Raw genomic sequence first — 112,587 nt, 5'->3', positions numbered from 1 at the left:
GCGATCGCCGCGCTGCCGCAGCAGGGCGTATTCTATCACGGCCTGGAGGTGATGGGCGGCGGCTCCATCCTCGGCGGTCTCATCCTGGGTGCGATCGGTGTCTTCATCATCGAGCGCGATTTCGAGAGGGCCTCCGCCTTCGCGCTGGTCGGTGCGATCCTGACCTACTTCGGCTTCATGCATGGCGAAGCCGTCGGCATCGGTGGCGGCTTTGGCGTGACGCCGGCGGTCGCACTCGCCTATGCCGTGATGTCGGCCGGCCTGTTCGCGGCCAGCAAGCTCGGCACCAGCGAGCGCTACGCCGCGCATCCGGAGATGCACGCCGCGCCGGCGGAGTAGCTACCCGCCCTTGACGGCACCCGCGGTGAGCCCGGCGACGATCTGTCGCTGGGCCATCACCGTCAGCAGCAGCACTGGAAACGTCACGATCAGGGCGGCCGCGGCCAGCGGGCCCCAGCTCAGTTGATCGAACGAGATCATGTTGTAGACCGCGACGGGCAGGGTGCGCGTCTCACGCCCCGCCAGCACGATGCCGAACACGAAATTGTTCCAGGAGAAGATCACTGCGAGGATGAAGGCCACAGCGATGCCGGGCCTCGCAATCGGCAGCGCCACGTGCCGAAACACCTGCCAGCGGCCGGCACCGTCGATCAGGGCGGCTTCCTCCAGCTCCATCGGTGTGGTCTCGAAATAGCCGATCATGATCCAGATCACGATCGGCACCGTGACGACAAGATGGATGATGATTTGCGGCACCAGCGTGCCGAGCAGGCCGAGCCACTGGAACAGCAGGAACAGCGGGATCAGGTAGGACAGTCCCGGCGTGATGCGGGCGATCAGGATCACGATCGCGGATTTATGCGCGGCCATGCGTGCGATGCCGTAGCCGGCGGGCACGCCGACGATCAGCGCCAGCAACGTCGCGCTGCCCGTCACGATCAGGCTGTTGATGAAATAGGTCAGGAAGCGGTTGGAGGCGAGCACGTCGGCGTAGTTCTTCCAGGCGATGCGATCAGGAAAGAACACCGGCGGATAGGCGGCGTTATCGACCTCGAATTTGAGTGACAACGAGAGCATCCAGAGGAAGAACAGGATAGCCGGCGATACGATGACGAACACCGAAAGCCACAAGCCGATCCTGCCGATGAGCTGACGAAAGTTCATGCGCCGCTCGCGATTTCGGTCCACAGCATGCGCTGGCGGGCGTAGAGCATCACCGCCGCAAGCAGGACGATCAGCAGGAAGAACACGACCGCGATCGCAGATCCGTAGCCGAGGTCGTAATAGGTGAAGGCGACGCTATAGAGATAGATGTTGATCGTCTCCGATGCCGAGCCGGGTCCGCCTTGCGTGATCGCGAAGATGATGTCGAAGCTCTTGACCGCGTCGATCATGCGGATCATGCCAGCAATGAACAGAAACGGCATGATCAGCGGCAGCGTGATGAAGCGGAACACCTGCCAGAAGTTGGCGCCGTCGATCTGCGCGCTCTCATAGGGCTCGGTCGGGATTGCGGCCAGGCCGCCGAGCACGATCAGCATCACCAGCGGCGTCCATTGCCAGGTCTCGACCAGCACCAGCGAGGGAATGACGGTCGCGGGGTGAAAGACCCAGAGTTGCGCCGGAATTCCAACCAGCGACAGCAGGTAGTTCAGCACGCCGAGCTGCGGGTGGAACATCATGGTCCAGACCAGCGCGATCGCGACGGGTGTCGCCATCATCGGCATGATGAACACGCCACGCAGGAATCCGCGGCCGGCGAACCTCTGGTGAAACACCACGGCTGCAAACGTCCCCAGCACCAGCGGTAGCAGGACCGACAGCGCGGTGTAGACCATGGTGTGTCCGATCGCCTCGATGAAGCGGGGATCGCTGGTCAGCCGCAGATAGTTCGACAGCCCGACGAAGGTGGTCGGCGAGCCGACCTTCCATTCGTTCAGGCTCATCCAGATGGTGAAGACCCACGGGAAGATGATGATGGCCAGCACGACGACAAGCGCCGGCACCACGAACGGCCAGTAGGACGGCGGCCGCAACCCCTTCTCCGGCGCGGCCTCGGTCGAAGCCGCGGCCGGAGTCGATTGTGTCAACGCACTCACGCTTTTTCGCTGCGCTCCAGGATCGGCCGGTACTGATCGTTGGCTTTCTTCAGTTCAGTCGCGGGATCGGCCCCGGACAGCGTCGCCGTGAGCGCTGCGCCGACGATGTCGCGGAATTCCGCAACGGGGATGACGACGGGCAGGCCGAGTTTGCTGATCTTGGCGGAATCGATCACCGATTGCAGCCACTCCTTGGGCATCTTCACGCCCTGCTGGATCTCGGGATCGTTCAGGATCGAGTTGCGGAACGGCACGCCGCCGCCGGCCTGCAGCAGCCGCGCGCCCTGCTGCTTCGAGACCACCCACTGGCAGAGCAGATAGGCAGCTTCCTTGTTCTTGCTCGCAGCGGCGATGCCGATGCCGTCGCCGTAAGTGGCCGAATACTGCCCCTTCGGTCCGGCGGGCACGACGGTGTAGCCGACCTTGCCGACGACGCGCGAGGCGGCGGGATCCTCCAGCGGCGGCGCCCAGCCGACGCCGTCTATCCACATCGCAGATCGTCCTTGCGTGAACGAGGCCATCGACTCCATCCAGTTGAAGCCGGCGACGCCGGGCGGCGCGACCTTGGTCAGCAGCGTCTGATAGAGCTTTGTCGCGGCGACCGCCTCGGGGCCGTCGGTCAGGATGTTACCCTTGGCATCGAGGAATTCGCCGCCAAAGTTGAGGAAGAAATTGGTCCACAACGTCATGTTGGCGTTGCGCAGGCCGCGACCGACGAAGCCGTAGGTGCCTTCCTTGGTATCGGTCAGTTTTTCGGCCGCCGCGACCATCTCGTCGAGGGTTTTGGGGACGGCGACGCCCTTCTTCTGGAACAGCTCCTTGTTGTAGTAGAGGATGAAGTAATCGACCGACCAGGGCAGCGACAGCATCTGGCCCTTGTCGTTCTTGGCGTATTGCAGGCCGGCGGCCGAGAAATCGCTCTCGACAAGATCGGGCGCGGTCAGCGTCGGATCCTTCATGAACGGCGTCATGTCGGCGAGCCAGCCGGCTTTCTCGAACTGACGCTTCTGGACGTGATAGCTAAGATGCACCACGTCGAAGCTCGGCCGGCCCGAGGTGAGCTCGATCACGACCTTCTGCCGCTGCTGCTGCTCGGGGATCTGCTCGGATTCCACCTGGATGCCGGTGAGTTCGGTGAACTCCTTGATGTTCTTTTGCAGGTTGTCGCCGCGCGGACCCTTGGCGAGGATCACCTCCAGCTTGGTCCCGGCATATTTCTTCCAGTTGACCTCGGCGCGGGCGGGCAGCCCGGTCAGGCTGAGCGCGCCGGCCGCGGCGGTGCCCTTCAACAGCGTGCGGCGCGAGATATTGTGGTTGGCCAATTTAGTCCCTCCCTCTCTGTCATTTTCTTTGGGAGCGATACTAGCGGCCGTGCCACGCCTGCCTAGTCCTAATCTGGCGCCTCAGGGGCGCACGGCGGGCGTCTCCATCGGCAGGCCGCGCGCCCGCGACATCAGGTAAAGCTCGAGCGCGACCAGTTCCGGTGCGCCGTAATCATAGGCCTGGGCGCGGACGCCGGTCATGCAGCTGCGCAAGCGACGCTCCAGAGATCCCAGCGTCTGCCATTCCAGACGGTAGAGCGGATAGCCGGTCGGCTGTCCCTGCGTGATCGGTGATCCAGCGAGGCGCTTGTCGAAATTGTCATCGTGGCAATTGGTGCAGGCGAGGTTGAGCTGGCCCTCGCGCTGCATGAAGAGATCGCGGCCCTGTGCGACGAACGGCTTGAGTTGCGGATCGTCACCGGCGGTGATCGCGACGCCGCGCGACTGGTGGGCGACGAAGGCGGATAGTGCCAGCAGGTCGCGACTCTCGTAAGGGAGCGCCGTCGCCTGCTGATGATTGGCGCGGCAGAGATTGATGCGCTGGTCCAGCGTAACGGGACGGCCGAGCGTTTGATCGAGCGCGGGATAGCGCGCCGCGACGCCTTTCATGCTGTTTCGCGCATCGCCGTGGCAATCGGCACAGGACTTGTCGGCGCTGCCGGTCTTCTTGCCCCACAGCGCCTCACCGTCGAGCACGAACAGCATGCCGGGATTGGACGTGTCGTCATCCTGCATGGCGCGCGTGTCGGGCCCCATGAACGCATAGCCGGACCGGCGCGCATCGGGCGGGATTTCACCGGCGAGCAGGGCAGGGGCCGCGGCGAGCAATATCGCCGCCGCTATCGCGCGCCAAAATCTCATTCGACGGTGATCGATGCCGATGCTGTGGACGAATAGCCGTTGTCGCCGATCCATTCGAACTCGAACTTGCCGCTCTCCTTCACGACGGTGAAGAAGGACAGATACGGATTGGCGGCGATCGCCGGAAACAGGTCGGCGCGAAAGACCTCGGTGCCGTTGTAGCGGCAGGTGAAGCTGGTGATGATGTCGCGCGGTACCAGCGCGCCGTCGGCGGTGTGGCGGAAGCCGGTTTCCATGATGTGCGAGGTCAGAGTGCGGATCTCGATGATGTCGCCGCGTTTGGCCTTCGCGGGAACGTTGATGAGCGCGGCCATCAGTTCAGCTCCTCGGTGCAGGCGGCCAGCGTCACGACGACGTCCGCCGCGACCTGCCAGAAGGTGTCGTCGGACAGGCGCGCGATCGCGACCACCTTCTGGGTGTCGGCGAGGCGGATGCGGGTCGAGACCTGGGCGCGGCCGGAGGAGGGGTTGAGATAGAAATTGCCGATGTTCGGCTGCGGGTTCTTCTCGTTGAAGACGTGGATGCTCTTGACGTAGTCGGTCGCCGTCATCGGGCTTGCGACACTCACCGTCATCGGCACCGTGTTGCCGTTCTCGACCAGCGGGGGAATGTCGAGCTTGACCTTGCCAGTGCGAATTGATGCCTCGCCGACGACGTTGCGGATCGCGGCGCTGAGCATCGCTGGCGTTGCCTCGAGCGGCCGCAGCGTGACGATCGGGATCGTCCCGGCGACTGTCAGGCCTCCGGCAAGATTCAAAAATTGTCGTCGCGTGGTCGCCATGAAGCTAGTCCCGTAGCGTTGCAAGAAAGGCCACGATGTCCTCGAACTCCGCAGCCGACAAGATCGGCTTGCCGGCGAAATTGCGCCCGACGCGGATGAGGCCATCGTTGCGGTAATAGGACGGCATGATGGTCTCCGGGTTGAAGCGCGCCGCATCGACCAGACGAAGCCGCAACTGGCTCGCCGTCCAGCGGTTCCCGGCGCCGGAGAGATCAGGCGCGAGGTCGCCTTGGAAGCGGGTTTCGGGGAAGGGACCGGAATGGCAGAGGATGCAGGTCGTCGTGCGCGCCAGCACCAGCGCGCGACCGCGTGCGGCATCGCCGGGAGTGCCGGTGAGGGATTCCGCGATGCCGTCGCCGGTGATTTTGTAGGGCGCAAGCTCGTCCGCTCGGCAGGGCGAGGTGAAGCCCGCCAGGATCAACGCTGCAATCGCAAGTGCTCGATGGTGCGGCCAAGATCGCCGCGCGCTCCTCTTACCTCTCCCGCTTGCGGGAGAGGTCGCGCCGAAGGCGCGGGTGAGGGCTTTCTCCTCTTGGGGGTCCTCGCGGGTGGAGACACCCTCTCCCCAACCCTCCCCTGCAGGCGGGGGAGGGGGCGCATTGTGGTCGTGGCGTCGGCTTGGTCTCATCATGCCCTAGCCAAAGGTGTCCGCCGTGATGGTTTGAAACCAGCGCTCCGCGTCCGCGGCCTCGCGAGCGCGAAGCTCGCGCGGTGCATCGACCGGGCTCGTCGCGCCGCCTTCGACTTCGGCAAAGATCTCGCCTCTCGGCTGGTAGTTGCCCGCGAGCGAAAAACCGTAACCGGGCGCGACGGTGTTGTAGCAGACGCCAGTCAGCCGTGGCGCCTCCGGTGCGCGACCTGCAAGCAAAGCGACAATCGCCGCGGCGCAGGCCTTGCCCTGCGCGCTCGCGGCCGATGCCGATTTGGGGATGCCGCCGCCAAGGCAGGCGTCGCCGATGACGTGCATGTTCTTGACGAGTTTTGACTCGAAGGTGACAGGATCGATCGGGCACCAGCCGGTGGCATCTGTAACGCCCGCGATCTCGGCAATACGGCTGGCGCGCTGCGGCGGGATGACGTTGGCGACATCGGGCGTGTAATTGCCGAATTCGGTGACGATGGTTTTGGTCGCGGCATCGACCGAGGTGACGCGGCCGCCTTGCGACAGCGCGATGCGCTCGATCATGTCGCCGTAGAGCTCCTTCCACGCCTTCTCGAACAGCCGCTGCTGGGAGAAACTGTCCTTGGCGTCGAGGACCAGCACTTTCGAGCGTGGCTTCTTCGTCTTCAAATAGTGCGCGATCAGGCTGGCGCGCTCGTAGGGCGCCGGCGGACAGCGCGAGGGATTGGCGGGGACCGCGATGGCAACCGTGCCGCCGTCCTCCATCGCTTCCAATTGCCTGCGCAGCAGCAGCGTCTGTGCGCCGGCCTTCCAGGCGTGTGGCATCTTTTCCGATGCGGCGTCGTCGTAGCCGGGCAGGGCTTCGAAATGGAAGTCGATGCCAGGTGAGAGCACGAGACGATCATACGGCAGCGCCACACCATCGCTCGTCATGACGCTGCGCCGCGCCGGGTCGATCGCGGTCACGGCCTGGCCGATCACGGTGACGCCCTCGGCGGCCAGCTTGTCGTAGCCGAACTGCTGCGCCTCGATCTCGCGCAGGCCGGCGATCACTTCGTTGCTGAAGGGACAGGAGGTGAAGACCGCGTTCGGCTCGATCAGGATGATCTGCAAATTGTCCTGCGCACGCTTCAGCGCGCGGGCGCAAGCGGCGCCGCCGAAGCCGCCGCCGACCACGACGACGCGTGCCGTGGATTGCGCGCGCAAGATCGATGGCCGCGCCAGCGTCGCGGCCGCCATGGTGATGCCGAACACGGCATTGCGCCGTGTCACCGGGCGCGTGGTCATCAGGGGCATCTGAAAAAGGGCTGCGGCGGCCATCTCTTGCCGCCGCAGCATGTTGCTTTAAGCGAAGGTGATGTTCTGGTCGCGCAGCGGGAACGAGCGGACCCGCTTGCCCGTCGCGGCGAAATAGGCGTTGAGCACTGCGGGTGCCGCAACGCCGATGGTCGGCTCGCCGACGCCACCCCAGAACCCGCCGCTCGGCACCATCACCGATTCCACCTTCGGCATCTCGTTGATGCGCATCGAATTGTAGGTGTCGAAGTTGGTTTGCTCGATCTTGCCGTCCTTGACGGTGCAGCCGCCGTAGAACAGCGCGGAGAGGCCATAGACGAAGGAGCCCGCGATCTGCCGCTCCACCTGCGCCGGATTGACGACGTAGCCGGGATCGGTGGAGGCGACGATGCGATGCACCTTGATCTTGCTGCCGTCGGTCACCGAGATCTCGGCGGCGCCGGCGACATAGCTGCCATAGCCCATCACCTGCGCGATGCCGCGATAGACGCCTTGCGGCGCCGGCGTGGTCCAGCCGATCTTCTCGGCGACGGCATTGAGCACCGCCAGATGCTTGGGATGATTGCCCATCAGCTTGCGGCGGAATTCGAGCGGGTCCTGGCCTGCGGCCTGGGCCAGCTCGTCCATGAAGCATTCCATGTAGATCGCATTGTGATTGACGTTGACGCCGCGCCAGAAGCCGGGCGGAACGTGCGGGTTGCGCATCGCATGCTCGATCAAGAGGTTCGGCACCGAATAGCCGAACGCGGCCTCGCCGGACTGGGCGACGCCCTGGAATGCGGCCGGGTCCATGCCGTTCTGCAGCGCTTCAGGGCGCAGCGAGAACAGGATCGACTGGCCGGACAGGCGGTAGTGCAGCGCGACCAGATTGTTGTTGGCATCGAACGCGCCGGTCATCTTGCACTGGGTGATCGGGTGATACCGGCCGTGCGCCATGTCCTCTTCGCGCGACCACAAAAGCTTGATCGGCGTGCCCGGCATCTGCTTGGCGACCATGACCGCCTGGCGGACATAGTCGGTCTGGCCGCGCCGGCCGAAGCCGCCGCCCGGCATCACCTTGTGCACGTCGCACTTCTCCGCCGGCAGGCCGGAGGCCTCCAGCACGGCCGCAAAGGCGGCTTCGCCGTTCTGGGTGCCGCACCAGACCTCGCACTTGTCCGCCGTGTAGAGCGCGGTGGCGTTCATCGGCTCCATGGTGGCGTGGTTCTGGTAGGGATAGGAGTAGACGGCCTCGACCTTCTTGGCCGCGCCGGCGATCGCGGCTTTCGCGTCGCCGTTCTTGTTGCCGACATAGGCTGGCTGATCGTTGTTCAGGCCTTCGGCCAGCCACTTTGCGATGGACTCGCTGGAGACTTTTGCATTGTCGCCTTCGTCCCAGACGATCGGCAGCGCTTCCAGCGCAGTCTTGGCGTGCCACCAGGTGTCGGCCACGATCGCCACTGCGGTATCGCCGACCCTGACGACCTTCTTGACGCCTTTCATGCCGGCGACCTTGGCCTCGTCGTAGCTCTTCAGCTTGCCGCCGAACACCGGACAGTCCTTGATCGCGGCGTTCAGCATGCCCGGTAGCTTGACGTCGATGCCGTAGATCATGGTGCCATTGGTCTTGTCGGCGGTGTCGAGCCGCTTCACGCCCTTGCCGACCAGCCTCCAGTCCTTCGGATCCTTCAGCTTGACGTCGGCGGGCGGCGTCAGCTTCGCGGCGGCTTCGGCGACCTTGCCGTAGGTCGTGGTTTTGCCTGATGGCGTATGGGTGATGACGCCGTTGGCGACCGTGCATTCGGAGGCCGGCACTTTCCACTCATTGGCGGCGGCCTCGATCAGCATTACGCGCGCGGTGGCGCCGCCCTTGCGGACATAGTCCTGCGAGGAGCGGATGCCCCGGCTGCCGCCGGTCGAGAAATCGCCCCAGACGCGCTTGCGGGCGACGCTCTGGCCGGGCGTCGGATATTCGGTGGTGACCTTGGTCCAGTCGCATTCGAGCTCCTCGGCGACGAGCTGGGCAAGGCCGGTCAGCGAGCCCTGGCCCATCTCGGAGCGGGCGATGCGGATCACGACGGTGTCGTCGGGCCGGACCACGACCCAGGCGTTGACCTCCGGCGAGCCATCGGCCGCGCGGACCACAGTGGGGCCGCCGAACGGGAGATCGAGGCCGATTGCGAGGCCGGCGCCGACAGCGGCGGTGCCGATGACGAAGGCACGGCGGTTCATCTTGGGAGAGACGTGCTTGTTCATGGGGCGGCTCCCTTACGCGCTTGCGATCGTGTGGATCGCCTCGCGCACCTGCTGGAAGGTGCCGCAGCGGCAGATATTGGTGATGGCCTCGTCGATGTCTGCGTCGGTCGGCTTCGGCTTCTCGTTCAGCAGCGCCGCCACGGCCATGATCATGCCGCTCTGGCAATAGCCGCACTGCGGCACGTCCTGGGCGATCCAGGCCTCCTGCACCTTGTGCAGCGTGGCGCCGGAGGCGAGCCCCTCGATCGTGGTGATCTTCTTGCCCTCGGCCTCGGCGACCGAAATGCCGCAGGAGCGGGTGGCGACGCCGTCCATGTGAACCGTGCAGGCGCCGCATTGTGCAATGCCGCAACCATATTTGGTGCCGGTCAGGCCGGCATTCTCGCGGATCGCCCAGAGCAGCGGGGTATCCGGCTCGACGTCGAGCGTGAAGGTTTTTCCGTTGATTGTTAGGTTTGCCATCGCAGTCCCCTGATTGGCCCAATCCACCGATTGGACTCAGGGGCGCAATGTGTCCGGCAATTTGGAACTCTTCAAATCAATAGTCCGAGGGGCAGCTATTGAAGATTCTCGCGGCTGCGGGAAGATTGGGGCACCCGCGGTGTTTTGCCTCGCCCCGGCTGGGCGGGCTGAACGACCTTTCCCGGAGCGCCAAGGCCCCCGCTTGGGGCGACGTTTGCAGGTTCCCTTGCATGCAACGACCACAGTTTGGTCCTTTTGTCGGGGTGCAAGATGAGAGCGCTTTGCTACACTGCGCCGACTCAAAAGGAGTGCCATCGACGTGCCGAGCCCCTGTAACGTGCTGATGCTCTATCCGCTCTTCACCGCGGAGTCGTTCTGGAGTTTTGGCGAGTCCTGCAAATTGATGGGCGTCCGGCGCCCGGCAGCCCCCCTTGGCCTGATCACGGTCGCGGCGATGTTGCCCAAGGACTGGAGCGTCCGGCTGATCGATTGCAACACGCAAGCTTTCAGCGATGACGATTTCGCCTGGGCCGACGTCGTCTTCACCGGCGGCATGCTGCCGCAGCAGGCCGACACGCTGCGCCTGATCGAGATGTGCCGCGCGGCCGGCAAGCCGGTGGTCGTCGGCGGCCCCGATCCGACCTCCAGCCCCCACATCTACGAGAATGCCGACTTCCGGGTGCTCGGCGAGGCCGAGGGCATCATCGACGAGTTCATCGCGGCCTGGCAAAGCGGGGCCCGATCCGGTGTCTTCACCGCGCCGAAATTCCAGGCCGACGTGACAAAGACGCCGGTGCCGCGCTTCGACCTCCTGAAGTTCGAGGACTATCTCTATATCGGTGTGCAATATTCGCGCGGCTGTCCGTTCACCTGCGAGTTCTGCGACATCATCGAGCTCTACGGACGCGTGCCCAGGACCAAGACGACCGAGCAGATGTTCGTCGAGCTCGAGACGCTCTACAACATGGGCTACCGCGGTCATCTCGACTTCGTCGACGACAATTTCATCGGCAACAAGAAGTCGCTGCGGCAGTTCCTGCCGCAACTCGCTGAATGGCAGCGCGCGCACGGCTATCCCTTCGAACTGTCGACTGAGGCATCGGTCAATCTCGCCGATGACCCTGAATTGCTGGAGCTGATGGGAGCCGCAAACTTCTTCGGTATCTTCGTCGGCATCGAGAGCCCGGATCCCGCGACGCTGGTCGCGATGCGCAAGAAGCAGAACACGCGGCGCAACATCGCCGAGAGCATCCACAAGATCTACGCCGCCGGCATCCTGGTCACCGCCGGCTTCATCGTCGGCTTCGACAACGAGAAGGTCTCGATGGCGGAGGCGATGATCGACTTCATCGAGGAAGCCGCGATCCCGGTCGCCATGGTCGGCCTGCTCTACGCCTTGCCGAACACGCAGCTCACGCGCCGACTGGAGCGCGAAGGCCGGCTGCATCCGGGTCACGATATAGCGCCGACCATCGGTGCCGATCAGTGCACGGCCGGCATCAACTTCGATCCGGTCCGCCCATTGCGCGACATCCTGACGGACTACAAGCGGGTTCTGGAGCACATCTACAGCCCGGCGGCGTATGCGCGGCGTGTCGACCGCCTGATGACGCTGCTCGACCGTTCGAGGCAGCGCCATGAGCTCGCGGAAGGCGACATCCGCGCGAAGGTCGGGGCGATGGAGACGGTGCACCGCGTGGTCACCGCGCTTCCGGAGGCGCGCGGGCCGCTGTGGGAGACCTTCATGAACTGCGCCAAGCGCGACACCTCATCGGCGCGCATCGCGGTGCAGTTGATCGCGGCCTATGCCCATCTCGGCCCGTTCTCGCGCAAGGTCATCGAGGCGATCGACGGGCGCCTCGCCGCGCTCGACGACGAGCCCGTCGTCGCGGCGGCCGCGGCGATCGACGCGACGGCTGCCCGGCACCTGGCTTAGAGGCTTACTTCACCGCCAGCCGCAAGAAGCTCATGACGCTGCCGAGCGCGGCAAAGCCGGCGCCGAGCGCCAGCGCCACTGTCGCACCGTTATGTCCGGCCATGGCAAAGCAGGCCGCGGCGAGTGCGGCGCCGGTCGTCTGTCCGGTCAGGCGCGCGGTAGCGACGATACCGGAGGCGCTGCCGCTGCGATGCGGCGGCGCGCTTCCCATCAGCGCCTTCATGTTCGGCGCCTGGAAGAAGCCAAACCCCATGCCGCAGATCATGATGCGCCAGACAATATCGGGGATGCTCGGGCTCGCCGGAAGCAGCGCGAGCAGCGCCATGCCGAGGCCGAGCAGCACGAGGCCGATGCCGCCCAATAGGCCGACCGGATGGCGGTCGGACAGGCGTCCCGCAATCGGCGCCATGATGCCGACCACCAGCGGCCACGGCGTCATGAAGAAGCCGGTCTCGACCTGCGAACGTCCCAGCACGTCCTCGAAATAGAACGGCAGCGAGACGAAGGCGAGGCCCTGCACAGCGAAGGAGCAAACGGCCGTCGCCGCCGACAGCGCGAACATCGGCCGGCCGAACAGGTCGATCGGCAGCATCGGCGCCGGATGATCGGCATGGCGGCGGGTCAGGATGAAGCCGAGCGCGATGGCCGCGACCAGTTCGATGCCGACGACAACCGGCGACAGATTGTGCGCGGCGCTGCCGACGCCGGTGATGAACAGGCCGAGGCATGCGGCGGCGAGAAGCGCGCCGAGGAAGTCGAAGCCGTGATCGGCCCGCGGCGTCTTCGGCAGCATCGCAAAGCCGATGCCGATCGCAACGAGGCCGAATGGGATGTTGACGGCGAAAAGCCACGGCCATGGGCCGACCGCGAGGATGGCGGAGGCGATCGACGGTCCGAAGGTGAAGGCGGTCGCGACCACCAGCGCGTTGTGGCCGAAGCCGCGGCCCTGCATCCGCCCGGGATAAACGAAGCGCACCAGCGCCGTGTTGACGCTCATGATGCCGCTGGCGCCGAGGCCCTGCAGCGTGCGTGCGACCAAGAGGCTATCGAGCGACCACGCCACCGCGCAGAGCAGCGAGGCGATGGTGAACAGGACCAGGCCGCCGAGATAGATGCGCTGGTGCCCGACGATCTCGCCGAGCGCCCCGAGCGGCAGCAGCGTCGCCACCAGCGCGATCTGGTAGACGTTGACCACCCAGACCGACTGCTCCGGCGTGACATGCAGATCGGCGGCAATGGCGGGCAGGGCGATATTAGCGATCGCGGTGTCGAGCGAGGCCATCGCCAGCGCGGTGAAGATCGCGGCAATCGCCCAGCGCCGCTGCGTGACCGGAAGGCCGTCGGCAATGGGATGGTCGGGTTCGCGCGCTGCGGCAGGTAACGTGATTGTCATTGCGTCAGCGCGTTGCTCCGGCGGCGTGGCCAAAAGGGACTTTTGGCATGTACTACGCCGAAGCCGCCTTCCACAGGCATATGCTTGCATGCTGTGTATGCGCGAAGGTCAGGCGATGTCGCCTCGTGCCGGCGTATGATCGCGCCGTGACTGCAATTTTGGGGAAACGCCATGCAAATCGTCGTTCTGCCGGGTGACGGCATCGGGCCCGAGATCACGACCGCGACATCGGGCGTGCTGCGCGCGGCCTCCGAACGCTTCCAGCTCGATCTGCGGCTCGAGGAGCACGCGGTCGGCCATGCCAGCCTGAAGCTATCAGGCACCACCGTGCGCCCCGAGCTGCTCGACATCGTCCGCGCCGCCGATGGCCTGATCCTGGGCCCGACCGCGACCTTCGACTTCAAGGACGAGGCGCATGGCGAGATCAACCCTTCACGCTACTTCCGCAAGAGCCTCGACCTCTACGCCAATGTCAGGCCGGCGCGCACCTATGCGGGGCGGCCGGGCCGCATCGGTGATTTCGACCTCGTCGTGGTGCGCGAGAACACCGAGGGGTTTTACGCCGACCGCAACATGGAGCAGGGCAATGGCGAGATGCTGGTCACGCCTGACGTCGTGATCTCGCTGCGCCGGATCACGCGGCTCTGCTGCGAGCGCATCGCGCACGCCGCCTGCCGCCTGGCGATGAAGCGACGCAAACATCTCACCATCGTGCACAAGGCCAATGTGCTCAAGATCGGCGACGGCATGTTCCTCGACATCTGCCGCGCAGCGGCCAAGACCTATCCCGGCCTTGAAGTCGACGACATCCTGGTTGACGCCATGATGGCGCATGTGGTGCGGAGCCCCGACCGCTTCGACGTGATCGTCTCCACCAACATGTTCGGCGACATCCTGTCCGATCTCACCGCCGAACTCTCCGGCAGCCTCGGCCTCGGCGGCTCGCTCAATGTCGGCGACCGCTACGCGATGGCGCAGGCCGCGCACGGCTCGGCGCCCGACATCGCGGGGCAGGACGTCGCCAATCCGGTCTCCCTGATCCTGTCGACCGCGCTGCTGCTGGCCTGGCACGGCGAGAGGAGCGGCGCCGCCCGCTATGAAGAAGCGGCGCGTGCGATCGAGGCTGCGGTGGCGAAGGCGCTTCGCGAGGGCAGGGCGACGCGTGACGTCGGCGGCAAGCTCGGCACGATCGCGGCAGGCGCTGCGATCGCGGAGATCCTGCAGGCGGAGTGAGGGGCTTCTTCGCGTTTTTTGTCGGGGTTCAAAACAAAAAATCGAAAACAACCCCATGCACAGTAGAGGGCCCTTGATCGACACGGGATTTTCGGGCGTGCCGCGACGACGTGCGTGACTGCGGTCACGTTGACACGTCGGGCAAAACACCGGCAGGATGTGATCGTCGCGGATCGCGGCGTGAATGCGTTCGCGGCGACGGCGCGCACTTGGAGTGGGTTGAACCTATGAAGTCTGAGACGGATGGCATCAACCCCGCCGCCAGGCCGAGCGGAACGGGCTGCGTGGAATGCTCGGCTGCGGGCGGGTGGTGGTTCCATCTTCGCAGATGTGTCGAGTGCGGTCACATCGGCTGTTGTGATGCGTCACCCAATCAGCATGCATCGAAACACAACGCAGCAACAGGTCACCCGATCATCACGAGCTTCGAGCCGGGCGAACGATGGTTTTACGACTATCGCACGGGTGAGGCTTTCGCCGGTCCGAAGCTACCAGGCCCGCTCTCCCGTCCGCTGGATCAGCCGGTGCCCGGGCCGGCGGGGGCGGTGCCTCCAGACTGGCAAACGCTGCTCCATGACTAGGCCGTAGCTCTTTTAGCTATCGGCGGGTGTCCTGAAACTTGTCGGCCCAGACCGGTCGGCTCACGCGATCATTCATGCCGGGGCCGCAACGTCGGTGCGCCGCGGCAGCGATCTCGCCGTCCGCACCTGCCTCTCATTCGACCCATGAAGCCCAAATTCTCGCCATGGGCCTTGGCTTGCCCATTTCGACGGCTTGGAATATGTATAGACATGTTCGTTGAAGGTTGATCGGCATGGATGATCGCGTGCTCGTGTTCGACGGGATAGGACAGGACTTTCCGTCGCCGGGGCAGCGAACGCAGATCCGTGTGCTGGACGGGATCAGCTTCGAGGCCGCCCGCGGCAAGTTCATCGCGGTGATCGGACCGAGCGGCTGCGGGAAAAGCACGCTGCTCCAGATGGCCGCCGGCCTGCTCTTTCCAACGCGCGGGACGGTCCATCACCGTGGCCGCAAGGTCACGTCGGTCAATACCGAGGTGGGCTTCGTGCCGCAGCAGGCGCAGCTGTTGCCCTGGAAGACTCTTGCCGAAAACGTCGAGTTGCCGCTGGTGCTCCGCGGCGTCCCCGCGCACGAACGGCAAAAACGGGTTGACGATGTCCTTCGGTCTGTTGGCCTGACGGGGTTCGAGCAGCATTATCCGAGCCAACTCTCCGGCGGCATGCAGAAGCGCGGATCGATCGCGCGCACGCTGGTCTATCGCCCCGACGTGATCCTGATGGACGAGCCGTTTGGCGCTCTCGATGCCCAGACCCGTATGGTGATGCAAAGCGATCTCCAGACCCTGTCTATGGAAGCCGGCGCCACCGTCATATTCGTCACCCATGACATTACCGAAGCCGTGCTGCTCGCCGATAACGTCGTCGTGCTGAGCCAGAGGCCCTCACGGCTGCTCGCCAATATCGAGATCAGCCTGCCCCGGCCGCGCAACATGTTCGAGCCGTTCAAGAACCCCAGCTTCGATGCCGCCTACGACGCCGTCTGGACCGAATTTCGTTCCCAGCTTCAAGCCGGACAGATCCATTGAGCGAGCAGCAGGCATGAGCGAAGCTGCATCCCGGTCTTCGATCGCGTCAACGCGTGCGGGCGGCGGACCGGGCTTGATCGGTGCGAAAGCTTTGCAATGGCTTGCGAAGCTCCTGCCGGGTATCGCACTTCTGGTTTGCTGGCAGTGGGCCTCGGGGCGGTTGATCAAGGAGATCTACGTCAGCAAGCCGACGGCGGTTGCCGCGCGCCTGTACGAGTTGTTCGCCTCCGGCGAAATCTATCCGCATCTATGGATCACCGGGCAGGAGCTCGTGCTCGGTTACGTTATCGGCGTCTCAGGCGGTGTTTTCGCCGGTTACGCGCTTGGTCGCTCGCCGCGGCTTGCCCGGATATTCGAGCCCTATGTGATGGCCTTCTACGGGGTTCCCAAGATCGCGCTGGCACCGCTGTTCATCATCTGGTTCGGCATCGGCATCGGATCGAAGGTCGCGCTTGCCTCGATCATGGTGTTTTTCCTGGTCTTCTACAACGTGTTCGCCGGCGTCCGCAGCGTCGATCGCGAGCTCGTCAATCTCACGCTGGTGATGGGTGCCAACCAGCGCCAGCTGACCTATCACGTCTTCCTGCCCGCCGCCGCCCCGTTCGTCATGCTCGGCATGCGGCTGGCGATTCCTTACAGCGTCATTGGTGTCATCGTCGGCGAGTTCACATCGTCGATGCAGGGGCTCGGCCTGTTCATCCATGAGGCGTCGTCGACCTACGATCCTGCCGGCGTTTTCGCGGGGATCGTCATCCTGCTCGGCTTCGTTACTTTTGCAAACCTCGTTGCCGGCGCGATCGAGCGTCGCCTTCTGCGCTGGCGAACATTGTCGGGTTCAGGCCCGATCGACGCTTGAATCGGGAGAATTGATCCATGCGCGTCACGATGAAATGGGCGAGGGCGGCCACGGTCGCCGCGGCAATCGCCTTGCTGCCCAGCCTCGCCGAAGCCCAGCAGGCGGTTCGCATCGGATTGGGAGCCCCGACGTTAAGCTTCCTCCCGGTCTGGTCGGGGCGCGCGCTCGACACGTTCAAGCCGCAAGGCCTCACCGCCACGATCGCCGCGTTGCCCGGCGGCGATGCGTCCGCACTCGCGGCGCTCGATGCGGGTGATATCGATCTGGCCGCAGTCGGTCCGGATTCGATGCTGCGTGCGGTGGCCAAGGGCCAGCCGTTCGAGATCGTCTATTCGTTGATGTCGAAAGTGACGCTGCAACTCGTCGTGTCCAAGGACTTCCTCGAACGCGCCGGCGTGAAGCCGACCGATCCCCTGCCGAAGCGGCTGGCCGCCCTGAAGGGCGCGACGTTCGGCGCGACCGCGCTCGCCGGCGCACAGGAGGCCGCGGCGCGCTGGCTCGCCGGTCAAGGCGGGCTCGATGCGAAAAACGATATCAAGGTGGCGCAGGTCGGCAGCCCCATCGCGATCCAGGCGGCGCTCGAGGCCAAGCGCATCGATGCCTTCGTTCTTTCTCCGCCCGAGGGATTTCTTGCGGAGAAGGCGGGTACTGGCCTCGTGCTCGTCTCGATGGGCGATGAATTCCCGCTTCTCGCCAAGCAACCCTATCTCGTCCTGGTCGCAAAGAAGCCGATCAGCCCTGGCGCCTCCGAACTGATCCAGAAGACGGTCAATGCGATGCAGGCGGCAAGCGCAGCCGTGCTCGACAAGCCAGCCGAGACGGCTGACGCGATCCAGAAGCAGTTCTTCGCCAAGGCCGATCCGCAGGCGATCGCCTCGGCGGTCAAGAGCATGAGCAGCGGTGTGGCGGGCCGCGGCGCGATCGACGTCGACGGCATGAAGAACGCGCTGACCTTCAACAAGGAGGTAGGCAACAATTTCGGCAAGGAATTCGACGCCGCGGCGACCAAGGACGATTTGTGGACCAACAGCTTCGTGGACGCGGCGAAGGCCAAATAGAGCAGGCGGCGCCTAGCCTGGTTGCGCATAACCGGCGGCGCGCGCTTCGGCATCCCAGCGCAACGTGAGCTCGTAGCTGGCAAGGTCGACGGCAGCGAAGGCGTCGAGGCAGAGTCGCTCGCGGAGGGATGCGCAGGCGGGAACCGCTGCAAAGCCCCAAAGCGCCGTCTGCAGTGCGGCGATAACGTCGTCGGGGCACCCGCCTGCCGCGACCAGAAAGGGGATCGGCGCAAGGTCGGTGGTCGCGACGATGCGGATCTGCGAGTCGAGTAGCGGATCGTGGCGCAGCATCAAATCCAGCGCATAGCTGTCGAGCGGACCAACGTCGATCTCATCGTCGAGAAGCGCCCTGATGACCCGGCCTGGTGTCGTGAGGGGCCCGACGCTTTCGCGATAAAGGTTCGCACCGCGTTGTCGATAATGCGGCAAGAGATGGTGGCGCAGGGCGTTGTAACCCGAATGCGAGTCCGGGACGGTGAAGCCAAGCCGGCCGCCGAACGTGTCTTCAAGCGATCGAAATCGGGAGTCGGCACGGACGACAAGGCGCGTCGCATACACCGGCATCCCGCCGTAGAGCGCGCCGAATGGAACAGGCGCGGCGACAGGCCGGGGGCGGTCGGCCGCGAGCATGAACGGAAATCCGCACATGAAGGCGGCACCGAGGTCCCTGCGCGCCCACAGATCGGACAGCGGTAGCGGGAATGCATGATCGATGACGTCAAGGGCAATCCCGCTCTCGCGCGCCAGCCAGTCGAACAACTCGGTCCAGGCCGCAGCCGCTGCAGGCACGCCCGAATACATCCGCGCGTTCGCGACGTAGTACAGCGTGGACGGCCGTGCGCCGCCAGTCATGCAAACCGCAGACGTTGGCCGATGCCGAGACGCTCGGCCTTCTCCAGCATGGCATGACCCAGTGCGATGTCGGAGAGCGAAAGCCCGCGATGCCAGAGCAGATTGGTCTCCGCGTCGCTTTCGCGGCCAGGTTTCAGCCCGGCGACGATCTGTCCAAGCTCGGCGTGCAGCGTCTTCTCGGACAGCTTGCCGGCCTCGACGTGCGCGCGGAGGCTGCCGAACTTGCCCCCTTTGCACTGCCCCCAATCGTCGACCACGAGCTTGGCCATGATATCGGTCAGTGAGAGCTCGATCGCGCTCATCGTGCCATAGGGGACGACGAAGGCGCCCTTCTTGATCCATTCGGTCTTGAGCATGGGCGCCGGTTTGTCGAGACGGGACGCCTCGACGACGATGTCGGCGCCTTCGAGGCAGGACTGCCAATCCGCGGTTGCGATGACCTTCTTTCCGAGATCGCGCGAGAGCCGTTCGGCAAAGCCATTACGGCTGTCTTCTCGCCGCGAATGGACCCGGATCTCGTCGAAGTCGAAGAGATGATCGAGCAATCGCACGTTCCAATAGGCGGTGCCGCGCGCCCCGATATGTCCCAGGACTTTCGAGTTCTTTCGGGCGAGATATTTGGCGCCGATCGCGGTGACCGCACCTGTGCGCATGTCGGTGATGCCGCTGGCGTCCATGATCGCTTTCGGCGCACCGTTTGACGGGTCGAACAGGGTCAATATTCCCAGCTCCGAATGGAGGCCGAGCTTGTAATTGTCGACGAAGTCGCCGACGACCTTCACACCGGCCCTGTCGATAGGCGCCTTGATCGCCCCGCGAAGCACGTTGAAATGACCGTTGGCCACGCCCGGTTCGAGATGGACTCGCGGTTCGATGACCGTGTCGCCACGGCCTTGCGCCGCCAGGCTAGTCTCGATCGCGGCCAGGATCTCCTCGTCGGTGATCTTGAGCTCATCGATGTCGAGGCGATTCAGATAGGCGATGTAGATCGGCGGCATGGCGAGGCTCCCGAGAAGACGGCTCCGGAATATGTCTAGACATTAAAGGGCCCGCGGGGGCTGTCAACGCACACGGCGTGGAGCGACCTATGCGGCCGGGAGGGAGGCCGTTGACGGGTGATCCCGTGCTCGCCGATCCCGCGCGACAAGCCTTTTGCGAGGCGTGCAGGGCGGCCTCCGCGGCGTGCCACGCTGGCTCCGTCGATGGGTTTCGATGCGCTCAACCCCATCCGCTTGTACCACGCGCGGTGCCCGCTTCATGCCGTCCAGCGGCGCGTCTCCCTGGCTACGTTTGAGCCAGATCAACACTCCCCCGTTCGCCCGCCGGACCTTTCCATCAGCATCCATGGAAAGGGCGGCCGATATGCAGACTCTGCTCAGGGAAATCCGGGATACCCCTTTGCTCTCGATGCTGGTGTTCGTGCCGATCGTGCTGGTGGCCGAGGCGGCGGCGCCGCATTCCCACACGCTGCTGTTCGTGCTGGCGGTGCTTGCGATCGTGCCGCTGGCGGCGCTGCTCAGCCATGCCACCGAGGCGGTCGCCGCCAAGACCGGCGATGCCGTGGGCGGACTGCTCAATGCCACGCTCGGCAATCTGACCGAGCTGATCATCGCCATCGCGGCGCTGCGCGCAGGCCAGTACATGCTGGTGAAGGCATCGATTGCGGGTGCGATCGTCACCAATGCTGTGTTCATGCTGGGCGCCTGCCTGCTGCTCGGCGGCCTGCGCTACCACGTGCAGGAGTATAACCGCGCCGGCGCGCGGCTTTCGTCCGGCCTGCTGCTGATGGCGACCGTCGCCCTGCTGGCGCCTTCGGCGGTCGCCGATCTCGAGCCCCTGCCGCAGGACGGCGGGATCATCCACAAGCTCAGTGTCAGCATTTCGGTCCTGCTGATCATTGCCTACGGGCTCGGCCTGTTGTTCTCACTCGGGACGCACAAGGAATTGTTCGCAAGCACCGATCACGGCGATGACAAGGAGGCGCACTGGCCGATCGGAGTAGCCGCCGGCACGCTGCTGGTCGTCACCGTGCTGGTCGCGCTGGTCAGCGAAATCTTCGTGGAATCGGTGCAGAAGGCGGCGGAAACCTTCGGGATGAGCCCGGCCTTCGTCGGCTTCATCGTCGTCTCGCTGGTCGGCGCCGCCGCGGAATTTGCCGTGGCCTTCGGCGCGGCGCGCAAGAACCGGCTCGATATGGCTGTCAGCATTGCGCTCGGCAGCGCCTCCCAGATCGCGCTGTTCGTGGCCCCCGCGCTGGTGCTGCTCAGCTACGTCGTCGGGCCGAAGCCGATGGACCTGCAGTTCTGGCCGGGCGCGGTGACCATGGTGATGATCGCAACGGTCACGTCCGCGTTCGTCACCGCGAGCGGACGCTCGGCCTGGTTCGTCGGCGCCCTGATGATCCTCATTTACGCGGTGTTCGCGCTGACCCTCTATGTGGTCCCGCCGGCGGGCGAGGGATGAAGTGCGCAGGATGGGTAGAGCACCTGCGAGACCCATGACGTTTCAATTTGGACGGCGATCGATGGGTTTCGCTGCGCTCTACCCATCCTACGGGCTAGAGCATTTTCGGTTCTGATTGAATCAGAACCGAAGCTCTAGATTCTTGTTTTGACGCGGTTTCTTCACGCGAACCGGCTTCCACTTCGCTCGAAAACGCTCTAGTAGGCCCAATAGCTGCCGGAGGGCGCGCAATAATCGTCGGCGTAGCCGTAGCTGCCGCCATAACCGTAATACGATGCGGACGGGTAGCTGTAGCCGTAGCTGTAGGCGGGATAGTAGCCACCATAGCCGCCGTAATAGGCGCTCCGCGCGATCGCGCCGCCGACCACGGCGCCGGCGACGCCATAACCGAGGCCGCGATAGCCGTAGCCGCGATAGCCCCAGCCTCCGCGATAACCCCAACCGCGGTAGCCGCCGCCGCGATAGCCGTAGCCGCCGCGCCAGCCGCCGACCCAACGCACTTCGGTCGTGGCCTGATCGACCATCGATTTCATCGCCGACAGATGCGTGGGGATCGGCCCGGCCTGGGCGCCCGTGCCGAGAAGCAAGGTGCTTGCCGCAGCGAGCATGAGGCGACGCAGGAAGTTCGAGGAGGTCATGATCGATCATCTCCTTGGCTATGGGGCGGCGCTTGTGCGCGGCCATCGACAACCATTCCGGAATGGCGGTGCCGTGGCAAGCTTGATCTAGATCAAGCATCCGCCGCCAGGCGCCGCCTGCGCAGGCCTCGTTACGCGGGCGCGTCCAGCGCCTTCAACTCGTCCGCCGCGGTGATGATCGCATTGCGGATTATCAGGAAATACTCCGCATCGATCCGGGAGGCGAGCCAGTCCAACTCTCCCCTGTAGCCGTGTTCATTCTCCTTGCGGACCACGCCTTCCTCGATCAGGGCTTCGAGGCAGCGGCGGACGTTGGAGCGCGGCAATCCCAGATGCCTGGACAGGTCGGAAGCCGTCAAGGGCGGTGCGCCGAGATCGTCGGCGACGCGGATCGCCAGCGCCGTCAGCAGCTCTTCAAACACCGCCCCGAGATGCTTGCGCGCGTAGCCACTGCGCATCGCCACGAAGCAGGCCACGGTCAAGCGGCCGATGATCGCCGATTGCTTGTGACGCTTCGCCAATGCTGGATCTGAATTGTCTGAGGTTTTCCCGGCCATTTTCGCCACTCTCGTTTTTGCTTGCATTTGTGTTTAGCGGGGGCATCTTCGTTTGCAAAACGCGCGGAAAACGCGAAGCAGAAAACGCGGATGTGTCAGCTGGAGTCAAAGCGACCGTGCATAGAAGTCTGCCCTCTGCCGTAGAGTGCCGCGCACTCGCGAGGGCTTTCAAGCGAAAGGCGACCGAAGCAGGTCTGCCCGCCAGGACTGCCACCATCCTGAAGAGCATATCACGCAGCCTCAGCGCACTGGCGAGCCAGCTCGAGATGCTGAGCGACACGGCCGCAACCAAGCCGCCGATGTCGCCTCACGGCCCTTAGCTGTGATCCTTTAGCCATGGCCCTAGGCTGATTTGTCATCAGACAGCGGTTCGCGCCGGGTCGGACGCCTCGCGCGAGGAGGCGCGGGTTCCGTCTTAAGGTTGACTGGTGAGGTTAATATCGTCGTCCATTTGTCGATCCGCATTGGGCTCGTTATCCCTGTCATCCGTCAGGGACCAAAATGCTTGATAGAACCGCCACGCAAGCAGCGCCTGTCAGCGTTCAGCGCCGGCAGACCAGCGACTATCTGGTCGCGCTCGCGTTCTTTGGCGCGGTCGGCAGCGCGATGATCGCCTGGATCGGCGCGATCGCCTGGGTCAGCTGGCGTGTCCTCGCATGGACGTTGTCTTGACACGAGCCTGGGATCACCATGGACGACTTTGAAGGCCTCTCCGATCATTTCATCCTGCGGATGTACGAGTTCATCCGCAACGAGGTGCAAGCCGATGCCTTGGCTGGCACCCGCCTCGTAGGTGTCCCTGCAAAGCAGCGCGCGGACCGCCTGCTTCGCGAGATCGGCCGCCGCGGCCTGGTCTGCAGGCCGATCGACTGGCCGGCCTATCTCGCCGCACCGGACGACCTCCTCGACGCGCGCGCGCAGCTGCGGAAGATCACATCGGTCTGACCGCGCGCTCTGCGGTGCAAGTCCTGCACCGGCCGCATGGTCGCCCCTCGTCGCCTCTTATCGACCCTTGGCGGATTGTCGTCCCATCGCTAGGATCGCCGATATTGATCCTAAGTCATTTTCGGAATTCCAGATGAGCGCTCGCTATTTCGAGTTCACCACGAATGCCAAAGGCATGATCATCCTTCCCGGACTTTCCCCGGACGAGACCTTCGAGCTGGAGCAACTGCTCCATCAGAACGACGATCTTCGCAGCCCGCCTGATCGGGTCAGGCTGGAGGCGCTCTGCGAAAAGCACTGCCGCGCCGCCAAGAGCAGCGTCGCGCCTTAAGTGCGACGGCCGCGATCTTCAGATCGTGACCGACTTCAAGAAGCAACGGGAAGCCGGTCAGCGCAACGAGGCTCGAGCTCCCGCCCTAGAACTGATACCTCCGTAATCCCCCGTCCACCGGGATCACCGTGCCCGTGATGTAGCGCGCCACCGGCGAGGCCAGGAACACCGCGAGGGCTGCGAGATCCTCCGGCTCGCCCCAATAGCCGACCGGGATCTCTTCCTCGGCGAAGCGTTCGCGGTACTCCGGCGGATAGTTGCGGCGGATCTGCTCGCTCATGATGCGGCCGGGCGGGATGCAGTTGATGGTGATGCCGTGCTCGCCGATCTCGCGCGACAGGCCCTTGGCCCAGGCGTGCACGGCGGCCTTCGCCGCGAAGGCGGCGTTGAGGCCTTCCGGCTCGGACTTGCCGGTGATGTTGACGATGCGGCCCCATTTGCGCGCGATCATCTGCGGCAGCAGCGCGTGGGCGATGCGGCGGTAGCTGGTGAAGTTGAGCGCGATCGCCTCGTCCCATTTGCTGTCGGGCGCATCGACGGGGAGGGGGCGGCTGCCGCCGGCATTGTTGATGAGGATGTCGACATGGCCGAGCTCCTTCAGCGCGAACGCCGCGATCTTCTCCGCGGCGTCCTTTTCCATCACATCCTGCTCGAACGGCGTGATCAGCCCGGAGCCGACCTCCTTCACGAGTTCGGCGAGCAGGTCGGTGCGCCGCGCAACACCGACGACGCGCACGCCTTCGGCAGCGAGGCCCTTGGCGATGGCACGGCCGATGCCGATGCTCGCTCCCGTCACGACTGCGGTTTTCGATTTGAGCCCGAGGTCCATAACAACGCCCTCTTGTTTTTTTGCTTGTTGCCGTTCGTTTCCTGCCCGTCCCGCCGGCTTTGCGAATTGCCTGATCAGGACGAGCAGTGGTAACCAAGAGCGACAGCGAAGGAAACATGAAAAAGAAAAGGCGCATGTAATGGTCTGGGATCCGCAGCAATATCTGAAATTCTCTGGCCACCGCTTGCGGCCCGCCGTCGACCTGTTGATGCGAATTCCCGATGTTGGCCCGCGCACGGTCGCCGATCTCGGTGCCGGTGCCGGCAACGTCACAAAACTGATCAGGGAGCGTTGGCCGGATGCGGTCGTGACCGGCGTCGAGGGTTCGGCCGAGATGGTCGCGGCCGGCCGCAAGGCGGCGCCTGATGTGGAATGGTCACATGAGGACCTCGGCCAGTGGCGTCCGGCGAAACAGTATGATTTGATCTATTCCAATGCCGCACTGCACTGGCTGCCCAATCATGCGGCACTCTTCCCATCGGTGATGGAGAAGGTGAAGCCCGGCGGCATGCTCGCCGTGCAGATGCCGCGCAACTTTTTGGCGCCGTCGCATGTGCTGATCGGCGAGACCGCGCTCAACGGACCCTGGCGATCCAAGGTCGAGCATCTCGTCACGCCGCCGCCGGTGGAGGGGCCGGCCTTCTATCATGATCTCCTTGCTTCGAAGTCAGCCAATATCGACATCTGGGAGACCGAGTATCTCCAGGTGCTCGAAGGCGAGAACCCCGTGAAGGAATGGACCAAGGGGACCTGGCTGACGCGCTATCTCGACGTCCTGCAGGGCGAGGAGAAGGCGGCGTTCGAAGCGGCCTACGGGGAGCGGGTCGCGAAGGCGTACCCGAAGAATGCCGCAGGACAGACGCTGTTTCCGTTCCGCCGTCTGTTCATGGTCGCCCAGCGCAAAGGCTGATGGCATTGCCGCAATGCGACATAAGCGCTCGCTCCATTGGCGTGGAGCGGGTGCCGGGTTGCACATGCGGCACTCGTCAAGATAGCTTGCCTGCGGCAAATTGGGCTTAGGTCTAGTTGGCAGGGTGGCGGATTGCTGCCACTACTGGGGACGCAAAACAAAAAAGACCCTGTTCTCTGGGGTTATTGGGGAGGTCCTTCATGCGCAAACTGCTTCCTGCGGTCGCAGCGGCGACGCTTGCTTTCGCGACGTTCCTCGTGGTCCCCGCCTTCGCCCAGAGCCCCATCATCATCAAGTTCAGCCACGTCGTCGCCAATGACACCCCGAAGGGGAAGGGCGCGCTGAAGTTCAAGGAACTCGCCGAGAAATACACCGACGGCAAGGTCAAGATCGAGGTCTATCCGAACTCCTCGCTCTACAAGGACAAGGAGGAGATCGAGGCGCTCCAACTCGGCTCGGTGCAGATGCTGGCGCCCTCGACCGCGAAATTCGCCCCGCTCGGCATCAAGGAATTCGAGGCGCTCGATCTGCCCTGGCTGTTCAAGGACGATGCGACCTATTCCAGCGCGATGAAAGGCACGGTCGGCAAATGGCTGTTCCAGAAGCTGGAAGCCAAGGGCATCACCGGGCTCGCTTATTGGGACAATGGCTTCCACATGGTGTCGTCGAACCGTCCGCTGATGAAGCCGGAGGACTTCAAGGGCCTGAAGTTCCGCATCTCCGGCTCGAAGATCGCCGACCAGTATTTCCGTCTGCTCGGGTCGATCCCGCAGATCATGGCGTTTTCCGAAGTCTACCAGGCGCTGCAGACCGGCGTGGTCGACGGCTGCGAGAACACCGCGTCCAACTATCTGACGCAGAAGTTCTACGAGGTGCAGAAGGACATCACCGTGTCCTATCACGCGCATCTGCAATATGCCGTCATCGTCAATTCGAAATTCTGGTCCGGCCTGCCGCCCGACATCCGGGCCCAGCTCGAGAAGGCGATGAACGAAGCGACCGACTACACCAATCTGATCGCGCATCAGGAGAACGAGGATGCGCTCGCCGAGATCAAGAAGACCGGCAAGACCACGCTGCATTATCTCAGCGACGCCGACCGCAAGGCATGGCAGGAGGCGATGCAGCCGACTTATAAATGGGCCAAGGGCCGGGTCGGGCAGGAAGTGCTCGATCTCGTTGCCAAGGAACTCGACGTCAAGATGAACTGACGCGTTTCCTGAAGAACAATACCAACGGTCGGGAGTGCAAGCACTTCCGGCCGTTTCGTATCGATAGGGGGATCTTGATTTGCTTCGCGTGCTCAATTCGGCGCTCAACCATCTCGAAGAATGGTTGATCGCGACGCTCATTGCGGCTGCAACCGGCCTGATCTTCATTGCTGTTGTGCACCGTTACGGCGCCGGCGAATCGATCGCCCTTTCCAGATGGGCGGCCGCGCACGGGATGAGCTGGCTGGCATCGCTGTCGATGGCGGTGTTCACCTTCCTGTCCGAGCTCGATTTGTCCTGGGCGCAAGAGCTCTGCATCTACATGTTCATCTGGATGGCGAAGTTCGGCGCGGCCTATGGCGTGCGCACCGGCATCCATGTCGGCGTCGACCTGCTGGTCAACCGCCTGCCGGAGCATTCGCGCAAGCACGTGATCCTGTTCGCGCTGCTCTGCGGCGCGCTGTTCACCGGCATGATCGCCGCCTTCGGCGCCTCGTTCGTGCGCGAGATGTTCCACACCGGCCAGCAGTCCAACGATCTGGAAGCGCCGATGTGGTTCGTCTATCTGGCGATCCCGCTCGGCTCGGGCTTGATGTGCTTCCGCTTCCTCCAGGTCTCGTGGATCTACTATTGGACCGGCGAGCTGCCGCATCACGACGAGAGTCATGTCGAGGGCGTCGAGGCCGACGCCTCGCCGGCGCTGCATCCGCAACCCGCCGGTGCCGCAACCCGGGCCGCCGCGCGAAAAGTCTCGCCGCTCGGCGTCATCCTGATCATGGCGCCGGTCCTGATCTTCATGATGTGCCTTGCCGAAAAGTTCGGCGTGGTGGTGCTGCCGCACTGGATGCGTGCCGCGACCGTGTTCGCGCTGCTGATCGCGCTGATGCTGACCGGCATCCCGGTCTCGATCGCGCTCGGCCTCACCGTGATGACGTTCCTGTTCACTCTGACCACGGTGCCGATCGAGGCGGTCTCGATGAAGCTCTTCACGGGCATCGAGGGCTTCGAGATCATGGCGATCCCGTTCTTCATCCTCGCCGGCAATTTCCTCACCCATGGCGGCGTCGCGCGCCGCATGATCAATTTCGCGACCTCGTTGATCGGTCACTGGTATGGCGGCCTCGGCCTCGCCGGCATCGTCGCCTGCGCTATGTTCGCGCTGGTCTGCGGCTCGAGCGTCGCGACGGTGGCCGCGATCGGCGCCATCGTGCTGCCCGAGATGGTCCGGCACGGCTATCCGATGCGCTTCGGCGCCGGCATCATCACGGTCGCCGGCTCGCTCGGCATCCTGATGCTGCCGTCGATCCCGAAGATCGTCTACGCGGTCTCGACCAACACCTCGATCGGCGCGCTGTTCGTTGCAGGCCTGCTCCCCGGCATCCTGCTGACGACCATGCTCTGCATCGTCACCTGGTGGCTCGCCCGCAATCGCGACTATCCGCGGCTGCCGAAAGCGACCTGGGGCGAAACCGTCCGCACTTTCCGCGAGAGCATCTGGGGATTGATGCTGGTCGTCATCATCATCGGCGGCATCTATAGCGGCCTGTTCACCGCCACCGAGGCGGCCGCGATGGCCGCGGTCTACTCCTTCGTCATCGCGGTGTTCGTCTACAAGGCGATCAAGATGGTGGATGTGCCGCGGGTGCTGCTGCGCGCCGCCAACACCAGCGCGATGCTGCTCTACATCGTCACCAACGCGGTGCTGTTCTCCTTCGTGCTCTCCAACGAGAACCTGCCGGCGACGCTCGCCGACTGGATCGCGGCGCAGAATCTCGGCTGGGTCGGCTTCCTGCTGGTGGTCAACATCCTCTTGCTGCTCGCCGGCAACTTCATGGAGCCGAACTCGATCATCCTGATCATGGCCCCGATCCTGGCGCCGGCAGCCAAGAAGCTCGGCATCGACCTCGTCCATTTCGGCATCGTCATGGACGTCAACATGGAGGTCGGCCTCTGCCATCCGCCTGTCGGCCTGAACCTCTACGTCGCATCCATGATAGCGCGAATGCGCATCACCGATCTTGCGGTCGCGGTGATGCCGTGGCTGATCACCATGCTCGGCTTCCTCGTCATCGTGACCTATTGGCCGGATTTGACGCTGTGGCTGCCAAGGGTGCTGGGGATGCACTAGCGTTGCCGCATGGACGGTGCACCCTCTCCCCTTGCGGGAGAGGGTGGCTCGCCGCATAGCGGCGAGACGGGTGACGGGCTATCCATCCTCACGAGCACTGTTGTGAGCGGAGAGAGATCCCTCATCCGGCGCCATAGCCGAAGCGTCGCTTCGGCGTCCTCTTAAGAACGGCGGCCATGGGCCGCCTATGCCACCTTCTCCCGCAAGGGGAGAAGGGAAGGGCACCTGTGCTGTCTCGGTCAGCGATGGCAATCATCCGCGAGATGCGGTTAGATGCCGCGCATCAGGCCGGGAGGACGCAAGATGACTGAACTCAGCAGCGAGCCGAAGGACGCAACGCCGTCCGTCATCGCGCAGCATGAGAGCATGCTCAACGCGCTGCCGTTTTCCGACACACGGGATTTCGACGATGCAGCGCGCGGCTTTCTCGGCACGATCGACAACGCGAAGGTGACAAATCCGCAAGGGCGCACGGTCTGGAGCCTCGAGCCTTACGGCTTCCTGTCTGCCGAGCAGGCGCCGCCGACGGTCAATCCCAGCCTGTGGCGGCAGTCGCGGCTCAACATGCAGCATGGGCTGTTCGAGGTCGTGCCCGGCGTCTACCAGGTGCGCGGGCTCGACATCGCCAACATGACGCTGATCGAGGGCGATCGCGGCGTCATCGTGGTGGACACGCTGACCTCAATCGAAGGCGCGCGTGCCGCGCTCGACCTCTATTTTGCGCATCGCGGCACGAGGCCGGTTGCGGCCGTGATCTTCACCCATACCCACACCGACCATTGGGGCGGCGCGCGCGGCGTGCTGCAGGAAGATGCTCTCGCGACCGGGCGTGTGCCGATCATCGCGCCGAACCTGTTCATGGAGCACGCCGTCTCCGAGAACATCATCGCGGGCCCCGCGATGCTGCGCCGGGCGCAGTACCAATTCGGGCCGTTCCTGGCCAAGGGGGCACGAGGCCAGGTCGATTGCGGCCTCGGCAAGTCGATGGCGGCGGGCGCGGTCGCGCTGCTGCGTCCGACCGATCTGATCATGGCGACCGGAGACAGGCGCGTCATCGACGGCGTCGAGTTCGAATTCCAGATGGCGCCGAACAGCGAAGCGCCGGCGGAGATGCACTTCTTCATCCCGCGCTACAAGCTGTTGAACCTCGCCGAGAACTGCACCCACAATTTTCACAATCTCTTGCCGTTCCGCGGCGCCGACGTGCGCGACGCGCTGGCCTGGTCGAAATACCTGAATGAGGCCTTGCAGCTGTGGGACGGCAAGGCGGAGGCGATGTGCGGTCAGCATCACTGGCCGGTGTGGGGACGCGAGCGCATCGGCACCATGATCCGGCAGCAGCGCGATCTCTACAAGTTCGCGCATGACCAGACCATCCGCCTGATGAACCACGGCCTCACGGCGACGGAGATCGCCGAGACGATCCAGTTGCCAAAGAGCCTCGAAGGCGCCTGGCACGGCCGCGGCTATTACGGCCATATCAGGCACAATGTGAAGGCGATCTACCAAAAGTATCTCGGCTGGTATGACGCCAACCCAGTCAATCTCGATCCGCTGCCGCCGGTGGAATCAGGCAAGAAGTATGTCGAGTACATGGGCGGCGCCGACGCGATCCTGACGCGGGCGCGTGCGGATTTCGACAAGGGTGAATTCCGCTTCGTCGCGCAGGCGCTCGGCCATCTCGTCTTCGCCGAGCCGGACAATCAGGTGGCGCGCGCGCTGCTGGCGGACACGCTGGAGCAGCTCGGCTATGCCGCCGAGAGCGCGACGTGGCGCAACGCCTATCTGTTCGGCGCGCAGGAATTGCGCCAGGGCATGCCGAAGGCCCTGCCGCGTCCGCCGATGCCGCGCGAGACGCTGGCCGCGCTGCGCACCGGGCAGCTCTGGGACGTGCTCGGCATCCGCCTCAACGGTCCGAAGGCGGAAGGAAAGCGCATCGTGCTGAACTGGAGCTTTTCGGATACCGGCGAGACCTTCGTGCTCAATCTGGAGAATTGCGCGCTGACCTATACCGAGGGCGTGCAGGCCGAAGGCGCCGATGCCAGCTTCACGTTGGCGCGCGCGACGCTCGATGAGGTCATTGCGAAGCGGACGAGCTTTCCGGAAGCGGTGGCGGCCGGCAAGATCAAGCTGTCGGGCAACCCGATGAAGCTCGCCGAGCTGATGGGCCTGATGGATGAGTTTCCGCGGATGTTCGAGATCGTGGAGCCGAAGCGGACGGTGGTGGTGTAGGGCGCGTTGAACGCGCGGCACACACAACTCTCGTCCCGGGGCGCGCGCAGCGCGAACCCGGGACCCATAACCACAGGGAGGAATTTTGTACGAGACCGGTCACTCCGAGTCGTCGCCAAACAACGCCCTGTGGTTATGGGTCCCGGATCGGCGCTTCGCTTGTCCGGGACGACACCGTTTGTGGAGCCGCTTACTCCGCGCTGCTCACCAGCTTGATCCGCGGTGCTTGCTCCTCGGTCAGGCTGCGATAGGCCGCGAGATAGTCGAGCGCCATCCGCCGCGCGGTGAAGCGCGACTCAAACTGCTTGCGGATCGCGGAGCGATTCAGGCTCGGAAGACGGTTGACCACACCGGCCGCGCTGAGGATGTCCTCGACCACGAAGCCGGTGAGGCCCTCGTCGATGATCTCCGGCACGGAGCCGCGATTGAAGGCGACGACCGGCGTCCCGCAGGCCATGGCCTCGATCATGACGAGGCCGAACGGCTCCGGCCAGTCGATCGGCAGCAGAAGTCCGAGCGCGCCGCTGAGGAAGTCCGACTTCTCGTGGTCGCTGATCTCGCCGATGAACTCCACCAGCGGATTGTTCACGATCATCGGCTTGATCAGCTCGTCATAATAGTCCTGGTCGGCGCGATCGACCTTGGCCGCGATCTTCAGCGGGATGCCGCAATGGGTCGCGATCTTGATGGCGCGGTCGACGCCCTTCTCCGGAGCGATGCGGCCGAGCACGGCGAGATATTCCTGCTTGGCCGGCTTCGGCGTCAGCAGATTCTCGGGCAGGCCGTGATGGATCGTCGTCACCCAGTTCGCCTGCGGCACCGGCCGCCGCTGCGCGTTCGAGATCGAGATCACGGGCATCTTGGAGAAGGTGTCGAACACCGGCTGATGCTCCGGCAGGTCGAGCCGGCCGTGCAGCGTGGTCACAAACGGTGTCGGCTGCCGGTAGAACAGCGACCAGGGATAATAGTCGAGATGAAAGTGGAGGAAGTCGAACTCCTCGTCGTCACATTTCTGCCGCACCCGCTCCAGCAGCACCATGTGCAACGCGTTGGGATCGCGCACGGAACCGTCGAGGCGCAGCGCTCGCGGCCATAGGGCATCCAGCTTCGCCGACGTCTTCGAGTCGCCGCTGGCGAACAGTGTGACGTCGTGTCCAAGGGCAACCAGCTCTTCCGTCAACCAATGCACCACCCGCTCGGTGCCGCCATACAGCTTGGGTGGAACAGCCTCCGTCAACGGAGCTACCTGCGCGATGCGCATCTCACCTTCTCCTCTGCGATCATGAATATTGAAAACCCCCAGCGCGTACGGCACCGGCAATGCCAGCTAAGGGAACGTTCCCGCAGTTGCGAAGTTCCTCTCAACAAACGTTACTTATTGGACACATCTCGCACCTGTCTCGATGCTGCCATCTCGTCTTCGCAGATCGTCCGCATCCGCATGTCGTGATCAGCCTGCCCGGGAACCGAGGCGAGCTGGTCGATGTTCTGTCGGTCAGCCACAAAACTGGAAATCATCACACGGGGTCGAGTGCCATATGGATCAGCTTTCTGGATACGCGCGCAGGCCATTTGCCTTTGTCTTGCGCTATCTTCGGCGTCGTCTCGCGTCGCATCTCGTGATCCTGACTGCTGTCGTCGCAGCCGTTGCCTGCTCCGTGGGCACGCAGTACGGCGTCAAATCTCTCGTCGACAGTCTGTCGTCGGGAACATCGCATGGTGGTAGCGTATGGCTGGCATTCATTTTGCTCATGTCGCTGATCGCTGCCGACAACTTCCTGTGGCGGATCGCGAGCTGGACCGCGAGCTTCACCTTCGTTCGTGTCACGGGCGATTTGCGCCGTGACATATTTCGTCACCTGACGGGACACGCGCCGAGCTATTTCTCCGACCGCATGCCAGGCATGCTGACGAGCCGCATCACGGCGACCTCGAATGCGGTGTTCACCGTCGAGAACATGTTCGTCTGGAATGTGCTGCCGCCATGCATTGCCACAGTTGCGGCAATCATGCTGATCGGAACCGTCAGTCCTTATATGGCGCTCGGCCTGATCGTGATCGCCGGCGGGATGGTGATCGCGATGTTCCATCTGGCCGCGGCGGGCAAGCCCCTGCATGACGATTTCGCCGACAAGGCGGCCGTGGTCGACGGCGAGATGATTGACGTCATCAGCAATATGCCGCTGGTCCGCGCCTTCTGCGGCATCAGCCACGAGCACGAGCGGTTCGACGCTACCGTCAACCGCGAGCTTACCGCGCGCGGCCGCAGCCTGCGCTATCTGGAGAAGCTGCGGCTCACCCATGCCGGTGTGACAGTCGTCCTGACCGTTGCGCTGATGGCCTGGGCGATCACGCTCTGGCAGCAGGGTGAGGCGACCACCGGCGACGTCGTGCTGGTCTGCACCCTCGGCCTGTCCATCCTCAACGCCACGCGCGATCTCGCGGTGGCGCTGGTCGACGTCACCCAGCATGTCGCACGGCTGACCGAGGCCATCGCGACCCTCCTGGTGCCGCATGAGCTACGCGATCACCCCGAGGCGGAGCCGCTGGTGAAGAGCGGCGCGGCGATTGCGTTCAACAACGTCACCTTCGGCTATCCCGGCGGCGAGAAGATCTTCGAGCGGTTCAGCCTGCGGCTGCAGCCCGGCCAGCGCGTCGGCCTGGTCGGCCAGTCCGGCGGCGGCAAGTCGACCCTGTTCACGCTGCTTCAGCGCTTCTACGACGTCGACGAGGGCAGCATCACCGTCGACGGCCAGGACGTCTCGATGGTGACCCAGCTCAGCCTGCGCGAGGCGATCTCGGTCGTGCCGCAGGATATCTCGCTGTTCCACCGTTCCATCCGCGAGAACATCCGCTACGGCCGCCCCAACGCGACGGACGACGAGGTGCTGCGCGCGGCCATTGCCGCCCGCTGCGATTTCGTGGAAACTCTGCCTGAGGGGCTCGACACCATGGTCGGCGACCGCGGTGTGAAGATGTCCGGCGGCCAGCGCCAACGCATCGCGATCGCACGCGCCTTCCTGAAGGATGCGCCGATCCTGCTGCTGGACGAGGCGACGGCGGCGCTGGACAGCGAGTCGGAGGAAGCGATCCGCGAGGCGCTGTCGCGCCTGATGCGCGGCCGCACCGTGATCGCGATCGCGCATCGGCTCGCGACGCTGCGCAATTTCGACCGTGTGATCGTGCTGAGGAATGGCAAGATCATCGAGGACGGCGCGCCCGACCGCCTGATGCAGGGTCACGGTCCGTACCGTGAGCTGGTGACGCAGGAAATGAGCCGGCTCGCGAAGTTCGCCGCGTAAACCCAACAGTTGCGTCTGCGTTGGTTGCGTTTCGAAACAAGGCAGGGGAGCAGCTCATGGCAGCCGAAGTCGTCACCAAATTCGTCTCTGTGACGCGGACCGTGGAGCAGGTCGCGGAGCAGCCGTTCTACATCCCGATGACGGGGCCGTCGGCGCGGCCGCGGCGTTCGCTCAAGCACGACGACACCTTCATCGTGCTCGACAGCCACGGCGACATCGGCGCCTCGGCCGGCGGGCCGGACGGCCTGTTCCACCATGACACGCGCTACCTGGCGCGGCTGGAACTCGTGCTCAACGACCTCCAGCCGCTGCTGCTCGGCTCCAACTTACGCGACGACAATTCGGCGCTGACGGTCGATCTCACCAATCCCGACATCTACCGCGAGGGCGCCCTCGTGCTGCAGAAGGATCTGCTGCACATCGTGCGCACGATCTTCCTGTGGCACGGCTCGGCCTATCAACGCATCGGCGTGCAGAACCATGGCGAGCGGCCGGCGAGCTTCGAGCTGACGCTGCTGTTCGACAACGATTTTGCCGACCTGTTCGAGGTCCGCGGCGAACAGCGGCCGCGCCGGGGCACCGGCACGAGCAAGCTGCTCGGGCCGACCGACGTGCTGTTCGACTATCGCGGCCTCGACGATGCCGAGCGCACGACCGGTTTGCATTTCGACCCGCGTCCGACACGGCTGTCGGTGAACGCCGCGACCTGGCAGGTCGAGCTCGATCCGCATCAATCGAAATCGCTGTTCGTCGCCGTGTCCTGCAACCGGCCGGTCACGGAAAAGCCCGCGCGTTTCTTCAGGGGCTTGCTCGCCCATCGCCGCGAGATGCGGCAGTCGACGATGGGCGCGGCCAGCATCGAAACCTCGAACAACATCTTCAACGAGGTGCTGTGCCAGGCCATGGCCGACCTCAACATGCTGATGACGGAGACGCCGCAGGGGCGTTATCCCTATGCCGGCATTCCCTGGTATTCGACGACCTTCGGTCGCGACGGGCTGATCACCGCGCTGCAGATGCTGTGGGTCGACCCGCGCGTCGCCAAGGGCGTCCTCAGGCGGCTCGCCCATTTCCAGGCCAAGACGGTCGATCCGCTTGCCGACGCGGCGCCCGGAAAGATCCTGCACGAGATGCGCGGCGGCGAGATGGCGGCGCTGCGCGAGGTGCCGTTCTCGCAATATTACGGCAGCGTCGATTCCACCGCCTTGTTCATCCTGCTCGCCGGCAGCTATTTCGAGCGCACCGGCGATGCAGCGACGCTGATCGAGCTGTGGCCGGCGATCGAGGCGGGCCTCGCCTGGATCGACGGTCCGGGCGATCCCGATCAGGACGGCTTCGTCGAATACCAGCGCGCGACGGAAAAGGGACTGGCCAACCAGGGCTGGAAGGATTCCTACGACGCGATCTTCCACGCCGACGGCCAGCTCGCGGAAGGCAATATCGCGCTCGCCGAAGTCCAGGGCTACGTCTACGCGGCCAAGCAGCTTGCCGCGCGTTGCGCGCTGCGGCTCGGCAAGCCGGACCGAGTGCGCAAGCTTGAGGCCGAAGCCAACGCGCTGGCCGAGCGCTTCGAAAAGGCGTTCTGGTGCGAGGAGCTCGGCACCTATGCGCTCGCGCTCGACGGCAAGAAGCGGCCGTGCAAGGTGCGCACCTCGAATGCCGGGCAGGTGCTGTTCAGCGGCATGATCCGCGAGGATCGCGCGCGCCTCGTCGCCGCCGATCTGATGCGGCCGCACTTCTTCTCCGGCTGGGGCATCCGCACCGTCGCGCAAGGCGAGGTGCGCTACAACCCGATGTCCTATCATGACGGCTCGGTCTGGCCGCACGACAACGCGCTGATCGCGCTCGGGCTCGCGCGCTACGGCCTCAAGCATTCGGTCGCGCATGTCTTCAAGGGCCTGTTCGACGCTGCGACCTACATGGATCTGCGCCGGCTGCCCGAGCTGTTCTGTGGCTTCCGGCGCGAGAAGCGGCGCGGCCCGACGCTCTATCCGGTCGCCTGTGCGCCGCAGGCCTGGGCCAGCGCGACGCCGTTCACGCTGCTGGAGGCGGCGCTCGGCATCGAGTTCGATGTGGCGCGCGGCGAGATCCGCCTGCGCAATCCGCATCTGCCGGCATTCCTGAACGAGGTGATCCTGCGCGATCTGCGCCTCGGCGAGTCCAGCGTCGATCTGCGCGTCAGCCGCCACGGCGACGACGTCGCGCTGGAGGTGTTGCGCACGCGCGGCCAGATCCAGGTCTCGATCGTGCTGGCGCGCTGATCGCGCGCAAGGAGGGTCCATGCGTGCTGTCCGATGGCTGGTCTTGAGCGTGGCGATCGTCGCCGGCCTGACGGTCGCAATGTCGCGTGCCGCGGAGGAGCCGCCTGCGGCGGCCCCAACCTCGCCGCCAAGTGAAGCCAATGCGCCGGCGGCTGCGCAGCCGCCGGCCTCGACGGTGCCGGTGACGCCGAAGGATGCCGCGCCGCCGCCCTCGGTGACCATCATCGGCGCGAGCGATGCGCATGGCGTGCTCGGCCGCGACGTGCGCAGCGCCGCCGACGAGGGCATGGGCCGCATCGTCGACATCATCGTCGACCGCACCGGCCATGTGCGCGCCGCCGTGATCGATTTTGGCGGCTTCCTGGGCGTCGGCAGCCGCAAGATCGTGGTGGACTGGAACGCGCTTCATTTCGGCAAGATCACCAACAAGAAGGACAGCATCACGCTGGAGCTGACCAAGGCTCAGGTCGCTGCCGCGCCGGAATACAAGGAAGACACGCCGATGGTCGTGCTCGGCGCGTCCGGCAGTCTTCAACCGCTGCAAGCCATCCAGTGAGACGCGGGGAGGGCTGACTGCCTGTGCTGTTGTCGAGGAAGCCGAACCATGCGGATCGCGGCGGCCACGTTGAACAGAACAACGCCGCAGCGCTGCGGCTTGCGCCCATTCCGGCGCCGTCGCGCCAGAGCCTGCGCGGTCTCGACTGGTTCATCTTCTTCCTTGCCGACGTGCAGACCGGGTTCGGTCCCTTCATCGCGGTGTACCTGACGACGCAGAAATGGACCCAGGTCGAGATCGGCCTCGTGCTCTCGATCGGCGGCATCGTCGCCCTGATCGGGCAGATGCCGGGCGGCGCCATCATCGATGCCGCGAAATCCGAGCGGCTGGTCGCGGCCCTTGCGATCGTGACCATCGGCTTCTGCGCGCTCGCTTATGCGGCGATGCCGATCTTCCCCGTGGTGGTGACGGCGGCGACACTGCATGCGGCGGCGAGCTGCGTGCTGGGACCTGCAATCGCGGCGATCAGCCTCGGCCTCGTCGGGCCACTCGCGATCGGCGAGCGGCTCGGGCGCAATGCGCGCTTCGCCTCGCTCGGTAACGGCGTCGCGGCCGCCGTGATGGGCACCGCCGGTTATCTGTTGTCGAGCCGCTCGGTGTTCCTGGTCACTTTCTTGCTGGCGATCCCGACCCTGATCGCGCTGTCGCGGATCCGGGAGGAGGAGGTCGACATCGCGCGCTGCCACGGCGAGATGCCGCGCGAGGCGCCGGTGCCGGGCGACACCAATATCTGGCACCTGATCAGGCAGCGGCCGCTGATCGTGTTTGCGCTGAGCGTGCTGCTGTTACAGCTCGCGAACGCCTCGATGATGCCGCTGATGGCGAGCGCAGTGACGGCCAGGTCGAGCCAGTGGGCAACGGTGCTCGTTGCCTTTTGCATCGTCGTGCCCCAGGCGATCGTGGCGCTGCTGTCGCCGACGGTCGGGCGCAAGGCGCAACTCTGGGGCCGCCGGCCGCTGCTGCTGATCGGGTTCGGCGCGCTGACGATCCGCGGTCTGTTGTTCGCCACGGTGCGTGATCCCTATCTGCTGGTCGCGGTGCAGGTGTTCGACGGCATCACGGCGGCGGTGTTCGCGGTGATGATTCCGCTGATCGTGGCCGACGTCGCCTTCGGCAGCGGACACTTCAATCTGGCACAGGGAATCGTCGGCACCGCGACCGGCATCGGCGCGTCGCTGAGCACTGCGCTGGGCGGCTATGTCAGCGACAAGTTCGGCAACGCCACCGCGTTCATCGGGCTGTCCGGCATCGCCGCGACGGGGCTGTTGCTGATCCTGCTGGTGATGCCGGAGACCCGGCGGCTTGCGCCAAAAGAAATGGCCGGCTGAACGACATCAGCCGGCCAAGTCAGTGGGGAGGAAAAGTCAGGCGTCGAGATTGTGCAGGCGCGCCCTGTTGCGCAGCACGATCTGGCGGGCGCCGGAGAAACCGAGAATGCCTTGGGCGTGGAGCTGGGACAGCGCGCGCGACACGGTCTCAAGGGTGAGGCCAAGATAGTCGCCGATATCGCGGCGGCACATGGGCAGCGCCATCATGCCGGCGACCGCGAGGCGGCGGTCCATTTCGAGCAGGAAGGTCGCGACACGCTCCATCGCGGTCTTGCGGCCGAGCAGCAGCATGTGGTCTTCGGCGTGGCGGAGCTCGCCGGCGGTCATGGCCCAGAGCTTGCGGGCGACCTGCACGTCCGTGCCGGCGGCCTTCTCCAGGCTGGCGCGCTTCACGAGGCGGACATTGGTGTCGATGATGGCTTCGGCGGCGAGACGGTGGGTCGGGCCGGATTCGAGGCCGAACACGTCGCCGGGAAGATGGAAGGCACCGATCTGGCGGCGGCCGTCGGAGAGAAGCTTGTAGCTGCGCACGGCGCCCGACACGACCTGGTAGACATATTCGGACGGCTCGTCCTCACCGTAGATCTCTTCGTCCTTGCGGTAGGAGAACTCGGTGGCGACGAGGCCGACATGGCCGGTGATCGCGCCGAACTGGTCGGAGACAGGATGGGCAGGGGCAATCTTGCCACGAAGTTGCGTGTTGATCGCCTGGGTGTCGAGCGTCTGGGTCAGCATCTGCGCCATCTCCGTTGTGATGGAGCATTGCTACGCGGGTTTGCGCAATCCGGAAATTTCGCGCGTTATCTTAAGGAGGTTTACCTACGTAGAATCCCGTAAGGTCAATTCCGGCGCCGTTCCTGGATCGCACCACGGATGCGCTTGACCAGGTTTTCGTCGAGAAGCGGCTTCAAGATCACGTCCTTGACGCCCGCGGCGGCCGCGCGGGCCGAGATATTTCCGTCGGGATAGCCGGTGATGAGTATGACCGGCGTGCCTTCGTCGAACTGGCGGAGGCGGCCGGCGAGCTCGATGCCGTTGATGTCCGGCATCTTGTAGTCGATCACGTAGCAGTCGGCGCCGGGCTCGCTGGCGGCATTCAGCAGCGCCGTGGCGTTCCTGAAGGTCCGCACGTCGAAGCCGTCGGTTTCGAGCAGGAATCGCAGCGATCCCAGCACGGCGGCATCGTCGTCGACGACATAGACGACGGGTTTTGCCGAGGGCGCCATGGGAAGCCGCTGGGGGTGCGAGCCGATCTCGATCATCGCGTCTGGCTAGCACAGCCTGAGCCGCGCAGATTGACTTGCCTCAATCCGGTTTGCCTCAATCCTTCAGCATGCCGGCGCGCATCGCCAGCCGGACCAGTTCCGACAGGCTGCCCGCCTGCATCTTGGTCATGACATTGGCGCGGTAGACCTCGATGGTGCGCGGGCTGATGTCGTATTCCCTGGCGATCAGCTTGTTGGAGAGGCCGGCGATCAGGCCCTCCATGACCTGGCGCTCCCTGGGGCTGAGGGAAGCGACGCGGGCGGCGATGTCCTGCGCGATCGTCTCGTTCTTGGCCGCCGGCTCGGCCTGGCGGATCGCAGTCTCGATCATCGTGGTGAGGCGATCGTCCTCGAAGGGTTTTTCGAGAAAGTCGACGGCTCCGAGCTTCATCGCCTCGACCGCGAGCGGCACGTCGCCATGGCCGGTCATGATCAGGATCGGGAACGGGCTGGCCTGCGCCTTCATCCGCTTGAGAAGCTCGATGCCGTCGAGGCCCGGCATGCGCACGTCGGACACGACGCAGCCGAAGGCAAGGCCGGGCAGGGCGTCGAGGAAGCTCTGCGCGTCCTCGAACAGCGTTACGCCGAAGCCGGAGGAGTCCAGCAGGAAGTTCAGCGAGTCCCGCATCGCGGCGTCATCGTCGATGACGTAGACATGTCCCTTGGTCGTCATAGCTCAGGTCTCGTCGGCTGCCGGCAGGGTGAAGCGGAATGTCGCGCCGCTCGATGCGTTGCTCTCGGCCCACATGCGCCCGCCGTGAGCCTCGATGATCGAGCGGCTGATGGACAGTCCGACGCCCATGCCGGTGTCTTTGGTGGTGAAGAAGGTCTGGAACAGGTTTGGAATGACGTCGTCCTGGAAGCCGGAGCCGGTGTCGGAGACTTCCACTTCGATCATGTCGTCGGCGACGCGCTTGTTGGCGACGACGAGCTCGCGCCGCCCGGATTGCGCCATCGCCTCCAGCGCATTGCGGAACAGATTGACCAGCACCTGCTGGATCTGCACGCGGTCGGCGAGGACGAGATCGGCATCGGGATCGAGGCTGAAGCGGAGCTGCACGTTCTGCTCGCGCGCGCCGGCGAGCCCGAGCGCGCCGGCCTCCTCGATCAGCTTGGACAGGCTCTCGACCCGCTTCTCGGACTCGCCGCGGGAGACGAAGTCGCGCAGGCGGCGGATGATCTGGCCGGCACGCAAGGCCTGCTCCGAGGCGCGGTCCAGCGCGCTCTCGATCTTCGGCGTGTTGGGATCCGTGCTGCCGGCGAGCAGCCGCCGCGATCCCTTCATGTAATTGCTGATCGCCGCCAGCGGCTGGTTGATCTCGTGCGCGAGGGCGGAGGCCATCTCGCCCATCGCGGTGAGCCGCGAGACGTGGACGAGCTCGGACTGCAACTCCTGCAGCCGCGCCTGGGTCTTCTGGTGCTCGGTGAGGTCGCGGACGAAGCCGGTGAAATAGGGCTCGCCGCCGGACTGCATCTCGCCGATCGACAGATGCATCGGGAACGTCGTGCCGTCGCGGCGCTTGCCGGTGACGATGCGGCCGATGCCGATGATGTGCGGATCATTGGTCGAGCGATAGCGCGCGATGTAGCTGTCGTGACGGGTGCGGTCCGGCTCCGGCATCAGGATGCTGACGTTCTGGCCGATCGCCTCCTGCTCCGACCAGCCGAACAGGCGCTCCGCGGCCGTGCTGAACAGCTGCATGATGCCGTGGCCATCGATCACGATCATGGCGTCGGGAATGGTGTGCAGGATGGAGCGGAGGTGATTCTCGCGCGTGCGCAGGGCTTCCTCGACCTGCTTCTCCTCGTCGATGTCGAGCAGGATGCCGCTGAGATGGCGGGCGACGCCGGCATCGTCGCGGATCAGGCCGGCGCGGGCCCTGAGCCATTTGCCGCGGTCGGCATTGCCGGAAATTTTGAAGGAGACGTCGAAGCCGCCGCCATGCTCGATGACCTGCCTGATCGCGTCCTCGACGCGGGCGCGGTCCTCGGGCTCGAGGCGGGAGAGCAAGAGGTCGTAGCTGGCCGGCTGGCCGCGCCCGATACCGAGCAGCATCCGCGCGGTTTCGGACCACTCCAGCTCCCGCGTCGTGAGGTCGAGATCCCAGGTGCCGACGCCGAACCCCTCGATCCGGACCCGGAAATGCTCGCCCCGACTGTCGTCTGACGGATGCGTTACGCGGGTCGGCGACAATCGATGGCTCCCATTCTGGCGCGGCGGACTATGCCGCGAACATGGCCGCAATTTCGCCCATGGGCGGGCGAGAGGCAAGTTCGGATGTCTGATTCCATTGGCGGATTTGCCGCAAGCCGGTGCTCGGCGGTTTGATCTACCTCATCATGCCGCGCGCTGGCGCGGCTAGATTCCGCGGCAGTTCCTTCTGTGCGGAGACACCCCATGACATACGCGACCGTGATGGTCAGCCTGGCGCTCGATCAGTCCAACGAGGCGCGTCTTCAGGTCGCGGGCGAGCTCGCCGAGCGATTCGAGGCGGCCATCATCGGCGTCGCCGCGGGGCAGTATGCGCCGCCGCTCTATTTCACCGACGGCGCTGAGGCCCAGAGCCTGATCGATCAGGAGCAAGCCTCCATCAGGAAGCGCCTTGCCGATCTGGAAGCCCAGTTCCGCAGCGCCACGAAAGCGCGCGGCGGCCGGGCGGAGTGGCGCAGCGCCCTGGATTTTCCGGCGCGATTCGTGCTGGCGCAGGCGCGCTGCGCCGACATCATCGTCAGCGGCGGGTACGGCCCGGCCTTCCCCGACGCGTTCGCGCTAGCTAGCCCCAAGGATCTGGTGATGCAGGCCGGCCGCCCGCTCCTCGTCGTCCCCGACAAGGTCAACTGGCTCGATCTGCGCAGCGTGCTGGTGGCCTGGAAGGACACGCCGGAGTCGCGCCGTGCAGTGGCCAACGCGCTGCCGATGCTGCGCAAGGCGAGTGACGTCACCGTTGTCGAGATTCCGGAGCGCGACGACGACCGCTCGGCGGTGATGGCCGGCGTCACCGATGTCGCCGCTTGGCTCGCCCGTCACGGCATCACCGCGAGCGCGCGCATCACAGAGGCGGTGCGGAACGATTCTGCTGCCGCGCAATTGGAGCAGGTCGCCGGCGATGTCGGCGCCGGCCTGATCGTCGCGGGCGCCTATGGTCATTCGCGCTTTCGCGAGCTGATCCTCGGCGGCGTCACCGAGCACCTGGTCACGCAGTCGGTGCGCTGCGTGCTGCTGTCGCACTGACTGAACCATTCGAGGAGGACGCGCCGTGTACAAGTTTCTCGAGGAGACAGCCAGTGGCTACATGACGCGCAAGGTCAAGACGGTGCGGCGCGACCAGGACCTGCTCGCGCTCAGCGAAATGTTCGAGACCGATGACTTCAACTCCTATCCGGTCGAGGACGACGGGCAGGTGGTCGGCATCGTCACCAAGTTCGACATCCTGAAATGCTTTGCGTTCACTCCGAACCAGATGCTGCCGCGCTATCACGACCTGATGAGCCGGAGGATCGGCGACGTCATGACACCGGAGTTCATCTATGTCAGCCCCGACACGCGGCTGACGCGCGTGCTCCAGATCATGGTCGAACACCGCATCCGCAGCATCATCGTGCTCGACGGCGCGCAGAAGCTCGCCGGAATCATCGCCCGCGAGGATGTCATCGCCGCGCTGAAGGCGACGGCGAGGGAGTGAGTCCTTCCGCGAAGCACCGGATGAGGGGTATCTATCCGCGATCACAGATATCGTAGGGTGGGCAAAGCGAAGCGTGCCCACCATCCTGTCGCGTGTTCGACAAATCGTGGGCACGGCGCAAGTGCGCCTTTGCCCACCCTACGATACTGGATTCGCGGAGCCAGACTCCTCACCCAAGTAAGTCTACCGCACCGTGATCGCTGCCTCTCCCGAATCCGCCGCAAAGGCTTCGACGGACATGAAAGGAGAGGGCACTTCAACCGGCGGCTCCGCAGAAATACGGGAGCTCCCAAAAATGTTTGCCACCTACGACGAACCAAAACGCCCGTCTTGATTTCAATCAATTCCCCGCGAGGGTGAATGTGGTTTCTGGCTCCGTGTTCTTTCGAAAGAGAATCCGCGATGAGCCAGCCCTCCATCTCAAAATCCATGACATCAGGTGAAAGCGGACTGGCTGTCGCGTTCGCAGTCACCGCCTTCCTCTGCGTGATCGCCTCGGCCAAGGCGCTCGATGCGCCCTTCGCTTTTCATGCCGCGCTGAGCGCGGCGGCGAGCCTCGCCGCGGTGTTCGTGATCATCAACCGCTACTTCGATCGCCCGGCGGAGCTGCCGCCGGCGGAGATCAACGGGCGCCCCAACTACAACATGGGCCCGATCAAGTTCACCGCCGTCATGGCGATGTTCTGGGGCATCGCGGGCTTCCTCGTCGGTCTCATCATCGCCTCGCAGCTGGCCTGGCCGGCGCTGAATTTCGACCTGCCCTGGACCAGCTTCGGCCGCCTGCGGCCGCTGCACACCTCGGCGGTCATTTTCGCCTTCGGCGGCAACGTGCTGATCGGCACGTCGTTCTACGTCGTGCAGAAGTCCTGCCGCGCGCGCCTTGCCGGCGATCTCGCGCCCTGGTTCGTCGTGCTCGGCTACAACTATTTCATCCTGGTCGCCGGCACCGGCTATCTGCTCGGCGTCACCCAGTCGAAGGAATATGCCGAGCCGGAATGGTATGCCGATCTCTGGCTGACCATCGTCTGGGTGGTCTACCTGCTGGTGTTCCTTGTCACCATCATCAAGCGCAAGGAGCCGCACATCTTCGTCGCGAACTGGTTCTATCTCGCCTTCATCGTGACGATCGCCGTGCTGCATCTCGGCAACAATCCGGCCCTTCCGGTCTCTGTGTTCGGCTCGAAGTCGTACGTTGCGTGGGGCGGCATCCAGGATGCGATGTTCCAGTGGTGGTACGGCCATAACGCGGTTGGCTTCTTCCTGACCGCCGGCTTCCTCGCCATCATGTACTACTTCATTCCCAAGCGCGCCGAGCGGCCGATCTATTCCTATCGGCTCTCGATCATCCACTTCTGGGCGCTGATCTTCCTCTACATCTGGGCCGGTCCCCACCATCTGCACTACACGGCGCTGCCCGACTGGACGCAGACGCTCGGCATGACCTTCTCGATCATGCTGTGGATGCCGTCCTGGGGCGGCATGATCAACGGCCTGATGACCCTGTCGGGCGCCTGGGACAAGCTGCGCACCGATCCCGTGCTGCGCATGCTGGTCGTCTCCGTCGCCTTCTACGGCATGTCGACCTTCGAAGGCCCGATGATGTCGATCAAGGTGGTGAACTCGCTCAGCCACTACACCGACTGGACCATCGGCCATGTGCATTCCGGCGCGCTCGGCTGGGTCGGCTTCGTCTCCTTCGGCGCGCTCTATTGCCTGGTGCCATGGGCCTGGAATCGCAAGGGCCTCTACAGCCTCAAGCTCGTCAACTGGCACTTCTGGATCGCGACCCTCGGCATCGTTCTCTACATCTCGGCGATGTGGGTCTCCGGCATCCTCCAGGGCCTGATGTGGCGCGCCTACACCTCGCTCGGCTTCCTCGAATATTCCTTCATCGAGACCGTCGAGGCGATGCATCCCTTCTACATCATCCGCGCTGCCGGCGGCGGGCTGTTCCTGATCGGAGCGCTGATCATGGCCTACAATCTCTGGATGACCGTTCGCGCAGGCGAGCAGCAAGTCCAGATGCCCGTCGCGCTCCAGCCGGCGGAATGAGGAGCCTTCCATGTCGTTCTGGACACGCCACCAAATCTTCGAAAAGAACTCGATCGTCCTGATCGTCGGCATTTTGCTGGTGATCGCGATCGGCGGGCTCGTCGAGATCACGCCGCTGTTCTACCTCAAGAGCACGATCGAGGCGGTCGACGGCGTCAGGCCGTACACGCCGCTGGAGCTCGCGGGCCGCAACGTCTATGTCCGCGAGGGCTGCTATCTCTGCCATTCGCAGATGATCCGTCCCTTGCGCGACGAGGTCGAGCGCTACGGCCACTTTTCGCTCGCCGCCGAAAGCATGTACGATCATCCGTTCCAGTGGGGCTCGAAGCGCACGGGTCCCGATCTTGCCCGCGTCGGCGCCAAATATTCCGACGACTGGCACGTCACCCATCTGGCCAATCCGCGCGCGATCGTGCCGCAGTCGGTGATGCCGGGCTATCCCTTCCTCAGTCAGACCGAAGTCGACCCTGATACGATCGCCGACCACATGAAGACGCTCAAGGCCGTCGGCACGCCCTACACCGACGACCAGATCGCGAACGCTGGCGCCGACCTGAAGGCGCAGGCCGATCCTGACAATGCCGGCACCGACGCCTTCACCAAGCGCTACGCCAAGGCCGCGGTGCGCAATTTCGACGGCAAGGCGGGCACGCCGACCGAGATGGACGCGCTGATCGCTTACTTGCAGATGCTCGGCACGCTGGTCGACTTCAAGCTCTACAACGAGAAAGCCAATCTTCGCTGAGAAGGCATCACCGATGAAAGCCATCCTGACACTCGACAATCTCGCGTCTGGTCTCGTCACGACGATCTGGACGCCGGTGTTCGTCGCGATCTTTCTCGCGATCATCGCCTACGCATTCTGGCCCCGCAACAAGGCCGCGTTCGACGAAGCGGCACGCCTGCCGTTGCGGGAGGAGTAAGAGATCATGACCGATCATCATGGCGACATCGATTCCGTCACCGGCAAGTCCACGACCGGACATGAGTGGGACGGCATCAAGGAGCTCAACACGCCGCTGCCGCGCTGGTGGGTGATCTCCTTCTACCTCACCATCATCTGGGCGATCGGCTACTGGATCGTCTATCCGGCCTGGCCGCTGATCTCCAGCAACACCACCGGGCTGCTCGGCTACTCGACGCGTGCGAGCCTCGCGGTGGAGCTCGCCAATCTCGAGGCGCTGCGCGGTGAGAAGATGGCGGCGTTGGCGGCGGCGCCGCTCGCCGACATCGAGAGGGATCCGGCTCTGCTGGCGCTCGCCCGCGCCAAGGGCAGGACCGTGTTCGGCGACAATTGCGCGCCGTGCCACGGCTCAGGCGGCGCCGGCGCCAAGGGGTTTCCGAACCTGAACGACGACGACTGGCTGTGGGGCGGCACGCTCGAGCAGATCATGCAGACCATCCAGTTCGGCGCGCGCTCCGGCCATGCCAAGACGCATGAGGGCCAGATGCTCGCCTTCGGCAAGGACGGCGTGCTCAAGCCGGACGAGATCGTCACGGTCGCCAACTACGTACGCTCGCTGTCGGGCCTGTCGACCGGCAAGGGTTTTGACGCCGCCAAGGGCGAGAAGATCTTTGCGGAGAATTGCGTCGCCTGCCATGGCGACGGCGGCAAGGGCAACCCGGAGATGGGCGCACCGAACCTGACCGACAAGATCTGGCTCTACGGCTCGGACGAGGCGACCCTGATCGAGACCATCAGCCAGGGACGCGCCGGCGTCATGCCGGCCTGGGAAGGACGGCTCGACTCCGCCACCCTCAAGGCGATGGCGGTCTACGTCCACTCGCTGGGCGGCGGAAAGTAGCTCGTCGAGTCTCAAGCCTTAGTCGCGCAAGCAGAGTGAACAAAAGTGCCCCCGCTTGAGCTGGATCAACCGACGCGGCGGCGTCGGGTCTAGGTTTGATCGCACCTTTTCGAGACGCCTTTAGCGATGAACAAGACCGTGAACCCGAACGAGCTCACATCGGACGACGATTACGGGCCGCTCTACGCGGCCCGCAAGAAGGTCTATCCCCAGAGCGTCCATGGCACCTTCCGCCGGATCAAGTGGGGCCTGATGGCGTTCTGCCTCGGCGTCTACTACTTCCTGCCCTTCGTGCGCTGGAATCGCGGTCTCGGTGCGCCTAGCCAGGCGGTGCTGATCGATCTGCCCAACAGCCGCTTCTATTTCTTCTTCATCGAGCTGTGGCCGCAGGAGGTCTATTACTTTACCGGCCTCCTGATCGTCGCTGCGGTGGCGCTGTTCCTGATGAACTCGGTCGGCGGCCGCATCTGGTGCGGCTATCTCTGTCCACAAACCGTGTGGACCGATCTGTTCTACGCGGTCGAGCGCCTCGTCGAGGGCGATCGGCGCGAGCGGATGAGGAAGGACAAGTCGTCCGATCCGATGAAGCTGGAGCGCATCTCCGAGATCGTGCTCAAGCATTCGATCTGGCTGATGATCGCCTGGTGGACCGGCGGCGCCTGGGTGCTCTATTTCAACGACGCGCCGACGCTGGTGAAGGAGCTCGTCACCTTCCAGGCGCCGATGATCGCCTATATCTGGATCGCCATCCTGACCGCGACGACCTACGTGCTCGCCGGCTTCATGCGCGAGCAGGTCTGCACCTATATGTGCCCGTGGCCGCGCATCCAGGCCGCGCTCACCGACGAATGGGCGCTCAACGTCACCTATCGCTACGATCGCGGCGAGAAGCGCACGTCGGTGAAGAAGGCGGCCGAGGTGCGGGCGCTCGGAGAGCATGTCGGCGACTGCGTCGACTGCTATCAATGCGTCGCGGTCTGCCCGACCGGCATCGACATCCGCAACGGACCGCAGATGGAATGCATCCAGTGCGGGCTCTGCATCGACGCCTGCGACAACGTGATGACCAAGATCGGCCGGCCGAAGCGGCTGATCGGCTATGACAACGACATCAACATCCAGCGCCGCCAGGAAGGCAAGGCGCCGGTCTACCGCATCGTCCGGCCCCGTACCGTCGTCTACAGCGCGATCATCGCGGTCATCGGCGGCTTCATGATCTATACGCTGGCGACCCGCAGCCTGCTCGACGTCAACGTGCTGCACGATCGCAACCCGGTCGCGGTCAGGCTCAGCGACGGCTCGATCCGCAACGCCTATACGGTGCGGCTGCTCAACAAGAGCGGCTACGACCGCCTCGTCGCGATCGATGCGGATGGCCCGGCCAACCTGACCACGCATGTGGTCGGCATCGATTCCGTGACGCCTGATCGGCCGATGATCGTGATCCCGCGCGACTCCACCAGCGAGCTGCGCCTGCTGGTCACCGCGCCGGCGGAGAGCAATCCGGAGAAGTCGATCCCCGTGCGCTTCCACGTCACCGACATCGGCCTCGGCGAGGTCGCGACCACAACCGACAACTTTGTCGCGCCGTAAGTTCAGGAGACTGCCATGGCCGCCAAGCCGCTGACTGGAACGAAGGTGTTCCTGATGCTGGTCGCCTTCTTCGGCCTCGTGATCGGCGTCAACGTCACCATGATGAAGCTCGCGATCGCGACGCTGCCCGGCACCGACGTCGACAGTCCCTATGCCGCGGGTCTCACCTACGATCGCGAGATCTCGGCAGCTCATGACCAAGCCGCGCGAAATTGGCAGGTCAGCGCTCACATCGAGCGCCGCGCCGATGGCGGTGCCACGCTTCAGGTCGATGCGCGTGACGCGAAGGGCCAGCCGGTGAGCGGCCTGAAATTCGGCGGACGGCTGGAGCGGCCGACCGACAAGCGCGCCGATCTCGCCGTCGAGCTTCCTGAAGCCGGCATCGGCATCTATCGCGGCAATGTCGCCGCCGTTGCGCCCGGCCAGTGGGATCTCGTGATCGAGGGCGAGGCGCGCGGCACGCGCGTGTTCATGTCGCGCAATCGCGTGATCCTGAACTGAGGGACATGGTCATGCAGGTCACGCGGGATTTTTCGCATTATGTCCGCACCGCGGGCGAGGGGATCAAGCACATCGATCTCGCCGTCGAGGGCGTTCACTGCGCCGGCTGCATGGCCAAGATCGAGCGCGGACTGTCGGCCATCCCCGACGTCACATTGGCGCGCGTGAACCTCACCGACCGCCGCGTCGCGCTGGAGTGGAAGCAGGGCACGCTCGATCCCGCCCGCTTCATCGATCGCCTCGAGGAGCTTGGCTACAAGGCTTATCCTTTCGAGACCGAAAGCGCGGAAGAGGCCGAGGTTGCCGAATCCCGCTTCCTGCTGCGCTGCCTCGGCGTCGCAGCCTTCGCCACCATGAACGTGATGATGCTGTCGATCCCGGTGTGGTCGGGCAACGTCTCGGACATGCTGCCGGAGCAGCGCGACTTCTTTCACTGGCTGTCGGCGCTGATCGCGCTGCCGGCGGCGGCCTATGCCGGCCAGCCGTTCTTCCGCTCGGCCTGGCGCGCGCTGTCGAACAAGACCACCAACATGGACGTGCCGATCTCGATCGGCGTGTGCCTTGCGCTCGGCATGTCCGTGGTCGAGACCATCCACCACGCCGAGCATGCCTATTTCGACGCGGCGATCATGCTGCTGACCTTCCTCTTGGTCGGCCGCTTCCTCGACCAGAACATGCGGCGGCGTACCCGTGCGGTCGCCGGCAATCTCGCTGCGCTGAAGGCCGAGACCGCGGCGAAGTTCATCGGGCCCGATGAGATCTCCCAGGTGCCGATCGCCGCGATCCATCCCGGCGACATCGTGCTGCTGCGGCCCGGCGAGCGCTGCGCGGTCGACGGCACGGTGATCGAGGGACGGTCCGAGATCGACCAGAGCCTGATCACCGGCGAGACGCTCTACGTCACGGCGGAGCAGGACACGCCGGTCTATGCGGGATCGATGAACATCTCCGGCACGCTGCGGGTGCGGGTCTCGGCGGCGTCGGAAGCGACGCTGCTCGCCGAGATCACGCGGCTGCTCGACAACGCGCTGGCCGCGCGCTCGCGCTACATGCGGCTCGCCGACCGCGCCTCGCGGCTCTACGCGCCGGTGGTGCATGCGACCGCGCTGGTCACGATCCTCGGCTGGGTTGTCGCCGGCGCGTCGTGGCACGATGCGATCGTGACCGGCGTTGCGGTGCTGATCATCACCTGCCCCTGTGCGCTCGGTCTTGCGATCCCCACCGTGCAGACGGTGGCCGCGGGCACGATGTTCAAGTCCGGCGTTCTGCTCAATGCCGGCGATGCGATCGAGCGCCTTGCCGAGGCCGACCACGTCATCTTCGACAAGACCGGCACACTGACGCTGCCTGATCTCGAAGTGACCAACGCGGCCGATATCCCCGCCGGCATCTTCGAGCTCGCCGGCCGGCTTGCACTGTCGAGCCATCATCCCGTGGCGGCCGCGGTGGCGCAGGCTGCAGGCGCGAGGTCGCCGATCGTCGGTGCCGTTGAAGAGGCCGGGCAGGGCGTGCGCGCCACCGTGGACGGTGTCGAGCTGCGTCTCGGCCGTCCGTCCTTCTGTGGCGCCGAGGGACTTGTCGGCTTGACCGACGATCTCGATCCCGAGGCCTCCATCGTCGCATTCAGCAAAGGGAGCGAAAAATTCATCCTCTCGGTGCGCCAAGGGCTGCGCCCAGATGCCCAGGCCGTGATCGCGGCGCTGAAGGCGCGCAACATCGGCATCGAGATCCTCTCCGGGGACCGTGAGCCGGCGGTGGTCGCAGCAGCGCATGCGCTCGGCATTCCCGAGTGGCGCGCGGGCGTGACGCCGGCCGATAAGATCGCACGGATCGAGGAATTGAAGCGGCGCGGCACAAAGGTGCTGATGGTCGGTGACGGCATGAACGATGCGCCGTCGCTCGCGGCAGCCCATGTCTCGATGTCGCCGATCTCGGCCGCACATCTCAGCCAGGCCACCGCCGATCTCGTCTTCCTCGGCCGGCCGCTGGCGCCTGTGGTGGCCGCCATCGACGCGTCGCGCAAGGCGCTGCATCTGATGCGAGAAAACCTCTGGCTTGCGATCGGTTACAATGTGCTCGCCGTACCGGTCGCGATCAGCGGCATCGTCACGCCGCTCATCGCCGCGGCGGCCATGAGCGGATCCTCGATCCTGGTGATGCTGAACTCGCTGCGCGCCCGGAACACCTCGCGGGAGCTTGGGTAATGGAGATCCTGGTCATCCTGGTCCCGTTGGCCCTGATGCTTGGAGGAGCCGGTCTCGTCGCCTTCCTCTGGTCGCTGAAAAGCGGCCAGTACGATGATCTCGACGGCGCCGCCTGGCGCGCCATCGCAGACGACGAGCCGCCGGAAATGCCGGCCAAGCGCTAGCGCTTCAAGGCAAGGGTGAGCAGGGCCGCCAGCGCGAGGGCCGCGCCGACGCCCGCGACGCAGGCGTGCCAGCCGAAACTGTCGAACAATCGCCCGAGCACGGCCGTACCGACCAGCCCGCCGCAGAAGTAGCACGCAAGATAGGTCCCGCTGGCGATGCCGCGGTTGTCGGTCGCGGCCTGTCCGACGAAGCCCGTCGCTGCGGCCTGCGCGAAGAATGTGCCGACGCCGACGAGAACCATGCCGGCGAGCACTTCGGCCAAATGCGACGTCAACATCAGCGGCAGGCCAAGCCCGGCGACAGCGAGCGCGCCCCAGATCGTGGGCCGCGTTCCCAGCCGTGCGGCCACCTTGCCGGCCAGAAGCGTCGTGACGACGGACGGCAGGAAGACGAAATAGACGAGGCCGAGGTCCATCATGCCCAGCGACAGCGGGGGCCGCACCAGCACGAAATTGACGAATGTGAAGGTACCGATGAACGCGAACAGGATGCAGAAGCCGATGCCGAAGGCGGCGCGAAGCCGCGGGTTGCGCCAATGCGCGATGATGGCGGCGAGCGGCGAAGCCGCCGGCATCATCGCATGCATCGGCCGCACGCGTCCGATGGTGCAATAGACCAGTACTGCGCCGGCCAGATTGAGCGCTGCGAAGACATAGAAATTCCAGGCAAGGCCGAAGCCGTCGGCGAGCGCCGCCGAGATCAGCCGTCCAAAGAGGTTGCTGGCGACATTGCCGGTGATGTAGGCGGCAAACGCGCCGCCGGCGTCCATGGCGCTGCATTGCTCGCCGAGATAGGCGAGGGTGAGTGCAAAGGCAGACGCCATGCACAGGCCCTGCGCGACCCGCAAGGCCGTGAAGACGGCAAGATTGGGTGCGGACGCCAGCAGGCTGGTGGGGATTGCCAGTAGCAGGAGGCTGACCAGGATGCCGGCCCGACGGTTGATGTGCGGGCTGAAGAAGCCGACGACGAGGCTCGCGATGGCCATGCCGAAGGTGCTGGCATTGACGGCGAAGCCCATTGCTGCAGGGGTGACGCCGTAGTGGCGCGTCAGCGAGGGCAGGATCGCCTGCGTCGCGAAGAGGTCGACGACGGTCAGGAATGCGGTGAGGCCGATCACGAGCGAGCGCAGCACAAGGCCCGGTGAATGCACATCCATCGTCATCGCGGCCGGTTTGATCGACGCGGAAAGATCGGTCATGGCATGGCTCACAGTTGATCTGTCATTCCGGGCTGGGGCGGACGGGACCGCAAAGCGGCCCGGAGCACCAGACCCGGAATCTCGAGATTCTCAGGTGCGCAATTGCGCACCGTAGTTCGATGCTGCGCATCGCCCCGGAATGACGGGGCCGGAATGCACCCATCACATGTGATGGTCGTTGGGATCCTTGCGGACGTCGCCGACATAGAGAATGACCGTCTCCTTGCCGAGGTTCTTCCACCAATGCGAGGTGCCGTTGACTTCGGGACGAATGTCGCCAGCCTTGTGCACGATCGGATCGATGCAGTTGGAGGCGTGTTCGACGATTTCGCCCTGCTGCACGAAGATCAGGGCGGGGCGGTCGTCATGGCTGTGCCACGGCACGATGCCGCCGGGCGCGATGGTCAGCTTGCGAAAGCGCAGCTCGCGGCCCTCGATATGGGCCGGCTGCTTGCCGAGATCGATTGCGCCGAGCGTGACGTCGGTGACGCCGACGGGCTTGTAGTCGACCATCTGCTGCGCATTCGGCTTGATCTTGTCGGCCGGGCATTCGCCGGCGAGGACCGGCTGCGCAAGTGTGAGCGATCCGAGAACGGCGAGGCCTGTCCAAACCGTGCGCGACATTACGTGATGCCTAGACATGGGAAGTCTCCTGTGTTGGCCGCAACCTCGCTGGTTGCCGGCTATGGCAGGAGCTTCGTCGAAGCCGCGTCGATGTTGAAATACCGGCTTGCTCTCGATGCGATAGCTGGGCGCTATGTTGATGCACATCGGCTATCGAACCGATTGGGCATCGGCATTTCCGCTTCTCCTGTGTCTGGCGTCCGATGGCAGTGCGCCCGATTGGCGGGCGTTCACGTCAATCCGGAGGAGCATCTCATGACGAAAGTGTCAAAGACCCTGATCTTTACCGCCGCCTTCGCGGTGATCGCTACATCGGCCTTCTCGGAGGCGACCTGGGATTTCAAGGCCGGTATGGCCTATGTCTATGGCGGCCCCGGCAAGATGTCGGCGATGGCCATGGCCCCGGCCGAGAAGAACCACGAGGCCATGATGAAGAACGCGAAGAAAGTGCCGGAGAACACCGTCTTCTTCATGGACAACGGCACGCTGTACTCGACCTCGGGGCGGCTCGATCCGACCGGCAATTTCTACGTGAACTGAACCGGTCCCGGCGTTGCGGCCGCCCCCTTGCGGGCGGCCGAACCAGGGAACTAATATTCACCTCACGAATGCCGGAGCGGAAGATGACGTCTCTCTCGCCAACCGACGCCGAGCGGCTCAGGTCTGCCTTCCTGCGCTGCCGCGACATGGACGGCACGCTGAACGAACAGCTCCGCGCCTATGCCAATGCCAGCCGTGAGGTCTTCCCGGCCTATGGCGAGGCGGTCGACCGCCTGGTGGTGCGATTGGGCGGAAATGGCGGAGGCGAGACCGCGCCGCGCCTGGGTGATGCGATGCCGCCATTCATGCTGCCGGACGACAGCGGACGTCTCGTCACGCTGACTGCACTGCTGGAGAGCGGCCCGGTCGCGGTGATGTTCTTCCGCGGCCATTGGTGCCCCTATTGCCGGCTCAACGTCCGCGCTGTCGTCCAGGCGCTCGACCGCATCGAGGCCATGGGCGCGCGCGTCGTCGCGATCATGCCGGAGACGCAGGAATATGCGCGGCAGCTCAAGGCCGAGTCCGGCGCGCCATTTCCGGTCCTGACCGATCTCGACAACGGCTATGCGCTGTCGCTCAATCTCGCGATCTGGCTCGGTACCGAAATCCAGGACCTGCTGTCTTATCAGGACATGGCGAAATTCCACGGCAATGACGGCTGGATGCTGCCGATCCCGGCCGTATTCGTCGTCGGTCGCGATGGGATTGTCAAAGCGCGTTTCGTTGATCCGGATTTCCGCAAGCGCATGGAGATCGACGATCTGCTAGCAGCGCTGGAGCGCGCGAGAGGCTAGATCTCGCGCTATCATTCTGACCCTACCCAGCGATTTCCCGCCAGTCCGCACCGCGCAGCATCCGCATCACGGCGTTGGCGACCGCTGTGCGCTGACGGCCGGCCACTCCGTAAAGGCTGACGGTGCGGCGGGCGTCCAGCCCCGTGACCGCAGTGCGCGTCAGCTTCTCCGGCACGGCCGACGTGTGCGGCACCATGGCGACGCCGACGTCGGCTTCGACCAGCTCGATCAGATCGCGCTCGCTCGAGATCTCGTGTCCATGCTCGATGCCGTACTCGCGCAGGCTTGCAGCGACGCGGCTGGAGTGCTCGCAGAACGTCCGACCCAGCAACTGCTCCGTGCGCAGATCGTCGAGTTCGACGTTGCTGCGGCCGGCCAGCCGGTGTCCGCTGCCGACGACGAGCTCGAAGCCCTCCGTGAACAGCGGCCAGACGTCGAGCCGCTCCCAGGACTCGTCGATCTCGGCGGCGATGCCAAGCTCGGCTTCGCCTTTCTTCAGGAACTCGGCGACCTCGCGGCTCGAGCCGCGCAGGAAGCGAAGCTCGAGCCGGTTGAACTGCCGTTTGATCTCGCTGAGATGCGGAATCAGAAGCGCGAGGTCGATCGAATGCGTGAGCGCGATACGGAGCGCGCCAATTTCTCCGCTCTTGAATGAAGAGGCGAGTGAGCGTGCGCCGGCCGCGGCGTCGTAGCACTGCTTCAGCAGCGGATGCATGCGCTGGCCGAGCTCGGTCAATTGCGCCGCGGGCCTTTCGCGCCGGAACAGGTCACCGCCGAGCTCGGCCTCGAGCTGCTTGATCGCGCGCGTCAGCGAGGGCTGCGTCACGTTGCATTCCTCGGCGGCGCGCGTGAAATTCAACAGTTGCGCAACCGCGAGGAAATAGCGGACCTGATGCATTTCCATGGATCGGCTCCCGGCGAGATCGGCCGGAAATCTAACCGATCGGGGCGGGAAATGATATGCTGGCGGCAATAGCACGCGCGTATGGTTTCGGAAGCCAGCCGGCATTTCCAAAAGGCCCGACAATCGCGGACAACGGCAAGACGTAACAATGGCCTTACGCCGGACGAATGATAGCCATAGGCTCGACAGGAGCGAGACATGAACGGCATGCAGGACAACCCGCAACGAAAGAGCATGGACCTGCCGGGTCAGGTCGTTCTCGTGCTTCAGGGTGGCGGCGCGCTCGGCTCGTACCAAGCCGGGGTCTACCAGGCGCTGCACGAGGCAGGCATCGAGCCGGACTGGATCATCGGCACCTCGATCGGTGCGATCAACGCCAGCCTCATTGCGGGCAACGCGCCGCAGAACCGGCTCGCGCGCCTCAGGGAATTCTGGAAGCGGATGGAGCAGCAGCCGGTCTGGGACTGGCGCGCCGCGTTTCCCGGTTTCAATGAGAAGCTGGCCTATTGGTCGACCGTGACCCACGGCATCGCGGGTTTCTTCCGTCCCAATCCGCTGGCGCATGCCGGGGATTCCTATCCGCTGGGCGCCGATCACGCCGGCTATTATTCGACCGCGCCGCTGGGGAAGACGCTGAGCGAGCTGGTCGATTTCGATCTGGCCAATCGCTGCGCGCCGCGTTTGACGGTCGGTGCGGCCCATGTCGGCACCAGCGAAATGCGCTATTTCGACAGCCGCGACGGCGAGCTGACGGTGCAGCACGTGATGGCCTCGGGCGCGCTGCCGCCGGCTTTCCCGGCCGTGCGCATCGACGGCGAACTCTATTGGGACGGCGGCATCCTGTCGAACACGCCGACGGAAGCCGTGTTCGACGACAACCCGCGCAGGGATTCGCTGATCTTCTCCGTGCATCTGTGGAATCCCGTCGGCCCCGAGCCGACCACGATGGCGGAGGTGCTGAACCGGCACAAGGACGTGCAATATTCCAGCCGCATCGCCAGCCAGATCGTGCGCCAGCAGCAGGCCCATCGCCTGCGCCACGTCATCAACCAGCTTGCCGCGCGGCTGCCCGAGGGCGAGCGCAACGATCCCGCGGTGATGGAGCTGATGAGCTACGGCTGTCCGACCCGCATGCATGTGGTGCGGCTGCTGGCGCCGCAGCTCGAGCGCGAGACCCACACCAAGGACATCGACTTCAGCCCGTCCGGCATCACGCGGCGCTGGCACGCCGGCTATGCCCACACGAAGTCGGTGCTGGCGCGCAGGCCGTGGATCGGCGAATTCGATCCGCTCGCCGGCGTGGTGCTGCACGAGCATACGGACGAGATGCCGATGGCTGCGGAATAGGGCCATAAGCGATCGCGCGCTTCATCGAATTGCCACAGGCCGCGCGGATCGTCGGCCTTGGTTCGACCTCGAAAGGTCCTGCAATTGGTGTCCGCGAACGATCTGGAATTCGCTCTCGACAAGGTCCGTGCCGATGCGGCGGGGCCGGTTGCGGGCGTGTTCGGTCCTGACACGCTGACCTGGCGGATCGACCGCGAGGCCGCCGTCTTTCTCGGCGCCGGCCGCGCGCTGCTGCTGCAACTGGCGCATCCCTGGGTCGCGGCCGCCATCGCCGAGCACTCGACCACGCTTGCCGATCCGATCGGCCGCTTCCATCGCACCTTCGACGTCGTCTTCGCCATGGTGTTCGGCTCGCTCGACCGTGCCTTGCTGTCGGCCCGGCAACTGCATCGGCGCCACACCATGATCGTCGGCGAGATGCCCGAGGCCGTCGGTCCGTTCGCGGCCGGCTCGCGCTACTGCGCCAACGACATCCCGTCGCTGCGCTGGGTTCATGCCACGCTGACCGAGTCTGCGCTGATGGCGCACGATTTGGTTCTGCCGCCGCTCTCGATCGAGGAACGCGAGCGCTACTGGACGGAGAGCCGGACCTTTGGCGCGCTGTTCGGGCTGACGGGCGATGATCTGCCGCCGGACTGGGCTGGCTTTGCGGCCTACACCGCGGCAATGGCGCAGTCGGAGACGCTGACGGTCAGCCCGGCCGCGCGCGAGATCGCCGCGCAGATCCTTGACGGCGCACGTCCGTGGCTGCGGCCGCCGCGCTGGTATCGTGCGCAGACGGCGAGGATGCTGCCGGAGCGCCTGCGCGCCGGCTTCGATCTTACGCTCGACGAGCGGGACGTCAGGTCTGCCGACCGCGCGCTGCGATGGATCCGGCGCGTCTATCCGAAACTGCCCGACAGGCTGCGCTATGCCAGCCCCTATCAGGAAGCGCAGGCGCGCTTGCGGGGGGAGGTTCAGCCCGACTGGATGACCCGCTGCCTCAACCGCGCCTGGATCGGTCGGCCGCAGATGGATCAGCGCGGGAAGGGGTGAGGCCCAATCTCTTGTGTCCCGGACAAGCCGCAACGCGGGAGCGTTGCGGCGCAGAGCCGGGACCCAGGGCCACGAACTTCGCGAGAGATGGGCCTCGGCTCAGCAGCGCATCACGTCGCAAAGGGCGACGCGCTGCGCTGCGTCCGGGGCACGAGAGAGGAGTTTGAGGCCGACACTCTCTCCACGTGGTCATTGCGAGCGCAGCGAAGCAATCCAGAGTCCTCCCACGGAGGCGGTCTGGATTGCTTCGCTCCGCTCGCAATGACGGAGTATGTGTAGCGCCCCGGCCTCACACCGACGCCAGCTTCCGATAAAGCGCGCTGTAGCTGCCCGCCGAGATGCTCCACGAAAACGAGCGGCCCATGGCGCTGCGGCGCATGGTGTCGAGCTGGTCATGGGCCATGAAGGCCTCGAAGGCGCGGCGGACGCCGCCAAGGAAGGATTCGTGCGAAGGTCTTGAGAACAGGAATCCTGTTTCACCATCGGTGATGGTCTCGGCAAGGCCGCCGGTCTGGTGGCCGATCGGCAGCGAGCCGAAGCGCTGGGCGTACATCTGGCTGAGGCCGCAGGGCTCGAACCGCGACGGCATCAAGGTGAAATCACTGCCCGCAAAAATGCGCCGCGCCTGGGCATCGTTGAAGCCGATGGTGACGCCGATGGCGTCGGGGCGGCGGCGGTGCGCGTTGATCAGGGCCTGCTCGAGCGCCGGCTCGCCGGAGCCAGTGACTACGATCTGGCCGCCGGCATCGACGATCTCGTCGGCGGCCGAGAGCACGAGGTCGATGCCCTTCTGGTGCACGAGGCGGGCGACGATCGCGAACATCGGCCCGCGCGAGACCGCAAGGCCGAACTGCTTGCGCACGTAATCCGCGTTGGCCTTCTTGCCGACCCAGTCGCCGGCGCCGAACTGCTGGGCGAGCTGGGCGCAATAGCGCGGGTCCCAGCTCTCGTCGATGCCGTTGAGGATGCCGGTCAGCTCGGATGCGTCCGAGCGGATGCGCAGGAGACCTTCAAGGCCGCAGCCGAATTCGTCCGTCGTGATCTCGCGCGCATAGGTGCCGCTGACGGTGGTGAGGTGCGAGGCGTAGACGAGGCCCGCCTTGAGGAAGGAGAGCTGGTCGTAGAACTCGACGCCGTCGATATGGAAGGAGCTCTCCGGTGCGCCGATCCGCCGCAGCGAGTCCTTCGAGAAGAGGCCCTGATAGGCGAGGTTGTGGATGGTCAGGATCGACGGCAGCTTGGCGCCGCGCCAGGCGAGATAGGCCGGCACCAGCGAGGCCTGCCAGTCATTGGCGTGGATCAGGTCTGCTGCCCAATTCTTGTCCAGCTTGCCCATGGCCAGCTCAGCGGCGGCCGAGGCGAAGCGCGCGAAGCGGATGTCGTTGTCAGGCCAGTCGCGCCCGGACTCGTCGCCATAGGGGTTGCCGGGCCGGTCGTAGAGTTGTGAGCACAACAGCACATAGACCGGCAGGCCGTCCTTGGTCGCAGCCCGGCCGAGCGAACAGGCCGGCATCTCGGCGAAGGCGGGACAGCGGCCAACGATCTGAATATGCGTGAGTTGTTCGATGATGTCGCGGTAGCCGGGCAGCATCACCCGGATATCGGCAAAGGTTCGGAGCGCGCGGGGCAGGGCGGCGGAAACGGCGCCGAGCCCGCCGACGCGGACGAAGTCGTCCATCTCTGTCGTAACGAACAAGACCCTCAAGAACAGCTGCCCTCTTCCGATCCCGTTTGCTGCTATGCAAGAACGGGTCCAGTTGTCCTGGAATTCCCAAGCCCGCCTACACGTCGCGTCCGTTCGGTAAAGACTTTCCTACTCAGCCGCCGCCCTCTAGGGTCGACGCACCAACAACAGAGAACAATTGATTGTTCCTAGGCGACTCAAGGACACAGGCGAGGACGCGACAGGCATGCAGCTAGCAGATAAGCATGAGGGGACGACGACAAAGGCCTTCGCCGGCCTCAGGGTCCTGGATTTTTCGACCACCATCGCCGGCCCCCACTGCGCGCGCATGCTTGCCGACATGGGGGCGGAGGTCATCAAGATCGAGACCGACGGCGGCGAGACGATGCGGACCCGGCCGCCGCTGCGCAAGGGCTGCAGCACCGTGTTCGGCCAGCTCAACGTCGGCAAGAAGAGCGTCGTGCTCGACCTCAAGTCGGAGGACGGCAGGGAGGCGGTCCGCCGGCTGGCCGCGACCGCGGACATCCTGGTCGAGAACTTCCGCCCCGGCGTGATGCGCCGGCTGCGGCTCGACTACGACAGCCTGCGTCCGGTCAACGAGAGGCTGATCTACTGCTCGATCTCCGGCTACGGCCAGACCGGGCCGTCCGCCGAGCTACCGGCCTATGCGCCGGTGATCCACGCGGCCTCCGGCTACGACATGGCGCATCTCGCCTACCAGCCCGGCCGCAACCGCCCTGATTATTGCGGCATCTATCATGCCGACGTCGTCACCGGCACCTATGGCTTCGGTGCGATTGCCTCCGCGCTCTATCAGCGCACCGTGACGGGGCAGGGCCAGCACATCGACGTCTCCATGCTGGAGTCGATGCTGAGCCTGACGGTGATCGAATTGCAGAGCTCGCAATTTGCGGTCAAGCCGCCGCCGCGGCCGATGTTCGGGCCGACCGAGACCGCGAATGGCTATGTCATGATCACGATCGCGAGCGAAAAGACGTTCCAGTTGTTGATGGGGGTGATCGGCCGCCCCGAATGGATCACTGACGCACGCTTCGCCACCTATGGCGCGCGCCGCGACAATTGGGCCGACCTGATGGACGGCGTCGAAGCCTGGTCGCGGCAGCTATCGACCGAGGCCTGTCTCGCTGCGCTTGCCGCGGCCGGCGTGCCGGCGTCGGCCTATCGCACCGTGGCCGAGGCGCTGGCCGATCCGCAGCTCGCGCATCGCCGGGCGCTCTCGCCGGTCGAGGACGAAGGCGGCTCGTTCCAGGTGCTCAATCTGCCGTTCCGGATGTCGGGCGCCGACACCACGCCGGGCAGGACGATGGCCGTGCTCGGCGAGCACACGCGCGAATTGCGCGACGAGGTCGGACTCACCGACGACGCGTCTATTCCGCCCGGCAAGACCGCCGCGCAGGGCTGACGAATATCGTTCTGCGGCAAGCAATCCGGCCCTGCAGGCGTGCGGCTTGCCACGGTCCACCGGTGTCAACTAGACAGGTCCAGGTTTGTCTCGCCCGGCCTGCCATGGCATGCTGGCGCGACAACAAGAAGCATGCGGGAGGACGCCGATGAAGAGTTTCAAGGTTGCCGATTTCAAGGCGCCGCTGCGGGAGTTCGACGAAGCCACGCCGCAGCCGTCGGGCACGCAGGTGCTGATCAAGGTGAAGGCCGCCGGTGTCTGCCACAGCGACCTCCACATCTGGGAAGGCGGCTACGATCTCGGCCACGGCCGCAAGCCGCTGTCGCTGAAGGACCGCGGCATCAATTTGCCGCTGACCATGGGCCACGAGACCGTCGGCGAAGTCCTCGCCTTCGGTCCCGACGTCAAGCCGACCGACCAGGGCGACCTCAAGCTCGGCGATGTCGGCCTCGTCTATCCCTGGATCGGCTGCGGCAAGTGCGCCACGTGCCTCGCCGGTGACGAGAACATGTGCCTGACGCCGCGCTCGCTCGGCGTTTATTGCGACGGCGGTTATGCCGATCACATGCTGGTGCCGCATCCGCGCTATCTGCTCAATCTGAAGGGACTCGATCCCGCGACGACCGCGCCCTATGCCTGCTCGGGCGTGACCACCTACAGCGCGCTGAAGAAGGTCGAGCAGCATTTCGACACGCCGATCGTGATGTTCGGCGCCGGCGGGCTCGGCCTGATGGCGCTGTCGCTCTTGAAGGCGATGGGCGGCAAGGGCGCGATCATGGTCGACATCGACGCCAGGAAGCGCGAGGCGGCGGAGAAGGCCGGCGCGCTCACCACCGTCGATCCGAAGGCGCCGGATGCGCTGGAGCAGCTTGCGAAGAAAGCGGGCGGCCCGATCCGCGCCGTGATCGATCTCGTCGGCAATGCCGCCACCACGCAGCTCGGCTTCGACTGCCTCACCAAGGGCGGCAAGCTCATCATCGTCGGCCTGTTCGGCGGTGGCGCGACCTGGGCGCTGCCGCTGATTCCGATCAAGGCGGTGACGATCCAGGGTAGCTATGTCGGAAACTTGCGCGAGACGCAGGAGCTGCTCGACCTCGTCCGCACCAAGAAGGTGCCGCCGATCCCGGTGACGACGGCCCCGCTTGCCAAGGCCAACGACGCGCTGCTGCAATTGCAGCAGGGCGCGGTGGTCGGCCGCACGGTGCTGACGCCGTAGTGTGTCGTCGTTCCGGGGCGATGCAACGGGACCGCGAAGCGCGGCCCGGAGCATCGAACCCGGAACCTCGAGATTCCGGGTTCGGTCCTGTGGACCGCCCCGGAATGACGACTCTCTCTCAGGAACCCCCATGTCCGCAAACAACGCCTTCCACATTGCCGTGCTAGCCGGTGACGGCATCGGTCCCGAAGTCATGGCGCCGGCCATCGAGGTGCTGCGCAAGATCGAGCAGAAATCGGACTTGCGCTTCCGCTTCACCGAGGCGCCGGCCGGCGCCAACAATTATCTCGCGACCGGTAAGTCGATGCCCGACTCCACCATCAAGCTCTGCGAGGAGGCAGACGCGATCCTGCTCGGCGCCTGCGGCCTGCCGTCGGTGCGCTATCCGGACAACACCGAGATCGCGCCGCAGATCGAGCTGCGCTTCATCTTCGACCTCTATGCCGGGGTGCGTCCGGCGCGTCTCATTCCCGGCGTTCCGAGTCCGATCGTCGGCGCTGACCAGCGCGGCATCGATCTCGTCGTCATCCGCGAGTCGACCGAAGGCCTGTTTGCCTCGATGGGCAAGGGCGTCGTCACCCACGAGGACGCGCGCGAGACCATGGTGATCACGCGCAAGACCTCCGAGCGCCTGTTCGAGTTCTCGTTCCGCCTCGCCGAGCGGCGCAAGGCGCGCGGCAAGCCGGGTGCGCTGACCTGCGTCGACAAGGCGAACGTGTTCAAGGCCTTTGCGTTCTTCCGCAGCATCTTCGACGAGATCGAGAAGAAGCATCCTGGTGTGAAGACCGATCGCCTCTATGTCGATGCCTGCTCGGCGATGCTGGTGAAGCGGCCCTGGGATTTCGACGTGATGGTGATGGAGAACATGTTCGGCGACATCGTCTCCGACATCACCGCGAGCCTGATCGGCGGCCTCGGCATGGCGCCGTCGGCCGACATCGGCGACAAATACGCCGTGTTCCAGCCGTGCCACGGCACTGCGCCCGATATCATGGGGCAGGGCAAGGCCAATCCCACCGGCATGATCTTGTCGGCGGCGATGATGCTGGACTGGCTCGCCGACAAGCACGGCGTCGAAAGCGCAGCGGAAGCCGGCGAGACCATCGAGCGCGCCATCGACCAGGTCTATGCCGGCGGCATCAAGCCGATGGAGTTCGGCGGCAGCAACGGCACGGCGGATATCACGAAAGCGGTGCTGGGAGCGCTGTAGACAGTCGCGAAAAGAAAAGGGGCCTTGCGGCCCCTTCGTTGCTCACCAGCGGCGCCAGTGGCGATGGCCGTAGCCCCACGGGCGTGCACCGTAGAAGCGTCGCGGGCCGCCATAGTAACCATAGGCGCCATAGTAGTTCGGACGCCACCAGCAGCGGCCCCAGGCATTGCAGACCATGCGCACCTGGTCGACATTCGCCGCCGGGCCGCTTGCGACCTTGTCGGCCTGCGGAATGCCGTTCGGCATCGCCGCGAGCGCTTGTCCCGACGCCAGCGCAGCTCCGCCCAGGGCAGCCAGACCGAGAACAGCAAATTTCAGTTTCATCGCAATCTCCCTCGTTGGTGGCGAGAGAACTTGCGGCGGATCAAGTAGTTGCTATCGCGATGCGGGAAGGAGAGGAATTTAATCTTCCTGAATAACGGTTCAGCTTCGTCGGAAGTTCCGCGATCTCTCCGCGCGTCATTGCGAGCGTAGCGAAGCAATCCAGAGTCTTTCCACGGCGAGAGTCTGGATTGCTTCGTCGCTGCGCTCCTCGCAATGACGATGGGGAGAGGGCTGCGCCCGCAGCAACGACGGTGTTATTTCCCCGAAAATTTCGGCTTGCGCTTCTCCATGAAGGCCTGACGGCCCTCGCGAAAATCTGCCGAGTCCATGCAGGCGTTGCCGATCGCCTTGATCGCGTTCATGTCGCGCTGGCTTTCGTCCTTCAATACCTGCGCGATGGTGAGCTTCGCGGCCTTGATCGCGAGCGGGGCGTTGTGCGCGATCGTTTCGGCCACCGCCATGGTCTCGCCCCAGAGCTGATCATCGGGGAACACGCGCTCGACGAGGCCGATGCGCAGCGCCTCGGCGGAATCGATCCGCATGCCGGTGTACATCAGAAGCCGCGCCCAGGACGGGCCGACGAGCGAGACCAGGTGCTTCAAGCCGTCAAAGCCATAGGCGATGCCGAGCTTCGCGGCGGGAATACCGAACTGGCTGTCATGCGCGGCGATGCGGATGTCGGCGAGCATCGCGACCTGCATGCCGCCGCCGAGGCAGAAGCCCTGGATGCAGGCGATGGTCGGCTTGGGATAGTCGGCGAGCAGCGCGCGCTGGGCGGCGCTGCGCTTGCTGTATTCCTCCGACGCCGCAGCATTGTGGCGCGTCTTCTCGAACTGGCTGATGTCGGCGCCCGACACGAAGGCCTTGCCGCCGGCGCCGCGCAGGATCACGACGCGGACCGCATCGTCGTCGCGCAAGGCCGTCAGCGCCTCGCCAAATCCCTCCCACATCTCCAGCGACATCGCATTGCGCTTGTCGGGATTGTTGAAGATGATGACGCCGACGCCGTCGGTGACCTGCTTGAGGATCTTGCCGTCGGCGTAAGGTGTTTCGGTCGGGCTGGAAGTGTCAGGCATCGCGCGCTCGCTCGTCATTGCGAAGCGCAATGTGCGGCCCCGACAGGGCCCAGGTCAACCGCGGCAAGGCATGCGGCTTTGCACCCGCCTGTGCCGCGATTGCATGGCGCGAGAGGCGCTTATTGGGTCACGTGCATGTGCGCGGTCAGCGGATGGCTGCCGGCATTGCTGAAGAACGCCGCCTCCTCGGCGGTGGCCTCCAGCAGCTGCTCGTCCTGGTTATAGACGTCGTTGCGGAACTGGACGGTCTGGTCCTTGGTCATCCACGCCGTTAGATAGATCCAGGCCACCGGCACCTTCTTCGCCATGGCGACGTCGAGATGCTGTCCGCTGGCGATCTCCGCGTCGATCGCGGCGCGGCTCCATTTCGGCTGGTCCTTGAGCAGCCAGGCCGCGAGATCGCGCACATTGTCGACGCGCGAGCAGCCGTGGGAATCGAAGCGATAGTCGTCGCTGAACAGATTGCGCTGATTGGTGTCGTGCATGTAGACCGAATAGGAATTCGGCATGTCGATCTTCACCGCACCGAGCGCGTTGAAGCTGCCGTTGTGCTGGCGCACGGTGAAGTTCGGCGTGTGCGTGCCCGACCAGTCGACCGAATGCGGATCGATCGGATTGTCGTGGGCATCGAGCACCTCCATGTGCATGCGCGACAGATAAGTCGGGTCCTTGCGCATATGCGCGGAGATCTCGGTCTTGGCGATCGAGGCCGGCACCGTCCAGGTCGGGTTGAGCACGACGCTGGTGATTTGCGCTGTCAGCGTCGGCGAGGGCTTTTCGGTCTTGCCGACGATGACGCGATAGCGCCGCACCACGACGTCGTTCTCGACCGCTTCGGCAAAGGCGGCGGGGATGTTGACCACGACATAGCGCTGGCCAAAGCCGAAATTCATGTTCTCGAGCCGCTGCAGCGAAGCCTCGAGCTGCCGAATGCGCTTCTGCACCGGCACGTTCATCGCCGCGATCGTGCGCGGCGTCATCATGCCGGTCGGGGCGAGGCCATGACGGGCCTGAAAACGCTTCACGGCGTCCGCGAGATCCTGGTCGAAGGCGCCGGTCGCCTTCTCGGCCGAGAGATCGCCGGAGACGATCAGCCGCTTGCGCAACAGATCATCGTTGGCGCCCTGGACGCCGACAGCGAATTTGGCGTCTGCCGGGATCGTCGGCCAGCCGCCGCGCACGGCGAGGTCCGAATAGCTCAGCGCCGCATCCTTGATGCGCTGGGCAGAGCCCTCGTCATAGGTTGGCTCATGCGTCATCGCGAGGGCTGCGGCCGAGCGGCTCTCCGCCGTCGAGATGGGCGTCGACGCGGCCGCTTTCGGCGCAGCCGCATGGGCCGGGTTCGCCGCGGCCGGCACCGTGCCTGATGTCGCCGGCTTGGGCCCGGCCTGTCCAATGGTCTCCGTCTGCGCCAGCGCGGAGGCGCTCGTGAGCACGCCGAGGGCAATGATCATCGCAACGCGTTTCGACATGTGTCCCGTCTTCCCCCTGAGAACGAGGCCCGCAACGGGCGCTCGCATTGGCAATTCCAAGGCCCGCCGCGCCGCTTGCGCCGATTGGTCAAACCGGCGGGAAATTACGGCACCAGAGTTGAGGTCCCATTCGGCAGGCGAAAACCCCGCGCGCCCGATGCGGGGCTTCTCGATTGGGTCGCGCCAGGGGTGGGATGGGTTCGCGATATCCGCGACGAATGGCGGCTCAATAGCCAAGAAAAAAGGGCGGCCAAGCCGCCCCGAGAAAGGCCGCGCGCACGCGCGCGAGCCCAAATCTGATGCCGTCGGTCTCGTTCAATCCAGCCACGTCCCCGCGTCGCGGCGGATTGAACATCGGCCGTAGCAGCCAGACCCGATCTCAGCCCTCGTTCGCTGCGATCGATTCCATCAGCGAGACGAGCTGACGCTGCACCGTCTGGTCCTTGATCTTGCTGTAGGCGCGCAGCAGGCGGAGGCTGAAAGCCGAGTCCAGGAACAGGAGGCTTTCGACTTCGCGAGCCTTGTTGTCGCCGTCATAGAAGAAGGTCACGGGCACATCGAGCGCGGAGGCGATCTGCTGAAGCCGAGCCGCGCCGACACGATTGACGCCCTTCTCGTATTTCTGGACCTGCTGGAAGCTGACGCCGAGCTTCTCGCCCAGCTCGGCCTGCGAGATCTTCATCTCGACACGCCGCAGACGGATCCGTTTGCCAAGCTCAATGTCCGGCTTGCCGGCACTGCGCTGCTTCATCCTTTTCGCCGCTGCTTTCATTTTAGTTTTCACCTTTGTTCTTCGGTTGAAAATCCCCCGAAGAGCTGGGTCAGGGGTTCGCCCATATACGAGTCCTTGAATTCATGCGGATGCACGAACTCTTCCTTAAACCACGGGAAGCGAGCCGGATTGAAAGCCTCGATCAGCCAGTCAATCATGTGCCGCACGCGTGGAATCCGGCCGCTACCGGGATGGTAGGACAACCAGATATCCAGCGGTCGGTTCAATTCGACCTCCAGTGGAATCAACTTCCCGCCAAGCGCAATGGCGTAGCTCGGGAATACGCCGATTCCGGCGCCGTTCGCGACCGCCCAGTAGTTGGCGCTCGAGACGTTGGTCTTCATGACCAGGAGGTCACGTTCCTGAACGCCCGGGAAGAAGCTCTCGAATGTTTCCTTGGCAGCGAGCTGGTCGGCGAATTGCAGCACCAAACGGTGCTTGATCAATTCCGCCGCCGAGCGCGGCGTGCCGTATTTCTCAAGGTATTTTTCCGACGCCCAGAACATCAGATGCATGCGGCCGAGCCGCACCAGCTTGATGTCGAGCGCCGAAGGACGCGACAGGTGGATGGCGACGTCGGCCTCGTGGCGGGAGACGTCGGCCGAGCGCATCGCGCAATGCAAATCGACCAGGATCTTGGGATAGGCCTGCTGGAATTCGACGAGGCGCGGAGCGAGCCAGAATGTGCCGAGCCCTTCGGTGACGGCGACCCGGACCTCGCCGGACAGGACGTTGGCCATCGAATCGCTGGCGCGCAGCACGTCGAAGGTGGCCGCCTCCATCCGCTCCACGGCGGACACCACAAGCGAGCCTTCGTCGGTCAGATGAGTGCCGTGGACGTCGCGGGTGAAGAGGGTGGCGCCGGTCTGGCGTTCGAAATCATCGATCCGGCGGCGCACTGCGTTGATCGACAGCGACAAGCGTTCGGCCGCCGAACGGAAACTGCCGCAACGGACGACTTCGAGAAATATGCGGGCCGCATCCCAATCCGAGAGGCCGCTGAGATTTGTCTTCGGGCGTTCCCCCAGAGGAACGCCCCTTTCCGCCAAGGAGTGCATACAAGTCCCTTCGGTCCGCTAAACTGGCAGAATCTGGCGCGAACCACAACCACGACGGGTTGGGGAATGACGAGTTTTGAACGTCATCCTTACTACCTACCGGGAGGTATTGGAGTGCTGCCGGGAGCTGGGACAAAGGCTGGGAATCGGGCGGACAATTGCCCGGGTGAGGGGTGTAGCGTGAGTTCCGTTGCGAGCCGAGACATGGCTGCGGGATTGTCGGCGCTGCCCCCGATGGTGGTCCTTGCGCAAGGATTGGCGCGGCCCTTCGGGATGGATCAATCACGGCGCGCCGGGCGTTTGACCACGGGCCGCCTCGGCAACGGCCGGCAGCGTAGCCGGGCGATATTCGCCGAAACCGCGGTTTCAAGGCAGAAACACACTGAAATCATGTTCGGAGGCGCCACGGCCTCATGCTATCTTCGGCGACCCATGGGGGCCGAAGGGGTGGTCGCAAACACGTCTCACCGGCCGAATTAACGGAAAGAACGCAAGTGTCGCATTCAGACGAACAGTTGCAGTCGGTGTTGGAAACCCTTGAGGGGTGCCGCAAGGTCCTCAACGAGATCAACAGCCGTGAGTCGGCCGAACTGCTGTCCATCGTCATTCTCGACGTGCGGATGAAGCTCAAAGGAATTGACAGTGCCGATCTCAAGGCGCTGTGCGACGAAATGCTGCGGAACGCTGGAAGCGAACCGCCGCCCCCTTCCAAGCAGACGCAGGACCAGCCCCGGCGTCCGCTGCTCCGCGTGGTGAAGTAGCCGCGCCGCCGAAGCTCGCTTTTTGGCGAGGTTTGTGCGCATCCCGATGCCGTATCTGTGATCGCAGACGGCATCGGGAGGAGCCCTGGTTTGATCGCGCCTCTGTTGCGCATTGTGCCGCATCGGCTACACCAGAGCCGTTCGGCTCCGGTGCGCGCGCATCCCCCGCGCGCGGCCCAAGAGCCTGAGATGGCTCCGACTGCATCATGCAAAATGTTTCGATCCCGGCGGCGCTGATTGCCGGCCTCGTCAGCTTCCTCTCCCCTTGCGTCTTGCCCCTGGTTCCGCCCTATCTGATCTATCTGACGGGCGCCACGATCGAGCATGTCGAGAGCGAGGAACCGGCCTCGACCTCCAAGCGCGCGATCATGATGGCGGCGCTGCTGTTCGTGCTCGGCTTCTCCACCGTGTTCGTGGCGCTCGGCGCCAGCGCCTCGCTGATCGGCTCCCTGATCCGCGCCTGGTCGGCCGAGCTGTCGATCCTCGCTGGCGTCGTGATCATCGTCATGGGCCTGCACTTCCTGGGGCTGACGCGCATCGGCCTGCTGATGCGCGAGGGACGCCTGACGGCGCCAAAACCCGTCGGCCTCTGGGGCGCCTATGTCATGGGCCTGGCCTTTGCCTTCGGCTGGACGCCCTGCATCGGTCCGATCCTCGCCGCGATCCTCTCGATCGCCGCGGCGGAAGCGACCGTGACCAAGGGCGCAGGCCTGCTCGCGGTCTATTCCGCGGGCCTCGGCATTCCGTTCCTGATCGCTGCGCTGATGATCGAGCAGTTCTCGAAATTGTTCGCGCGCATGAAGGGCCAGCTCGTCAATGTCGAGCGCGCCATGGGCGTGCTGATGGTGATCACCGGCATCGGCTTCCTCACCGGTGCGGTCTCGAATGTGAGCATCTGGCTGCTGGAGACGTTCCCGGCGCTCCAGACGATCGGGTAGCACCAATCAGGCGGCCGCCGGTCGTTCGGAGAACGGGTCCTGGTAGAGCCAGGCGAGGTTTTCGCAGAAGCGCTCCAGGCTGGTCTCGCGCATGAGCTGATTGCGCAGCAGCGCATGGACGCCTGAGGGATGATAGACGTGGTCGCCGAGCTCGCGCGCGCCAAGCTGGACGCGCGCGGTGCGCAGCATCCGGGCATTTCTGTATCGCTCCAGCGCGTGGGCGATGTCGCCTTCGGTCTCCGCGAGCCGTTCGGCGAGGCACACCGCATCCTCCAGCGCCATGCAGGCGCCTTGCGCAAAATATTGCAGCATCGGATGCGCCGCGTCGCCGAGCAGGACGACGCGGCCGTCGATCCAACGATCGGTCGGATCGCGGTCGCAGGTCACCCACGCCTTCCAGTCGCGGCCGTGATGAATGATCGCCTTGGCGCGCGGATGCACGTCGCGAAAACCCTCGAGGACCTCCTCGTGGGTCACCGGCCTTGCGGCGAAAGCTTCTGCGGGATCGTTGTGACAGGTGATCGCGAGATTGAACACCTTCCAGCCCGACAGGGGGTAATGCACGAGATGGCATTTGGCACCGGCCCACAGCGTCGCCGCATTCCAGCGCAGATCCTCCGGCATCTGCTCGGTCGGGATCACCGAGCGATAGGTGGTATGGCCGGCGATCCGCGGTGCGCCGTCGCCGACCATCTGCTGGCGAATGCGGGATCTGAGTCCGTCCGCGCCGATCAGCAGGCACCCCGTGATGCGCTCGCCGGATTTCAACAGCGCCGTGGCCCGCGCGCCGTTCTGTTCGTAGCCGACAATGTCGCAGTCGATTCTCAAGCTGACGTTGGGATGCGCTTCGCAGGCGCGGACGAAGATGCCGTGCAGATCGCCGCGATGGACCACCGCATAGGGGTTGCCGAAGCGCCGGCGGAAATAGCTGGTCAGATCGATGCTGGTGATCTCTTCCGCGGAGATCGCATCCATCAGCCGGAGCTGGTCGATGAAGACGGCGATGGCGCGCGCGGCATCGCCGAGCCCCAGGCGATCGAACGCGTGGAATGCGTTGGGTCCAAGCTGGATGCCGGCGCCGATCTCCTGGTAGCGCGATGCGCGCTCGAGGACCGTGACAGGGAAGCCCTTCCGCGCCAGTGCGATTGCGGCTGCAAGTCCGCCGATGCCGCCGCCGGCAATGATGATGGGATCCTGTCGCATGTCCTCTCCTGTCTCGCTATTTTCTTGATGTCTTTCCGCGCGGCGGGCTCGCCTTGGCGCGTATCTCGGCTCGTTCGTCGCGGACGTCCTTTGACCGGACCGGCGGCGCGACGGTGATCAGGCCGGCCTCGACTTCCTGCTCGAGCCGATCGATGTTGTGGTAGAGCTCGACCAGCACGCGCTTGAGCTCGGCCGCTTCTTTCGCGGACATGCTGCCGGTGACGACCTCTTCATAATAGGCGGCGAGCGGCATCAGCCGTCCCGCGAGCTCCGCGCCCTTGGACGTCAGGGCGACCTGGAGGCTGCGCTGGTCGTTCTCGGGCCGGTCGCGCGTCAGCAGGCCCGCGCGACTCATCTCGGCAACGATGCGCGACAGGGTGGAGACCTCGGCCGACGTCAGCTCGGCGATCTCTCCGAGGCGGAGCGGATGGCCTTGCTCCGAGAGCGCGGCCAGCACGCGATACATCGGCAGCGTCAACTTCTCGTGACGGATCACGCGCGTGAACAAGTCGCCCATGCGCACGCCGAGGCGGGCGAGCAGATAGGGAAGCGAATTCGAAAATCGATACATGAGTTTAGGTCCGGGCTTGTGTCCTGGCAGGAGAGCTCCGCCCGGAATAAGCGCCGACCTTCGCATGGGCAATATTTGCATATCAATCATTTGCAAATGCAACTTTCTCATTGACAAGTATTTGCGCCCGGTGCTTTGCTTTGTCAACGCCGAAAGCAAAGCCGAAGGAACGACGCCATGCAGGGCAAGATTGCGCTCGAGGAGCATTTCGCGATGGACGACACCGTCCAGGACAGCGCCGGCTTCGCTCCGGCCGACGACTGGCGCGAGCTCAAGGCGCGGCTGCTCGACATTCACGAACGCCGGCTTGCCGAGATGGACGCCCACGGCATCGAGATGATGCTGCTGTCGCTGAACGCGCCGGCGGTGCAGGCCATTGCGGACCGCGAGCGCGCGATCGATCTGTCGCGCCGCGCCAACGACTTTCTCGCCGAGCAGGTCGCAAGGCGCCCCGACCGTTTCCAGGGCCTCGCGGCGTTGCCGATGCAGGATCCCGACGCGGCCGCGCACGAGCTCGATCGCTGCGTCAGCGCGCTCGGCTTTCGTGGCGCGCTCGTCAATGGCTTCAGTGAGATCGCCGGCACCGATCACGCCATCTATTACGATCGCAAGGAGTTCTGGCCGTTCTGGTCGGAGGTCGAGCGCCTCGGCGTCCCCTTCTATCTGCATCCGCGCAATCCGCTCGCGAAGGACGCGGCGATCTACGAGGGTCATCGCTGGCTGCTGGGGCCGACCTGGGCGTTCGGACAGGAAACCGCGGTGCATGCCTTGCGCCTGATGGGCTCGGGCCTGTTCGACGCCCATCCGCGGCTCCAGATCATCATCGGTCACATGGGGGAGGGGCTGCCCTATTCGATGTGGCGTGTCGACAATCACAACAAGTGGATGCGGACCCAGAATGCCTATCCGGCGAAGCGAAAGATCGCCGAGTACTTCCGGGAAAACTTCTACATCACGACGTCAGGCAATTTCCGCACCCAGACGCTGATCGACGCCATGCTCGAGATCGGCGCCGACCGCATCCTCTTCTCCGCCGACTGGCCGTTCGAGAACATCGACCACGCCGCCGACTGGTTCGACACGGCTGCGATCTCCGAAGGCGACCGCATCAAGATCGGCCGCGACAACGCACGCGCCCTGTTCGGGCTCGGCGAGCCATCAATCCAATCTGCCGCAGAGCAGAACAGATCATCAATTTCCATGGAGGAATCCCGTGAGCATCTCGTCCGAAATCGACGTGCATGAGGAACTGTCCGGCGCTCCGATCGGGCCGTTCCACAAGCTGCTCGGCATCCTGATCACGCTCATCACCCTGTTCGACGGCTATGACACCTTCAATCCGGCCTATGTCATCCACTATGTGGCCCAGCCTTGGGGCCTTGCACCGAGCCAGGCGGGATTTCTGGTGAGCTCGGGCCTGGTCGGCTTCCTGTTCGGCGCGATCGGCCACGGCAGCGTGGCGGATCGCTTCGGCCGGCGCGGCACGCTGCTCGCGGGCTTGTGGATCGTCAACGTCTTCACGTTGCTCACGGCCGTGCTCGCAAGCGATTTCTGGAGCTATTGCGCGCTTCGCTTCGTCACCGGGCTCGGCCTCGGCGTGCTGCTCCCGCTGGGGACGACCTTCATCAACGAGCTCGCGCCGAAGCGCGTCAGCAACACGTTCTCGCTCTGGGGTGTGACGCTCGGCTGGTCGCTTGGAGGTGTTGCCGCCGGTCTCGTCGGGGTGTTCCTGACGCCGCACTATGGCTGGCAGATCCTCTATTACATCGGCGCGCTGTCGATCCCGCTGACCTTCGTGGCGCATGCGCTTCTCCCCGAAAGCCCGCGCTTTCTGGCGAGCCGGTCGCGGATCCCGGAGCTGCGTGCGCTGCTCGCGCGGCTGCGGCCTGAGCGGGCGCCGGTCTACCGGACCGCGACGTTCACGTCGGCCGAGAGCAAGCCGCCACAGAGCACGATCGGAGCGCTGCTGAGCCCGCGCTATCGCCGCGTCTCGCTGACGATCTGGGTCACGGCGTTCCTCAGCCTGTTTGCCATCTTCGGCCTCACGGGGTGGATTCCGACGGTCATGCTCAAGCGCGGGGAGACCTTTGCGGCCTCGTTCGGCTTCGGCGCGCTGATGCAGGCGATGTCGTTCATCGGCGGCCTCACGCTCGCGATGCTGGCCGATCGCAACTTTTCGCTGACGCCGCGCTATCTCGCGACCTGGTGGCTCACCGGCGGCATTGCCGTGCTGGCGCTCGTCTTCGTCAGCGGTCACGGCGTCAATCTGGCCATCGTGGCCGTTGCGGGCTTCTGCATCATCGGCGCGCAGCACGTCCTCAACAACTTCACCGCCGGCTCGTACGAGACCTGCTTCCGCGCCAGCGGTGTCGGGATGGAGCTGGGCATCGGCCGGGTCGGCGCGATCCTCGGGCCCTATGTCATCGGCCTCTTGCAGCAGATCACCGGCGGCCCCGACGCGGTGTTCTGGGCGATCGGCGGGGCGTCCATCGTCGGCGCGCTGGCGATCGGATCGCTTGGCGCTGTCGCTGCAAGGCGTCTCCCGAGCGCTGACGCGGCGCCCGCGGAATGATGCGGGCGCGCCGATCGGGCTTGGGACCAGAACGACACTTTGACTGACTAGGCTTAATCAGAGGAGATCCGAAATGCCGACATCCGCTCGTTCCGCCGAGACCACGGGCTTGCACGATGCCTTCGTGCTTCTGTTCGCGCGTGTCGCGATCGCGCCGCTATTTCTCTACAGCGGCATCGGGAAGGTGATGGCATTCGCCGTGACGGCCGGCCGTCTGCCCGGAGGCGCGGACGGATTCGGGATGCTCCTCGCCGCCGGCGCCGTTGCGGTCGAGCTTGGATGCGGGACGGCCCTGCTGCTCGGCCTGTTCGCGCGCCAGGCGGCGCTCGTGTTGTTCCTGTTCACGATCGCGGCGACGCTGATGTTCCACAATTTCTGGGCTGCGCCGGAGGCGCAGGTCGTCATGCAGACCATCAACTTCCTGAAGAATCTCGGTCTGCTTGGCGCTCTTGCGCTCATTGCCTCTTTTGGGCCGGGTGCCTATGCCGTGCAGGCCGCCATCAAGCCCGGCTCCAAAGGGGCTCCCGAGCTGACCTGATCCCACGCTACGCCTAAGCGCCGACTGTAAAGCGCGCGAGCGCCTCGCGGTCGACCTCGATGCCTAGTCCTGGCGCATCCGGCACGCGCACGACCCCGTTCGCGTGCTCGATCGGCGTCTTCAAGATCGCCTGCCGGATCGGATGTTCCGTGCGGTCGAATTCGAGCAGCGGCTCGAGCGGCGTCAGTGACGTCGGCGTGTGCGAGGGCAGCACGGCGAGGAGCTGGAGCGAGGCCGCGATCGCGATGCCGGTGCCCCAGACATGCGGATTGTAGCGGATGCCGAACGCCTCGCTCATGTCGGCGATCTTCTTGCATTCGGTGAGGCCACCGGCCGCGCAGGTGTCGGGCTGGGCGATGTCGAGCGCATGCGAGGCAAACAGGTCGCGGAAGCCGAAGCGCGTGAATTCGCACTCGCCGCCGGCGACGGGAATGGAGAGCGCGGATCTCACCGCGCGGTAGCCCGCGACGTCCTCCGGCGGCACCGGCTCCTCGAACCACCCGATGTCGCAGGGCTCGATCATGCGGCCGAGCCGGATCGCAGCAACCGCGTCATAGGCGTGGTTCGCGTCGACCATCAGCGCGACGTCGCCACCGATCGCTTCCCGCACGGCGCGCGTCACCGCGGCGTCCTCGGCGATGCCGAAGCCGACCTTGAGCTTCACGGCGCGAAAACCTTCGGCGGCATAACCGGCGGCTTCCTCCGGGAGATATTTCAGCGGGTCGCCCGCTTTGCGCCGATAGAGCCCGGTCGCGTAGGCCTGCACCTCCTTGCGCGCCGCGCCGCCGAGAAGCACGTAGGCGGGCACGCCAAAATGCCTGCCCTTGATGTCCCACAGCGCGATGTCGATGCCGCTCAGTCCCTGGATCACGACGCCTTTCTGGCCGTGGTCGCGCAGGCGCGCGTAGACCATCTGCCACAGCACGTCGGTGCGCAGCGGATCCTCGCCGATCAGCCACGGCGCGATGTTCTGAACCACCGCCGCCGTCATCCGCGCAGGGCCGTAGCACTCGCCCCAGCCGGTCAGGCCCGCGTCGGTCTCGATCTCCACCAGCATTGCGGTACGCGTGTCGTACCAGGCGCGCGAATAGGCGAAGGGCTGCGAGAGTTTTGCTTCGAGGATGTGTGCCCGAACTTTCGTGATCTTCATCGCCGATCCTCCTCGTTCACCGCGTCTCGTCCAGCGCGCAGGTGATCGTGCAGACCACGCCGCGCGGCAGGAAGTCGACGGTGGCCTCGCCGCCGAGCTGGTCGCGGGCGCTGCGCTCGATCAGGCGCGAGCCGAAGCCGCGCCGCACCGGCTCCGTCACCGGCGGCCCGCCGATCTCGGTCCAGATCAGCCGTAGCCGCGGCTTCGGTGTATCGGCGATGACCTCCCAGTCCAGCGTCACCCGGCCGGTCTCGTTCGACAGCGCGCCGTATTTCGCGGCGTTGGTGGCGATCTCGTGCACGATCATCGACAGCACCACGGCAAGCCGCGGCGACAGCGGCACCGCGGGTCCGGCCATGCGGATGCGGTCGGGATTGCTGAGCAGGAACGGCTGGAGCGCGCGGGCGATCACCTCGCGCAGCTCCGAGCCCGCCCATTTCTCCTGGCTGAGCAGATTGTGCGCCTCGGCGAGCGCGCCGAGCCGTCCCTCGAACTTGGTCCGCTCGTCGCGGCTGGCGCTGCGGAAGGTCTGCACCGCGATCGCCTGCATCAAGGCCAGCGTGTTCTTGACGCGATGATTGAGCTCCTCGATCAGCAGATTGTGCAGCATCTCGCCGCGCGCGATCGTGGTCGCCATCCGCACCGCGAAGGTGAGGCCGATCAATAGCAGCACGCCGCCGATCAGGCTGGAGATCGCAATATTGCGCCACAGCGGCGCGATCAACGAGCTTTCCGGCACGCCCGCGGCGATCGTCCATCCGGTCAGTCGCGATCGCGTGTAGGCGGACGCGAGCGCAACGCCGTCGAGCGAGATCGAGGAGAGGCTCGCCTCGGGCGTGCGAAACATTTCCGCAAACAGCGAGGGCGAGGCGCGCTTGCCGAAGGTCTCACCGGGATTGGGCACGCGGGCGAACACCGTGCCGGTGGTGTCGAGCAGTGATACCGTCCACTGCTGGTCGGGCCGCTGCTTCTCGACCAGCTCCTGGAAGATGCTGACCGGCGGAGAGAAGCAGAGATCGTAGATTACCTCGCCGTCGCGGAAGACCGGTACCTCGACGGTCAACACCTGTCGCCCGTTGATCGCGCCGGTGAACAGGTCGGAATATTGCGGCGCCTTGGTCGCAAACACCTTCTCGACGGTCTCCAGATGGCTGCGCCGCGGCAGGCTTGCGGTGTCCTCCGTCGCCGAGGAGAACAGCACGCGGCCCTTGCGGTCGGAGATCAGCAGCAGGCCACCCTTGCCGTACTGATCGAGGAAACCGAGCGCGATGCGGCGGAAGTTCGGGAAATCGTCGTCGCGCAGCGCGTTCGTCAGCGCGAGCACCTGCAAGCCGCCGGTCATCCGCTGCACCTCGGAATCGAGCACGAGGCGCATGCTTCGCACCGTCTCCACGACGCGCTGCGTCGCGTCACTGCGGTCCTGGCGGTAGTTGGAATAGGCAAGGCCGACCGCGAAGACGATCAGCGGCAACATCGTTCCCGTGACCAGAAGGGCAAGCCGGACCGGCAGGGTGAGCTTTGACAAAACGCGGGCGTCCCGGTTCCGGCGCAACGGCGCCGGATTATGATTTTGAACAGGACCATACGGGCGGGCTTTGCGCGGCGCCACGATTTTCGCATGCGGCGAGCGGTCTTGGAGAGCGATATTGCAGCGCAGTTGCGGGACGCCCTGCGCTTCAGGTCATGCTGATTGCGGTCAATAGTAGACACATGGCGTAAACAGCCGCCAGGCTGAGCCCGGCGATCCGGGCTTCTCGATGCGATCTCATGCGCTGAACTCCGGAAAGGGCGGCTGCCGTTGGGGCCGCCACCCGTCCGTTACGCCTTAATCGATTTCCTGAACGACGGTGCGCGAGCCGGGATCGACCAGCATCACGCGATCGCCAGAATAGACGTAGCGATATTTCGTCAGCGACGGACCCCAGTCCGCCGGAACGGCTTCGAGCTCGACCTCGCTCGGAACTGTCGCGCCGACGATGATCTTTTCCTTCGTCGTCACCGGGCGGATGCGATGCTCGGTGACGTAGGATTTGATCTTGGTGCGATATTGCGGCTCGATCTGCACGGCGGCCGCATGGCCGGTTCCGGTGGTGGTCACCACGGTGGATTGCGCGAACGCGCCGGTCGAGATCATCACCACTGCCGCGGATAGCAGGAACAGCTTCTTCATCTTCTCCTCCTCATGGGAATAAGCGCCGCAACAACATCCCACCGTGCATGGCGTTCCCGCCTCCAGGAACAAACTACCGCTTTTTCCCGTTTGTGACTCGACCGGGCCGAATGCCCGGAACTGGAGGAGGAGAGAAAGATGAAGCTGAAAATCGCAACTGCGGCACTGATGGTTGCTGCAATGTCCCTGCCGGCGTTCGCTGCCGACGAGTTCTATGTCGTGCAGGACGTCAAGACCAAGAAGTGCACCATCGTCGACAAGAAGCCGATGGACTCGTCCATGACCGTCGTCAGCCCCTCGGGCACGATCTACAAGTCGCGCACCGAAGCCGAAAGCGGCATGAAGACCGTCAAGGTCTGCACGTCGAACTGAGGAGGATGACACATGCCAGTTCTGATCTTGTGGGCCGTGCCGGCTGTGCTGGTGATCGGTGGCGGCATTTATCTGATTGGCCACATGCACTAGGGGCCTGTCGCGGAAGACGCGCGGGTCACTTGCGTGCAGCGCACTGGTCCGCACGTCTTCCGGTATCCCGCGCGAGCGGGGAGGTTGCCCATGCGACCCGCTGCGCGCCGGCAGCAGCGCGAGTTGCAGTGCAACAGGTCGTCCAGGAGCAGTCCTGCGACGAAGAGTACCTCCGGCGCGTGCGAAATGACTTTCGTCCCGCCGGGGTTTTTCATACGCTTCCTCTCGCAAGCCGCATACCGGCTGCGCGCACGGCCCGGCAACAGGGCCGGAGCATCAAAGGGAGGGGAGACGATGAAGCGACGATCATTCCTCGCTGGTATCGGTGCAACCACTGCGGCGGCCACGATCGGCATGCCGTCGATCCTCAGGGCGCAGGCACCGATCACGCTGAACGGCGCGGTCCAGTTCAACGACGACCATGCCTTCAACCGGGCACTGATCCGGTTCGAGGAGCTGGTGAAGAAATATTACGGCAAGCCCGTCAATTTCACCCTACACAAGAACTCCTCGCTCGGTCTCGAGAAGCAGTATTTCGAGTACATGTCGCAGGGCAAGGCGGTCGATTACGGCATCGTCTCGCCGGCCCACATGTCGACCTTCGCCAAGGCGGCTCCGTTCATCGATGCGCCCTTCGTGTTCAAGGGCATCGAGCACATGAACAAGGTCGTCGAAGCCAGTATCCTGGCGCCGATCGCCGACGAGGTCGCGGCGAAAGCCGAGGTGGTTCTGATCGGTTATTCCGGCGGCGGCATCCGCAATATCTTCGCCAACAAGCCGCTCAAGAATCTCGCCGACCTCAAGGGCCTCAAGGTTCGCGTGCAGGGCGCGCCGATCTGGTCGAAGACCTTTGCGGCCGTCGGCATGAGCCCGACGGTGATCGCCTATAACGAAATCTACAATGCGATCCAGAACGGCGTGATATCGGCCGGCGAAAACGAGGCGGCCGGCGTCGAGGCGATGAAGTTCTACGAAGTGGCCCCGCATCTCAGCCTCACTCAGCATGCCGTTTCGATCCGGCCGATCTGCTTCTCGGTGAAGACGCTGAAGACGTTGCCGAAGGACTTGCAGGACGCGATCATGAAGGCCGGCAAGGAAGCCGGCGACTACGGCCGTCAGCTGGAATCGAGCGAAGAGGTCATCAAGCTCGACACGCTCGAGAAGGCCGGCAAGCTCAAGCGCGTTCCCTTCGAGGAGCGGGACGCCATGAAGAAACTCGCCGACCCCGTGATGGCCATCTACGCCAAGGAGATTGGCGCAGAGGGCATCTTCGAGAAGATCAACGTCGCCTGAGCGCGTCGCATCCGCCGACGCATGTCCGGGCAAGCCCCGCTTCTTGCCCGGCCGTGGCGCATGAGTTGCCGCACGGAGTCCCGATGTCCGACATGCCCGTCCCGTCCCCACCGTCGCTGTGGCGTCGCGTCACGGCGGCATATGCGAAACTGCTGGAAATCCTGCTTGCGGCCTGCGTCGGCATTCTCGTCGTCCCCGTGACGCTGCAGATCATCTCGCGCTACACGCCCTTCATTCCTTCCTATATCTGGACCGAGGAGATGGCGCGGTTCCTGTTCGTCTGGACGATCATGATCGGCGCCATGGTCGGTGTGCGGGAAGCGCAACATTTCGAGGTCGACGTGTGGCCCGATCTGGCACGGCGGTCGGAGGCTGCGGTGCGGATCCTCGCGCGGCTCGGGGTGCTGGCGCTGGCGCTGGTTTTCGTGTCGGCCGGTCTCGAGTTCACCCGCTTTGCCTGGAACAGGACTTCGGAGCTGGCCGATCTGCCGCTTTGGCTAATTCACGTCGCCTGGCCCCTGACCGGCGCGACGTGGATCGTCTTTGCGGGCGAACAGATCGTCGATGAAATGCGCGTTCTGGTCGGGGCACCGCGATGAGCGGCAATGTACTCTCAGCCGGACAGGCTGCGGTGGTGCTGTTCGGCGTCTTCATCGGCTTGCTCATCGTGCGCGTGCCGGTCGCCTTCGCGCTCGGGCTTGCCTGCGTGCCGATCCTGCTGGTCGAGCCGCGTCTGTCTTTGATGACGCTCGCGCAGGAGACCTTCAATGCCTACAATTCATTCATCCTGCTGGCGGTGCCTTTCTTCCTGTTGACGGCGAACCTGATGAGCATCGGCGGCATCACCGACCGCCTGGTGGCGTTGTCGCGCTCGATGGTCGGGCATTGGCCGGGGTCCCTGGCGCAGATCAACGTCGTGCTGTCGGTCTTCTTTGCCGGCATTTCGGGTTCGTCGACGGCTGACGCGGCGAGCCAGTCAAAAATCTTCATCGATGCGCAGACCAAGGAAGGCTACGACCTTTCGTTTTCCATCGCCATCACGGCGGTGTCGGCGGTTCTGGCGGTCATCATCCCGCCGTCGATCCTCATGATCGTGTGGGGCGGGCTGATCTCGACCTCGATTGCGGCGATGTATCTGGCCGGCATCGTGCCGGGTCTGCTGATCGCAGGCGCGCAGATGGCCACGGTGCACATCTATGCGGTGCGCCGCGGCTACCCGACCTATCCGAAGGCGACCTGGGTCGAGATGCGATGCGCCATTTGGCAGTCGATACCGGCCATGATGACGCCGTTCATCATCGTCGGCGGCATTCTGCTCGGGTGGTTCACCGCGACCGAGTCCGCTTGTGTCGCGGTGCTTTATTCCATAGCGCTCTCGGCGTTCTTCTACCGCGAGACGGGGCCGCGCGAATTGTACAAGGCCCTGCTCGACACCGGGCGCCTAGCCGGTGTCGCGCTGTTTTGCGTCGGCACCGCAAGCGCGTTTGGCTGGCTGCTCGCCTACTACAGGATCCCGCAGGAGCTGCTGGCCAACGTCTCGACATGGGGCATGGACGCTGTCACCGCCGGCTTCTTCATCTCCTTCTGCTTTCTGGTGGTGGGCTGCTTCCTCGACGCCATTCCGGCCATCATCATCGTCGGCACCGTGCTGGAGCCGCTGGCCAAGGCCGTCGACCTTCATCCGGTCCAGTTCGCGATCATTTCGATCGTGTCGCTGGCCTTCGGACTGGTGACGCCTCCTTACGGCTTATGTCTCATGATCGCCTGTTCGGTCGCAGGCGTGAGGCTGCGCTATGCGTTGAAGGACACGGTGATCATGCTGGTTCCGATGCTGCTCGTGCTGGCGGCAGTCATCGTCTGGCCGAGCGTGTCGCTGTTCCTGCCACGCCTGATCGTGCCGGAGATGCTCAAATGAGCTCTGATCGTGCGATCCCACGTCCGTCGGCCGCGGGATCGATTCCACTGGTCTACAGATTGCTCTCGGTGATCGCGGCATAGACCATGCTGCGCAGCTCGCGCCGGAGCGGATAGGCGCTGGACGGCAGCACCTGCGTCATGAAGATGGTGATCAGTTCCTCGGCCGGGTCGATCCAGAACGAGGTGGTGGCCGCGCCGCCCCAATTGTACTCGCCCGGGCTGCCGGCGATCAGCGTCTCGGCCGGGCGCATGGTGACGGCAAAGCCGAGGCCGAAGCCGATGCCGTTGTAGGTGGCCTCCGAGAACAGCGAGCGTGAGACCTCCGGCAGCGCGCGGCCGCCCGGAATGTGGTTGGTCGTCATCAGCGCCAGCGTCTTCGGCCCGATCAGCCTGACACCGCCGAGCTCGCCGCCATTGAGGAGCGCGCGGCAGAAGGTGAGATAGTCGGCAACCGTCGAGCACAGTCCGCCGCCGCCGGAGATGAAGGAGGGCGGGGTGAGGAACGAGCTCGTCGCCGGGTCGTCCTGGAGCGTCAGGCCTTCGCGGCGCTGACCGGCATGGAAGGTCATGCCGCCGGCGGGATCGGCCGAGTAGCAGGCCGCAAAGCGATGCGCCTTCGAGGCCGGCACGTGGAAATCGGTGTCGGTCATCCCGAGCGGATCGAGGATGCGTTGCTTCAGGAACTGCTCGAACGAAACGCCTGAGATCTTGCCGATGAGGTAGCCGATCACGTCGGTTGCGACCGAGTAGTTCCAGGACTCGCCCGGGGAGAACTCCAGCGGGATTTTTGCGAGGCCCTCGATCATGGTCTGGAGCGTGCCTGATTTCTCGACCTCGCCGATCTTCTCGCTGCGATAGGCTGCATCGACATTGGAGCGCTGCTGGAAGCCGTAGGTGAGGCCGGCGGTGTGGCGCAACAGGTCGACGATCAGCATCGGCCGGGACGGCGGCCGGGTCAGGAACGCCGGCGCGGTGCCGGCGACGAACACGCCGAGATCCTTCCATTCAGGAATGTACTTTGCGACGGGCTCGTCGATCGCGACGAGGCCTTCCTCGACCAGCATCATGAACGCGATGCTGGTGAGAGGCTTGGTCATGGAATAGATGCGGTAGATGGTGTCGTCCTTGACCGGCAGCTTGCGCTCGAGATCGGCAAAGCCCTGAACCGAGGAGTGCGCGACCTTGCCGCGGCGGTAGACCAACAGATGCGTGCCAGGGAAGCGGCCGGCATCGATGTAGCGGCGCTTCAGATGCGCATCGACGCGGTCGAGCGCGGCCTTGGACATGCCGACGGATTCGGGCGAGGCGGGGGTGGGCGCGAGCATCAAGTTCCTCCGGGCAGTTTTGTCGGATGTTGATAGCCAAATGGCGCCCCCATTCCAAGCCGGTTGCGCTTAACGCGGCCCCGCCGATTGGTGTAGGCTCCGCCCTGGAACGCCTCCAACGAGCCCACCCGGGCCAACGAGAAAAACGCGAGGGCAAACGCTTATGACCCAGTTCAACGAGACCGAACTCACTGAAGCCGTCGTCAAGAGCTTCGACAGCACACCGAATCCGCGGGCGAAATTCCTGCTCCAGGAATTGGTGAAGTCGCTGCACGATTACGTGAGCAAGACCGGTCTCACCTTCGAGGAATGGGAATACGCCATCGATTTCCTGACCCGGACGGGGCAGAAATGCACCGACACCCGCCAGGAGTTCATCCTGCTGTCCGACGTGCTCGGCGTCTCCATGCTGGTCGATGCGGTCAACCACAGGGATCGCGACGGCGCCACCCAGACCACTGTGCTCGGCCCGTTCTATGTCGGCGAGCACAAGGTGACTGCGCACGGCACCGATATCTCGCCGAACAACCAGACCGGCGAGCGGATGTTCGTGCAGAGCCGCGTCACGGATCTGAAGGGCCAGCCGCTCGCGGGCGTCCCCGTCGACGTCTGGCATGCCGATGACGACGGCTTCTACGATTCACAGAAGGCGAATTACGACGAGGTCGGCGCCTCCGCACGGGCGCGCTTCATCACCGATGGCGACGGCCGCTTCTTCTTCCGCACCATCTTGCCGTGCAGCTACCCGATCCCGACCGATGGCCCGGTCGGCGAGATGATCATGCAGACCAAGCGCCATCCGATGCGTCCCGCCCATGTGCACTTCCTGGTCAACGCCAAGGGCTATGAACCGCTGATCACCCACGTCTTCATGGACGGCGACAAATATCTCGATTCCGACGTGGTGTTCGGCGTCAAGGACGACCTCGTCGCCAAGGTCGAGCCGCGCAACGAGCCTGAGATGCCCGACGGTACCAAGGCGAACGGGCGGTGGCACCTGATGAGCTACGAATTCCATCTCAAGCCCGGCGGCGGCATGGCGCCGAAGCCCCTCGGGGTGAAGGCGGCGGAGCCGGCGTGAGGGCTCAGCGCTCCCGAGGCGCGCGATCTGCGCTATTGGCGTGCCGGCGTGATTTGGCCGCCTTGGAGGATTGTCCAAAATGTCCCGGTCCGAGAGGCTCCTCGAACTCATCCAGTTCCTTCGAACCCGGCGACGTCCGGTTGCGGGAGCGCAACTCGCCGATGAGTTCGGCGTCTCGCTGCGAACTATCTATCGCGACATACAGACGCTGACCGCCAGAGGCGCGCCAATCGAGGGCGAGGCCGGCGTCGGGTACGTGCTTCGACCCGGCTTCACGGTGCCGCCGCTGATGTTCTCGCGCGACGAAATCGAGGCGCTGGCGCTCGGCTCGCAGATGGTGGAGCGGAGCGCGGACGCTGCGCTTACGAAGGCCGCGCGCAACGCATTGGCGAAGATCACAGCGGTCTTGCCTGCGGAGAGAAGCAATGAGGCCAACGCCTCCGGCGTTGTTGCAGGTCCCGTCAAATGGATCGGAGCCGAGAGCGTCGACATGGCACTCGTTCGGGACGCCATCCGGCTGGAGCGCAAGCTGTGGATCCATTACCGCGACGAAGTGGGCGTGCTGACCGAACGCAGGATATGGCCGATCCTTCTTACCTTTTGCGCGACGGTGCGACTGCTTGCGGCGTGGTGCGAACTGCGCGAGGGCTATCGGCAATTCCGTACCGACCGGATCGTGGCGTTCATCGAGACCGGAGAGGCCTATCCGAGACGCCGCCACGCACTCGTGAAGGAATGGCGGGAAATCGAGGGATTGCCCGAACTCGCCTGATCTGCTGCTGACGGAATCTGTCAGTTCGAGTCCGCTAGGATTGCGCTGCCATCCGGCCGCATCAGCCGGGCTACGAGGAGCGCCTATGCCGACAGAATCTCAAAACAGCCAGCTTACCCTCCAGGACGCTGAGGCAGTGCTCGATCGTGCCCAGCAACTGATGAGCGCGGGCGATATCGCCGGCGTGATGAAGACCTTTGCCGCGGATGTCGTGGTCAGGTTTGCGGACTTTCCCGAAACACGTGGCAGGCCGCCGCTCGAGAAGTTTCTGCTCGCGCGTTTTGCGCGTCAGAAGAATTACCGGCTGAAGAAACGACTGCGCGCGGTATCGGGCAATGTAATTGCGTGCTCCTGGGTGGGGGAATGGGATGACGGGCGAGACGGCCGCAAGATGCAGGGGCGTGGAATTGAGCTCCTCACCATGCGCGGCGGCGAAATAGCCGAATGGGAAGCGACGTTCAACGTCTGGGCAAAAGACAGCTCGTCGTCGCTGCCCATCGTCTAGCCAGCTGGAAGCTGACGTCAGCGGCTTGATCAGTCTGAGCCCTACCGGGCGTGCAGCAGCGCCAGCAGCACGATGACCGCGCAGGCAAGCGCCGCCGAGGTCAGCTTCCAGAACATCAGCGGGCTGCGCTCCGGAAAGCGCGCAGGCCCGCGGCGATCTCACGCGATATCCGCGTTGGACCAACGCTCGACATCGGCCGCGCAGCAAGAGACCGCCCGAGGGCGGTCTCGCATTTGAGAGAGAAGGCGCTCTGTCAAAGATCGACTTGGATGGCAACGTTGGAGCGTACCCAATCCGATTGCCCGGCCTTGAGCCGCTTGGCTTGAAATTCAACAAAAGCCGGATCGGCACCCAGTGATGCTAAGGTGCGCCCATAAGCTTCTACACTATCGAAGCGAGCGACGAAGGCATAGTTTCCGATCTCGCCGCCGATCACCGACCAATAGCTGACATCGGCCCCGTGTTTCTTCCAAAGTGACGCGGCCTCCTTTGCCAGCTGCAAGACGGTCGCAAGATCACTACCGGGTCTTGGATGCGAAACGAACTGCATTATGACTGCAGGCATTTTCCCCTCCAATGAGCAAATGATGACGCCAAACAACCGGGTTGGTCATTTGGCTAGAGGAGAATTCCAAAGAGTGCAGCCGCAAGCTTGATCTGGATCAATTCCATTTCTCCGGCCCGGCGGCATTCTGACCGTCCTTGCGCTGAATGGCGGCACTGCATGGAGATGGCCATGATCGAGCAGCGCAATCGAGTTGTTCAGGTCAGCCGCTTCGGTGATCCCGAGAGACTGGAGGTTATCGACGCTCCCCTGCCGACCGCTGGCTCGGGCGAGGTGCGCGTTCGCGTCCTCGCGTCGAGCCTCAACTACACCGAGGTGTTGATCAGGCGCCATCTATATCCGCAAACGATGGGCCTCCGGCCGCCGTTCGTGATGGGTTACGACGTGGTGGGGACAATTGATCAGCTCGGCGAAGGCGTGCACGATTTTCGGATTGGCGATCGCGTGGCCGACATGACGGTGGTCGGGTCAAACGCCGACTATCGCACGCTTCGGGCGAACAACGTGGCCCGCGTGCCGGCGGACGTCGACCCGGCTGAAGCGGCTGCGCTCATTTTGAGCTGGACGACCGCGCACCAGCTTCTGCACCGCGCGGCCAAGGTCCAGCGAGGCCAACGTGTGCTCGTGCACGGCGCCGCCGGCGCAGTCGGCCAGGCGTTGCTCGTGCTCGGGCGGCTGGCCGGTCTCGAGCTGTGGGGCACTGTACGCTGCGAGCACATGGCGCTCGTCCATGACCTCGGGGCAACGCCGATCGACTACCAGCATGAGGACTTCACGTGGATTGTGCCGGGTGGGTTCGACGTCATCGTCGACGGCGTTGGCGAAGACGGCTATCGCCGCTCATACGCGGCGCTCAAGCCAGGTGGCCTGCTCTGTGCCACCGGCTTTTCGGCGAGCGTGCAGGCGCAGCGTCGAATGCTTCCTATCTTGATGGAGATCGCGCGCCTCTACCTGTGGAGACTGTTGCCCGGCGGCAAGCGAGCTCGCTTTTACTCGGTCAATGCCATGCGGGCGCGACATCCCACCTGGTTCAAGGAGGACTTGGAGCAACTGTTCGGGCTTCTGGCAACCGGTGCCATCCGGCCGCGCATCGCCGAGCGAATCTCCTTCGAGGCGGTCGCCGATGCTCACCGTCGCCTCGAGGCTGGCGGTCTTGAGGGCAAGCTCGTGCTTTGCCCGGATCTCAACTCGCGACGCAGCCAGCGCGCCGCCTGACGCAGCGCGCCGGCACGATACACCCCTGACGTCTCGGCCACGGTGGACCGCGGCCCTACCGCGCGTGCAGCAGCGCGAGCAGCACGATGACCGCGCAGGCGAGCACCGCCGAGGTCAGCTTCCAGAACATCAGCGGGCTGCGCTCCAGGAGCGGCGTGATCCGCGTGTCGAGATAGGCCGGATTGGGCGTGCGCAGCTCGAAGACGAATTCGGACAGGTCCTCGTGGCGCTTGTAGGGATCGGGATGCAGCGCGCGGCGCAGCGCGCCGTCGACCCAGGCGGGCACGTTGCGGTCGTCATCGGCCGGGCGGTATTTCAGCCGCCGCACGTCCGCCTTGCGCCGGATCCTGGCGACCTGGGTCCCGTAGGGGAGCTTGCCCGTCAGCATCTGGTAGCAGATCACGGCGAGCGAAAACATGTCGGAGCGCGGCGAGCCGCCTTGCCCGAGAAAATACTCCGGCGCGGTGTACTGGACCGTTCCCAGGATGTCGTCGGTCTCGTCTGGCGGCGCGGCCTCGGCGACACCGGCGACCCTGACCGAGCCGAAGTCGATGATCTTCGCGGTGCCGGTCTTGTCGATCAGGATGTTGTCTGGCCTGAGATCCTGATGCAGCATCTCCATGCGGTGGAAGGCGCGCAGGCCCGCGGCGATCTGCTCGATCAGGCCGCGAACGGTTTCGAGATCGGGGCGCGGATTGTCGGTCATCCACTGCTTGAGGGTCTGCCCCTCGACGAATTCGGTCGCGACGTAGAGATAGCTGCGTCGCCGCGATTGTGAGAGCGGTTTGAGCACATGCGGGCTGTCGATCCGGCGTGCGATCCACTCCTCCATCAGGAAGCGCTTCAGATAGGCGGCGTTGTCGCGCAGGTCGATCGACGGCAGCTTGAGCGCGACCGGCTGCTCGGGCTCGGTGTCGACGGCAAGATAGATGTGGCTGCGGCTGCTGCCGTGGATCTCCCTGACAATCCTGTAACCGTCGAAGATCGCGCGCGGCTCCGGCAATGGCGGAAGCGGCAGCTCCGAGGTCTGGTTGAAGATGCCCGAGGGCTCGCGCTGCGGCACCGCGTCGATGCGCAGGATCTGCACGGTGATGTTGTCGTCGCTGCCGCGCCGGTAGGCTTCCTCGACGATCGCCTTCGCCGCGGCGTCAAGCTCGCCTGCATGCTCGTTGATGGCGCTCGTGACGAAGCGCGGGTCGACAAATTCATAGGCGCCGTCGGTCGCGAGCAGGAAGGTGTCGCCGGCCTCGATCTCCAGCGCCTGGTAGTCGATCTCGAGCTGCGGGTTGATGCCGAGCGCGCGGCCAAGATAGGTCTGCTCGGATGAGACGATGATGCGGTGATCGTCGGTCAGCTGCTCGAGCGCCTTGCCGGCGAGGCGGTAGATGCGGCAGTCGCCGACATGGAAGATGTGCGCGGTGGTCGCCTTGATGACCATGGCGCTCAGCGTGCAGACATAGCCCTTGTCGCGGTCATAGGCATATTGGCTCTTGCGCGTCTGCGCGTGCAGCCAGGAATTGGTCGCGTCCAGCACGCGGCGGGCGGAGGTCTTCACCGTCCAGGATTCCGACGTGCAGTAATAGTCCATCAGGAAGCTCTTGACCGCCGACTCGCTGGCGATCTGGCTCACCGTGCTGCTGGAGATGCCGTCGGCGAGGACGGCTGAAATGCCCTTCAGACTGAGCAGCGGCTCGTCCGGAATCAGGACACCGTGAAAATCCTGGTTGACGGGCTTGCGACCCTTGTCCGAGTGCTGGCCGATCGAAATCAGGAGTCCGCGCGTCATCGTCGTCACCAAGGCGAAGAGAGCCTTACCCTAACCGGGCGAGGCTCTCTTGTTGAGGTGCCTGCGATCAGGCCGCGACGCGGGGCGGCGTCACCTTGCCAGGCTGGCGCTTCGGCAGGGTCATGACATGCGTGGCGTAAAGGGTCATGCCGGTAAAGGCGAGGCCGCCGACGAGATTGCCGAGCACGGTCGGGATCTCGTTCCAGATCAGATAGTCCATGATCGAGAACTTCGCGTGCAGCATCAGGCCGGACGGGAACAGGAACATGTTCACGACCGAGTGCTCGAACACCATGTAGAAGAACACCAGGATCGGCATCCACATCGCGATGACCTTGCCGGGGACCGAGGTCGAGATCATGGCGCCGACAACGCCGGTCGAGACCATCCAGTTGCAGAGCATGCCGCGCATGAACAGCGTCGCCATGCCGGCCGCGCCATGCGCGGCATAACCCAGCGTCCGGCCTTCGCCGATATTGCCGATGGCGGTGCCGATCTTGTCGGGGTCCTGCGTGAAGCCGAAGGTGGTGACGAAGGCCATCATGAACGCGACCGTGAAGGCGCCGCCGAAATTGCCCAGGAAGACCAGGCCCCAGTTGCGCAGCACGCCACCGAACGTGACGCCGGGGCGCTTGTCGATCAGGGCGAGCGGCGAGAGCACGAACACGCCGGTGAGGAGGTCGAAGCCCAGCAGGTACAGCATGACGAAGCCGACCGGAAACAACAGTGCGCCGACCAGCGGCTGGCCGGTGTTGACGTTGATGGTGACGGCGAACCAGGCGGCGAGGGCGAGAATGGCACCAGCCATATAGGCGCGGATGACCGTATCCCGGGTGGACATGAAGATCTTGGACTCACCCGCATCCACCATCTTGGTGACGAATTCCGAAGGCGCGAGATACGACATCAATGGTTCCTTTTGCTTCGTAAGTGAGATCGACGCTCTCGCAAGAGAGCGGCTGAACGTCATTGGCCGTGCGGGTGGCCTGCCGCGCACGAGAGTTGGGAGATTTGGAAGCCCTGGGAATCGCGTCACGACGACTGAGCCGAGAAGGGCCGCGAAGCAAGTTGAGCTTCCTCTTGCGGCCGCCAGAGGCCGCAGCAATGCGGCAAGCCGCAGTCTTCGTTGACACCTAGATAGAAGCAAGTTGCGTGCCGAGCGCGAGAATTCTGAAAGCCGAGTGATATCAGTGCGATGGCGCGCCATTGGATCGCGCCTTTGGACGCCCGCCGGCCTCTTGCATAAGCGACTGCACAAGACTTGTGCGCCGCACAAAGATTGAGCAAGCCGCAAATTCGGCGAGCGGATCTCGCCTGCGGCAGGCTGGCGCAGAGCCTATAACCCATTCAACAAGAATGGCTTTTTGCCATCGTGGGCTTGGCATGAAGCTTGAATAGTTCCATGTCGACGCCATTGAAGCCGTCCCGCGAGACTTCTCATCCGATTTGCTGACGCCACCAGACGGGGGTCTCCCCCGCCATGCGTCCGCATGCGCCAAAGCCGGCGCAATCCCACGGACGGGCTGCTCGCGCGCACTGACGCCAACAATTCTGCAACGATGCAAAGGACGACACTGCCTATGACCAAGCGCACCCGCCAGCCTTCGGGCCTGAGCCGCCGTCAATTGTTGAAGGCCACCGGCTCGACCGTCGCTCTTCTCGCCGCCGCCAAGCTGAATTTCCCCGCCGGCGCCTTCGCGCAGGATGCAGGCCCCGAGGTCAAGGGCGCCAAGCTCGGCTTCATCGCTCTGACCGACGCGACCCCGCTGTTCGTTGCGAAAGAGAAGGGCATCTTCGCCAAATACGGCATGCCCGATGTCGAGGTGCAGAAGCAGGCGTCCTGGGGCACGACGCGCGACAATCTCGTGCTCGGCTCCGAAGGCAACGGCATCGACGGCGCCCATATCCTCACCCCGATGCCGTATCTGATCTCGGCCGGCAAGGTGACGCAGAACAACCAGCCGACGCCGATGTACATCCTGGCGCGGCTGAACCTGAACGGTCAGTGCATCTCGGTCGCCAAGGAATATGCCGACCTCAAGGTCGGCATCGACACCGCGCCCTTCAAGGCGGCGCTCGAGAAGAAGAAGGCCGGCGGCAAGGCGGTGAAGGCCGCAATGACCTTCCCGGGCGGCACGCATGACCTGTGGATCCGCTACTGGCTCGCCGCTGGCGGCATCGATCCGGACAAGGACATCGAAACCATCGTGGTGCCGCCGCCGCAGATGGTCGCCAACATGAAGGTTGGCACCATGGATTGCTTCTGCGTCTGCGAGCCCTGGAATCTCCAGCTCATCCATCAGGACATCGGCTACACCGCGATCACCACCGGCGAGCTCTGGGACAAGCATCCCGAAAAGTCGTTCGGCATGCGCGCGGCCTGGGTCGACAAATATCCGAAGGCGGCGAAGGCGCTGCTGATGGCGGTGATGGAAGCCCAGCAATGGGCCGAGAAGGCGGAGAACCGCGAGGAAGCCGCGGTGATCTGCGCCAAGCGCCAGTGGATCAACTGCCCGGTCGAGGACATCACCGACCGCATGAAGGGCAAGTTCGACTACGGCACCGGCCGCGTCGTCGACAACTCGCCGCAGCAGATGCGGTTCTGGAAGGACCAGGCCTCCTATCCGTTCCAGAGCCACGATCTCTGGTTCCTCACCGAGGACATCCGCTGGGGCAAGTACGAGCCCGGCTTCGACACCAAGGCGCTGATCGCCAAGGTCAACCGCGAGGATCTCTGGAAGGATGCGGCGAAGACGCTCGGCGTGGCTAGCTCCGATATCCCGGCCTCGACCTCGCGCGGCAAGGAGACCTTCTTCGACGGCAAGGTGTTCGATCCCGAAAATCCGGCTGCCTATCTGAAGTCGCTCGCGATCAAGCGCGTCGAAGTCTGATGGAGCCTCGCGGCCGCCTTCGGGCGGCCGCATCGTCCTTGCGGAAAGCCGGAGAGGGATTTCGATGAACATGCCTGCCACGAAGATTGAGGTTGAGACCGCGACGCCTGCCGCGACCATTGCGCCAGTCGTCGCGATGACGCCAAAGCGTCCGCCGCGCGCGGAGAGCTATGCGCGCATGGCGCGGGAGCTCGCCGTGCGCGTGATCCCGCCGCTGGTCGTGATCGCGCTGCTGACGCTGGTCTGGGAGCTGGTCTGCCGCCGTGCAGGCTCTGCGCTACCGCCGCCGTCAAAGGTGTTCAAGGACACCAAGGAGTTGATCTTCGATCCGTTCTTCGACCATGGCGGCATCGACAAGGGCCTGTTCTGGCATCTGTCCGCCAGCCTCCAGCGCGTCGCGCTCGGCTATTCGCTCTCGGCGATCGCCGGCATCGCGCTCGGCGTGCTGGTCGGGCAGTCGGTCTGGGCGATGCGCGGGCTCGATCCGCTGTTCCAGGTGTTGCGCACCATTCCACCGCTGGCCTGGCTGCCGCTCTCGCTCGCCGCATTCCGCGACGGCCAGCCCTCGGCGATCTTCGTCATCTTCATCACCTCGATCTGGCCGATCATCATCAACACGGCGGTCGGCATCCGCAACATTCCGCAGGACTATCGCAACGTCGCGGCGGTGGTGCAGCTCAATCCGCTCGAGTTCTTCGCCAAGATCATGATCCCGGCGGCGGCGCCCTACATCTTCACGGGGCTTCGCATCGGCATCGGCCTGTCCTGGCTCGCCATCATCGCAGCTGAAATGCTGATCGGCGGTGTCGGCATCGGCTTCTTCATCTGGGACGCCTGGAATTCCTCGCATATCAGCGAGATCATCCTGGCGCTGTTCTATGTCGGCATCGTCGGCTTCGTGCTCGACCGCTTGATCGCGGGCCTCGGCAAGATCGTCACCCGCGGCACCGCGCAGAACTGAGGGAGAAGGGCACATGACCGCCTATCTGAAGCTCGACCACATCGACAAGATCTTTACCCGCGGCGCCGCGACGACCGAGGTGCTGAAGGACATCAGTCTCACGATCGAGAAGGGCGAATACGTCTCGATCATCGGCCATTCCGGCTGTGGCAAGTCGACCCTGCTCAACATCATCGCGGGATTGACGGGTGCCACCACCGGCGGCGTGCTGCTGGAGAACCGTGAGGTCAACTCGCCCGGGCCCGATCGCGCCGTGGTGTTCCAGAACCACAGCCTGCTGCCGTGGCTCACCGTCTACGAGAACGTCAAGCTCGGCGTCGACAAGGTCTTCGCCAGGACCAAGACCAGGGCCGAGCGCGACGCCTGGGTGATGCACAATCTCAACCTGGTGCAGATGGCGCATGCCAGGGACAAGCGTCCCTCGGAAATCTCCGGCGGCATGAAGCAGCGTGTCGGCATCGCCCGCGCGCTGGCGATGGAGCCGAAGGTGCTGCTGCTCGATGAGCCGTTCGGCGCGCTCGACGCGCTGACGCGGGCGCATTTGCAGGACTCGGTGATGGCGCTGCATCAGAAGCTCGGCAACACCATTCTGATGATCACCCACGACGTCGACGAGGCCGTGCTGCTCTCCGACCGCATCGTGATGATGACGAACGGGCCGAGCGCACGGATCGGTGAGGTGCTGGACGTGCCGCTGGCGCGGCCGCGCAAGCGGCTCGAGCTTGCGACCAACGCGACCTATCTGAAGTGCCGGCAGCGCGTCCTCGAATTCCTCTACGAGCGTCATCGCTTCGTAGAGGCCGCGTAAACCAAAGGTTAATGCGCGAGACGAGCGCGCCTAAATAATTGACATCGAGCTCAATCCTTGTGCGCCGCACAAGGATTGAGCGAATCGCAAATTTAGCGTGCGGAAAAGCCCTGCGAAGATTTCGGGCAATGCGAATAACGTCCTGAAATCCCTGTGTTTCCAGCGTGCGCGCAATTGGCACGGAAATTGAAACACCTTTTCCGACGCCAACGACGACGTCCCTCAACATCATCAATCAGCATCGTGAACTCGCCACCGGGGAGAAGCCCCGGAGCGTGCCTCCGTGACCGGAGGCTGAGCCTGCAACGACGCAGCGGTGAGCCTGGAAGGGATACTCAATGACGAAGAATCCGACTTGGATTTCAGACTGGCGCCCCGAAGACGAGGCGTTCTGGAATGCGACTGGCAAGACTATCGCGCGACGCAACCTGATCTGGTCGATCGTGGCCGAGCATATCGGCTTCTCGGTCTGGCTGATCTGGAGCATCGTCACCACCAAGCTGCCGCAGGCGGGCTTCCACTACACCACCGACCAGCTGTTCCAGCTCGTCGCGGTGCCGGGCCTGATCGGCGCCCTGATGCGCTTTCCCTACACTTTCGCGGTGACGACCTTCGGCGGCCGCAACTGGACCATCTTCAGCGCGGCGATCCTGTTCATTCCGACGCTGTCGCTCGCCTACTTCGTCAGCCAGCCCGATACGCCGTTCTGGCTGATGCTGTTGGTCGCCTCGACCGCCGGTCTCGGCGGCGGCAACTTCGCCTCCAGCATGACCAACATCTCCTTCTTCTTCCCTGACCGGATGAAGGGATGGGCGCTCGGCCTCAACGCTGCAGGCGGCAATATCGGCGTTTCCAGCGTGCAGCTCCTGACCCCGATCCTGATGACGCTCGCCGTCATCAACCTGTTCCAGGCTTCCCCCGTCGACGGCATCTTCCTCCAGAACGCCGGGCTGATGTGGGTGCTGCCGATCGCGATCGCGGTGTTTGGCGCGGTGTTCTTCATGAACAACCTCACCACGGCGAAATCGTCGATCAAGAACCAGCTCGCGGTAGTCAAGCGCAAGCACACCTGGATCATGGCGTATCTCTATATCGGCACGTTCGGATCCTTCATCGGCTACTCCGCGGCGTTCCCGCTGTTGCTCAAGACGCTGTTTCCGTCGGTGACGATCTCGATCGCCTTCCTCGGTCCGCTGGTCGGCTCGCTGGCCCGTCCGTTCGGCGGCTGGCTTGCCGACAAGGTCGGCGGCTCCATCATCACGTTCTGGAATTTCATCGTGATGGCGGGCGCCACCGTCGGCGTGGTCTATTTCGTCGGACAGAAGGATTTCGTCGGCTTCCTCTCGATGTTCCTGATCCTGTTCGTGACCACGGGCATCGGCAACGGCTCGACCTACCGCATGATCCCCTCGATCTTCCGCGAGCAGAACCTGTTCAGGGTGCGCGGGCAGGGCGACGTCGCGCGTGCGGCTGCCTTGAAGACGGCGAGCATCGAGAGCGGTGCGGCGGTCGGGTTCATCGGCGCGGTCGGTGCCGTCGGCGGCTATCTGATCCCGAGCGGTTTCGGCAAGTCGATCGCCCTGACCGGCGGTCCGCAGCTCGCGCTCGCGATCTATCTCGGCTTCTACGCCTCGTGCCTGGCTTTGACCTGGTGGTTCTACCTGCGTCGCAGCCCGCAGGGCGAAGGCGCGCCGAGCCTTGCGGAAGCAAGGGTCTAATACTTGGTATGAAAATCGCTTCTCTCCGTACGCGGGGAGAAGCCGCTCTGATGACGTTTGACCCATGAACCTTGTTCGCAACGGCGCGGACAAAGGCAGACCGAAACAGACAGGAGACCATCATGACGCCTCAGCAGATCGCCCTCGTGCAGCAAAGCTTTTCCAAGGTCGCACCGATTTCGGAAGCAGCCTCAAAACTGTTCTACGACCGCCTGTTCGAAGTGGCGCCGTCCGTGCGCGCGATGTTTCCTGAAGACATGACCGAGCAGCGCAAGAAGCTGATGGGCATGCTCGCTGCCGTCGTCAACGGCCTGTCGAATCTCGAGACGATTCTTCCCGCGGCCTCTGCGCTCGCCAAGCGCCACGTCGCTTACGGCGCCAAGGCCGAGCACTATCCCGTGGTCGGCGCGACCTTGCTGTGGACCCTGGAGAAGGGTCTTGGCGAGGCCTGGACGCCCGAGCTCGCCGCCGCCTGGACCGACGCCTACGGTGTGCTGTCCGGCTACATGATTTCCGAGGCCTATGGCGCGCAGGCGCAGGCTGCCGAATAGGAGATGCCTTGTGAGTGAACCGCTGGTCATCGTCGGTAACGGTATGGCGGCAGCTCGTCTGGTCGACGAGCTCGCCAAGACCGCGCTCGGCCGCTACGCGGTCGCTGTGATCGGCGAGGAGCCGCGGCTCGCTTACAATCGCGTGCTGCTCTCCTCCGTGCTGGCCGGCGAGACCGGCTCGCACGAGATCGAGCTCAGGCCGGCGGACTGGTGGCGCCATCGCGGCGTCACCGTGCGCTACGGCTACCGCGTCACCGAGATCGACACCGGCCGCCGCGAGCTCAAGATCGCCGGCGAGGAGAGCATGGAATATTCCAAGCTGGTGCTCGCGACCGGTTCGACGCCGCTGCGGCTCAACGTGCCGGGCGCTGATCTTGCCGGCGTGCACACCTTTCGCGACACCCGTGACGTCGACCTGCTGCTGACGCTTGCAGCCGCGAAGAAGCGCGTCGTCGTGGTCGGCGGCGGCCTGCTCGGACTCGAAGCCGCTTACGGTCTCGCCAAGGCCGGCGCGCCCGTGACGCTGCTGCATCTGATGGACCGGCTGATGGAGCGCCAGCTCGATGGGCCGGCCGCTGATCTGCTCAAGACGCTGGTCGAGCGCAAGGTCATCCGCATCCTGCTCAACGCCTCGACCGCTCGCATTCATGGCGAGGGCCATGTCGAGGCGGTCGAGCTCGCCGACGGCAGCCGCATCGAGGCCGATGCCGTGATCTTCGCCGCTGGTATCAAGCCGAACATCGCGCTGGCCAGGGACGCCGGCATCGCCGTCAACCGCGGCATCGTGGTCAACGACGAGATGCAGACGGCGTCCCCCGACATCTACGCGCTCGGCGAATGCGCCGAGCATCGCGGCACCTGCTATGGCCTGGTCGAGCCCGCCTACGAGCAGGCGCGGGTGCTGGCTCGGCATCTCGCCGGCAAGCCCGCCGCCTATCAGGGCAGTGTGGTCTCGACCAATCTGAAGGTCTCGGGCGTCAGCGTGTTCTCCGCAGGCGATTTCATGGGTGGCGAGGGCAGCGAGAGCCTCGTGCTGACCGACCGCAGGCGCGGCACCTACAAGAAGCTCGTCATCGCCGACGGCCGGCTGACCGGCGCGGTGCTGATCGGCGATACTGTCGATGCGCTGTGGTATCTCGAGCTGATCCGCAATCGCGACAAGGTCGCGGCGATCCGCACCGACATGATGTTCGGCCGCACGCTCGCGCTTCCGTCCAAGGCGGCTTGATGGAGGCGGCCTGACATGACGGCGATCGATCCAAACCTTCGCGCGACCCGAACGACGTGCCCGTATTGCGGCGTCGGCTGCGGCGTGCTGGCAACGCCGGACGGCAAGGGCGGCGCGGCGATCGCGGGCGATCCTGACCATCCCGCCAATTTCGGCCGGCTGTGCTCGAAGGGCTCCGCGCTCGGCGAGACCGTCGGGCTCGAGAGCCGGCTGCTCTATCCGATGATCCGCTGCAAGGGCGTGCTTGAGCGTGTCGCCTGGAGCGATGCGCTCGACCATGTCGCGCACCGCATGCAGCACATCGTGGCGCGCGATGGTGCGGACGCGGTCGCATTCTATCTCTCCGGCCAGCTGCTCACCGAGGATTATTACGTCGCCAACAAGCTGATGAAGGGCTTCGTCGGCACGGCGAACGTCGACACCAATTCGCGGCTCTGCATGTCGTCCTCGGTCGCCGGCCACCGCCGCGCCTTCGGCGCCGACACCGTGCCCGGCTGCTACGAGGATCTCGACCAGGCCGATCTGCTGGTGTTCGTCGGCTCGAACGCAGCCTGGTGTCATCCCGTGCTGTTCCAGCGCATGTTGAAGAACAGGCAGGAGCGCGGCGCGCGAATGATCGTGATCGATCCGCGCCGCACCGACACCGCAAGCGATGTCGATCTGTTCCTCGGCCTCAAGCCGGGCACCGACACGGCGCTGTTCTCCGGCCTGTTCGTCCATCTCGCCGACAATGGCGCGCTCGACAAGGACTACATCGCGCAGAACACCAGCGGTTTCGACGATGCGCTGGCGCGCGCGCGCAACATCGCCGGCAGCGTCGCCGCGACCGCGCTCGCGACAGGCCTCAACGAGCAGGATGTCGCGACGTTCTTCAAGATGTTCCGCGACACCGAGAGGGTCGTCACGCTCTATTCGCAGGGCGTCAACCAGTCGGCGCAGGGCACCGACAAGGTCAACGCGATCCTGAATTGCCATCTCGCGACGGGTCGCATCGGCAAGCCTGGTGCCTCGCCGTTCTCGCTGACCGGACAGCCCAACGCGATGGGCGGGCGCGAAGTCGGCGGTCTCGCCAATATGCTCGCCGCACATATGGGCTTCACGCCGCCGGACATCGACCGGGTCAGGCGGTTCTGGAACGCGCCGCGCATCGCCACCCATGAGGGGCTGAAGGCGGTGCAGCTGTTCGAGGCAATCAACCGCGGCGAGGTCAAGGCGCTGTGGGTCATGGGCACCAATCCCGCGGTGTCGCTACCCGATGCGGACTTCGTCCGCGAGGCGCTGAAGAAGCTCGAGCTGTTCGTGGTGTCCGAGAACGTGCTCTCCAACGACACGGTGGAGGCTGGCCCGCACGTGCTGCTGCCTGCGCTCGCCTGGGGCGAGAAGTCGGGCACGGTGACCAACTCCGAGCGGCGCATCTCGCGCCAGCGCTCGTTCCTGCCGGCGCCGGGCGAGGCGCGGCCGGATTGGTGGATCCTGAGCGAGACCGCAAAACGTCTCGGCTTCGGCGACAGCTTCAATTACAAATCCGCCGCCGATATTTTCCGCGAGCATGCCGCGCTCTCGGCGTTCGAGAACAATGGCGGTCGCGATTTCGACATCGGCGCGCTGACGTCGCTCTCCGACGAAGGCTTCGATGCCCTGAAGCCGGTGCAGTGGCCGGTGCGCGAAGGTGGAGCACCGGGCGAACGCTTCTTCGCGCAAGGCGGCTTCTTCACCAATGACGGCAAGGGCCGCTTCGTCGCGCCGGAGGTGCCGTTGCTGCGCGGCGAGACCGGACCGTCGCGTCCCCTCAGGCTCAACACCGGACGCATCCGCGACCAGTGGCACACCATGACGCGCACCGGGTTGAGCCAGCGCCTGGGTGCGCATCTGCCCGAGCCGTTCGTCGAGATTCATCCCGACGACGCCGGCAAATTCGGCATCGTCGATGACGGCTATGCCCGCATCACCACCGATTACGGCCAGTGCATCCTCAAAGTGGTCGTCAGCGAGCGCCAGCAGCGCGGCACGCTGTTCGCGCCGATCCACTGGAGCGCGATGAACGCCTCGCACGGCCGCGTCGGCGCGCTGGTTCAGTCGTTCACCGATCCGTTCTCGGGCCAGCCGGAATCGAAGGCCACTCCGGCCGCAATCGCGCCCTATGAATACGTCTTCCGCGGCTTCGCGCTGTCGCGCAAGCAGCTCGACCTGCCGCAGAACCTGTTGTGGACCCGCGTCACGGTCTCAGGCGGCTTCGGCTATCTCTTCGCAGACAATGCCGATCTGTCGCGCTGGCCGGTCTGGCTCGAGGGCGTCGCCGGTGAGGACATCGCCGAGTATCGCGACTTCGGCGGCGGCGTTTATCGTGCCGCCGCGTTCGCGGGCGATCGCATCGAGACCTGCCTGTTCGTCGGCCCTGCTCACGACGCCGGCGACTGGGAGGTGGTGAAGAGCCTGTTCGTCGCCGACCAAGTCACGGACGATCAGCGCCGCATGCTGCTGTCGGGCAAGTCCAGCGAGGGCGCCGCTTCGACCGGCCCGATCGTCTGCGCTTGCTTCGGCGTCGGCCGCGGCACCATCTGTGACGCCATCTCATCCGGCGCACGTACGGCGGCCGAGATCGGCGCAAAGCTCAAGGCCGGCACGAATTGCGGCTCCTGCATCCCCGAGCTGAAGCGCCTGATTGCAACGACGGAGGCACCGGCGAAGCAGGCCAAGCTGGCGGGGGCGGCGGGCTAATTCGGCCGTCCGCCGGTCGGAAGGGGACCTAGGGCCACGCGCCGACGGCGTGCCGGGGCCGGTGGTTGCCGGACTGTTAAGCAATTCCAGCTAGAATGGATCAATTTTTGCGAATTGATACTTTCGGGGCTGGGAACACATGTTTGGCAGACTTCGGTCGGCGCGTCTTTTTCAATTGCACAGCTTTCACCTTGGCCTGCGCACGCAGGTGCTTTTGTTGGGCGTGACCGGCGTCCTCATGGTGGGCGTGATCTATCTCGCCGGCCGGCAGATCGAGGATCAGAGCCGCGCAACCGCCAACCGCTTCGCGAAGCTCGAATCCGAAACCGCGCGCTTGTCCGAGAGCCTGTTGCAGGGGCGCGAACTCGCCACCAATTTCCTGCAGAAGCCGACCGACAAGAAGGTCGCTGCGCATGACGAGACGCTGCGCGCGGCGACCGGCCATCTGGCGGCAGTCGAAGAGATCGCCGGTGCCCTTGCGGAAGACGATCCGCTGCGCAAGGCGCTGTCGTTCCGCCCCGTCATCGCCAGCTACAACACCCGCTTCGCCAATGTGGTCTCCGCCCAGAAGCTCGTCGGCTTCAACGAGAATGACGGGCTGCAGGGCAAGCTGCGCGCGGCCGTGCATTCGGTCGAGAGCAAGCTCAAGACATTCGACCAGCCGCGGCTGTCCGTTCTCATGCTGATGATGCGGCGGCACGAGAAGGATTTCATGCTGCGCGGCGACGAGAAATACGGCGACGAACTGAGCAAGCGCGTCGGAGAATTCCTGACCGAGCTTGGCAAATCCGATCTGCCCGATGACGCCAAGGCCGAGATCAAGAAGCTGATCGACAGCTACAAGACGAGCTTCCTCGCCTTCATGGCCGGCCAGAGCACGCTCAACGAGGAAGCCGAGGATCTTGCCCAGATCTACGATCGGCTGCGGCCCAATCTGGAGACCGTCAGGACCGCGGCCGGCAAACGCCTCGAGGCCGTCAGCGATGAGCTAACGGTCGTGCAGCGCTATGTGGTCTGGTCCATCGCCGTCACGGTTGCCGTGATGATCGTCGTCGCATTCTGGTTCGGCCGCCGGCTGACTGCGCCGCTCACCCGCATGGTCCTGGCGATGGAGCATCTGGCGAGCGGCGATCTCGACCGTCCGATCGAGCAGGTCGCGCGCCATGACGAGATCGGCAAGATCTCGACGTCGCTCTCGGTCTTCCATCACAAGCTGCTCGAGAACCGGCACATGGCCGATGCCCGCGAGCGGGCCAAGCACGACGCGGAAGCGCAGCGCAAACAGGTGATGCTCGAGATCGCCAACCGGTTCGAAGCGGCGGTCGGCAGCATCGTCAATGCGGTCACTGCGGCCTCGTCCGAAATCGAGCTGGCGGCCAATGGATTGACCAATACGGCGGAGGGGACCAATGCCTTATCCGCAACGGTCGCTGCCGCATCCGGACAATCGTCGGCGAGCGTCCAGTCGGCGGCCGCCGCATGCCAGGAGATGGTGACGTCGGTCGGCGAGGTCGGCCGGCGGGTCGCGCAGTCACATGAGGTGGCGCTCGCTGCCGTCGCGCAGGCGAGCCGGACCAACGGCCAGATCGATGCGCTCTCGCAGACGGCCGACCGCATCGACGAGGTCGTGCGCATGATCTCGGCGGTGGCCGGGCAGACTAATCTGTTGGCGCTGAATGCAACGATCGAAGCGGCGCGCGCCGGCGAGGCGGGCAAGGGCTTCGCGGTCGTCGCCTCGGAGGTGAAGGCGCTCGCCGGCCAGACCGCGAAGGCGACCGACGAGATCGGCCGTCAGGTCGCGCAGATCCAGTTGGCGACGCGGCAGTCGGTGGACTCGATCAAGGAGATCGGCGGCACCATCGAATCCATGGCGGATATTGCATCCTCGATCGCCGCTGCGGTCGAACAACAGGGCGCCGCCGCGCGGGCGATCGCGCGCGACGTGCAGCAGGCGGCGCAGGGCGCATCCGAAGTCTCCACCAGCGTCGAGGATGTCAGGCGCGGCGCATCCGAAACCGGCGCTGCCGCCGGCCAGGTGCACGGCGCGGCGCTCGCGCTGCTCGACGAAAGCAAGCGCCTCGGCAGTGAGGTCGATCAGTTCCTGGCCACCGTCCGCGCGGCTTGAGGCCGGGCAGGGCAAACTGCCGTAGTGCCGTAGGGTGGGCAAAGCGAAGCGTGCCCACCATCACCCGAAATAACGAAGAGATCGTGGGCACGGCGCTTCGCGCCTTTGCCCACCCTACGGCTGGCACGCAACCATCCCCGTCATCCTGAGGTGCCGGAGCGTAGCGGAGGCCTCGAAGGATAGACGGCCCGGCTCCATCGGGGCCGTTTCATCCTTCGAGGCTCCGCGTTCGATGCGTTCGCATCGCTCGCGTCGCACCTCAGGATGACGGGGCCCGATTGGCGGCTCGCGGCAGTCCATCTTGCCAACGCAGCCATGCCCGTCGTTCCAATCGACGCGCCCGCGATTGTGCCCTATGTTGCCGCACTTCCCCTCTCAGCAATCATAACAACCATGATGTACCTGGAAACGCCGCCGCGCCTGATCGAAGCAAAACTCTTCTCCGCCATGCCCGACACATTCCGCCGCAAGGGCGTGCGGACCGATTGGGCCGATGCCAACCGGCCGGGTGTGCCGACCGATAGCTTCATCGAAGGGCCGTCGTTCGATAAGGACGGCAATCTCTACATCGTCGACATTCCGTTCGGCCGCATCTTCCGGATTGCGCCCGGCGGCGCGTGGTCGCTTGTGATCGAGTATGACGGCTGGCCGAACGGATTGAAGATCGCGCCCGACGGCCGCATCCTGGTGGCCGACTACATGCATGGCATCATGGAGCTCGACGCCAAGGCCGGCCGCATCACGCCGGTGCTGACCGCGCGTAACTCAGAATCCTTCCGCGGCTGCAACGATCTGCATCTCGCTTCCAACGGTGACATCTATTTCACCGATCAGGGCCAGACCGGCCTGCATGATCCGAGCGGCCGCGTCTACCGGCTCGCACCGAACGGGCGGCTCGACTGCCTGATCGACACCGGCATCAGCCCGAACGGGCTGGTGCTCGATCCCAGCGAGAGCGTGCTGTTCGTCGCGATGACGCGCGACAATGCGGTGTGGCGGCTGCCGTTCATGAAGGACGGCAGCGTTTCCAAGGTCGGCCGCTTCTGCTCGCTGTTCGGCACCAGCGGCCCCGATGGCATGACCATGGACGCCAAGGGACGCCTGTTCGTCGGCCACGCCTCGCTCGGCCACGTCTTCGTGTTCGCGCCGAATGGCGAATTGATCGCGCGGATCAAATCCTGCGCGGGCCCGAACTGCACCAATGTCGCCATCGGTGGCGCGAACAAGGATCGTCTCTATATCACGGAGTCCGCGACCGGCAGCGTGCTGGTTGCGGATATCAGCGCATTGAACTCGTAAGCGCGCGGCTTTTCGCCTCTCCCCGCGTGCGGGGAGAGGCCTCAGTTGCGCGAAGCGCAAATGCGGGTGAGGGGGACTCTCCACGAGTCCAACTGCTACCTTGATTGCGGAAGCTGCCCCTCACCCCAACTCTCTCCCCGTAAGAACGGGGAGAGGGGGGAAGAAACACCGGAGTTCGGAGACAAACATGAACACAAAACCTTTCAGCAAGACCGGCGCCAATGTCTCCGTGATCGGGCAGGGCACATGGTATCTCGACCATGGCGATCGCAAGCGCGCGATCGCGGCGCTGCAGCGCGGGCTTGATCTCGGCATGACGCATATCGACACCGCCGAGATGTATGGCGATGCCGAGCTCGTCATTGCCGACGCGATCGCGGGCCGGCGCGACGAGGTGTTCCTGGTGTCGAAGGTGCTGCCGAGCAACGCCTCGCGCCGCGGCACCATCACCGCCTGCGAACGCTCGCTGAAGCGGCTGAAGACCGATCGCCTCGACTGCTATCTCCTGCACTGGCGCGGCTCCTATCCGCTGGAGGACACCGTCGCTGCGTTCGAGGAGCTGGTGACATCAGGCAAGATCAAGTCCTGGGGCGTCTCCAATTTCGACGCCGACGATCTCGACGACATTCTCGACGTCTCCGGCGCGGGCCGCATCGCCTGCAATCAGGTGCTCTATCATCTCAAGGAGCGCGCGATCGAGCATGCGGTGATCCCGTGGTGCGAGCAGCACGGCGTCGCTGTGGTGGCCTATTCGCCGTTCGGCCACGATGATTTCCCGGATGCGCGCAGCAAGGGCGGCGCAGTGCTCGCGCGCATCGCGGAGGCACGTCGTGCGACACCGCGTCAGGTCGCGCTGAGCTTCCTCACCCGTGTGACTACGGTGTTCGCGATTCCGAAGGCTTCGTCCGCGGAACATGCCGGCGAAAATGCGGCTGCCGGCGATCTCGTGCTGACGAAAGAGGAGATTTCGGCGCTCGATGCGGCGTTTCCGCGCGGTCCGAAGCCGCGCAGCCTGCCCATGTTGTAGCGCACAAAGCCCCATTATTAATGGAGTATTGACGCGCGCGGACGTGAGCGCATATCGGCATCCTGTTTTCGGAAGTTGTGAAAGCGGCGCTTTTGTCGTTTTTTACGATCGTTCCCGAATCGTCGTTTTCCCAGGTTCCAGCCGTGACCCCGCCGCCCGCCGCAGCCGCAAGGCTCGACAGTATTCCCATGCCTTCCGTGCCGGAGAAGAAGCAGGAGGCTCGCCGCGCGCCTGCGCGCGTCGACCATCCCTTCAAGGGCATCGCGCTGGTGCTGCTGTCGACGGTGTTTCTCGGCTGCTCCGACGTCACCGCGAAATACCTCTCGTCGAGCTTGCCGTCGATCGAGATCACCTGGATCCGCTTCGTCACCTTCGCGCTGATGTTCACGCCGGTGATGCTGCCGGGCTCGCCGCTGCATGCGATGCACACCGACCGGCTCGGCCTTCAATTGATGCGCGGCGCGGCGCTGCTCGGCTCCTCGCTGTTCTTCATCACGGGCCTTCGCTTTCTTCCCATCGCGGAAGCCTCCGCCACCGGCTTCGTCTCGCCGCTGTTCGTCACCGCGCTCTCGATCATCTTCCTGAGCGAGAAGGTCGGCATGCGCCGCTGGATCGCGACCGCGATCGGCTTGATGGGCGTGATGATCATCCTGCGCCCAGGCTCGAGCGCGTTCCACGTCGCCGCGTTCTTCCCGATCGTCTCGGCATTCTGCTGGGCGGCCGCGCTGATCCTGACGCGGATGATGAGCGGGCGCGAAGCCGTGCTCACCACCATGGCGTATTCCGCGCTCACCGGCGTTGCCATCCTCAGCCTGATGGTGCCGTTCGTCTGGGTCACGCCGAGCTGGACTGCGATCGGGCTCGGCATCGTCATCGGTGTTGCTTCCACCGTCGGCCAGTGGATCGTGGTGCTGGCCTATCGCTATGGCGACGCCTCCGTGCTGGCGCCGTTCTCCTACACGCAGCTGCTCTGGGTCAGCATTTTGGGCTTCTTCCTGTTCGGCGAAGTCCCTGATGTCTGGACCGTCACCGGTGCCGCCTTCATCGTCGCCAGCGGTCTTTACATCGCCCATCGCGAGCGCATCCGCCGCGCCCAGCTCCTGGTGCTGGAAGAGCGTTCCCCGAACCCCTGACGCAAGTCCGCGCGTCCTGAGACGTGCTATCAACGGCTCCAACGACAGGGGAGGGGCCGGATGCGCGCTGCGATTTTCAGGAACGGTGAGATTGTCGTCGGCCGGATGGCGGAGCCGACGCCGGGCCCCGGCCAGGTGCTGGTCAAGACGCTCGCCTGCGGCATCTGCGGCTCCGACCTGCACGCGCGTCAGCACGCCCCTCGCATGGTGGAGATGGCGAAGAAGACCGGACGCACGCCGATGGACCTGGCGCGCGACGTCGTATTCGGCCACGAGTTCTGCTGCGAGATCGTCGACTACGGCCCCGGCACCGCGCGCAAGCTCAAGCCGGGCACGCATGTCTGCTCGCTGCCCGCGCTGCTGACAGCGGAGGGCATCAAGGGCATCGGCTATTCCAACGACTTCGTCGGCGGCTATGCGGAACAGATGATCTTGAGCGAGCCGCTCCTGCTCGAAGTGCCCAATGGTCTTGCGCCGGAACATGCCGCGCTGACCGAGCCGCTCGCGGTCGGCGTTCACGCCGTGGCGAAGGCGAATATCGGGAGCGGCGAGGTGCCGCTGGTGATCGGTTGTGGCCCGGTCGGTCTCGCGGTGATCGCGGCGCTGAAGATCAAGGGCCTGCACCCGATCATCGCCGCTGACTATTCGCCGGCGCGGCGCGCGCTTGCCGCAAAGCTCGGTGCGGACGTCGTGGTCGATCCCAGGGTGTCGCAGCCCTATGCGACCTGGGCCGAGCACGCCCAGATGTCGGAGGCGGAGAAAGCCGCGCGGCCGCCGTTCCAGGCCATGCTGCCGGCGCTCAAGCCTGCGATCATCTTTGAATGCGTCGGCGTGCCCGGCTTGCTCCAGCAGGTGTTCGAAGGCGCGCCGCGCGATGCCAGGATCGTCGTTGTCGGCGTCTGCATGGAGAGCGACAGAAACGAGCCCATGCTCGGCATCATGAAGGAGCTGAACGTCCAGTACGTGCTCGGCTATACGCCGGACGAGTTCGCCGCGTCGCTGCGCCTGATCGCGGAAGGGCAGGTGGATGCCGCGGCGATGGTGACCGCCGAGGTCGGCATCGACGGCGTCGCCAAGGCGTTCGCCGACCTCGCCAATCCCGAGGCCCATACCAAGATCATCGTGCAGCCGTGGAGATAGGCACCGGCTGAAGCGCGCCGCCGCCCGGCTTTGCGGGCGCCTCCGCGATCACGGCGCGGCGGTCGACGATGGCCTGGTGGAACTGCGCCAGCACGAGGCCGAAGGCGGCGAGGTCGCCGTCCTCGATGGCACCGTCCTCGTGACAGGCGAGTGTCTCGCGCAAAATCTCGTCGGCGGCGCCCTGCATCGCCGCGAGGTCGTCGAGCGAGCTTGCCTCGCGCACGCTGGAGATCGCCGTCAGCAGCCGGTCACGATGCAGCGCGTTCAGGCTGCGCTCCTCGCGCCGGAGATAATGCCGCAGCCAGGCGGCAACCGAGCCGAGGCCTGAGAGCAGCAGCACCGCACCCCAGATGTAGTCGCTGTACTTGTCCATGAAGCTGCGCTCGTTGCCGTCGATATAGGCGGCAGCGCCCGGATGGGCCGGCAGCGCGGCATCCTTGTCGGTGTCGGGCTTCTGGATGTGGCTGGCGCCGGGCAAATCCTTCGCGAGTGACGGCCGGACCGCGAACAGCTCGCGGGTGAAGGCGCCGACCGTGTCCTCGGACAATGACGCGGGCGCGACGATCAACTGATTGACGGCGATGGTGTCGATCTTGTCGTCGGGCCGCTGCGGCGTCGTGGCAAATGCGCTCGCGGGAATCTCCTCGGACTCATAGAGCGGGTGCCGCTCGGCGATCGCGTCGGAAACGTCGACGGACAGGAATTTGGGCTCGCCGCGCAGCCGCGCGGTCGTGGCGATCGTGCCGGCGATGATCTTGTCGTCGAGCGCCCCCACCATCATGAAGGCGTCGAGCGCGGCATCCTGGGTCATCTCGGAGATGCGGTCGGTGCCAAACTGGGTGATCGTCACCTTCTGCGGGTTGACGCCTGATTCCGCCAGGATGACGCGCAGCACGTCGACATTGGCATCGCCGAGGCCGACGACGCCGATGCGGCGCCCGCTGAGCGATGCGATCTCGGTGACCTTGGACCGCGCTGCGCCCTTGCGCCCCGTCGGCGCCCACAGCACCACGAAATTCCGCCGCAGGATCGCAACCGAATTGGTCTCGGCCGGCATTGCGAGATCGCCGCGCGCCACCGCAAGATCCGCCTTGCCGGTGCCGAGCAAATTGAGACTTTGCAGCGTGCCGTCGGTCTCGATCGGGACAAGGCGTATCGCGCCGGCCTTGGCGTCGAACGCCTTCGCCAGCGCCGCGATGAGTGTCTGGTCGTCGCTGCCGGCAGGACCGACGGCGATGCGCAGCGTCGCCGGCTGCCAGGCCCAATAGGACAGGGCGAGCGCAACCGTCAGCACGGACAGCGCGCTCGCCAGCGCGAGCCACGGGCTGAGGCGAGCGCGGCGGCGGGTCGAATCCCTGGTCACGCTCAGATCGCTCGGCACGGGCATCACGCTGTCCTCGTCCGAAAAGCCGGTCCGCCGCTAAAGCATGATCCGGAAAAGTGCGCCGCGGTTTTCCGAAAAGATCATGCTCAAGCAAAAATCTAAAGCGCGATGACGATTCATCCCAATCTCATCGCGCTTTAGCGGCAGGCGCCGTCAGTATTTCGCCGGCACGTACATCTCCGGCGGAATCGGGCCGCGGTGATAGTCGGGATTGCGCACGCGATCCGGCAGCACCACCGGCACGCGCGCCACTTCCTGGTACGGGATCTGGTCGACCAGATGCGCGATGCAGTTGAGCCGGGCGCGCTTCTTGTCCACGGCATCGACGATCCACCACGGAGAGTCCGGCAGATGCGTGTGCTCCAGCATGGTCTCCTTGGCCTTTGTGTACGCCTCCCAGCGGGTGCGGGCCTCGACGTCCATCGGGCTCAGCTTCCATTGCTTCAGCGGGTCGCGGATGCGCATGGTGAAGCGGAACTGCTGCGTGTCGTCGGTGATCGAGAACCAGTATTTGACCAGGATGATGCCGGAGCGGATCAGCATCCGCTCGAACTCCGGCACGGTCTTGAAGAACTCCTGGTATTGCTCGTCCGTGCAGAAGCCCATCACGCGCTCGACGCCGGCGCGGTTGTACCAGCTGCGGTCGAACAGCACGATCTCGCCGCCGGCCGGCAGGTGGGACACATAGCGCTGGAAGTACCATTGCGTGCGCTCGCGCTCGCTCGGGGCGGGGAGCGCCGCGACGCGGCAGATGCGGGGATTAAGGCGCTGGGTGATGCGCTTGATGACGCCGCCCTTGCCGGCGGAATCGCGGCCCTCGAACAGTACCACGACCTTCTTCTTCTCGCTCTGCACCCAGTCCTGCAGCTTGACAAGCTCGCCCTGGAGGCGGAGCAGCTCGCGGAAATAGAGCTTGCGGTCGACCGTCGGATTGAGCATGTCGGTCTCGTCCAGCAGCTCGTCGAGACGGGCATCATCCAGCTCCATCTCCAGCTCCTCGTCGAGATCGTCGGCCATCTCCTGAATGATGCGCTCGCGTTTGGCGGTTTCGGAGGTGCGGTCGGATGCAGTCATGGTGGTCCTTCTTTCGGCTCAGGTGCCTTCTCGCCCGCGACCATCGGCGGGGTTTATTGCGGCAATGTGACATTGGCGGCCGGGCCGCCCGCCCTGGGTGGAATGGGCCCTGATACGGCCCGGCAGCCCTGCTGTCAGACCGGCAGCGCGATCGAATATTTCACCTGGCTGAGCGCGAAGCTGGACTCGATCGAGGCGATGCCGTCGAGCCGGGTCAGCTTGGTCTTCAGGAACGTCTCGTAGGAGGCGAGGTCGGCCGCCACCACCCGCAGCAGGTAGTCGCGGTTGCCGGTCATCAGATAGCACTCCAGCACCTCGTCCCATTTCGAGATGGCGCGGGCGAAGCGGTTGAGGTCCTCCTCCTTCTGCCGCGCCAGCTTGATCGAGATGAACACGCTGACGTGCAGCCCGAGCGCCTTCTGGTCCACGGTGGCGATATAGCGCGAGATGACGCCGCGCTCCTCCAGCAATTTCACCCGACGATGGCAGGGCGAGACCGAGAGCCCGACCTTGTCGGCGAGCTCCTGCATGGTCAGCCGGCTGTCGGTCTGGAGCAGCGCGAGAATCTTGCGGTCGATGGCGTCGAGGTCGGGCATTGGGATGGAACCTGCTTCTGGAAGCAATTGATTGGTAAAATATCCCAATATCGGCAGGTATGGCGCGAAAAATTGAGAAGTTTGGCGCTTCTCGCAGGCGTATCATGAGGGATGATTTCCGGGAGCATTGCCCATGCCCGTTGATTCCGCCCGTCTCGACACATTGACTGCCCTCGCCCGCAAGGCGCTGTGGCTGTCGTCATGGACCATCCACCACGCCAACCACATCCGCCCCAATGCGGACGGCCTCAAGGTTGGCGGCCACCAGGCCTCCTCGGCCTCGCTCGCGACCATCATGTCGGCGCTGTATTTCAGCGTGCTCAGGCCAGAGGATCGCGTCGCGGTGAAGCCGCATGCGAGCCCGGTGTTCCACGCCATCCAGTACCTGTTCGGCCGGCAGAGCCGCGAGAAGCTGGAGAATTTCCGCGGCTTCAAGGGCGCGCAGTCCTATCCCTCGCGCACCAAGGACGTCGACGACGTCGACTTCTCCACCGGCTCGGTCGGCCTTGGCGTTGCGCAGACGCTGTTCTCCTCGCTGGTGCAGGACTACGTCAAGGCGCATGGCTGGGCGAAGGATCGCCGCGAAGGGCGGATGATTGCCCTCGTCGGCGACGCCGAGATGGATGAGGGCAATATCTGGGAGGCGCTCGCCGAGGGCTGGAAGCACGGCCTGCGCAACACCTGGTGGGTGGTGGACTATAACCGCCAGTCGCTCGATGCCGTCGTGCGCGAGGGGCTCTGGGAGAAGTTCGAGACCATGTTCCGCAATTTTGGCTGGGACGTCGTCATCGTGAAATACGGCCGGCTGATGCGCGAAGCTTTCGCCGAGCCGGGCGGCGAGGCGCTGAAGCGCTGGATCGACAATTGCCCGAACGCGCTCTACGCCGCGCTGTGCTTCCAGGGCGGCGCGGCCTTCCGCAAACATCTGCACGACGAGATCGGCGACCAGGGGCCGATCACGAAGCTGATCGACAAGCGCAGCGACGAGGAGCTGCTGGCGCTGATGTCGAACCTCGGCGGCCACGACATGGCGAGCATGCTGGAGGCGTTCGAATCCATCGATCACGACCGCCCGGTCTGCTTCATCGCCTACACCATCAAGGGCGTCGGCCTGCCGTTCCAGGGCCACAAAGACAACCACGCCGGCCTGATGACGGTCGCGCAGATGGAGAAGTATCGCGAGAGCCAGAACATCCGCCCCGGCCACGAATGGGACAAGTATGAGGGCCTCGCGCAGGACGCCGCCGAGCTCGACGCCTTCCTCGCGCGCGTGCCGTTCAACCAGGACGGACGCCGGCTGACCGCGCCCGTGGTCGAGGTGCCCGCCCAGCTCGCCTTCAAGCCGTCGCCGCAGATGTCGACCCAGCAGGGCTTCGGCCTCGTGCTGAACGAGATCGCGCGCGGCGACAGCGAGCTCGCCAGCCGCATCGTCACGACTTCGCCCGACGTCACGGTGTCGACCAATCTCGGCCCCTGGGTGAACCGCCGCGGCCTGTTCGCGCGCGCGGAGAAGGCCGATTTATTCCGCAGCGAGAAAATTCCGTCCACGTTCAACTGGGACTTCTCGCCAAAAGGCCAGCATCTCGAGCTCGGCATTGCCGAGATGAACCTGTTCATCATGCTCTCGGCGCTCGGCCTGTCGCACCAGATCAACGGCGAGCGGCTGCTGCCGGTCGGTACGCTCTACGATCCCTTCATCGAGCGCGGCCTCGATGCGCTGAACTATGCCTGCTACCAGGATGCGCGCTTCATGGTTGCGGCGACTCCCTCCGGCATCACGCTGGCGCCCGAGGGCGGCGCGCACCAGTCGATCGCAACGCCCTTGATCGGCATGGCGCAGGACGGGCTCGCTTCGTTCGAGCCGGCCTTCGTCGACGAGCTCGCCGTGATCATGGGTTGGGGCTTCCAGCACATGCAGCGCGATCCGGGTGAGGGCGGCTCGGTCTATCTGCGGCTATCGACGCGCAGCATCGAGCAGGCGCAGCGGATCATGACGCCGGAGCTGGAACAAGGCATCACCGACGGCGCCTATTGGCTGCGCAAGCCGGGCCCGAATGCCGAGGTCGTGATCGCCTATACCGGCGCGGTCGCCCCTGAAGCGATCGAGGCGACCGGCTTCATCGGCGAGAGCCGGCGCGACATCGGCCTGCTTGCGATCACCTCTGCCGACCGTCTCCATGCGGGTTGGACCGCCGCGCGAAAATTGCGGCGCGATCGGCGCGGCGTGCAGCATCTCAGCCACATCGAAAAGCTGCTGGCGCCGCTGCCGCGCGACTGCGGCATTGTGACCGTGATCGACGGCCATCCCTCCGCGCTCGGCTGGCTCGGCAGTGTCCGCGGCCATCGCGTCGAGGCGCTCGGCGTCGAGCAGTTCGGCCAGACCGGAAGCATCGCCGACCTCTACCGCCACTACGGCATCGACGCGAACGCGATCATCGATGCGGCCGAAAGCCTCACCACCGGCGCGCCGGTGCTGCATCGGAAGATGGCGGTGTAGTTGTCATTCCTGGGCGACGCGTAGCGTCGAGCCCGGAATCCATCGGGCCTCGGTACAGGTGGTGAAATGGATTCCGGGCTCGCGGCTTTGCCGCGCCCCGGAATGACGGCTGCGCCACACTTGCCACGTTCCCGCCATCGGCTCATATAATCTCCGTCCGCCACAACGCTGGCCCCGCATATGGCGGGTTCAACTGCTGGCGCTTTCGTGCAAGGATGCCTGCCGAAACGCCCCCTCCAAGCTCCCAAGAAGAGGTCAAAGATGGTCAATCGCATGCAATTCTACATCGACGGCGCCTGGGTCGATCCCGCCGTCAAGAAGTCAACCGCCGTGGTCAATCCCGCGACGGAAGAGGCGATGTA

General features: G+C 64.7%; 105 protein-coding genes and 1 pseudogene (2 of these 106 only partly in view). 64 read left to right on the top strand and 42 right to left on the bottom strand.

Going from position 1 to position 112,587, the window contains the following annotated elements:
• Positions 1-339 carry the end of a hypothetical protein gene (locus BRAGE_RS0125215; protein WP_027558415.1) on the top strand. 1,314 nt of this gene lie to the left of the window's left edge, so 339 of the gene's 1,653 nt are visible here — the last part of the coding sequence; its start codon lies beyond the left edge, outside the window; its stop codon occupies positions 337-339.
• Here the strand turns inward: BRAGE_RS0125215 and BRAGE_RS0125210 are convergent, their stop codons facing one another.
• The 10 genes from BRAGE_RS0125210 to BRAGE_RS0125165 all read right to left on the bottom strand — a co-directional run bounded on the left by BRAGE_RS0125210 (position 340) and on the right by BRAGE_RS0125165 (position 9,678).
• A complete protein-coding gene (locus tag BRAGE_RS0125210) occupies positions 340-1,164 on the bottom strand; it encodes a carbohydrate ABC transporter permease (RefSeq protein WP_027558416.1) in 825 nt (274 codons plus the stop codon).
• Complete coding sequence (locus BRAGE_RS0125205) at positions 1,161-2,099, bottom strand: carbohydrate ABC transporter permease (RefSeq protein WP_027558417.1); 939 nt, start codon at positions 2,097-2,099, stop codon at positions 1,161-1,163. The genes BRAGE_RS0125210 and BRAGE_RS0125205 overlap by 4 nt, the downstream gene beginning before the upstream one ends.
• Complete coding sequence (locus tag BRAGE_RS0125200) at positions 2,096-3,421, bottom strand: ABC transporter substrate-binding protein (protein WP_027558418.1); 1,326 nt, start codon at positions 3,419-3,421, stop codon at positions 2,096-2,098. Before BRAGE_RS0125200 ends, BRAGE_RS0125205 begins: the two co-directional genes overlap by 4 nt.
• Before the next feature lie 81 nt (positions 3,422-3,502).
• Positions 3,503-4,282 carry a sulfur oxidation c-type cytochrome SoxA gene (gene soxA / locus BRAGE_RS0125195; RefSeq protein ID WP_027558419.1) on the bottom strand — a complete coding sequence of 260 codons (780 nt, stop codon included), beginning with the start codon at positions 4,280-4,282 and terminating at the stop codon, positions 3,503-3,505.
• Complete coding sequence (gene soxZ / locus BRAGE_RS0125190) at positions 4,279-4,596, bottom strand: thiosulfate oxidation carrier complex protein SoxZ (RefSeq protein ID WP_027558420.1); 318 nt, start codon at positions 4,594-4,596, stop codon at positions 4,279-4,281. The genes soxA and soxZ overlap by 4 nt, the downstream gene beginning before the upstream one ends.
• The gene (locus BRAGE_RS0125185) at positions 4,596-5,063 is read right to left on the bottom strand and encodes a SoxY-related AACIE arm protein (RefSeq protein ID WP_027558421.1); all 468 of its coding nucleotides are present in this window, start codon (positions 5,061-5,063) and stop codon (positions 4,596-4,598) included. The genes soxZ and BRAGE_RS0125185 overlap by 1 nt, the downstream gene beginning before the upstream one ends.
• A 4-nt stretch (positions 5,064-5,067) precedes the next feature.
• Positions 5,068-5,493: a sulfur oxidation c-type cytochrome SoxX gene (gene soxX, locus BRAGE_RS0125180; protein WP_084334292.1), complete on the bottom strand. Its 426-nt coding sequence runs from the start codon at positions 5,491-5,493 to the stop codon at positions 5,068-5,070.
• 204 nt (positions 5,494-5,697) lie between these two features.
• A complete protein-coding gene (locus BRAGE_RS0125175) occupies positions 5,698-6,981 on the bottom strand; it encodes an NAD(P)/FAD-dependent oxidoreductase (protein ID WP_027558423.1) in 1,284 nt (427 codons plus the stop codon).
• A 48-nt stretch (positions 6,982-7,029) separates the two neighbouring features.
• Positions 7,030-9,216 carry a xanthine dehydrogenase family protein molybdopterin-binding subunit gene (locus BRAGE_RS0125170; protein WP_027558424.1) on the bottom strand — a complete coding sequence of 729 codons (2,187 nt, stop codon included), beginning with the start codon at positions 9,214-9,216 and terminating at the stop codon, positions 7,030-7,032.
• A gap of 12 nt (positions 9,217-9,228) precedes the next feature.
• The gene (locus tag BRAGE_RS0125165; RefSeq protein ID WP_027558425.1) at positions 9,229-9,678 is read right to left on the bottom strand and encodes a (2Fe-2S)-binding protein; all 450 of its coding nucleotides are present in this window, start codon (positions 9,676-9,678) and stop codon (positions 9,229-9,231) included.
• A gap of 313 nt (positions 9,679-9,991) precedes the next feature.
• Here BRAGE_RS0125165 and BRAGE_RS0125160 point away from each other — a divergent pair, with 313 nt between their 5' ends.
• Positions 9,992-11,614, top strand: coding sequence for a B12-binding domain-containing radical SAM protein (locus BRAGE_RS0125160; RefSeq protein ID WP_027558426.1), 1,623 nt, complete (start codon positions 9,992-9,994; stop codon positions 11,612-11,614).
• Between the two features lie 4 nt (positions 11,615-11,618).
• Here the strand turns inward: BRAGE_RS0125160 and BRAGE_RS0125155 are convergent, their stop codons facing one another.
• Entirely contained in the window at positions 11,619-13,007 is a 1,389-nt protein-coding gene (locus BRAGE_RS0125155; RefSeq protein ID WP_027558427.1) for an MFS transporter, read from the bottom strand.
• A gap of 171 nt (positions 13,008-13,178) precedes the next feature.
• On the opposite strand from BRAGE_RS0125155, the gene BRAGE_RS0125150 reads away from it, so the two are divergent.
• From BRAGE_RS0125150 to BRAGE_RS0125135, 5 genes are all read left to right on the top strand, one after another.
• Positions 13,179-14,240, top strand: a complete 1,062-nt coding sequence (locus BRAGE_RS0125150) for an isocitrate/isopropylmalate dehydrogenase family protein (protein ID WP_027558428.1) — start codon at positions 13,179-13,181, stop codon at positions 14,238-14,240.
• 227 nt (positions 14,241-14,467) lie between these two features.
• The gene (locus BRAGE_RS53005; RefSeq protein WP_084334227.1) at positions 14,468-14,821 is read left to right on the top strand and encodes a UBP-type zinc finger domain-containing protein; all 354 of its coding nucleotides are present in this window, start codon (positions 14,468-14,470) and stop codon (positions 14,819-14,821) included.
• Between the two features lie 245 nt (positions 14,822-15,066).
• Positions 15,067-15,846 (top strand): ABC transporter ATP-binding protein, encoded by a 780-nt coding sequence (locus tag BRAGE_RS49210; protein ID WP_159073921.1) that lies wholly within the window; start codon positions 15,067-15,069, stop codon positions 15,844-15,846.
• 13 nt (positions 15,847-15,859) lie between these two features.
• Positions 15,860-16,702, top strand: coding sequence for an ABC transporter permease (locus BRAGE_RS49205; protein ID WP_051378009.1), 843 nt, complete (start codon positions 15,860-15,862; stop codon positions 16,700-16,702).
• Between the two features lie 17 nt (positions 16,703-16,719).
• Positions 16,720-17,760 carry an ABC transporter substrate-binding protein gene (locus tag BRAGE_RS0125135; protein ID WP_027558430.1) on the top strand — a complete coding sequence of 347 codons (1,041 nt, stop codon included), beginning with the start codon at positions 16,720-16,722 and terminating at the stop codon, positions 17,758-17,760.
• Positions 17,761-17,772: 12 nt separating this feature from the next.
• On the opposite strand, the gene BRAGE_RS49200 is transcribed toward BRAGE_RS0125135, so the two are convergent.
• Positions 17,773-18,612, bottom strand: a complete 840-nt coding sequence (locus tag BRAGE_RS49200; protein WP_051378007.1) for a phosphate/phosphite/phosphonate ABC transporter substrate-binding protein — start codon at positions 18,610-18,612, stop codon at positions 17,773-17,775.
• The gene (locus BRAGE_RS0125125) at positions 18,609-19,610 is read right to left on the bottom strand and encodes an ornithine cyclodeaminase family protein (RefSeq protein WP_027558432.1); all 1,002 of its coding nucleotides are present in this window, start codon (positions 19,608-19,610) and stop codon (positions 18,609-18,611) included. The genes BRAGE_RS49200 and BRAGE_RS0125125 overlap by 4 nt, the downstream gene beginning before the upstream one ends.
• A 364-nt stretch (positions 19,611-19,974) precedes the next feature.
• On the opposite strand from BRAGE_RS0125125, the gene cax reads away from it, so the two are divergent.
• Positions 19,975-21,075, top strand: a complete 1,101-nt coding sequence (gene cax / locus BRAGE_RS0125120) for a calcium/proton exchanger (RefSeq protein WP_028146356.1) — start codon at positions 19,975-19,977, stop codon at positions 21,073-21,075.
• Between the two features lie 197 nt (positions 21,076-21,272).
• Here the strand turns inward: cax and BRAGE_RS49195 are convergent, their stop codons facing one another.
• Positions 21,273-21,713, bottom strand: coding sequence for a hypothetical protein (locus BRAGE_RS49195; protein ID WP_027558434.1), 441 nt, complete (start codon positions 21,711-21,713; stop codon positions 21,273-21,275).
• 131 nt (positions 21,714-21,844) lie between these two features.
• Positions 21,845-22,270, bottom strand: coding sequence for a helix-turn-helix domain-containing protein (locus BRAGE_RS0125110; protein WP_231164372.1), 426 nt, complete (start codon positions 22,268-22,270; stop codon positions 21,845-21,847).
• A gap of 501 nt (positions 22,271-22,771) precedes the next feature.
• Between BRAGE_RS0125110 and BRAGE_RS54750 the strand changes: the two genes are divergently transcribed.
• The 3 genes from BRAGE_RS54750 (at position 22,772) to BRAGE_RS0125095 (ending at position 23,546) form a co-directional block, all read left to right on the top strand.
• Positions 22,772-22,942 (top strand): hypothetical protein, encoded by a 171-nt coding sequence (locus BRAGE_RS54750; protein WP_156950872.1) that lies wholly within the window; start codon positions 22,772-22,774, stop codon positions 22,940-22,942.
• A gap of 18 nt (positions 22,943-22,960) precedes the next feature.
• Entirely contained in the window at positions 22,961-23,215 is a 255-nt protein-coding gene (locus tag BRAGE_RS49190) for a hypothetical protein (RefSeq protein WP_063617168.1), read from the top strand.
• 133 nt (positions 23,216-23,348) lie between these two features.
• Positions 23,349-23,546, top strand: a complete 198-nt coding sequence (locus tag BRAGE_RS0125095) for a hypothetical protein (RefSeq protein WP_027558436.1) — start codon at positions 23,349-23,351, stop codon at positions 23,544-23,546.
• Between the two features lie 85 nt (positions 23,547-23,631).
• Here BRAGE_RS0125095 and BRAGE_RS0125090 read toward each other — a convergent pair whose 3' ends face one another.
• Positions 23,632-24,375 (bottom strand): SDR family NAD(P)-dependent oxidoreductase, encoded by a 744-nt coding sequence (locus tag BRAGE_RS0125090; RefSeq protein WP_027558437.1) that lies wholly within the window; start codon positions 24,373-24,375, stop codon positions 23,632-23,634.
• A gap of 139 nt (positions 24,376-24,514) precedes the next feature.
• On the opposite strand from BRAGE_RS0125090, the gene BRAGE_RS0125085 reads away from it, so the two are divergent.
• The 5 genes and pseudogenes from BRAGE_RS0125085 (at position 24,515) to BRAGE_RS0125070 (ending at position 30,856) form a co-directional block, all read left to right on the top strand.
• Positions 24,515-25,285 (top strand): methyltransferase domain-containing protein, encoded by a 771-nt coding sequence (locus BRAGE_RS0125085; RefSeq protein ID WP_027558438.1) that lies wholly within the window; start codon positions 24,515-24,517, stop codon positions 25,283-25,285.
• Between the two features lie 200 nt (positions 25,286-25,485).
• Positions 25,486-26,496: a DctP family TRAP transporter solute-binding subunit gene (locus tag BRAGE_RS0125080; protein WP_027558439.1), complete on the top strand. Its 1,011-nt coding sequence runs from the start codon at positions 25,486-25,488 to the stop codon at positions 26,494-26,496.
• A gap of 235 nt (positions 26,497-26,731) precedes the next feature.
• Positions 26,732-27,100, top strand: a pseudogene (locus BRAGE_RS57740) (TRAP transporter small permease); the annotation flags it as partial.
• A 240-nt stretch (positions 27,101-27,340) separates the two neighbouring features.
• Entirely contained in the window at positions 27,341-28,624 is a 1,284-nt protein-coding gene (locus BRAGE_RS57735; protein ID WP_027558440.1) for a TRAP transporter large permease subunit, read from the top strand.
• A 303-nt stretch (positions 28,625-28,927) separates the two neighbouring features.
• Positions 28,928-30,856 (top strand): alkyl/aryl-sulfatase, encoded by a 1,929-nt coding sequence (locus BRAGE_RS0125070; protein WP_027558441.1) that lies wholly within the window; start codon positions 28,928-28,930, stop codon positions 30,854-30,856.
• A gap of 190 nt (positions 30,857-31,046) precedes the next feature.
• Here the strand turns inward: BRAGE_RS0125070 and BRAGE_RS0125065 are convergent, their stop codons facing one another.
• Entirely contained in the window at positions 31,047-32,117 is a 1,071-nt protein-coding gene (locus BRAGE_RS0125065) for a glycosyltransferase family 4 protein (RefSeq protein WP_027558442.1), read from the bottom strand.
• 277 nt (positions 32,118-32,394) lie between these two features.
• On the opposite strand from BRAGE_RS0125065, the gene BRAGE_RS0125055 reads away from it, so the two are divergent.
• Genes BRAGE_RS0125055 through BRAGE_RS0125040 form a run of 4 tightly spaced genes read left to right on the top strand, consistent with a single transcriptional unit; the run spans position 32,395 to position 38,303 of the window.
• Complete coding sequence (locus BRAGE_RS0125055; protein WP_027558443.1) at positions 32,395-34,158, top strand: ABC transporter ATP-binding protein; 1,764 nt, start codon at positions 32,395-32,397, stop codon at positions 34,156-34,158.
• Positions 34,159-34,214: 56 nt separating this feature from the next.
• Positions 34,215-36,419 (top strand): amylo-alpha-1,6-glucosidase, encoded by a 2,205-nt coding sequence (locus tag BRAGE_RS0125050; protein WP_027558444.1) that lies wholly within the window; start codon positions 34,215-34,217, stop codon positions 36,417-36,419.
• A gap of 19 nt (positions 36,420-36,438) precedes the next feature.
• Positions 36,439-36,975, top strand: coding sequence for a PRC-barrel domain-containing protein (locus tag BRAGE_RS0125045; protein ID WP_027558445.1), 537 nt, complete (start codon positions 36,439-36,441; stop codon positions 36,973-36,975).
• Between the two features lie 23 nt (positions 36,976-36,998).
• Positions 36,999-38,303: an MFS transporter gene (locus BRAGE_RS0125040; RefSeq protein WP_027558446.1), complete on the top strand. Its 1,305-nt coding sequence runs from the start codon at positions 36,999-37,001 to the stop codon at positions 38,301-38,303.
• A gap of 36 nt (positions 38,304-38,339) precedes the next feature.
• Here BRAGE_RS0125040 and BRAGE_RS0125035 read toward each other — a convergent pair whose 3' ends face one another.
• The 4 genes from BRAGE_RS0125035 to fixL all read right to left on the bottom strand — a co-directional run bounded on the left by BRAGE_RS0125035 (position 38,340) and on the right by fixL (position 41,762).
• Positions 38,340-39,038, bottom strand: coding sequence for a helix-turn-helix domain-containing protein (locus tag BRAGE_RS0125035; RefSeq protein WP_027558447.1), 699 nt, complete (start codon positions 39,036-39,038; stop codon positions 38,340-38,342).
• A gap of 104 nt (positions 39,039-39,142) precedes the next feature.
• A complete protein-coding gene (locus BRAGE_RS0125030) occupies positions 39,143-39,565 on the bottom strand; it encodes a response regulator (protein WP_027558448.1) in 423 nt (140 codons plus the stop codon).
• A 58-nt stretch (positions 39,566-39,623) separates the two neighbouring features.
• Positions 39,624-40,241, bottom strand: coding sequence for a response regulator FixJ (fixJ, locus tag BRAGE_RS0125025; protein WP_027558449.1), 618 nt, complete (start codon positions 40,239-40,241; stop codon positions 39,624-39,626).
• A gap of 3 nt (positions 40,242-40,244) precedes the next feature.
• Positions 40,245-41,762, bottom strand: coding sequence for a sensor protein FixL (gene fixL / locus BRAGE_RS0125020; RefSeq protein WP_027558450.1), 1,518 nt, complete (start codon positions 41,760-41,762; stop codon positions 40,245-40,247).
• A gap of 204 nt (positions 41,763-41,966) precedes the next feature.
• Between fixL and BRAGE_RS0125015 the strand changes: the two genes are divergently transcribed.
• From BRAGE_RS0125015 to ccoS, 10 genes are all read left to right on the top strand, one after another.
• Positions 41,967-42,800, top strand: a complete 834-nt coding sequence (locus BRAGE_RS0125015) for a universal stress protein (RefSeq protein WP_027558451.1) — start codon at positions 41,967-41,969, stop codon at positions 42,798-42,800.
• Positions 42,801-42,825: 25 nt separating this feature from the next.
• Complete coding sequence (locus BRAGE_RS0125010) at positions 42,826-43,251, top strand: CBS domain-containing protein (RefSeq protein ID WP_027558452.1); 426 nt, start codon at positions 42,826-42,828, stop codon at positions 43,249-43,251.
• 402 nt (positions 43,252-43,653) lie between these two features.
• On the top strand, positions 43,654-45,303 hold the full coding sequence (gene ccoN, locus BRAGE_RS0125005) for a cytochrome-c oxidase, cbb3-type subunit I (RefSeq protein ID WP_035730034.1): 1,650 nt from the start codon (positions 43,654-43,656) through the stop codon (positions 45,301-45,303).
• A gap of 10 nt (positions 45,304-45,313) precedes the next feature.
• Complete coding sequence (gene ccoO / locus BRAGE_RS0125000) at positions 45,314-46,048, top strand: cytochrome-c oxidase, cbb3-type subunit II (RefSeq protein WP_027558454.1); 735 nt, start codon at positions 45,314-45,316, stop codon at positions 46,046-46,048.
• Positions 46,049-46,061: 13 nt separating this feature from the next.
• On the top strand, positions 46,062-46,226 hold the full coding sequence (locus BRAGE_RS0124995; RefSeq protein ID WP_027558455.1) for a CcoQ/FixQ family Cbb3-type cytochrome c oxidase assembly chaperone: 165 nt from the start codon (positions 46,062-46,064) through the stop codon (positions 46,224-46,226).
• A gap of 6 nt (positions 46,227-46,232) precedes the next feature.
• Complete coding sequence (ccoP, locus tag BRAGE_RS0124990; protein WP_027558456.1) at positions 46,233-47,108, top strand: cytochrome-c oxidase, cbb3-type subunit III; 876 nt, start codon at positions 46,233-46,235, stop codon at positions 47,106-47,108.
• Between the two features lie 126 nt (positions 47,109-47,234).
• Entirely contained in the window at positions 47,235-48,701 is a 1,467-nt protein-coding gene (gene ccoG / locus BRAGE_RS0124985; protein ID WP_027558457.1) for a cytochrome c oxidase accessory protein CcoG, read from the top strand.
• A gap of 15 nt (positions 48,702-48,716) precedes the next feature.
• Positions 48,717-49,202 carry a FixH family protein gene (locus tag BRAGE_RS0124980; protein ID WP_027558458.1) on the top strand — a complete coding sequence of 162 codons (486 nt, stop codon included), beginning with the start codon at positions 48,717-48,719 and terminating at the stop codon, positions 49,200-49,202.
• 11 nt (positions 49,203-49,213) lie between these two features.
• Positions 49,214-51,406 (top strand): cation-translocating P-type ATPase, encoded by a 2,193-nt coding sequence (locus BRAGE_RS0124975; protein ID WP_027558459.1) that lies wholly within the window; start codon positions 49,214-49,216, stop codon positions 51,404-51,406.
• The gene (gene ccoS, locus BRAGE_RS0124970; protein WP_027558460.1) at positions 51,406-51,570 is read left to right on the top strand and encodes a cbb3-type cytochrome oxidase assembly protein CcoS; all 165 of its coding nucleotides are present in this window, start codon (positions 51,406-51,408) and stop codon (positions 51,568-51,570) included. Before BRAGE_RS0124975 ends, ccoS begins: the two co-directional genes overlap by 1 nt.
• On the opposite strand, the gene BRAGE_RS0124965 is transcribed toward ccoS, so the two are convergent.
• Positions 51,567-52,769, bottom strand: coding sequence for an MFS transporter (locus BRAGE_RS0124965; RefSeq protein ID WP_027558461.1), 1,203 nt, complete (start codon positions 52,767-52,769; stop codon positions 51,567-51,569). The two genes, ccoS and BRAGE_RS0124965, sit on opposite strands and share 4 nt — an antisense overlap.
• Before the next feature lie 162 nt (positions 52,770-52,931).
• Positions 52,932-53,411, bottom strand: coding sequence for a cupin domain-containing protein (locus BRAGE_RS0124960; protein WP_027558462.1), 480 nt, complete (start codon positions 53,409-53,411; stop codon positions 52,932-52,934).
• A 237-nt stretch (positions 53,412-53,648) separates the two neighbouring features.
• Between BRAGE_RS0124960 and BRAGE_RS55985 the strand changes: the two genes are divergently transcribed.
• Together BRAGE_RS55985 and BRAGE_RS0124950 are read left to right on the top strand one after the other, a co-directional pair.
• The gene (locus BRAGE_RS55985) at positions 53,649-53,933 is read left to right on the top strand and encodes a hypothetical protein (RefSeq protein ID WP_027558463.1); all 285 of its coding nucleotides are present in this window, start codon (positions 53,649-53,651) and stop codon (positions 53,931-53,933) included.
• 83 nt (positions 53,934-54,016) lie between these two features.
• The gene (locus BRAGE_RS0124950) at positions 54,017-54,727 is read left to right on the top strand and encodes a peroxiredoxin-like family protein (RefSeq protein WP_027558464.1); all 711 of its coding nucleotides are present in this window, start codon (positions 54,017-54,019) and stop codon (positions 54,725-54,727) included.
• A 22-nt stretch (positions 54,728-54,749) separates the two neighbouring features.
• On the opposite strand, the gene BRAGE_RS0124945 is transcribed toward BRAGE_RS0124950, so the two are convergent.
• A complete protein-coding gene (locus tag BRAGE_RS0124945) occupies positions 54,750-55,631 on the bottom strand; it encodes a LysR family transcriptional regulator (RefSeq protein ID WP_027558465.1) in 882 nt (293 codons plus the stop codon).
• A gap of 198 nt (positions 55,632-55,829) precedes the next feature.
• Here BRAGE_RS0124945 and BRAGE_RS0124940 point away from each other — a divergent pair, with 198 nt between their 5' ends.
• Together BRAGE_RS0124940 and BRAGE_RS0124935 are read left to right on the top strand one after the other, a co-directional pair.
• Positions 55,830-56,978 carry a patatin-like phospholipase family protein gene (locus BRAGE_RS0124940; protein WP_027558466.1) on the top strand — a complete coding sequence of 383 codons (1,149 nt, stop codon included), beginning with the start codon at positions 55,830-55,832 and terminating at the stop codon, positions 56,976-56,978.
• 84 nt (positions 56,979-57,062) lie between these two features.
• Positions 57,063-58,013 carry an oxygenase MpaB family protein gene (locus tag BRAGE_RS0124935; RefSeq protein ID WP_027558467.1) on the top strand — a complete coding sequence of 317 codons (951 nt, stop codon included), beginning with the start codon at positions 57,063-57,065 and terminating at the stop codon, positions 58,011-58,013.
• 289 nt (positions 58,014-58,302) lie between these two features.
• On the opposite strand, the gene glgA is transcribed toward BRAGE_RS0124935, so the two are convergent.
• Positions 58,303-59,718 carry a glycogen synthase GlgA gene (glgA, locus tag BRAGE_RS0124930; protein ID WP_035730030.1) on the bottom strand — a complete coding sequence of 472 codons (1,416 nt, stop codon included), beginning with the start codon at positions 59,716-59,718 and terminating at the stop codon, positions 58,303-58,305.
• 205 nt (positions 59,719-59,923) lie between these two features.
• Here glgA and BRAGE_RS0124925 point away from each other — a divergent pair, with 205 nt between their 5' ends.
• From BRAGE_RS0124925 to BRAGE_RS0124915, 3 genes are all read left to right on the top strand, one after another.
• Positions 59,924-61,120, top strand: a complete 1,197-nt coding sequence (locus tag BRAGE_RS0124925; RefSeq protein ID WP_027558469.1) for a CaiB/BaiF CoA transferase family protein — start codon at positions 59,924-59,926, stop codon at positions 61,118-61,120.
• Between the two features lie 148 nt (positions 61,121-61,268).
• Positions 61,269-62,336 carry an alcohol dehydrogenase gene (locus BRAGE_RS0124920; protein WP_027558470.1) on the top strand — a complete coding sequence of 356 codons (1,068 nt, stop codon included), beginning with the start codon at positions 61,269-61,271 and terminating at the stop codon, positions 62,334-62,336.
• 130 nt (positions 62,337-62,466) lie between these two features.
• Positions 62,467-63,546, top strand: coding sequence for an isocitrate/isopropylmalate dehydrogenase family protein (locus BRAGE_RS0124915; protein ID WP_027558471.1), 1,080 nt, complete (start codon positions 62,467-62,469; stop codon positions 63,544-63,546).
• A gap of 42 nt (positions 63,547-63,588) precedes the next feature.
• Here BRAGE_RS0124915 and BRAGE_RS0124910 read toward each other — a convergent pair whose 3' ends face one another.
• From BRAGE_RS0124910 to BRAGE_RS0124885, 5 genes are all read right to left on the bottom strand, one after another.
• A complete protein-coding gene (locus tag BRAGE_RS0124910) occupies positions 63,589-63,870 on the bottom strand; it encodes a hypothetical protein (protein WP_027558472.1) in 282 nt (93 codons plus the stop codon).
• Positions 63,871-64,124: 254 nt separating this feature from the next.
• Complete coding sequence (locus tag BRAGE_RS0124905) at positions 64,125-64,946, bottom strand: enoyl-CoA hydratase (protein ID WP_027558473.1); 822 nt, start codon at positions 64,944-64,946, stop codon at positions 64,125-64,127.
• Positions 64,947-65,065: 119 nt separating this feature from the next.
• Positions 65,066-66,418 carry a L,D-transpeptidase family protein gene (locus tag BRAGE_RS0124900; protein ID WP_027558474.1) on the bottom strand — a complete coding sequence of 451 codons (1,353 nt, stop codon included), beginning with the start codon at positions 66,416-66,418 and terminating at the stop codon, positions 65,066-65,068.
• 379 nt (positions 66,419-66,797) lie between these two features.
• Positions 66,798-67,169 (bottom strand): helix-turn-helix domain-containing protein, encoded by a 372-nt coding sequence (locus BRAGE_RS0124890; RefSeq protein WP_027558475.1) that lies wholly within the window; start codon positions 67,167-67,169, stop codon positions 66,798-66,800.
• 29 nt (positions 67,170-67,198) lie between these two features.
• Positions 67,199-68,248 (bottom strand): LysR family transcriptional regulator, encoded by a 1,050-nt coding sequence (locus BRAGE_RS0124885; RefSeq protein ID WP_027558476.1) that lies wholly within the window; start codon positions 68,246-68,248, stop codon positions 67,199-67,201.
• A 494-nt stretch (positions 68,249-68,742) separates the two neighbouring features.
• Between BRAGE_RS0124885 and BRAGE_RS0124880 the strand changes: the two genes are divergently transcribed.
• Both BRAGE_RS0124880 and BRAGE_RS0124875 read left to right on the top strand, forming a co-directional pair.
• A complete protein-coding gene (locus tag BRAGE_RS0124880; protein WP_027558477.1) occupies positions 68,743-69,009 on the top strand; it encodes a hypothetical protein in 267 nt (88 codons plus the stop codon).
• 206 nt (positions 69,010-69,215) lie between these two features.
• Positions 69,216-69,947 (top strand): cytochrome c biogenesis CcdA family protein, encoded by a 732-nt coding sequence (locus BRAGE_RS0124875; RefSeq protein WP_084334233.1) that lies wholly within the window; start codon positions 69,216-69,218, stop codon positions 69,945-69,947.
• 6 nt (positions 69,948-69,953) lie between these two features.
• Here BRAGE_RS0124875 and BRAGE_RS0124870 read toward each other — a convergent pair whose 3' ends face one another.
• Positions 69,954-71,150, bottom strand: coding sequence for a 3-hydroxybenzoate 6-monooxygenase (locus tag BRAGE_RS0124870; RefSeq protein ID WP_027558479.1), 1,197 nt, complete (start codon positions 71,148-71,150; stop codon positions 69,954-69,956).
• A gap of 16 nt (positions 71,151-71,166) precedes the next feature.
• Positions 71,167-71,721, bottom strand: coding sequence for a MarR family winged helix-turn-helix transcriptional regulator (locus BRAGE_RS49185; RefSeq protein ID WP_051378005.1), 555 nt, complete (start codon positions 71,719-71,721; stop codon positions 71,167-71,169).
• A 177-nt stretch (positions 71,722-71,898) separates the two neighbouring features.
• Here BRAGE_RS49185 and BRAGE_RS0124860 point away from each other — a divergent pair, with 177 nt between their 5' ends.
• From BRAGE_RS0124860 to BRAGE_RS0124850, 3 genes are all read left to right on the top strand, one after another.
• A complete protein-coding gene (locus tag BRAGE_RS0124860) occupies positions 71,899-72,966 on the top strand; it encodes an amidohydrolase family protein (RefSeq protein ID WP_027558480.1) in 1,068 nt (355 codons plus the stop codon).
• Positions 72,935-74,293, top strand: coding sequence for an MFS transporter (locus BRAGE_RS0124855; RefSeq protein ID WP_027558481.1), 1,359 nt, complete (start codon positions 72,935-72,937; stop codon positions 74,291-74,293). Before BRAGE_RS0124860 ends, BRAGE_RS0124855 begins: the two co-directional genes overlap by 32 nt.
• A 73-nt stretch (positions 74,294-74,366) precedes the next feature.
• The gene (locus BRAGE_RS0124850) at positions 74,367-74,831 is read left to right on the top strand and encodes a DoxX family protein (RefSeq protein ID WP_051395242.1); all 465 of its coding nucleotides are present in this window, start codon (positions 74,367-74,369) and stop codon (positions 74,829-74,831) included.
• Between the two features lie 13 nt (positions 74,832-74,844).
• Here BRAGE_RS0124850 and BRAGE_RS0124845 read toward each other — a convergent pair whose 3' ends face one another.
• The 3 genes from BRAGE_RS0124845 to BRAGE_RS0124835 form a co-directional block, all read right to left on the bottom strand.
• Positions 74,845-75,981: a mandelate racemase/muconate lactonizing enzyme family protein gene (locus BRAGE_RS0124845; RefSeq protein WP_027558482.1), complete on the bottom strand. Its 1,137-nt coding sequence runs from the start codon at positions 75,979-75,981 to the stop codon at positions 74,845-74,847.
• Positions 75,982-75,997: 16 nt separating this feature from the next.
• The gene (locus BRAGE_RS0124840) at positions 75,998-77,455 is read right to left on the bottom strand and encodes a sensor histidine kinase (RefSeq protein WP_051378002.1); all 1,458 of its coding nucleotides are present in this window, start codon (positions 77,453-77,455) and stop codon (positions 75,998-76,000) included.
• A gap of 351 nt (positions 77,456-77,806) precedes the next feature.
• Complete coding sequence (locus tag BRAGE_RS0124835; protein ID WP_027558484.1) at positions 77,807-78,151, bottom strand: DUF1236 domain-containing protein; 345 nt, start codon at positions 78,149-78,151, stop codon at positions 77,807-77,809.
• 138 nt (positions 78,152-78,289) lie between these two features.
• Here BRAGE_RS0124835 and BRAGE_RS0124830 point away from each other — a divergent pair, with 138 nt between their 5' ends.
• From BRAGE_RS0124830 to BRAGE_RS0124810, 4 genes are all read left to right on the top strand, one after another.
• Complete coding sequence (locus tag BRAGE_RS0124830; RefSeq protein WP_027558485.1) at positions 78,290-78,523, top strand: hypothetical protein; 234 nt, start codon at positions 78,290-78,292, stop codon at positions 78,521-78,523.
• A 387-nt stretch (positions 78,524-78,910) separates the two neighbouring features.
• Positions 78,911-79,909: a TRAP transporter substrate-binding protein gene (locus BRAGE_RS0124820; RefSeq protein WP_027558486.1), complete on the top strand. Its 999-nt coding sequence runs from the start codon at positions 78,911-78,913 to the stop codon at positions 79,907-79,909.
• Positions 79,910-79,992: 83 nt separating this feature from the next.
• On the top strand, positions 79,993-80,508 hold the full coding sequence (locus tag BRAGE_RS0124815; protein ID WP_027558487.1) for a TRAP transporter small permease: 516 nt from the start codon (positions 79,993-79,995) through the stop codon (positions 80,506-80,508).
• Positions 80,505-81,824: a TRAP transporter large permease gene (locus BRAGE_RS0124810; RefSeq protein WP_027558488.1), complete on the top strand. Its 1,320-nt coding sequence runs from the start codon at positions 80,505-80,507 to the stop codon at positions 81,822-81,824. The genes BRAGE_RS0124815 and BRAGE_RS0124810 overlap by 4 nt, the downstream gene beginning before the upstream one ends.
• 52 nt (positions 81,825-81,876) lie before the next feature.
• Here BRAGE_RS0124810 and BRAGE_RS0124805 read toward each other — a convergent pair whose 3' ends face one another.
• On the bottom strand, positions 81,877-83,151 hold the full coding sequence (locus BRAGE_RS0124805) for a serine hydrolase domain-containing protein (protein ID WP_027558489.1): 1,275 nt from the start codon (positions 83,149-83,151) through the stop codon (positions 81,877-81,879).
• A gap of 163 nt (positions 83,152-83,314) precedes the next feature.
• Between BRAGE_RS0124805 and BRAGE_RS0124800 the strand changes: the two genes are divergently transcribed.
• From BRAGE_RS0124800 to BRAGE_RS0124790, 3 genes are all read left to right on the top strand, one after another.
• Positions 83,315-84,232, top strand: a complete 918-nt coding sequence (locus BRAGE_RS0124800) for a dioxygenase (protein WP_027558490.1) — start codon at positions 83,315-83,317, stop codon at positions 84,230-84,232.
• Positions 84,233-84,311: 79 nt separating this feature from the next.
• On the top strand, positions 84,312-85,004 hold the full coding sequence (locus tag BRAGE_RS0124795) for a helix-turn-helix transcriptional regulator (protein WP_027558491.1): 693 nt from the start codon (positions 84,312-84,314) through the stop codon (positions 85,002-85,004).
• Between the two features lie 85 nt (positions 85,005-85,089).
• Positions 85,090-85,509 (top strand): nuclear transport factor 2 family protein, encoded by a 420-nt coding sequence (locus BRAGE_RS0124790; protein WP_028146354.1) that lies wholly within the window; start codon positions 85,090-85,092, stop codon positions 85,507-85,509.
• A 253-nt stretch (positions 85,510-85,762) separates the two neighbouring features.
• Here BRAGE_RS0124790 and BRAGE_RS49175 read toward each other — a convergent pair whose 3' ends face one another.
• A complete protein-coding gene (locus BRAGE_RS49175) occupies positions 85,763-86,074 on the bottom strand; it encodes a hypothetical protein (RefSeq protein WP_092214819.1) in 312 nt (103 codons plus the stop codon).
• A gap of 171 nt (positions 86,075-86,245) precedes the next feature.
• Here BRAGE_RS49175 and BRAGE_RS0124780 point away from each other — a divergent pair, with 171 nt between their 5' ends.
• Entirely contained in the window at positions 86,246-87,289 is a 1,044-nt protein-coding gene (locus tag BRAGE_RS0124780; RefSeq protein WP_027558493.1) for a medium chain dehydrogenase/reductase family protein, read from the top strand.
• A gap of 55 nt (positions 87,290-87,344) precedes the next feature.
• On the opposite strand, the gene BRAGE_RS0124775 is transcribed toward BRAGE_RS0124780, so the two are convergent.
• The gene (locus BRAGE_RS0124775; protein ID WP_027558494.1) at positions 87,345-89,075 is read right to left on the bottom strand and encodes a bifunctional protein-serine/threonine kinase/phosphatase; all 1,731 of its coding nucleotides are present in this window, start codon (positions 89,073-89,075) and stop codon (positions 87,345-87,347) included.
• 67 nt (positions 89,076-89,142) lie between these two features.
• A complete protein-coding gene (locus BRAGE_RS0124770) occupies positions 89,143-89,982 on the bottom strand; it encodes a formate/nitrite transporter family protein (RefSeq protein ID WP_027558495.1) in 840 nt (279 codons plus the stop codon).
• A 673-nt stretch (positions 89,983-90,655) separates the two neighbouring features.
• On the opposite strand from BRAGE_RS0124770, the gene BRAGE_RS0124765 reads away from it, so the two are divergent.
• The 12 genes from BRAGE_RS0124765 to BRAGE_RS0124710 all read left to right on the top strand — a co-directional run bounded on the left by BRAGE_RS0124765 (position 90,656) and on the right by BRAGE_RS0124710 (position 106,674).
• On the top strand, positions 90,656-91,966 hold the full coding sequence (locus BRAGE_RS0124765; RefSeq protein ID WP_027558496.1) for a CmpA/NrtA family ABC transporter substrate-binding protein: 1,311 nt from the start codon (positions 90,656-90,658) through the stop codon (positions 91,964-91,966).
• 64 nt (positions 91,967-92,030) lie between these two features.
• Entirely contained in the window at positions 92,031-92,927 is an 897-nt protein-coding gene (ntrB, locus tag BRAGE_RS0124760) for a nitrate ABC transporter permease (protein ID WP_027558497.1), read from the top strand.
• 13 nt (positions 92,928-92,940) lie between these two features.
• Positions 92,941-93,735, top strand: a complete 795-nt coding sequence (locus BRAGE_RS0124755) for an ABC transporter ATP-binding protein (protein ID WP_027558498.1) — start codon at positions 92,941-92,943, stop codon at positions 93,733-93,735.
• A gap of 338 nt (positions 93,736-94,073) precedes the next feature.
• A complete protein-coding gene (locus tag BRAGE_RS0124750; protein WP_027558499.1) occupies positions 94,074-95,453 on the top strand; it encodes an MFS transporter in 1,380 nt (459 codons plus the stop codon).
• A 122-nt stretch (positions 95,454-95,575) separates the two neighbouring features.
• The gene (locus BRAGE_RS0124745) at positions 95,576-96,004 is read left to right on the top strand and encodes a globin family protein (protein WP_027558500.1); all 429 of its coding nucleotides are present in this window, start codon (positions 95,576-95,578) and stop codon (positions 96,002-96,004) included.
• Between the two features lie 10 nt (positions 96,005-96,014).
• Positions 96,015-97,232: an NAD(P)/FAD-dependent oxidoreductase gene (locus BRAGE_RS49170; protein WP_167336521.1), complete on the top strand. Its 1,218-nt coding sequence runs from the start codon at positions 96,015-96,017 to the stop codon at positions 97,230-97,232.
• Between the two features lie 15 nt (positions 97,233-97,247).
• Complete coding sequence (locus BRAGE_RS0124735; RefSeq protein ID WP_027558501.1) at positions 97,248-99,950, top strand: nitrate reductase; 2,703 nt, start codon at positions 97,248-97,250, stop codon at positions 99,948-99,950.
• Between the two features lie 223 nt (positions 99,951-100,173).
• Entirely contained in the window at positions 100,174-102,075 is a 1,902-nt protein-coding gene (locus BRAGE_RS0124730) for a methyl-accepting chemotaxis protein (protein WP_159073922.1), read from the top strand.
• 396 nt (positions 102,076-102,471) lie between these two features.
• Positions 102,472-103,374 carry an SMP-30/gluconolactonase/LRE family protein gene (locus BRAGE_RS0124725; protein WP_035731456.1) on the top strand — a complete coding sequence of 301 codons (903 nt, stop codon included), beginning with the start codon at positions 102,472-102,474 and terminating at the stop codon, positions 103,372-103,374.
• Between the two features lie 187 nt (positions 103,375-103,561).
• On the top strand, positions 103,562-104,401 hold the full coding sequence (locus BRAGE_RS0124720) for an aldo/keto reductase (protein ID WP_027558504.1): 840 nt from the start codon (positions 103,562-103,564) through the stop codon (positions 104,399-104,401).
• A gap of 188 nt (positions 104,402-104,589) precedes the next feature.
• The gene (locus BRAGE_RS0124715; RefSeq protein WP_027558505.1) at positions 104,590-105,534 is read left to right on the top strand and encodes a DMT family transporter; all 945 of its coding nucleotides are present in this window, start codon (positions 104,590-104,592) and stop codon (positions 105,532-105,534) included.
• A gap of 60 nt (positions 105,535-105,594) precedes the next feature.
• Positions 105,595-106,674, top strand: a complete 1,080-nt coding sequence (locus BRAGE_RS0124710) for a zinc-binding dehydrogenase (RefSeq protein WP_027558506.1) — start codon at positions 105,595-105,597, stop codon at positions 106,672-106,674.
• On the opposite strand, the gene BRAGE_RS49165 is transcribed toward BRAGE_RS0124710, so the two are convergent.
• From BRAGE_RS49165 to BRAGE_RS0124695, 3 genes are all read right to left on the bottom strand, one after another.
• Positions 106,652-108,061 (bottom strand): TAXI family TRAP transporter solute-binding subunit, encoded by a 1,410-nt coding sequence (locus BRAGE_RS49165; RefSeq protein ID WP_051377997.1) that lies wholly within the window; start codon positions 108,059-108,061, stop codon positions 106,652-106,654. The genes BRAGE_RS0124710 and BRAGE_RS49165 overlap by 23 nt on opposite strands.
• A gap of 150 nt (positions 108,062-108,211) precedes the next feature.
• Complete coding sequence (gene ppk2 / locus BRAGE_RS0124700; RefSeq protein ID WP_027558507.1) at positions 108,212-109,132, bottom strand: polyphosphate kinase 2; 921 nt, start codon at positions 109,130-109,132, stop codon at positions 108,212-108,214.
• 134 nt (positions 109,133-109,266) lie between these two features.
• Positions 109,267-109,728 carry an Lrp/AsnC family transcriptional regulator gene (locus tag BRAGE_RS0124695; RefSeq protein ID WP_027558508.1) on the bottom strand — a complete coding sequence of 154 codons (462 nt, stop codon included), beginning with the start codon at positions 109,726-109,728 and terminating at the stop codon, positions 109,267-109,269.
• A 133-nt stretch (positions 109,729-109,861) separates the two neighbouring features.
• Between BRAGE_RS0124695 and BRAGE_RS0124690 the strand changes: the two genes are divergently transcribed.
• On the top strand, positions 109,862-112,225 hold the full coding sequence (locus BRAGE_RS0124690; RefSeq protein WP_027558509.1) for a transketolase: 2,364 nt from the start codon (positions 109,862-109,864) through the stop codon (positions 112,223-112,225).
• A 261-nt stretch (positions 112,226-112,486) separates the two neighbouring features.
• Positions 112,487-112,587, top strand: partial view of an aldehyde dehydrogenase family protein gene (locus BRAGE_RS0124685; RefSeq protein ID WP_027558510.1) — the 5' end (the start) only. The gene runs 1,330 nt beyond the window's last position; the window shows 101 of its 1,431 coding nt (coding positions 1-101); the start codon lies at positions 112,487-112,489; the stop codon falls past the right edge of the window.

Origin of the sequence: Bradyrhizobium genosp. SA-4 str. CB756 (assembly GCF_000473125.1) — a bacterium.
GTDB lineage: Bacteria > Pseudomonadota > Alphaproteobacteria > Rhizobiales > Xanthobacteraceae > Bradyrhizobium > Bradyrhizobium arachidis.
Note: the sequence above shows the minus strand (reverse complement) of the source record. Positions and strands in the feature narration are given on the sequence as shown.

Bases quoted from the DNA above. Each gene is read 5' to 3' on its own strand.
- BRAGE_RS0125210 (WP_027558416.1), bottom strand. From the start codon at position 1,164: ATGAACTTTCGTCAGCTCATCGGCAGGATCGGCTTGTGGCTTTCGGTG.
- soxA (WP_027558419.1), bottom strand. From the start codon at position 4,282: ATGAGATTTTGGCGCGCGATAGCGGCGGCGATATTGCTCGCCGCGGCC.
- soxZ (WP_027558420.1), bottom strand. From the start codon at position 4,596: ATGGCCGCGCTCATCAACGTTCCCGCGAAGGCCAAACGCGGCGACATC.
- BRAGE_RS0125185 (WP_027558421.1), bottom strand. From the start codon at position 5,063: ATGGCGACCACGCGACGACAATTTTTGAATCTTGCCGGAGGCCTGACA.
- BRAGE_RS0125175 (WP_027558423.1), bottom strand. From the start codon at position 6,981: ATGCCCCTGATGACCACGCGCCCGGTGACACGGCGCAATGCCGTGTTC.
- BRAGE_RS0125170 (WP_027558424.1), bottom strand. From the start codon at position 9,216: ATGAACAAGCACGTCTCTCCCAAGATGAACCGCCGTGCCTTCGTCATC.
- BRAGE_RS0125165 (WP_027558425.1), bottom strand. From the start codon at position 9,678: ATGGCAAACCTAACAATCAACGGAAAAACCTTCACGCTCGACGTCGAG.
- BRAGE_RS0125155 (WP_027558427.1), bottom strand. From the start codon at position 13,007: ATGACAATCACGTTACCTGCCGCAGCGCGCGAACCCGACCATCCCATT.
- BRAGE_RS0125150 (WP_027558428.1), top strand. From the start codon at position 13,179: ATGCAAATCGTCGTTCTGCCGGGTGACGGCATCGGGCCCGAGATCACG.
- BRAGE_RS53005 (WP_084334227.1), top strand. From the start codon at position 14,468: ATGAAGTCTGAGACGGATGGCATCAACCCCGCCGCCAGGCCGAGCGGA.
- BRAGE_RS49205 (WP_051378009.1), top strand. From the start codon at position 15,860: ATGAGCGAAGCTGCATCCCGGTCTTCGATCGCGTCAACGCGTGCGGGC.
- BRAGE_RS0125135 (WP_027558430.1), top strand. From the start codon at position 16,720: ATGCGCGTCACGATGAAATGGGCGAGGGCGGCCACGGTCGCCGCGGCA.
- BRAGE_RS49200 (WP_051378007.1), bottom strand. From the start codon at position 18,612: ATGACTGGCGGCGCACGGCCGTCCACGCTGTACTACGTCGCGAACGCG.
- BRAGE_RS0125125 (WP_027558432.1), bottom strand. From the start codon at position 19,610: ATGCCGCCGATCTACATCGCCTATCTGAATCGCCTCGACATCGATGAG.
- cax (WP_028146356.1), top strand. From the start codon at position 19,975: ATGCAGACTCTGCTCAGGGAAATCCGGGATACCCCTTTGCTCTCGATG.
- BRAGE_RS49195 (WP_027558434.1), bottom strand. From the start codon at position 21,713: ATGACCTCCTCGAACTTCCTGCGTCGCCTCATGCTCGCTGCGGCAAGC.
- BRAGE_RS0125110 (WP_231164372.1), bottom strand. From the start codon at position 22,270: ATGGCCGGGAAAACCTCAGACAATTCAGATCCAGCATTGGCGAAGCGT.
- BRAGE_RS54750 (WP_156950872.1), top strand. From the start codon at position 22,772: ATGCTTGATAGAACCGCCACGCAAGCAGCGCCTGTCAGCGTTCAGCGC.
- BRAGE_RS49190 (WP_063617168.1), top strand. From the start codon at position 22,961: ATGGACGACTTTGAAGGCCTCTCCGATCATTTCATCCTGCGGATGTAC.
- BRAGE_RS0125095 (WP_027558436.1), top strand. From the start codon at position 23,349: ATGAGCGCTCGCTATTTCGAGTTCACCACGAATGCCAAAGGCATGATC.
- BRAGE_RS0125090 (WP_027558437.1), bottom strand. From the start codon at position 24,375: ATGGACCTCGGGCTCAAATCGAAAACCGCAGTCGTGACGGGAGCGAGC.
- BRAGE_RS0125085 (WP_027558438.1), top strand. From the start codon at position 24,515: ATGGTCTGGGATCCGCAGCAATATCTGAAATTCTCTGGCCACCGCTTG.
- BRAGE_RS0125080 (WP_027558439.1), top strand. From the start codon at position 25,486: ATGCGCAAACTGCTTCCTGCGGTCGCAGCGGCGACGCTTGCTTTCGCG.
- BRAGE_RS57735 (WP_027558440.1), top strand. From the start codon at position 27,341: ATGCGTGCCGCGACCGTGTTCGCGCTGCTGATCGCGCTGATGCTGACC.
- BRAGE_RS0125070 (WP_027558441.1), top strand. From the start codon at position 28,928: ATGACTGAACTCAGCAGCGAGCCGAAGGACGCAACGCCGTCCGTCATC.
- BRAGE_RS0125065 (WP_027558442.1), bottom strand. From the start codon at position 32,117: ATGCGCATCGCGCAGGTAGCTCCGTTGACGGAGGCTGTTCCACCCAAG.
- BRAGE_RS0125055 (WP_027558443.1), top strand. From the start codon at position 32,395: ATGGATCAGCTTTCTGGATACGCGCGCAGGCCATTTGCCTTTGTCTTG.
- BRAGE_RS0125050 (WP_027558444.1), top strand. From the start codon at position 34,215: ATGGCAGCCGAAGTCGTCACCAAATTCGTCTCTGTGACGCGGACCGTG.
- BRAGE_RS0125045 (WP_027558445.1), top strand. From the start codon at position 36,439: ATGCGTGCTGTCCGATGGCTGGTCTTGAGCGTGGCGATCGTCGCCGGC.
- BRAGE_RS0125035 (WP_027558447.1), bottom strand. From the start codon at position 39,038: ATGCTGACCCAGACGCTCGACACCCAGGCGATCAACACGCAACTTCGT.
- BRAGE_RS0125030 (WP_027558448.1), bottom strand. From the start codon at position 39,565: ATGATCGAGATCGGCTCGCACCCCCAGCGGCTTCCCATGGCGCCCTCG.
- fixJ (WP_027558449.1), bottom strand. From the start codon at position 40,241: ATGACGACCAAGGGACATGTCTACGTCATCGACGATGACGCCGCGATG.
- BRAGE_RS0125015 (WP_027558451.1), top strand. From the start codon at position 41,967: ATGACATACGCGACCGTGATGGTCAGCCTGGCGCTCGATCAGTCCAAC.
- ccoN (WP_035730034.1), top strand. From the start codon at position 43,654: ATGAGCCAGCCCTCCATCTCAAAATCCATGACATCAGGTGAAAGCGGA.
- ccoO (WP_027558454.1), top strand. From the start codon at position 45,314: ATGTCGTTCTGGACACGCCACCAAATCTTCGAAAAGAACTCGATCGTC.
- BRAGE_RS0124995 (WP_027558455.1), top strand. From the start codon at position 46,062: ATGAAAGCCATCCTGACACTCGACAATCTCGCGTCTGGTCTCGTCACG.
- ccoP (WP_027558456.1), top strand. From the start codon at position 46,233: ATGACCGATCATCATGGCGACATCGATTCCGTCACCGGCAAGTCCACG.
- ccoG (WP_027558457.1), top strand. From the start codon at position 47,235: ATGAACAAGACCGTGAACCCGAACGAGCTCACATCGGACGACGATTAC.
- BRAGE_RS0124980 (WP_027558458.1), top strand. From the start codon at position 48,717: ATGGCCGCCAAGCCGCTGACTGGAACGAAGGTGTTCCTGATGCTGGTC.
- BRAGE_RS0124975 (WP_027558459.1), top strand. From the start codon at position 49,214: ATGCAGGTCACGCGGGATTTTTCGCATTATGTCCGCACCGCGGGCGAG.
- ccoS (WP_027558460.1), top strand. From the start codon at position 51,406: ATGGAGATCCTGGTCATCCTGGTCCCGTTGGCCCTGATGCTTGGAGGA.
- BRAGE_RS0124965 (WP_027558461.1), bottom strand. From the start codon at position 52,769: ATGACCGATCTTTCCGCGTCGATCAAACCGGCCGCGATGACGATGGAT.
- BRAGE_RS0124960 (WP_027558462.1), bottom strand. From the start codon at position 53,411: ATGTCTAGGCATCACGTAATGTCGCGCACGGTTTGGACAGGCCTCGCC.
- BRAGE_RS55985 (WP_027558463.1), top strand. From the start codon at position 53,649: ATGACGAAAGTGTCAAAGACCCTGATCTTTACCGCCGCCTTCGCGGTG.
- BRAGE_RS0124950 (WP_027558464.1), top strand. From the start codon at position 54,017: ATGACGTCTCTCTCGCCAACCGACGCCGAGCGGCTCAGGTCTGCCTTC.
- BRAGE_RS0124945 (WP_027558465.1), bottom strand. From the start codon at position 55,631: ATGGAAATGCATCAGGTCCGCTATTTCCTCGCGGTTGCGCAACTGTTG.
- BRAGE_RS0124940 (WP_027558466.1), top strand. From the start codon at position 55,830: ATGAACGGCATGCAGGACAACCCGCAACGAAAGAGCATGGACCTGCCG.
- BRAGE_RS0124925 (WP_027558469.1), top strand. From the start codon at position 59,924: ATGCAGCTAGCAGATAAGCATGAGGGGACGACGACAAAGGCCTTCGCC.
- BRAGE_RS0124920 (WP_027558470.1), top strand. From the start codon at position 61,269: ATGAAGAGTTTCAAGGTTGCCGATTTCAAGGCGCCGCTGCGGGAGTTC.
- BRAGE_RS0124915 (WP_027558471.1), top strand. From the start codon at position 62,467: ATGTCCGCAAACAACGCCTTCCACATTGCCGTGCTAGCCGGTGACGGC.
- BRAGE_RS0124910 (WP_027558472.1), bottom strand. From the start codon at position 63,870: ATGAAACTGAAATTTGCTGTTCTCGGTCTGGCTGCCCTGGGCGGAGCT.
- BRAGE_RS0124905 (WP_027558473.1), bottom strand. From the start codon at position 64,946: ATGCCTGACACTTCCAGCCCGACCGAAACACCTTACGCCGACGGCAAG.
- BRAGE_RS0124900 (WP_027558474.1), bottom strand. From the start codon at position 66,418: ATGTCGAAACGCGTTGCGATGATCATTGCCCTCGGCGTGCTCACGAGC.
- BRAGE_RS0124890 (WP_027558475.1), bottom strand. From the start codon at position 67,169: ATGAAGCAGCGCAGTGCCGGCAAGCCGGACATTGAGCTTGGCAAACGG.
- BRAGE_RS0124885 (WP_027558476.1), bottom strand. From the start codon at position 68,248: ATGCACTCCTTGGCGGAAAGGGGCGTTCCTCTGGGGGAACGCCCGAAG.
- BRAGE_RS0124875 (WP_084334233.1), top strand. From the start codon at position 69,216: ATGCAAAATGTTTCGATCCCGGCGGCGCTGATTGCCGGCCTCGTCAGC.
- BRAGE_RS0124870 (WP_027558479.1), bottom strand. From the start codon at position 71,150: ATGCGACAGGATCCCATCATCATTGCCGGCGGCGGCATCGGCGGACTT.
- BRAGE_RS49185 (WP_051378005.1), bottom strand. From the start codon at position 71,721: ATGTATCGATTTTCGAATTCGCTTCCCTATCTGCTCGCCCGCCTCGGC.
- BRAGE_RS0124860 (WP_027558480.1), top strand. From the start codon at position 71,899: ATGCAGGGCAAGATTGCGCTCGAGGAGCATTTCGCGATGGACGACACC.
- BRAGE_RS0124850 (WP_051395242.1), top strand. From the start codon at position 74,367: ATGCCGACATCCGCTCGTTCCGCCGAGACCACGGGCTTGCACGATGCC.
- BRAGE_RS0124845 (WP_027558482.1), bottom strand. From the start codon at position 75,981: ATGAAGATCACGAAAGTTCGGGCACACATCCTCGAAGCAAAACTCTCG.
- BRAGE_RS0124840 (WP_051378002.1), bottom strand. From the start codon at position 77,455: ATGTTGCCGCTGATCGTCTTCGCGGTCGGCCTTGCCTATTCCAACTAC.
- BRAGE_RS0124835 (WP_027558484.1), bottom strand. From the start codon at position 78,151: ATGAAGAAGCTGTTCCTGCTATCCGCGGCAGTGGTGATGATCTCGACC.
- BRAGE_RS0124830 (WP_027558485.1), top strand. From the start codon at position 78,290: ATGAAGCTGAAAATCGCAACTGCGGCACTGATGGTTGCTGCAATGTCC.
- BRAGE_RS0124820 (WP_027558486.1), top strand. From the start codon at position 78,911: ATGAAGCGACGATCATTCCTCGCTGGTATCGGTGCAACCACTGCGGCG.
- BRAGE_RS0124815 (WP_027558487.1), top strand. From the start codon at position 79,993: ATGTCCGACATGCCCGTCCCGTCCCCACCGTCGCTGTGGCGTCGCGTC.
- BRAGE_RS0124810 (WP_027558488.1), top strand. From the start codon at position 80,505: ATGAGCGGCAATGTACTCTCAGCCGGACAGGCTGCGGTGGTGCTGTTC.
- BRAGE_RS0124805 (WP_027558489.1), bottom strand. From the start codon at position 83,151: ATGCTCGCGCCCACCCCCGCCTCGCCCGAATCCGTCGGCATGTCCAAG.
- BRAGE_RS0124800 (WP_027558490.1), top strand. From the start codon at position 83,315: ATGACCCAGTTCAACGAGACCGAACTCACTGAAGCCGTCGTCAAGAGC.
- BRAGE_RS0124795 (WP_027558491.1), top strand. From the start codon at position 84,312: ATGTCCCGGTCCGAGAGGCTCCTCGAACTCATCCAGTTCCTTCGAACC.
- BRAGE_RS0124790 (WP_028146354.1), top strand. From the start codon at position 85,090: ATGCCGACAGAATCTCAAAACAGCCAGCTTACCCTCCAGGACGCTGAG.
- BRAGE_RS49175 (WP_092214819.1), bottom strand. From the start codon at position 86,074: ATGCCTGCAGTCATAATGCAGTTCGTTTCGCATCCAAGACCCGGTAGT.
- BRAGE_RS0124780 (WP_027558493.1), top strand. From the start codon at position 86,246: ATGATCGAGCAGCGCAATCGAGTTGTTCAGGTCAGCCGCTTCGGTGAT.
- BRAGE_RS0124775 (WP_027558494.1), bottom strand. From the start codon at position 89,075: ATGACGCGCGGACTCCTGATTTCGATCGGCCAGCACTCGGACAAGGGT.
- BRAGE_RS0124770 (WP_027558495.1), bottom strand. From the start codon at position 89,982: ATGTCGTATCTCGCGCCTTCGGAATTCGTCACCAAGATGGTGGATGCG.
- BRAGE_RS0124765 (WP_027558496.1), top strand. From the start codon at position 90,656: ATGACCAAGCGCACCCGCCAGCCTTCGGGCCTGAGCCGCCGTCAATTG.
- ntrB (WP_027558497.1), top strand. From the start codon at position 92,031: ATGAACATGCCTGCCACGAAGATTGAGGTTGAGACCGCGACGCCTGCC.
- BRAGE_RS0124755 (WP_027558498.1), top strand. From the start codon at position 92,941: ATGACCGCCTATCTGAAGCTCGACCACATCGACAAGATCTTTACCCGC.
- BRAGE_RS0124750 (WP_027558499.1), top strand. From the start codon at position 94,074: ATGACGAAGAATCCGACTTGGATTTCAGACTGGCGCCCCGAAGACGAG.
- BRAGE_RS0124745 (WP_027558500.1), top strand. From the start codon at position 95,576: ATGACGCCTCAGCAGATCGCCCTCGTGCAGCAAAGCTTTTCCAAGGTC.
- BRAGE_RS0124735 (WP_027558501.1), top strand. From the start codon at position 97,248: ATGACGGCGATCGATCCAAACCTTCGCGCGACCCGAACGACGTGCCCG.
- BRAGE_RS0124725 (WP_035731456.1), top strand. From the start codon at position 102,472: ATGTACCTGGAAACGCCGCCGCGCCTGATCGAAGCAAAACTCTTCTCC.
- BRAGE_RS0124720 (WP_027558504.1), top strand. From the start codon at position 103,562: ATGAACACAAAACCTTTCAGCAAGACCGGCGCCAATGTCTCCGTGATC.
- BRAGE_RS0124715 (WP_027558505.1), top strand. From the start codon at position 104,590: ATGCCTTCCGTGCCGGAGAAGAAGCAGGAGGCTCGCCGCGCGCCTGCG.
- BRAGE_RS0124710 (WP_027558506.1), top strand. From the start codon at position 105,595: ATGCGCGCTGCGATTTTCAGGAACGGTGAGATTGTCGTCGGCCGGATG.
- BRAGE_RS49165 (WP_051377997.1), bottom strand. From the start codon at position 108,061: ATGCCCGTGCCGAGCGATCTGAGCGTGACCAGGGATTCGACCCGCCGC.
- ppk2 (WP_027558507.1), bottom strand. From the start codon at position 109,132: ATGACTGCATCCGACCGCACCTCCGAAACCGCCAAACGCGAGCGCATC.
- BRAGE_RS0124695 (WP_027558508.1), bottom strand. From the start codon at position 109,728: ATGCCCGACCTCGACGCCATCGACCGCAAGATTCTCGCGCTGCTCCAG.
- BRAGE_RS0124690 (WP_027558509.1), top strand. From the start codon at position 109,862: ATGCCCGTTGATTCCGCCCGTCTCGACACATTGACTGCCCTCGCCCGC.